This window comes from Paenibacillus sp. HJGM_3, assembly GCF_045062745.1.
GTDB lineage: Bacteria > Bacillota > Bacilli > Paenibacillales > NBRC-103111 > Paenibacillus_AA.
Genome location: NZ_JBJGED010000007.1, coordinates 1 through 115,343, shown reverse-complemented (window position 1 = coordinate 115,343; position 115,343 = coordinate 1). Strand labels below are relative to the sequence as shown.

The following is a 115,343-nucleotide window of genomic DNA, read 5'->3' as shown; positions in this document are numbered from 1 at the left end:
TTCATCAACCAAGCCCAGCGTCATGTCCGGTCCTGTTACGCCTTTCGATTCCACATTGTTCGGAATTTGCATGAACCATTCATACAGATGCTGATTGGCATCCTTCTGAATATCGTCCAAAACAAGTGCATAGGGATAGGCTCCCCGGAGCATCATGGCCGATCGGAATGCTTTCTCCACAGGGTTATAGGACGCCCGCCAAGTACTGTTGGCGCTGCTGCTCGGCCAAAGCGATTTAGGTTCAAACTCCCATGTATATCCTTTGTTCTCCGGGTTATTGAGCCGACTCTTGAAGGTGTATTTGTAATCATAAGCATTTTTTGCATTTCCAACAAAAACCGTGCCAAGCCCTCCGTCGAGCACGCCTTCGGTTTTGCCGTACGCGCCGAAGAAGCCCTGCCCTTTGCCGTCTATGGAAATATTATTATGGTTGTTCGACTCATAGATGTGGTAGCCTCGGTCAATGACCCACTTCTGTCCTAATGCGGTCAATGTAAAATCCGTGGCATTGCTATGCGTGTGGCTGGGTCCGAAGCTGTCGGTATTGGTCTCAAAGTGCATAACCATCGCATCTGTGGACCATTCATTGCGGGTTATGTAAAGCCCTCTGTTGCTGTCCAAGAAGCTAACGGGAAGCTGAAGCGCAGCCGGATTATACGGCTTCAATGTGACGATCGGAGGATTCGAGCTGGTATCCACTCCCCAGTCATCGGCGACAGGCGCCTTTTCGGTGTTTTCTCCTCCCGTCCAGTCCAGTCCGAACATCGCGGCCATCAAGAAATCGTTGCGGTACTTGATGCCTGTGTAATCGTCCCTCACGCGGTTGCGCCATATAAAATCGACTACCGGATCGTCAGGGTTCAGCCATTTCATCAGAACGTAGTTGGGCAGCAATCCGCCCAAATCGTTCGTCGTATCGCCAAGTGTGGTGAATTTATAGCCGTAGGGCTCGATCGAGTTTACATACCAGTTCTTCATATTCTGAAAACCCGGATTGTTATACAGGCTGTCACCGCGTTTGGCCATAGCGATTAAGGCTTGCGCGCCAAACGACATGCCATAATTCACGTAATGCATATCCTCGGTTGCGGCTCCTGTTTCAAAAACACCGTGGTTCAAATATTCGTTCATCGCTTGGACGGATTGAGTATACACGTTGGGATCATAGCCCGTCTCCCCTTCGATAGCGAGAGCAAGCAACCCCCATTGGGTCGTGACCGGAGCAATGTTATCCCGATTTATCCGAGGATCCGGATTCGTCGTAACGGGCAAGACCTTCCCCAAAGTGGTAGAGGAGATAAAGTCTCTTACTTCCGTACGCTGGGCCTCGGTCATATAGTTGTAGATAAAGTCATAGCAATAGCCCAGATTGTATAATTCCGCGCCCATCGCGGATTTCAGGCTTGGGTTGGAGATGGTGCCACCCAGAATCCTTACGGTCGATACTAAGGCCTTGGACAATTCGGCTCCTTTCGCCGCATCGTCGGTGACCAAGGTATAGAAGGCTTCATAATTCAAAACAAGCAGCAAATAGCTTGCATAACTGGCAGGAAACGTCGCAAGCGTGTTGGCATCCCCCGCAACCAATGCCTCATACAGCGGCTTCAGCTTTGTCGCATTCGTAACATGATGATCAATCCACGCGCGCATGCTCTGCATGGATCTTCTGCCGATCGCGGAATCCGTCAACCGCTCCTTTAGGGCAGGCAGTTCATTGGGGGTAATTAAAATTCGCGGATGCGTATATGCAGGGACCGGTGGAGCCGCCACTACGGTAACCGGATCCGCATAAGCCGTATTCGATAATGGCCCAGGCGAGAATTGGAGCATCAGTTGGATGGAAAGCAGTAAAGCCATTAATAAAGCTATTTTGCTATTGATTCTTCTTAAAATCATTTCATTCCCCTCCCTAACTTTTCTCATAGATCGCTGCCCATTTCCTTTACCCTCAGAACAAACGAAGAGATGGGTATGGTCGGTTATTCGTTCAAGCCTCTCACCTCCTAGCAAGATTTCCTGCCATGCGAGGATCTCGGACAACCTGAAGCGCTTTCATATTTTCTGCGGCTTCTCCTTTCTTTCGGTACTCTTATTATAAAAGCCGGTCTGTCCTCATTTGTAGGAGACAAAGCTTCAATTTCTGGTTCATTTCTTCAACCCCGTGAAAAAAATTAGAAAACGGAGCCCGCTAACCCGCGTGGCTCCGTTATTACAATTCCAAAATTTATATTTGTATGGCTCCGCAGTGAAACTAACAATCCTCGAATCCCCCAGCGCAAGAAGATTTTCGCATCCCTTTAACATCCTGCAGAGGAGGCAAGCCAAAAAGCCTGCGGTATTCCCGATTGAATTGCGACGGACTTTCATAGCCTACCGTCAATGCGGCAGTCGTCGCCCCCACGGGACCGCTCAACATCAGTCGCCTGGCTTCCTGAAGACGAAGCTGCTTTTGATACTGCAAAGGCCCCATGGTGGTGATCGCTTTGAATTTATGATGCAGTCCGGAGGTACTCATGTTGCAGGATTTTGCGAGTTCCTCGACGGTAAAAGAACGTGCGTAATTATCTTTGATCCATTGGATCGCCTTCCCGACTCCATCCGATCTTTGATCGAAAAGCGACTTTTGGAAAAATAAATGTCCATACTCGCCAGATAGTAAATTAAAAATCATTTCCTTCTTGATCAATTCGGACAGAAATCGAGCTTCTTTAGGCTTATCGATTAGCTTCAGCAACCGGAAAAAGAGGTCCAGCAGCTCGGCATCCGATTTTCCGATGAAGGCTCCGGCGCTCAGCTCTTTCTCTTTTGGCTCCGTGACGATTTCCGCCTCCATGACCACAGAAGCGATTTCTTGCGTCGTAAAATCGATCCGCAAACCAATATACGGCGATTCTTCCGAAGCTCCGATGACTTGGGCGGAAGCCGGCATATCGATCAACGATGCCAAATAATCACCCGCCGAGTAGTGATAGATAGCTTGACCAAGGTAAAGCTTCTTAGCCCCTTGTAGAATCAGACAAAAGGAAGGAGTCAACACTCCTGGACTTCGCACGGTATCCCGACTGTTCTTAATAATGGAAAAAAACGGAACTATGGTTGGCGTCCGCCCATCTGCCAGGTTCCTCCGATCCGTCATGGCAAGAAGTTGATCCAGCGCTTTCTTATGAATAGAAACACTCTTTCCAATGTTAACGCGGTTATCCAGTCCTTGTTCCGGCATCCATACTCCCCTCCCATCTTTATTTAGATTATACCGGCATTGATTAGGATTGCAATGCAAATGAATGGTGTAAAAAAACAATGACTTGCAGGTTTAGGCAAGTTTTAAGCAGGAACGGTCTACTTCCTTCCGCCGTCTCCATCCATAATATTCATCAGACCAGTATCTTCTATAAGGAAAGGAACATGCTTATGCAACAGTCAAAATGGATGATTTTAACCATTATTATCGCTTGTCAGCTCCTCGTTGTGCTGGACGCCTCGATTATGGTAACGGCAATGCCTCAAATCGGTCGTTCGCTTCATATGTCGACGACCAGCTTGACCTGGGTCCAAAACAGCTATATTTTGGCATTTGGCGGTTTCTTGCTGCTCGGTGCGCGGGCAGGAGATCTTCTGGGGCGCAGAAAAATTCTTGGTGTAGGCATTGGATTATTTTCGCTTACCTCTCTGCTGGCCGGTTTGGCGCCGACCGCCGAATTTTTGCTGGTTTCCCGCGCCTGCCAAGGCTTTGCGGCTGCCTTGGCAACACCTGCCGCGCTAGCCTTGCTGTCAGCGAGCTTTACAGAAGCCAAGGAACGCTCCAAAGCGATCGCGATGTACAGCGCGGTTTCGGCTGCTGGCGGCAGTATCGGTCTCATCCTTGGCGGATTTTTCACTGATTTTATTTCTTGGCGCGTCGGGATGTTTATCAATGTACCCATAGGGATTGCCTTGCTGTATTTGGTACAGAGGTTTATTCAGAAAACAAGTACGAGAACCGGACGTTTTGATCTATGGGGTGGGATCGTCTCCGTACTCGGCATGACTGCGTTGGTATACGGCTTTGTTCAAGCTGCGGATCACGGTTGGGGGAAACTCGAAACATGGATTTTGCTTGCAGCCGGGATGGTTTTGTTAGCGGCATTCGTACTTATTGAAGCTCGAGCGGATGAACCGATCATCCCGCTCCGATTGTTTGCGAGCCGCCAGCGGTCCGGAGCTTATCTCGGACGGTTTCTACTGGTATGCGGGAATTTTTCGCTCTTTTTCTTTATTCCTCAATATTTGCAAAACGTTCTCGGTTTCAGCTCTCTTGAAGCAGGGTTAGCCTTCCTGCCCTTTACAGGCGCCCAGTTCGGAATGATGTATTTGATGCCTGGGTTGCTGCACCGATTTGGAAATAGGAAGGTCCTGATGGCCGGCTTGCTGCTCGCAATCATGGGTACAGTCTGGCTGAGCCGAATCGTCTTCGTGCAAGTTCCGTTCTTCCCGCAAATGTTCATCCTATTGGCCATCATGGGCATTGGCGCAGGCTTGGCTTTCCAGCCACTGACCGCTTTGGGGTTATCAGATGTGGATTCTCGCGATACCGGTGCCGCCTCGGGTCTAATTAATGTCGCGCATCAAAGCGGCTCATCGTTAGGTCTGGCTGTTCTCATAACCGTATTTGAAGCGGCTATCCGTTCGGATCCCTCTTCAAAGCTGCTATTCGCTCATGCTATATCGAACTCCATTTTGGGATCTGTCGTATTTCTTACATTAGCTCTTGTTGCGGCTCGGTTCTGCACGCAAAGAGTCAGGTAACTTTATGGGCTACCTGACTCTAGTGATCATTCATACATAGAGTGTTGCAAGGTGTTTATTTGTATTGCCTGTCATACGCCTTTTGCATGGTGCTCAAATACTTGCTAAATCCCAAGTTTTCGATATCTTTCTTGTAAGCCTCCCAGTCCTTGTCGATATCCCTTTTACCGGTAACGAACTCCATGATGCTTTTTTCGACGTAATTGGAAAGCTGCGTTTTCGGCTCTGCAATGGCTTCCGCTTCGTCCGTTTTGTAGAAAATCGGAGGCGGAACGATGCTGGCGCCGTATGGCTTGTAATCGTTCACCGCGGCATCCCACAAAATCTGCTCCTGGTTGAACGATCCGTCGTTCGTCACGGCCAGTGTGCCCTTATCATCCGCGGAAGCATACAGAATTCCGGTTGTCGCCCAGAACTTATCCGTCGGCGTCCCCCATTGGTAGGTCTGTTTCCATAAAGCCTGCTGTCCGTTGAGTCCCTTCACGCCCTGCTCCGGCTTAACCCACGTATCCCCCTCCGGTCCGTAGAAGAAGTTTCTCCAATCCAGATCATGGGAATAATCGGTTGCGAGAGCATCGCCAAGCCGGAAGGCCACCTCCGGATCGGCCGCATATTTGGTAATGACGAACGATGGGGAACCGAAAGGTTCGTACCATGGCGTGATTCGCTTTCCGTTTGCACCTTTCAGCGGCGGCACCGCGGCAAAATCGTCCCGAGCTCCCTTAACGCCGATATCGATCAAGGAGCTGAGCGCTCCGTCAGCAAAAGCGCCAACGCGATTGCCGTCCGGTCCGCCGATTAACACCTTGGCCTGGCTCGCCTTCAGGGAAAAGGCTTCTTTATCAATCAGGTTGTTATCATAGAGCTTCTTCAAATACTTCAACCCGTCCCGCCATCCATCCTGCATATAAGAAGCTTTGATTTGTTTGTTGTCCATGTACAACCATCCGTTGCCTTTGCCCGTGCTCGGTACAAATGGATTCATCAAAAAGCCAGTCAATTCGCCGTTCCAGCCATCTATGGTCGCAATTAATGGGATTTCATCCTGCTTGCCGTTGCCGTTCAAATCTTTGGCTTGCTTAAATGCCATAAACACGTTATAGAGTTCGTCAGGCGTAGTTGGCATTTTTTGACCGGCAGCATCCAGCCATTTTTTGTTGATCCAGAATCGCTGCGAATACATACAGTGCATGCATTCCGCCACATAAGGCAAGGCATAGATTTTGCCGTCCGGAGCTGTAATTTGCTTGAGCAGGCTAGGATATTTTTCGATCAATTTTTTGTAATTGACTCCGTATTTTTGTATGTAATCGTTTAGAGGCAGAAACAATCCCTGTTGGCCGTAAGTGGCGATTTGGTCGGTTGTCAGTCCGGCTTTTAGAAACACATCCGGCAGCTTCGAGCCGCTGGCCAGCAGAAGATTAAGCTTTTGCTGCCCTTCGGCTGCAGTTTCCGGTGCGAGAGTGAAATTCACTTTAAGATTCGTTTTCTTTTCCAGCCATTTAGTGGCTGCATTGTTATCCCATTCCGTGATCCAAGAGATCTTAGGCGTGTATATACTGATTTGCTGGGTCTTGGTTACGATCGGAAACTCCCCGGATGCTGTCATGTCGGAAGACTTTGCCGTCGTACCGGCAGGATCCTTCCCGTCGCCGTTCCCGCTTGTGCACGCTGCAAGTATGAGCAATAACACAACCGAGACGATGACCGTCAAGCGGGCACTTCTCCCTTTCCTCATTTTAAACCCTCCCTGGAATAAAATGTATATGACGAACGGCTGCAGCCGACTCATCCTTTGATTGCGCCGATCATGACCCCTTTAACAAAGTAACGCTGGATGAACGGATAGATGATAAGCAGCGGAGCGGAGGATACGATGATTAACGAATATTTCAACAACTCGCTCAACCCGATTTTGGCGGAAAGCGTGTCGATATCGACGTTCTGCATCATCGACATATTAATGCTGTTGGCCACAAGAATATCTCGCAAAACCAGGGTCAAGGGCCATAAGGATTCTGAGTTAATATACATGAGAGCGTCGAAGTAGGAGTTCCAGATCGAGACCGAATAAAACAACGCCAGAACGGCTATGATCGGCTTGGACAGAGGGAGAAGGACAGACAGCAGATAACGCATGTCGCTGCATCCGTCGATCTGCGCCGCTTCAAGCAGCTCCGACGGTGTGCTCTGGAAGTAGGTTCTTGCAATGATGACATTGAATACCGACATCGCTTGCGGCAAGATGAGGGCCAAGCGGGTATCGAGAATCCCCAGATTTTTCACAAGAATGTACGTCGGGATAATGCCACCGCCGAAGAACATGGTGAAAGCAAATATCATCATAATGACGTTTCTTGGCTTAAAATCGCGCCTTGCCAGCGGATAAGCCGCCGCAATGGTCAGAACGACACTGAAAGCCGTCCCGACGACGGTGTAGAACAACGTGTTCGCATAACCGGTCATAATGCTGCCGTTGGAAAAAACCGCCTTGTAGCCTGCAACAGAAACATCTACCGGGAATAACCATACTTTGCCGCTCACGACCGCATTCGGTGAACTGAACGATGCGCTGATCACATAAACAAGAGGATAAATAATGACAAGGGCAATCACAAGCAGAAAGAAATCGTTAGCCAGATAAAACAGCCGATCTTGCCTGGACAATCGCACATTATCCACGTTCATCAGCTCCTCCACGGAAGAAAATGATTACCATAGACTGGTGTTTCCGAATCGTTTCGCGAGCCCGTTGACGAAGCACAAAATCAAGAAATTGATGATCGAGTTAAAAAAGCCGATGGCTGTCGAGTAGGAATAATTCGGTAAGCTGCTGAGGAAGCTCAGCTTATACAGGTAGGTGGAAATGACTTCGGAGGACGCAAGGTTGGTCGTATTCTGCATGAGATATACTTTTTCAAAACCGACGCTCATGATGTAACCCGTATTCAGGATCAGCAAAACGATGGCGACCGGAATCAGTACGGGCAGATCTACGTATAGGACACGCTTGAACCTGCTGGCGCCGTCCATAATCGCCGCTTCATGCTGCTCCCAATCTACGTTCGAAAGGACGGATATATATAAAATCGTGTTCCACCCCATATTCTGCCAGACCTCCGACCAAACGTAGAGGTGGCGGAACCATTCCTCCGAGCCCATGAACAAGATCGGGTTGCCTCCGAAGTGGCTGATTACTCGGTTCACAGCGCCGAACTTCGGCGATAGGAATTGATACATCATTCCGACGAGTACGACAACCGAAATGAAATGGGGGGCGTAAGTGATCATTTGTACGGTCTTCTTGAACTTGTGGCGCATGGTGATGTGGAAGGCGAGCGCCAAAATGATGGGGATAGGAAATCCGATCGCGAGCCCATAGATCGTCAAAAACAACGTATTCCGAATGACGGTCCCGAACGAAGGAGAAGTAAAGAAGTGTTCGAAATGCTTAAAGCCGACCCATGGACTGCCGGTAATGCCTTTCGTGGCGATGAAGTCCTTAAAGGCGATTTGCAATCCGTAAATCGGTATGTAGTGGAACACCACAATATAGGCAAACGGAAACAAAACGAGCAAATAGAGTTGATAACGGGAGGCTATTTCTTTCTTAATCCGTTTCATAACCGACAAACGTCCGTAAAGCCGCACATTCGTCTCCAGATTCTCCATTCAAACATCCCTTTCGAGGTATGTGTTGAGTCATGCCGCCCCATTCGGCAAGCGCTTACATGGCGTGAGTGGATACAGATCCTTGAGATTCCTTTAGTGACTTCGAAGTCGTCGCGAATTATATTTAATTTATTATTATGATATTTATTTTAAATATATTATATATAATATGTCAATAATCAATATTGTTCGCGTTCGAAGTTTTCCGGATGAGGACTTCTTGTCCAGACTCGAACGAGTGAATGATAGCTTCCGCCACGGCAATGCCGTGAACCGCGTCGTCGAATGACGAATACTCCGGCTTTCTCTCGTCGGACACACAGCCGCAAATATAGGTCAATTGCTCGCGCAGTGCACCGAACGAGCTGCCGTTCAACGTGTTATGAATGAAAAAATCGGGCGAGCAGCGTCCCGCAGCATCCCACAGCTGCAGATTGGAGCCGCTGTTCTCGAAATGCGCGATCCCTTTGCCGCCGATCACTTCTACGGCATCGTTCATGATGATCCCCGATTCCTGGGGTGTCATCCAGTTGCTGTGCAGGGTGGCGATCGTTCCGTTCGCAAATTCAAGCGACGACCACAAAATATCCGGAACAACCGTATCGTTCACCTTTTTCCCGTATGCCTTTACTTTCACCACGCGGCTTCCCGCATACCAGATGGCCAAATCGAGGTCGTGAACCGTCAATTCATAGACCGTGTGCGTGCGCTTGTACGTTTCGAACATCTTCTTGGTGCGGCCCCGCTTGAAAAACATGCTTTCCGGCGCGCCGATTCGATCGGACTGGATCGCGTTGTAGATTTCCGCGTACCGCGGCTCGAACCGAAGCAGGTGGCCCGCGAAAATAAAACGGTCGTTCCGTTCGGCCGTCTTTTGCATCTCAACCGCCTCGCTCAGCTTCGTGGATACCGGCTTTTCGACGAGTACATGCTTCCCTGACTCCAGCGCCCGGATCGTCGGTCCGAAATGGTCGTACTCGAACGTTACGATGCTTACGAGGTCGATGTCGTCCCTGTTCAAAAGCGAATCGCTATCTGTATGGGCATGCGGCACCCCGTAACGGACCGCAAGCTCCCTTGCCCGATCCCCGTTCATGTCACATACCGCGACGACCTCCGCTTGCGGCATCGAGCTAAACGCTTCCAGATGGCAGGATCCCCAGCTGCCGAGTCCAATGATGCCTACTCTCACTTTGCGCATACCATCTACCGCCTTTTCTGTATGAGTCCATTACTTCAATGCGGCAGCTGCCTCGGGCAGCAAGCCGACCAATTTCTCGATATCCGCCATGTCGTTGTAAGCGTGAATGGAAGCGCGTAATCGGCCGTCCCCTCCCCAGACGAGGACATCCTGCTTGCGCAGTAGATCGGCCAGCTCCCCACCCTGCGGGAAAGAGACAGCAATGTTGCCGGCACGCGATGCCGGCTTGGCCGGCGTCATCACCTCGAAGCCAAGAGAAGACAAATGGTTGATCAAGTGTCCTCCAAGCTCCAAGACGTACCTCTCGATGGCATCAATTCCGGTTTCCAGCAAAATGCCGGTTGAAGCATTCATCGCATAAATGCTAGGGTAACTGGGGTAGCCGAGCTCCCATTTACGGGCGTCGTCCAAAAACTCGAAAGCTTCAAAGCGACGGTCGTTAAAAATATCCTTCACGCTTCTCCAGCCAACCGACCTCGGGACCATCGACTGCGTCCTCGCGGGATTTACCCCGAGAATGCCGATCCCATGGACGGAGAGCAGCCACTTGTACGAGCTGCAAACGACGAAATCGGCATCGTTCATATCGACGGATACGACGCCCAGCGATTGGGTCACGTCGAGGAGAAGCAGCGCGTCCGTCTGTCTGACCTGATCGTAGAGTGCTTTGCTGTCGATTCTTGTGCCTGACAAATAGCTCGAATGGCTGGCCATCACCAGCTTCGTGCGGGCGTCGACCTTCCCCATCATTTGTTCGGCAGAGATTTGCCAGTCGTAATGGTCGACGAGCCGCACTTCGACGCCTCGTTGCCGCAGCATCAGCCAAGGAATGACACCGGAAGGATATTCCAGCGTATTGATGACGACATTGTCGCCAGCCTGCAAGTCGAGCGCATGCACGATCGACATGATGCACTCCGATGCGTTGGACATAAGCGCGATGTCCTGTTCCCGGCCGTTCATCAGCTTCGCAATATTGCGCCGGCAGGACTGTTCCGTCTCCGCATGCAGCTCTCTACCCTCCGGACCTTTGCCGCGATTGCGCATATAGGCGTTGATCGCCTCGACGCACGCCGTATGAGGAGGCGTTTCCGCGCCGCCGTACAGCCACGTGTATTCGTCCAGTCCGATAAAAGACGATTTATTCAGAAGTGCTTCCGCCATTCGGTCCTCCCCTCCCTATATAAAATAGCTCAAAGATTCGGTGGAATTTCGAGCCTTTGAAAGCAACCGTGCGCCATCCCGACATGCTTCCAAGCCTCCGTCAACAGAAACGGGCCATGCCCGGCAAACAGGCTGTCGATATGCAGAGCATTCAGCTTGGCGATACTCTCCGCGTATTCCTGGATGAAGCAATCCCAAATATTTTGAATCACGACTTTACCGCCGGCAAAGACGACATCTCCCGCAAATAGGGACCGGGTTCCGTTATGATCGAGCAAATAACTCACATGACCGCGGCAGTGGCCCGGCGTTTCCACCACCCCGAGCTCCAAGTCGCCGACCTTAATCCGGTCTCCCTCACGAATACCGACTGAGACGGGACAGGCCGGATAGTCAAAATCCTCAGCATAAACGCCTGCATGCTTCGCCGCATTCAAGCTCGTCTTGTCCATATCGCCTCGCTCCAGCCAAGGAGCCGCTTCCGCCGCAGCCATCACCTCAAGGCCGTAGCGGCTGTGAAAATAGTACGCGCCGGCACCATGGTCCCCATGGATGTGAGTCAGCAGCAGCTTGTTCACCTTCGATATGGCGAACCCGCTCCGTTCGATACTCGCGACGATTCGCTCCGGCTCGATCCCGCTTCCGGCATCGATCAGCGCCAGCTCGCTTCCTCCGTCCAGCAAATAGACGTTGCAATCCATCGGATGGGTCATGAGATTACCGTGTTTGCCGCTGCCTACCAAGTAGATGCGCTCCGATATCCGCATAATATCGTCTCCATTCCCCATTACTTGCCGAACAAAGTTGCCAGCTGCAAATAAAACTCCGCCGCCAGTTCCACTTCGTGAACCGGCACCCATTCCTCGCGCGAATGCGCTTGCGCGATGGAGCCCGGTCCGAACACGATCGTCGGGATTCCCTTGCGCTGCAGCTTGCTAGCATCGCTCGAATACGGCACGCCGACCGGTTCGTCCTCGATGCCCAGCGCTTGTGCCGCCTTGCGAGCATACGGAATGATCGGGGCATTCGCCGGCGTATCGAGCGCCCAGTCGAGGAGCAGCTCCGAGACCGTCATGCGGATGCCCCTCCCCTTCGCATACGTCTCCAGCCTGGCCGTAAAGTCGGCCAGCACCTCGTCCGGCCGCTCGCCGGGAATAATCCGCCGATCGATCTCTACCGTGCAGCTTTCCGGCACGATATTGATTTGGGTGCCGCCGAGTATCGTCCCGACTACGATCGTCGGCGATCCGCATAGCGGGTGGTGCTGCCGCGCAAGCTCCGGCTCGATCTCCTCGCGGATGAAGCGAAGCACCTCCATCATCTGATAGACGGCGCTGTCCCCTTCCTGGGGCATCGAGCTGTGGGCCGCCTTGCCGTGCGTCTGCACTGTAAATCGGACGCAGCCCTTATGGGCGATGACGATGCCCATCTCCGTCGGCTCACCGACGACGGCACCGTCCACAGGCATCTCCAAGCCCATAAACGCACGCAGCCCGTGATATTCATGCTCCTCGTCCACAGTCGCGCAGAATAGGATGTCGGCGTTCAGCCGCTCCGGATTCGAAGCGCACTGCTCGATCGTGTAAATCATGCCGGCCAGCGTCCCTTTCGTATCGCAGGCGCCCCGCCCATACAGCTTGCCGTCCTGGTACTTCGGTTTCAGCGGGTCGACCATCGAGCCTAGCGAGACGGTATCCATATGGGACTCGAACAGCAGCGTCGGCACGGATTTCCCCGTTCGCAGCTCGATGATGAGGTTATCCCGCCCCGAAAATACCGGCTGCCTTCTTACCGGTATACCCGCCGTCTGCATCCGCTTCTCGATATAGTCGGCAACCCTTTTTTCCCCTTGCGCCTCGCTGTCGAAGTGCGGGTTAACGCTTTCAATTCGGATCAAGTCCTCGAGGATGGAAACGGCAGGATGGGTGGACAGACGATTCGCTACGGACATTCACGCCCCTCCCTTCTTAGTGAACAGCCTATCGATTATTTGTATATAATGTATTATATATAATATAAAACTGTCAATCGGAATATGACTAAAAATAGCCGATTGCTTTATCGCACGAGCGCTTAAAACAATCGGCCTTTCAAGTTACGGTCAGTGACCCTTTCAATTTGTCCTACACCTGCTTGGTCACAGCCAAGTTTTCTCGTCCAGCTCCTCCGGCGACGCATCCAAGCCATTCAGCTCGACAAAATCGCAATACGAGCGATAAATATGTCTTCGCATCGTCTGTTCCGCCGAGTCCGTGTCTCTCCTTTTCAGCGCCTCGATCAGCTCCCAATGCTGCTCGACCTCGGTCTGCTTCGTTTTTTTGGTGCCGAGCAAACGGTTTGCCAGCAAGATCTGGAACGAGATCGATTGATACGTCGAGATGAGCCGGGAGTGCTGCGACAGCTTGATGATCGTTTCGTGGATATGAAAAGAATCGTCAAGCAAATATTCCACGGAAAAATCGTCCAGCTTTTCTTTCATTTGCTCGTAAAAGGTTTCCAACTCCGCTATATCGCGGTCTGAGGCACGCAGAACCGCCAGCCGGATGGCCTGCCCTTCCAGCATGGAGCGAATCGAGTAAATTTCAAAAACGTCTTTTTTATCGAGTGTACACACCATCGGCCCTTTATTCGGCACAACGGTGATGATGCCTTCCCCCTGCAGCCGGCGAATGGCTTCCCGTACAGGCGTCTGGCTGATGCCGAGCTCGCCTGCCAGCTTGGTCTCGACAATTCGGTCGCCCGGATTAAGCTGCCCGTTCAATATTTGCTGCTTAATATAGACGATCAAATCCTCGCTGATGCTTTGTCTTGGTGGAAATACTGCCTTGCTGTCCATACTGGTCATAAGGAGCTCCTCTCAATTCGACTTTCTATAATCTATATAATGTATTATAGCGGATCGACATGATCACACCAACAAAACTTTGTCTTGTTTAAATTCACCACACGTTATATATTATATATAATATTTTATATGTTGCAATGGGAGGGAGCATTTCTTATGGCCAGCAAGGAACAAAATTATGAGTTCCGCAGACGGCTGGAGGTCGTCCACAAACCCGATCGCCGCGATCCGAACGTCCGCAGCGCAGCCGATGAAACGGAGATTACGGACGATTGGCGCATCGTAATCGCGAAGGATGCCGATCCGCTGGTATTGAATGTCGCCAAAGATTTGCAGGATTATTTACTCGTCAGCATGCACGTTTCCGTTCCTGTCAGAAGAGTCGAAGACGTTGCGATGGCCGCTTCAGTTGAGGAGCAAATCATCGTGCTTGGCGCAAGAGATCAGCTCCCTTCAATCGGGCTAAACCTCACCAAACCCCGCAGCTACACAATCTTCGCCGAGCGAAACCGCATCGTTGTATGCGGCTTTGACGACCGAGGGGTCGGACAGGGCAGTTATTTTCTCGAAGATCTCATGAACCTGAAGGAAGCGCCGATCGTCAGGCTGCAGGATACTACGCGCGAGCCTCTCTTCTCTCCGCGTATGGCGCATTCCGGCTGGGGACTCGACCATTTCCCCGACGCTCATCTCAACTCGTTGACGCATGCGGGCATCGACGCCATTCTTGTATTCGTCAAGGATGTCAATGAAACGCCGGAAGGCTTTCTCGATTTCAATTACCTGATCGACCGCGCGGAGCTGCACGGACTCGACGTCTATGCCTACAGCTACATAACCAGCCGCAAGCACCCGGATGCTCCGGATGCCGAAGAATACTACGACGGTACTTACGGTAAATTGTTCAGCGCTTGTCCGCGCCTCAAGGGCGTTATTTTCGTCGGCGAATCCTGCGAGTTTCCGAGCAAAGATCCGAACACGACGGGGATGCTGCGGCTGGAATGGCCGCCCGACAAGCCGCAGACGAAGGTCAGCCCGGGCTGGTGGCCTTGCTTCGATTTCCCGCAGTGGCTGAATCTGATCAAGAAAGTCATCCGCAAGCATAATGAGCAAGCGGATATCGTATTCTGGACGTACAACTGGGGCTGGGCGCCGGAGGAGGCTCGCCTTGCCCTGATCCGTTCTCTACCGGACGATATTACGCTGCTCGTTACCTTCGAGATGTTCGAGCAGATCAAACACGACCATGTCACGAACGTTTGCGTCGATTATACCGTCTCGTTCGAGGGGCCGGGCCGGTATTTTTCCAGCGAAGCAAAAACCGCACACGAGCGGGGGATCAGGCTGTATACGATGAGCAACACCGGCGGCCTGACGTGGGATATCGGCGTCATTCCCTATGAGCCCGTCCCGTACCAGTGGGCCAGAAGGCATGCCGCGCTGCTAAAGGCACGCGAGGACTGGGGGTTGTCCGGCCTGATGGAAACCCATCATTTCGGGTGGTGGCCTTCTTTTCTGAACGATATAACGAAAGCGGCTTACTGGAGCACTCCTGCACCTGCAGATGACATTTTCGCCGCAGTTGCACAACGAGATTTCAGCGCCGAAGCGGCTCCCCTCGTTTTGCAAGCTTGGCAGCATTGGAGTGAAGGGATCCGCCACTATATCCCGACGAACGAAGATCAATACGGTCCGTTCCGGATCGGTCCGTCCTATCCGCTCATCTTCCGTAAAGGCGTAAAAATACCGGAAGCGAAGCACGCCTTGTTCGGCAGCGAGATCATTAATTTGCACTATCAGCCGTTGGAGAGCGCCCGGCAGTCTCTCGGCGCTTCACGCCTCGATGTCGAAATCCGCAGCCTCAGCCGTATGCTCGAGCTATGGCGGCAGGGCAACGACTGCATGCGGCAGGCGTTGAAGCTGACACCGGAAGCCAAGCTGGCCGAGGGCAGGCTGATGCTCGGCATGAACGAATTCATCGCGCTATGCATTCAAACCGTTATCCACGTCAAGCAATGGTGGAAGCTGAAGCAGCGCCTGTTCATCGAAGCCGACCCCAAGCAGGCGGCCCTGCTACTAGACGAGCTTGAGGCAATCGCCCAAGCGGAGCTGGAGAACGCCAAAGCGGCCATTCCCCTGACGGAAGCGGATTCTCGCCTCGGATGGGAGCCGAGTATGGACTACATGACCGACCCCGAGCATCTGAAATGGAAAATCCGGCAAATCCGCAGCCTGCTGGACAGCGAATTGCCGGATTATAGAAAAAGCTTGGAGCTCACCGCCCCGTTGTAAATCGGCCTTATTATACATGTAAAAGCAGCCGATTCCGTCGTCCTGAGCCGGAATCGGCTGCTGCAATCGCTCCCTCTGCTTGCATACTCCCGTGTGCTTCAGATCCAATGATTTTGCGCCAATTCATTTTGATCGAACATGCCAATGGTAACAAAATTCCTGTACGAACGATGAATGTGCTCCCTCATGACTTTCTCTGCCTCGTCGGGATCCCCATTCTTCAGCACCTCAATTAATTCCAAATGTTCGGCTACTTCCTGCTCTTTGCTATATTTTCTCTGCAGAATCCGATTCACCAGCTGTATTCTAAAGGAAATGAATTCGTACATCGACAATAAAATCGAATGCTTCGAAAGCTTATAAATATAGTGGTGGATGTAACTGGAATCCTGGGATAACAGCTCGACGGAATCATCGGATAATTTGGCTTTCATTTCACCATAAAACTGTTCCAAATGCTTGATGTCTTTGATCGTTACATTCTGTACGGCCAACCGAATGGCCATGCCTTCCAAAACGGCGCGATAGGAATAGATCTCAAATACATCCTTTGCGCTTAACGTTCGGACCAACGCCCCCCGGTTCGGGACCACGTCGACCACCTGCTCCCCGACCAATTGATGGATAGCTTCCCGAATCGGAGTCTGGCTGATTCCGAGTTCTCGGACCAGTTGGCTTTCCACGATACGATCGCCGGGATTTAATTCGCCGCTGATTATTTTGTTCTTAATTAGCGATACAATGTCGGAACGCAAGCTTTGATTATCCGTTGAATTACGCCCTGGATCCATTTCCGTTTGCCCCTTTATAGATTAAATAAAGAAGATTCACATTTAATTTAATATAACCATTTTATATACTATTTTAAGAACCGTCAATGCAACACATTTACAAAAACAACCATCAGGAAATTTCGCCTGATGGTTAATTAGTACCGAGCCGCATAGCGTGTGTCTATGCCTAGAATGTGCTTTTACTTGTCGTTTCCGGGCACCAACGAGCCTTTTTCAGGAAGGACAGCAAGACATCCAAAGCTTCTTCCGTTCTAATTCTTGCCAGTGCTTCGGTAGCTAGGGCAGGCACATAGCGATACGGATCGGACAACGCTTGCTCAAGCGATGGCACGGCTGCGGCCGCTTCCTTCCCGACTCTTGCCAGAGCGAGTGCAGCGGTATATCGAGTGAAGTTATCCGGATCGTTCAAGAGAACTTGACACAAAGCCGGAACAACCAGGGAAGCCGGACGCCGGATTATGCCTAATGCTTCTGCAGCATGCTGCCTTACGAAGGTCGTTTTGTCCTGCAAGTGCTCGATTAGTGCCGGAACCGCTTCGCTGGCGGCTTCACCTAGTTCTCCCAATGCGAAAGCAAGGTAGCCGCGGGTCTGCTCATTCTCGGTTTCGGCTTTCAACGCATCAATGATTGCGGGGACAGACTTTTCTCCTATCACGATCAAGCCGTGAGCGGCATTGCAAGCAACCGAATGCACCGGGGAATGTACGGCTTCCATCAGGGCAGGAATCGCACGGCTTCCGATCGCGGCCAATTCATAGGCGGCGTTCAGCGATACCTTCTCCTTTTCATCCTTCAGCGCCATGGCTAACTGGCTGATTCGCTCATTCTCCTGCTCCGCAGTTTCCGTCTGAACACTTTTCTCGGTCATGCCACCATTCGCGTTTCCTGATAACCAATTCCATTCATGCTCCCACATCAGACGATGCTCATTCACATGATAAAGAGGGCGGGCGGAAATAAACCGGCTGCTCTTGTTGTTCCAGGTTGGGGATTTGGGCGCTTCCATTCGAAAGAACTGAAATTTCAGCATATACCGATCGATGTCCGATTGGTTCTGGGTTGCCGTATGCCAGAGATCGTAAGCGATAAGAGCCATGCTCCCGGCTTTCCCGGTCACCTTCAGCGTAATTTCCGTATCATCCCCGGGTCTATTGTAATAATTGTGTGTTCCCGGCATGAGCGCCGAAGGGCCCATATCTTCGGTAACATCCTGCGTGTAATAAAAGATGATGACCGACCATGGATGATGATTCCGTATTTTTTCATTTAACCAATAGTTGTCTTTATGCCATCCGATCTGCCCGGCTCCCGCCTTGGTCAGATGGCCGTGCCGATGCGCACTCATGATGTAGTCAGGCCCCAGTATGCTGGTCAATGCTCCGGAAACGACAGGGTGCTCGAAGAATTGGCCGATTTCCGGAATCCGCGGCAGCAGGTTGTTACCAGGATTCCCTTCATACTTGTAGACCTCGTTCATTTTTTGCATAACAGATTGATGGAATTCATCAGGAAAATCGGTATTCAATTTCAAAAATCCATATGTAATAAATTCTGCCATCTGTTCATCCGTGAGTAAAAGCTTTTCCTTTGCCATGTGATGATTGCCTCCCCAATTCATGATTTGGTTCCTCATTCAGTCACTCTTATCCAAATGCAGCGGGCAAATTCCGGCGGTACGATCATGATGACATCAGTATTGATTAACATGGTGAGAGCGTTGTCATTACGTTGATTTATTCATTCTCTTCGCGTTCATAACTCCTTTCTCAGGGTGTAGAATTCGATGATTTTTCACATCATTATTAGAAATTATATATATTTTATTTACATTATATATAAAGTGGCGGGTACTGGTCAATATAGAAATACAAAAAAACTTGGCTCCATAAACGGAGCCAAGGGTTGACCTCATCGGCAGTTAGAGCATGGATGGATGCGGTGTGATGCCGTTAGTCTCATTAATCGATAAACTGCATGTGCTGCAGCAACCGCTTGAGCATGACGGTCGCCTGAGCCCGGGTGGCATGTTCCGACGGAGCGAAAGTATCGTCAGTCATGCCCGTTATGATCCCAGCAGCCACAGCTTGGTCTGCGGATGCCAACGCCCATTCGGATATCGATGCCCGATCCGCAAACTTGGCAAGCCGACCGCTTTCTAGGTCTGCCGCGCTTGCTTGTTTGCCCGTAACCTTCAACGCTCTGGCAAGCATGACCGCCATTTGTTCGCGTGTAATTCGCTCGTCCGGCGCAAAGCGGTCCGGCGCAATTCCGCCCACCAGTCCGGCTTTCACCGCCGCTTCCACCGCAGGCGCGTACCAAGCGCTCATCGCCACATCCGCAAAGCTCGAGCTCGTCTCTTGCGGGTTCATCGACAGCCCCAGAGCACGAACGAGCAGTGCGGCGAATTCGGCCCGAGTGACGTCGGCATTCGGGGTGAAGCGGCTGTCTGAGACACCCTGCACGATCAGCTTCGACGCCAGCAGCTCCACGTCCGCTTTCGCCCAGTGGCCGCTCAGATCGGCGAACGTTTTAACGTCGGCTTCCAGGATGGCGTAGATGCTGTTATGCGGCACGCTCATGGAGATTTCCCGTGTGCCGTCGGCTCGGGCAGCGCGAACCGACGGGACGAAAGAGATCGATCGGATGGCGGGATCGTACAGGACGGCCATAATAACCTTGCCCGCCTCATCCGCGTCCAGCACAATCGCTCGAGACATGTACGTCCCGCCGAAATCGCGTACTTCACCGGATCGCCCATTCGCCTCGACCGTTACCTTGTAATCGACGGCGCTCCCGATCACCTTGCCCCCTTGGGAAGTTGCGGTTTGTTCGAGTTCCTTCCTAACCTGTCCGCTCACCCGCTCTATAGTTATATTCACCTTCAAGTCTTTGAGCTCGACGCCGAGCTGCGCAGCCAACCCTTCCAGATCAAGAACATGGATGACGAGCTGGAAGCTTGAACCGTTCAGCTCTACTTCAAGGATTGCGTTTGGAACGGAATTCGCAATCGAGGAGATCCAAGAAGCGGGAATGGGTACCTTCACGGCCTGTTCCGTATCGTTCACTTCGATGGTCAAGATCGGCTTCCCGGCTTCTTTCAACCATTCCGACGCTTGACTCAGCATCCTATCATCGAGTTTGACGATTTCGATGATGGAACCGTCCGGTTGAGTGACCTTCCCGATCATCGATGGGTTTACGATCAGCTTCACTGCACCCGATGAGTCCGAAATAAACTTGGGATCCAAGGAAACGGGGGCAAGGTTGGCACCCGATTCCGGACTGTCAGACTGGGGATCTGCCCGGTTCACGGTAATGGTATACGATTTCTGTGCCCCGTTCAGAGCAGTGACCGCAACCGTAATCGAGTTCGCCCCTTCGTGCAGCGCGAGAGTCCCGCTCTCCGTACCGCTCGTCACCGTCTGCAGTAAGCCGCCGTTTACACTCACTGTTACCACATCCGATCGGTCTGCGGTAACAGGCGTAACCATGATTCCGGATATGCCGTCAGACACGTAAGCCGAGTAACTAATCGTACTGCCTGAAAATGCAGGACTCAGCGCACCCGCCGAGAGCGACAATCCGCTCAACTCCGCAGCTGATGCGTCCAGTCGAAAGCGGTTCGACACCGCGTTCACTTGGTTACCGGCTGCATCCGACGCCCGAATGTGCAAGTACCAGTCTCCGTCGGCTCCGCTTTTCGCCACTGTATCACCACTCGTGAACGACAACCACCCTGCTGCCGGAGTCGACGTATCGATCGACCACGCATATTGAAGTGTGGATGCGTTCACGCCTGATCCGCTGCCGTTGTCCGCAACCGTCACCGCCGTCGATGCCGACTGTCCCCACGTCTCGTTGCCGTTCGTCCCGAAGGTGACCGATGGCGACGTTTTATCGATGTTCACCGCCAACGATGCGGAGAGTGAATTGCCGGCCATATCGGTCACTTGATATGTTATTGCACGTGTTCCTGCCTGATCGAACGTAATCGGCGTTCCGGACGCATATGCCTGCGCCGCGCCTCCGTTCAGTACATAGGTAAGCGAAGCAATCCCGCTCGCGCCCGCCTCGGCGTAGACGCTCAACGTGACGTTCTGATTCGTCCATGAGCCGCTCGTGTAGGCGTTTCCGTCCGCTTTAACCAACGTAGGCGTCAGCCTTAACCCGCTTTTGCTGATCTTCACCGTACGTTGTTCGACCGTTTCATTGCCTGCCTGATCGACGGCTTTGAATGAGAGCGAATACACGCTGTCGCTTTGCAGTTCTATAGTCGAAACATAGTGGCTCCATGTCGCTCCGCCGTCGAGCGAATACGTGAGCGAGCTTACGCTGCTCGAATCCGATGCGCTTACGCTCACGGCGACATCCTGATTCGTCCATGTATTGTCCGAATATACGTTCCCGTCGCCTGTTGTCATCGCGATGTTGACCGTCGGCGCGATATTATCCAACCGAAAACGGTTCGACCGCGAGTTTACGGTATTACCGGCCGCATCCGACGCCCGAATGTGCAAATACCAGTCTCCCTCGGCTCCGCTTTTCGTCAACGTATCTCCGCTTGCGAAAGCCGCCCAGCCTGAAGCCGGCGTCATGGTGTCGGTCGTCCAGGCATACTGCAGTGCAGAGGCGTTCACGCCTGATCCGCTGCCGTTGTCCGCAACCGTCACCGCCGTCGATGCCGACTGCGCCAACATCTCGCTGCCGCTGGTTCCGAAGCTGATTGCCGGGTTCGTAATGTCCAGACGGAATCGGCCCGATACCACATTCGCCGTTTTGTTAACTGCATCCTTAGCCCGAATGTGCAGATACCAATCTCCCTCGACCCCGTTTTTCGTCAGCGTATCCCCGCTAGCGAACGCAGTCCAGCCCGCAATCGGGGTTGACAGTTCAGCCGACCACGCATATTGCAGCGTAGAGGCGTCCACGCCTCCTCCGCTGTCGCTCACCGTCACCGTCGTTGACGCCGACTGCGACCAATTCTCGTTGCCATTCGTCACGAAGCTGATCGATGGTGGAGGCGAAATCGAAGTATCTACCTTAAAAGCAAGCATCGCGCCGACTACCCTGTTATGGGCGTCCGAAGCCGTAACGATTAATGTATAGTTTCCGGTATTCAATCCGGCCAGCGGCAATCTGCGGTTAATCGCTTGAGCGCTGCCGCCGTCGGAAGTTTCTGTATATGTAGCGGTAATAACGGTGACATTCGAGCCGTCCCGGATTTCATAGTTAACGGCGAGTTGTTCCCCGTTTGTTTCATGATAAACATTTCCCGTCACCGACAACGCATCCTGACCGGGATGGAGGCTGTACGTCGTCTCGGCAAGCGGATTGACACCGATTCCGAGCTTGGACGCAAGCAGATACGGATACGTTTCCCCGTCGCGAAAGCCCCAAATCGAGGTAGTCCAGCCTGCGAAGGTGTTCGCATCTTTCATGCCCTCCGTGGTGACCCCGCCTACACTGGTCACCCCGGCTCCAACGGAACTGGATGATTGGCCAGAAGTTTCCGTGTTCCAATACGAGCCCGGGAATGTGTTGCCGGTGTCATTTCGGCCCACCAGGCCACCAACCGAAGCGCTCCCGGTTACGCGGCCCGCCGCATATGAATTTTCGATAGAACCTGAATTGTGGTAGCCTACCAAGCCACCTACTTCTTGGTCCCCGAATACATTGCCCGCTGCGTAGGAGTTCCGGATCGTCCCGGCGTTCATGCCAACCAAGCCGCCATGCCTCATTGCCGCCCCGCTGACATGAACGACCGCGTACGAATTCTCGATCGTACCGCCTGCGTTGACGCCCGCCAGACCGCCGGCGGCAGCATCAGACCCGCTCATGCTTATCCAGCCGGTTGCCATCGAGTCTTTTATCGTACTACCGGAAAAGAGGTTGCCCGCCAAAGCACCGCCAGGTGCACTGATACTAAAGGCACCACTTCCGGTTACATTGATGTCAAGCAAACGCATATTCATCAATTGAGCACTAGCGCCTATGACCCCGAAAAGCCCGACCCGTATAGATGGCCGGTTGATGGTCATGTTACGTATCGCATATCCGTTACCGTCCAACGTGCCTTTAAAAGGGGTGCTCGTGTCGCCGATCGGCATCCATCCTCCGGTTCCGCCGTAGCCTGCCAGATCAATATCCGCCCCCAACTTGTAGTGCACGGCCAAATTGTTTCGAATGTTCGATAAGTCCTGCGGCGTCATCACGATGAACGGATCATCCGTCGTGCCTATTCCGGTCATTGCATGCGCCTGCTCAATCCCGCCGGCAATCGGGGCCAGTTGCATGATCAGCAATACCACAATTAGAAGGAGTGTTGCTTTTTTTAACGTATTCCCCATTTTCACAAACCTCTCCAAATTAAATATATTCTTTTCAGAATATATTATAATCCTATGTCCTGCATGCTGAATAGTAAAAAAGTTGCATGTAAGGTGCCGGAATGGAAAAATATGTATTCCTTTTGACTAATTCAACAGAGTAAAATGAAATTAGCCATTTCTGGGCTGAACTGTAAATTTACTTTAACGGAAAGGAGACGTTAACTGCGAATTTGGGTTGTGCTCGACCGATCCCCAAGGGGAACCATGATGAAGGAGGAATTTATTTGTTACGCAGTTATTTGGCAAAAATCGGAACTCTCGCACTGGCCATGCTACTGGTATGCGCATTAGCCGCAGGAACGGCGCTCGCTTCTCCAATTGTCATTAGCGCGGTATATAAGGATTTTTCGGACTTGTCCCAATTCACTTTGAACGGCAATACGATCGCCAACAATCCAGGTGGATCGGGGGTCAATGTCGGCGGGCAAAAGGTGCTTCGAATCACGCAGGCCAGCCGGCAGCAAAGCGGCAGCGCGTTCCTGACCAAACGGGTTTCCCTGGTCGGCGGGCGGTCCTTTAGCACCTACTTCTCCTTCCAAATTGGGAATTCGGGCGGTGACTTCGGCATTCCCGGAGCCGACGGCCTTGTGTTTGTCGTTCAGACGAAAGCCAATAACGTCGGCGCGACCGGCGGCGGCATCGGCTACCTTGGCGTCTCGCCCAGCGTAGGGGTCGAGTTCGACACCTGGAAGAACGACGAGTCGTATGCGCAAGATCCGAACAATAATCACGTGGGCATCAATGTGAACGGCGACTCCCGTTCCGTCAAAACGGCGAACCCGCCGGGCGACCTGAAGTCCGGGATTTGGAATGTCTGGGTAGATTACAACGGCAACACAAAAAATATGGAAGTACGCGTCGTACAAAATTCTACCACCCGTCCTGCAACGCCTTTGTTGACGCAAACGTTGGACCTGCAGCAGATCTTGAATATGGATGAGGTCTATATTGGGTTTACTTCGGCCACCGGGCTAGGTTGGGGGAACCATGACATCCGTTCCTTCTATTTCAACAATGATTACACGCCGATCGACCCAACGGACGATTATATCCCAGCGCCGACCCAGGTCGACGTTTCGGCCAATCCAACCAGCGTGTCCGCGGGCCAATCGAGCACCATCACAGCAGTAGTCAAAGATTCGAAAAACAATATCGTTCCGAATCATCCCGTAACCTTCACCACCACACTCGGCACGATCACCCAAACGGCTCTGACGGATGCGAACGGCGTCGCCACTGCTACTCTTACCTCCGCCGCGATAGGCAGCGCCAAAGTGAAAGCATCTGCAATCGGTGGCGCCTACGGGGAAACCACCGTGCAGTTTGTCAACACGCCGCCGGTCGCCTCGGACTCATCAGTCCCAGCCCTAGAGGACCAAGTCTCAAGCGGTACCTTGTCCGCCAATGATGCGGATGGCGATCCTTTGACCTATAGTCTTGTGAGCGGGCCGATGAAAGGGAGCGTGTCGGTCAACCCGTCAGGCCAATTTACATATACCCCCAACGCTGACGAAAACGGTACTGACAGCTTCACCTTCAAGGCAAATGACGGTAAAATCGACTCCAATACGGCAACCGTTCATATCGCGGTCTCCCCTATAAACGATGCGCCTTCTTTCGTAAAAGGTGCGGACCAGGCGGCGAATAAAAAAGCTGCAGGCAGCAAAATTGCAGTGCCGGGCTGGGCATCCCAAATCTCCTCCGGTCCCGTGAACGAATCGGGCCAAACGGTGGCTTTTGACGTGGCTGCGGACCTCCCCGCTTTGTTTGTCGGGCAGCCGGCTATTGACGCGAATGGCACCCTCAGCTTTACTCCTGCGGATAACATAAGCGGCAAGGCCAACGTCAGTGTGGTGCTGAGAGATAACGGCGGCACGGCTAATGGCGGGATCGACACCTCGGCCCAGCAATCGTTCGACATCCGCGTGGATTCGATTAATCCGACGATTACAGCTGTTCTGAATCCTTCGGGTTGGACCAACGGCAACGTAACGGTGAACGCCGCGTTTGACGGCACCGGAAGCGACATTACCGTCACCAAATGGGACAAAGGCAGCAAAACGGCGGCAGACTTCCAAACCGGCGGCAGCGCCTTGAACAACGGAGCGTTTACCGTGTCGGAAAACGGAACGTATTCGGTGTATGCACAGGATGCGGCGGGCAACGAAACCGTTCAGCTCGTCCAGGTCGGCAATATTGATACGATCGCCCCAGTCACGGCTGCCGCCGCGAATCCGGTCTCGGCGAACGGCTCCAGCGACTGGTATACCTCAGAAGTCACGGTTAGCCTGTCGGCCACAGACGATATGTCCGGCGTCGCCAAGACCGAGTATCGCGTGAATGACGGCGCTTGGACTGTGTACAATGGTTCTGTCCCGCCCTTCAGCGACGGGGTGTACAAACTCGACTACCGCTCCGTCGACCGTGCAGGCAATACCGAAGCGACGAAGACTCTTAACCTGAAAGTAGACACATCGGCGCCTGTCGTACAGGTCACTGTGGACCAACCGGTCTTATGGTCGCCGAATCACAAATTGGTGGATATTGTGGCCACCGTCAGCGCCAATGACGGCACTGCAGGTATCGCTTCCATCGTCCTGACGTCCATCACGAGCAGCGATCCGGATAACGGCACGGGAGACGGTGACACAGCCAACGATGTTCAGGGCGCGGAATTCGGCACTAACGATATGTCGTTCAGTCTTCGGGCCGAGCGTTCCGGTAAAAATCCGGCTGGGCGTGTATATACAATTACTTACACGATCACGGACACCGCCGGCAATGTTACGACTGCGACCGCAACTGTGAGCGTGAACCATGATAATTCGCAAAAGGATAAAAAGCAGTAAGTCAAACTTCCTCCTGTGGAAGCCGTTGAATGTTAACGGCTTCTTTTTTCATATCAATCCATGTTTCAACAAAAGGTATTTTTCGAGAAACAGCGAATTAAGATTTTGTGAAGGGATAAGGAAAAATTTAACTATTGAGGAGACGGATGATTTATGGAGAATGGTGAGAAAGGTCAGGTTACGATCCGTAATATTTCACCGATTTTTTATGTCCCGGATCGTAAACTCGTGCTAGACTATTACAAACGACTGGGTTTCTGGTGCGACTACGACATGGGATTTGTCGAATGGAATCGGATTGGGTTCATCGTTCACGAGAGACAAACGGTACCTGCGACTCCAAACCATGATGGAATTGAAGGGCTTGATGCTTTTGCCATGGTTTCAAATGTTGAACATTTATTCACAGAGTTCAAGTCGAAAGATGCAGTGTTCCTTTATGAACTTCGAACGAACGAATATAACATGAGAGAATTCGCTATCAAGGATCCAGCAGGATTCACGATTGGATTCGGTCAGTAATCTTCCAGAAAGAATGAGAAAACGGAGCCCGCTAACTCGCGTGGCTCCGTTTTGATTGAATTGTCCGCTTTACTTATACCGGTTACAGAAGTCGGCGAATCGGCTATAAGGTGTGGAGTATACAACCGTTGTACCATACTCTGTCTCGTAGGCTCCGTGCTTATCCGCAAACTTCCGATACAGCCGATTCGTGTACTCGTTCGCAGCTTCCGTCGGAATCCTCACCTCCCGCACACCGGGATTCGCGTCAATAATTTGTTCCGCCAGCACCTGCAGGCCGCGTATGAACGTCCTGCTGCTCCGATATTCCTCCAGAAAACAACTGTTCCCAAGCACCGCAATTTCCTTGTCCTGAAAGTCATGATCCGCAAGTCCGAGTACGAAGCTGCCGATTCCGATGACCTCATCTCTATCACTCGTCAGAATCGCTCCTCTTCCTTCTCTCATGTAGTTTCGGACGTCTCTGGCGGCAAGGGTTATCGGATAATTCGGAATGATGTCCGTTCGATTCCGGATATAAAAATCGGTAAACCTGCTCCACTGAACTGTATTCGAGCAAATAACGATGGAGACCAAATCCGTCACATCCTTAGGCAAGCAATTTTTTAAATATTTTTACAAATATGGTTGATTTTTCTTATATTATCTCGTATATTTAGTACTACATTTAGCAAAGGAGGTGATCCCAATGGGAGATCCAGGAACACAATCGGGTACGGTTCATAGAACCTACGGGACTTCGACCAAGCGTTAGTCCTACCGAATCCCGCGTCATCGCAATCATGATTGAAGGCCGGCGTTCATGCCGGTCTTACTTGTTTGCCGCCTGTCCGTTCTAGAGAAAACCATCGCCGCAGCCCGCCTTAACAGGTCGGGAGTGGTTCGGAATACGTCCAATGGACCGCACATGTGCAATTGCGTCTCGCTTAGCGAGGCGATTTTACCAAATAATCGGCGATCGGCATCGGATTGGACTACAAAAAATTCAACGTCATAGGCGGGTACCGGCAGCTCGAGCTCTCTTTCGGCGAACGCCTCGACTGCCCGCGCAATCGCTTTGCCTCCACGCACTTCCTTTTCCAAGTAAAGCAGCTGTATTTCGATCCGGATTCGTTCCTTGCCATTCTTCTTCATGAGGAACGGTGTGTACATCAAGATTCCCCGAATTCTCCCCTGTTCGTCCAACGCCAACATAAATCCGTCATCGCTAGCGGACATATAAACAAAGTCCATCACCGTACACCACTGGTAAGGTACGCCAAGGTCTTCCGCATGCCTGCATAAAAATAGAACTCCGTCCTCCCTGCGCTGTTCCGAATCCGCGATCACCCACTTCAGCATCATGCCTCTCTCCTTTTCATTCGTAACTTTATCGTCCCTTCGAGCTCCTCGCGAATAGAAGGGAACTTTTCCATCAATGGGTGGAAATGATCGTACGACAGCGACAACAGCAAGCAAGGCGTTGCCGTTACAATCGTGGCCGTCCTCGGAACGTGGTGCATAAGCGCAATTTCTCCAAAATGGTCCCCGTCCGACAGCACCGCTACTTTATGCCGGTCTCCTGCTGTTGCCGCTTTGAATACGTCAACCTTCCCTCTCGCAATCAAATAAAACTTGTCTCCGGTGTCTCCCTGCTCGACGACAGGTATACCCGATTCGAATCTTTCTGCAACAAAAAGACCGGCCATTTGCTCCAGCGCCTCTTGTTCGATCCCACTGAAGAAAGGCAGCCCTCGCAGCCGCTGTACTTGAACATGAGCGCTGACTCCGTCTTTATCCAGTATGAACCCCTGCTGCTTCTCCCACATCTGACGATATAGGCCGTTCCGCTCCATAAGCTGCTCGTGTGTCCCTGATTCGGCTATCTCGCCTTGGGCCATAACGATGATATGATCGGACATGGCTGCATAAGAGAGACGATGCGTAACCGAAATGATCGATCTGCCACCTTTGAGCGAAACAATCGTTTCATTGACAGCCCGCTCGGTGTCCGGATCAAGAGCCGAGGTTGCTTCGTCCAAGAATAAGAGGTTCGGATCGCGCAGCAGCGCCCTTGCGAGCGCAATCCGCTGACGCTGACCTCCGGACAAGTTATCTCCATGATTGTAGACTGCGGTATCGTATCCATTCCGGAATCCGGCGATCGCTTCATGCACGCCGGCCGCCCGCGCGGCCTCCACGATTTCCGCTTCTGCAGCATCCGACTTCCCCATACGAATGTTATCCCTTATCGTGGCGTTAAGAAGGATAGAATCCTGGAAGACAACACCGGCTTGCCCGAGCAAGGATGCGAATTTGACTGCTCTGGCATCGTGTCCGTCGTATAACACCGCTCCTCCGTCCGGATCGGCGAATCGCATGAGCAGCTGCAACACTGTGCTTTTGCCGGAGCCGCTCGGACCCACGATAGAGGTATAACGGCCAATGGGTATATCCAGATTAAGGTGCCGCAGCACAGGCTCGCCCGGTACATAAGCGAATGTGATGTCTCGCAGCGCGATTTCCGAGCGGACTTTCGGAAGCACCAACACTCCCGATTCGTCTACTTCCGGCATCCATTCCATCGCTTGATGCAGCCGCTGAAGGCTCGTTCTCGCCGTCAGGAAGATGGGCAGCACAGCGGCAATGCCGAACATCGAGTGGCCGACCATAACAAATACGGAATTAAAGGCGATAAATTCGCCGATGGTGAGACGCCCCTCGAACGTCAAGGAGCTGCCGTATGCAAGGACGACGGCAGTGAGAATCGAAATGCCCAGCACTGGCAGCCGATTAAGATTGGCGCCGACGAATCCTCTATGCACCCCGATCGACAGCATGGATCGGAGAATACCTTCCACTTTAGCCAGCATACTCTTACGCAGATTGAATACTCGTACGACTTTGAACGCTTTTATATTCTCATCGATCGAGCTGTTGAATAGGTCCAGCTGCGTATAATAAGCTCCATTGAGCGATTGCAGCCGGGACTTGAGCAGCGTGAAAGGCAGGAAAAGCAGAGCAGAGCCGGCTAACACGACAAGTGCAAGCTTCCACTCCATGCTGAGCAGAATAACCACCCCTATGATCACGCTCGAAACGGCCAGCAGCGCACTGCTAAAGGTCTGGATGATGGCCGCTTCAATCGCCGGAATATCGTCGGCATACCGGGTCATAAGATCGCCGGTCTTGAACTGCTGATAGAAGCGCTGGGTCTGAAGCTGCATATGCCTGAACAATTGAAGCCGGTAATCGAACAATAGCTTGGCGCTTAGTCGCGAGGTGGCGTAATCGCCGGAAATACCTGCTGCCACATTAAGAATGCCGAGTCCCAGCAACACGCCTATAAGGATGGATAGAGCCTTCGGATCTTGAGGAAGTAGTGCTTTATCAATTAAAAAGGAATAGCTGAGCGATGACAGATAACGGAACAACAGGTCGGAAACGGTTCCAAATACGATCAGGAATACAAATCCTGGAGAAGAGCGAATTGACGCGGCGATATATTTCCACAGCATTCGGGTAAAGCTCCTTTAATAACTTCGTAAATTTACTCAGATCAGCTCCATTTTAACGATATTCAATAGTGTGCAAACTGAAAGAAAGCGGTTCCATGTAAGGTTTGAGGGGAAATTGAGAAAAAAATTACAAAAGGGTCAGACAATTTTTCCATTGCCTGACCTTTTTCATTCAATCAATAATCCTAACAAGCCAATCCATCCCCAATTAAGAACCGCTATGAACTTCCGACTTTTCGTAATAAACGATGCAGAACGCCAAGGAAGCGATAAAAGTAACGGCAAGAATCGTTATTCCGGGTGCGACGTAAGGATTCGGACCGCTCACCGCCAGTCCTTGTGCCAATTCCCGAACCGGCCAGTAAGGCATCAGCCACGGAAAAAGAATGCCCCTCATGCCATGTCCCATTTCCCCGAGCAGGGTGACAACTGTGGTAAATACGCCCAATACTGTCGAAGGGATTACGCTTTTTCCAACCATACTTATAGCGGCCGCTACAGGCACAGTGCCGAACGAGAGGAGGCAGGCCAGTCCATTCATGCGAATCCCAGACCAAACGACTGCAAAATCGACAGGCTGAGAAAAGGCTAAAACAAGTCCGGCAGCCGTTACCGTAAGACACGAAAGCGCCGAAGTGACGACGATCAGCAGCAATATGGATGCCAGTTTGGCCAGAAGAATACTCAGTCGCGAGATCGGGTAGGAAAAAAGCTGGTTGATCGTTCGTTCCTGATATTCTCGCGAGAAGATATAACCTGTCATCAAGGCGAACATAAACGGAGCCAGAATGGTAATCGTCATCCCTTGCCGGTAAAACATATCCTGCAGGTCGATCGCCGCCCGAACTCCCTCGGGTGTAACTCGAGGCAAGAAAGCCGAGAGGGTCACAAGATTTGCGGGAATGGCTCCAAGCAGAATAAGCCAATACATCTTCGTATGCTTCAGCTTCAGCATTTCCGCCGACAAAAGTTTAAGCAGAGCTTTCGCCCCCCGTCAGCTTCAGAAAATAATCCTCCAGGCTATCCCCCGCCAACCGCATTTCCCTCACGCCGACTCCGTTTTGGGCAAGCAGCATACTGACAAGATCCGGCCTGTCGAGATGGTCGTATAGGCGCAGCCCCCCGGAACCGGCAATGACATAGTCGGTCGTCCCCAGCTTTTGCTCCAAAATAAAAGCGGCTTTTTTCTCGTCCGTTACATTGAGGTCGAGATAGTTTCGAGTCTTTTTTTGCAGCGTTTCATAGTCGATTTCCTCCAACAGACAGCCTCTGTGCAGGATGCCGATCTTATTGGCAAGCTGCTCGATTTCGCTTAATAAATGGCTGGAAATGAGGAAGGTGATGCCCCGCTTGCGGGCAAGCTCCAGAAAAAGCTGGCGCATCTCTTTCATACCACCCGGATCTAGGCCATTGGTAGGCTCGTCCAAAATCAACAGTTCGGGATGATGGAGCAGTGCGCGGGCAATTCCGAGACGCTGCTTCATTCCGAGCGAATATTGCTTGACCTTCTGATGCTTGGCCTCCAGCAGTCCGACGGCCTCCAGCGCCTCTTCGATGCTTTCACGGTTACCCATGCCCATCATTCGCCGGTGAATGTCCAGATTATCCGCCGCGTTCAGGTTCAAATAGAACCCCGGATACTCGATGATGGCGCCGATTCGCTCCATCGCCTTGTTTTTGTTCCCGTGCAGCGGAGTGCCGAACAATTCGATTTCTCCGGCAGACGGACGGATAAGCCCCATAATCATCCGCAAAGTTGTCGTTTTTCCGGCTCCGTTCTGCCCCAGAAAACCGTATATGTCGCCCTGTTGAACGGTCATATTCAAGTCGCTTACGACCGTTTTTGCACCGTAACTTTTCGTCAGACGGCTAGTTTGCAAAATCGTTTTCAAGCCTGTCCCTCCCTTGCCTCAGGCTATTTTTTTATCCCAACGACGGCATACGTCAGCTTTACTCGATGCAGCTTCGGATACTCGCCAAGCACGGACTCCATCCCTTGTCCATTTTTGAGATGCTGGTCGAGAAAAGCCAAAGTCGCGGCTTTGGCGATTTCCAGACATTCCTCCGACGAAGTGGCTCCGTTAATTCCAATTAAGCTTCGGAACCCGGGACCTATATAAAGCCCGATATCCGCCATTTTCATATGAGCGCTGCCTTCGATCGCAAACAAGCTGTCTGACGCCTTCAACGTATCGGCAAGCCCGTTGATCGCCTGCTCCTGTTTCTTGTAAATGCCGATATAGGCTTGTTCGCTTCCGTATGCCGATGCAACGCCCTGCTGCTCTTCGGCAGACATATCCTCCCATTTTTTCATCAATGGTTCGCGTTTCGCAATCGCCTGGATACCAAATTCGTCATTCGCCAGCATGAGGAAAGCAGCCTTCGGCTTCGACGCATCGGGAACGGCATAAACGGCTCCATCCAGGTTGAGCGCGGCTTTTACTCGGCTGTCGCTGATGGCCAAATTGTACGCCGCTGCGCCCCCTAACGAATGGCCGACGACGCCGATTCGTTCCAAATCGAGTTTGCCGGCAAAGATGGATTCCGTCTCCCCTGCGTTCATATCAGTGAGCAGATCGATCATATAACGGTTGTCGTCCGCCATGATTTGCGTAATGGCATCCAGGGGATCGCCATCGTCGAAGCTCGCGGTGGCATCCCGGTCCGTGACGATTCCGTCGGGAAGCTCGGTCGCCGACGAGACGTAGGTGTGATTAACGGCAACGACAACGTAGCCTTGACTGGCCAAATCCTCGCATTGCGAAGTGTGCGTTTCCATCAATGTACCTCCGCCATGCGAAAATAAAACGACAGGGTACTTCGCCTGTTTCTCCGATACGGACAGCCTTTCCCGGGAGTGCGTTTCGACCAGCCTCAGTTGATCGAACATGAATCGCGGCAAACGGTAGCCGGAGGCGAATGCTTGAACGAGCTCGAGCGAACCGTGAAAATAAGCAGCTTTCGGCTTGGACTTGTCCTCTGTCGCCGGGTAGTAAATTTTGACCGCCAACTGCCGCTTTTCCGTCGAATCTTTCAGAAAGGGCTCTAGACGCCGTTCGTCCGTCGGGTAAAAATACTGAACGCCCACCGCATACTCGCCTGTCGGCGCCGGAAGCTTGAACACCGGGAGGACGTAAGCCAGCAGGGAGGTTATTGCGAGGAAAATGAGGGACAACCCGATTCCGGTGTTTTTAAGCAGCTTGATCCATTTGGTTTCCGGCATCTCGATCGCCGACCTCAACAGAGCGTAAATCGTGAACAAAAAAACGAAAGCATAGGAAAAAGACATCGAGTAACGAAATTCTTCTATTGCGCCGTGAAGACCAAGTATAAGCCCATTGGAGCCTGCCAGTCCCAGCAAAACGTTTTTGGTTAGTTTTTCCCTCGTGCCCAGAAACAAAGCAAACAAATTCACGACAATTAACGCGACTTCAAATGCTCTCACTTGACTTCCTCCTTTTGAAGCCAAGTATAAAGCCGCGTTCTAACGGGCCGTTTTCGTATTTCTAACAAAGTTCTTAAATCTCAACCTTTTAACAAGCTAACGGAAAAAACCGTTTTTTCTCCCGGCTTGCTGGATACCGCAATTCGGCCGCCTTGTTTTTCGACCAGACTCTTGGCAATGGTGAGTCCCAGGCCGGTACCGCGCAAAGCCGCATTCCTTGAAGCTTCCCCAGTATAGAAGCGATCGAAAACATGCGGCAGGTCTTGAGAGGAAATTCCTTGGCCGCGATCCCAAATCTCAACCCGAACCGAATCCGGGTCCTCCCGAACCTCAATGCCGATTTCTCCGCCTTCCCGGCCATAGCGCAACGCATTCGATAGCAGATTTTCGAACACACGCCGCAAAAAGATCCGGTCTCCCCTGACATAAGGCGGCGAAGCCGGAAGTTGAACCGTCGGCGCAACGGAAATTTTTTGAAAATCCGGGTAAAACCCGACCAAAACCTCCTGCACAACGTCGTTCAAGTTGATTTTATGAAGCTCGGGCGGTGTGTCTTCGGCTTCCAACCTGGCCAGCTCGAAAAACTCCTGCAGCCTTTCCAACAGCGTGTTCCCTTTTCCCGCGGCGATTTTTATAAAATTGTCCTTTTCTTCCGCCGTCAATGTCGCGTCTTGCTGCAACGCCTCGATATAGCCCAGCAAAGAGGTGAGGGGGGTGCGCAAATCGTGCGAAATATTGGCGATCATCCGTTTGCGCTCATCCTCCAGAAATCGGGTTCGCTCTCTGCCCGCTTGAACATGATCGATAAGACGATTCAATTCCCCTCCCAAGTCCTGGACTGACTTCTGCGACACACGCAAACGATAACGCAAATTCAAATTTCCTTGCCGAATGGCTTCGGTTGTCCGGGTCATTCTTTTGACTTCGTTTAGCACACGGCGATACTGAAACAGGAGAAACAACGTAACGAGCACGAGAGCCAGAATGAGAATTTGAGCCACCGGGTGTCAGCCTCCCTCGCCGAGCTTGTAGCCAAAACCCCACACCGTTTGAATGTAAACCGGATTCGAGGGATCCTTCTCAATTTTCGCCCGCAGCCTGTTGATGTGAACCATGACTGTATTATCGTCAGAAAGACTTTCCTCTCGCCAAACCCCTTCGAAGATTTGCGACTTCGTAAACACTCGGGTGGGGTAAGTCATAAACAGCTTTAGAATCGCAAATTCCTTTGCGGTTATCGATTTGTTTATCCCAGCGACAGTGACTTCATACGTATCCGCGTTCAACTCCAGGTCTCCGAGCTTCAATAACTCGGGGTTCGACCCGGAGGCGGCGTCCGAATTAAAGTCCATCGAACGGCGAAGCTGCGCTTTCACTCTGGCGACAAGCTCCCCGATTGTAAACGGCTTGGTCAAATAATCGTCGGCCCCAAGCTCGAGCCCTCGTATTTTGTCCATCTCCCGATCTTTGGCAGACAAAATGATTACGGGAGTCGTTCCTTTTTTTCGAATGGCGCGCAAAATATCCTGGCCGTCTATATGCGGCAGCATCAAGTCCAAAATGACAAGCTGGTAATCCTCCCTGGAAACAGCAGCGAGCGCTTCCTTCCCATCGTACGCGGATCGGATGCCGAAGCCTTCTTTTTCCAAATACTTGGTCACGAGCTGATTGATTTCAAGATCGTCTTCAATGATCAAAATTTTTTTCAACGAAGGCTGCTCCTTTCTTCCCCAAATGCCGCAGAAGCTTTTTTCGGATCTCGTCCCCGTAAGTATAGCGTATGCTAGGATTAAGAGGCCACTATCGTCTGTTGCTTTTGTCCATAAACTGGAACATGTGCCAGAAGCGCCATAATAAAAATACGGCCCGGATTACCAAGTCGAAAGCAATGGACAGCCAAATCCCGGCGATTCCCATCCCGAGTTGGATCGAAAGAACATATACCCCAACGACACGAATGAGCCACATGCCGATCGCAGTGCTGTACATAGGACTCTTCGTGTCTCCCGCACCTTGCAGAGCCCCCGTAATCACGAGCCCGAGGGCCAAAAAAGGCTGAGCGAACGCATCGATGCGCAGTGCAGTTGTCACCATCCGAATGACATCGGTTTGACTGGTAAACCATGACGCAGCAAGCGGTGAGAATATAAACAATAATACTCCCACAAAGGACATAAAGACGACAGCAACAGCTGCGCTAAACAAACCGTACCGATAGGCATCATGCTTTCTGCCGGCTCCCAGTTGCTGCCCGACCAGCGTCGTCGCAGCGACAGCCAATCCGAATCCGGGCATATAAGAAAAAATCTCAATGTTGCCGGCAATCGTATGCGCGGCGTACACATCGGTCCCCAACCTAATGATTAAGCCGAAGTACAATACTTGACCAAGCCTCATGATGAGCCGTTCGGCTGCAGCCGGCCCGGAGAGCCGGAGGAGCGGCAACGTATACTCGCCGGCCACTTTTGTCTTGAAGGAGAAGGATAACTTCGACTTATAGATATACAAGTAGAGCGCCGCTGCCCCGATCAACCGGACAATCACCGTGGCATACGCGGCGCCGGCAATCCCCCATCCACCTACACCGAATAAGCCGAAGATCAACACGTAATCCAACGCCACGTGAATCAAATTGATCCAAATGCCGACCTTCATCGGCGTTTTGGTATCCCCTGCAGCTCGGAGAATGCTTCCGAATATGGTCATCAGAGAGATCAGGATCGAAGGTACAGCTACAATGCGGAAGTAAACCACACCATCTGCCAGCACTTTCGGTTCTGCACCCATTAAGCGCAAAAGCGGTTCGGCTAACACGAGCGAGATCAATCCGAAAAGAAGTCCAACCGCGGCAGCCAGAATGGTCGATTGTTTCGCTATGGCTTTTGCCTTATGCAAATCTCCGGCACCGACGCTCTTCGCGATTAGTGACGATGTGCCCACACTAAGAGCCATGAAGATTGCAATATAGATCGCGATAATGGTGTTACTTACTCCAACAGCCGCTACCTCATTCAAACCTAGCTTCGCCACAAACAACGTATCCACGAATCCAACAATCGTTTGCAGAAAGTTTTCGATCATGGCCGGGATCCCTAGGGTTAGGATGATTTTGATTTTTTCCCTTGAAGTCGTATCGCTTAGTGGGATTGGTTCTGGCATCGTACACCTTCACTTCCTGGTCAACATATTGGTTGATCAATGATCCGACTCCATTATATCCTCCCCGGGGGGATATTTCAAAACTAAAAAACGTGACACCCCTTACGTTAGGGTCTCACGGTTTTATCATCGTATGTAATGATCTAATGCCTTATTTAAATCGTCTAGCGTTTTCCTGTCGCCATGTTCCAACGCATCCATTACACAGCTCTCCAAATGGTCTTTCAACAGTAATTTAGCTGCATTATCGAGAGCCTTTCTAATCGCAGCAATTTGCAAAAGAATATCTGAGCAATCACGGCCACCGGATGTCATGTCTTTAACGGAACGAACATGACCTTCAATACGGGATAACCGATTTACGATTTGTTTGCGATATTTATGTTCATGTTGGTGCCCGTGGATGTGATCGTGAGACTCAAGCTGTTCGTGTTGGTGCTCTATTGTAGGCCTGTTCAACGCAAGACCTCCTTCGTGTGTCGATAAACATACTATAACTGATCCAAGAAAAAGTGTAAAATTCATCTCGTTCAAAAACAAATAAAGATCAATGCCTATTTACAAGCAATAACTCCCTTCGTTTCGACGCGCAACAAGGTTCCATTCCGATAATCGCACCGACTGATGGTCAAAAGTGAATCATTATATCGTAATAAATAAAATCAGCTTTGCAGATGATGTCCGCGAAGCTGATTTTATTTTCATTTTACATGATTCGTTTTTTCCAATGCTGCTTTCAGTCCCCGAGCCAACTTTTCAGGATCGTCAAATCCCCAGAAATGCAGGAAGAACAGGCGCGGAGATTCAAACAACATGTGATTGTGGATTGCCGTAACCGTAATCCCGTGTTCTGTCAAAGCTCGAACGACCGGATTCACTTCATTAGCCAAAAGAACGAAGTCTCCCGTTGTTACCGCCTTCTTTCCAACCGCTTGAAAATTGATTGGAGAAGCTACTCCCATGAATGGAGGGATAACCGTCGTATTTTCCTTGATAGGTTCCGAACGTGAAATGCTCAATTGCAGAAGATCCCCGCTGCGGCGAGCCTTCTGGCCCATGATGGCTTCAACTTTTGACCAATCGAAGGCTGATGGTTGTGTGGGCACGGAGGGTTGCGTAAGCGGCGTACCTGTCTGAGCTAGAGCCGTTTTGACGCTCTCGGCAAGCTTCTTAGCTTCACCGTGTCCTTCAACATGCAAATACATGACACTTGGCATTTCGCTAATAAGGTGATTATGTAATCCTGTTATGTCAATACCACTACTGCATAATTTTGAGATTACCTGAGGCACTTCTGTATCGAGCAGAACGAGGTCGCCCATCATCATGGTTTCGTTCTCATGTAGTTTAAAAGCGAGCCAGCCAGTAAGAGCAAGACCCGGTTCGATCATGACTTCACCGACTTGCACTTTTAGGTCGGATCGCGGAAACGTAACCTTGAATACATTGTCTTGCACAGTACCCTTTCGGCCGAATATCTGTTCAAGCGTTTTCCATTCGTTCTGGTTTACGACGATTTTCTCCCCAGCGGAGATCTTCTCAGCTGGCAAGATTATGAGTTGCACTACAACGCTCGTTAACAGGATCAAAAATAGAATACGTTTTTTCATTTGTACCTCCTGTGTTCTAAAAAATTTTGTTAAATCCCAAAGACAAGTTTACCCTTGCAGTATCAGCATTATGTAAAAAATGGAACGACGTAGCCGCGGTTGGTTGGGTCGAACCTTCCACTGCTCCCTTCTATCATCGTCGAGAATGTCACAGCTTCTACTCGCAAATCAGGAATGTGATGCCTGTCCTGTTCTTTGGCAATAAAAAAGAACCATCCACTAATTGGATGGCTCTTAGTTCTTGATCGCAAATTATTCTTCGTAAATGACTACAGATTGTGTTTCCGACTCCCATTTGACAGCTGCCTTCAGCGCTTCGCTTACGAAACGAACCGGAACGACCGTGCTGCCGTTTTCAATCGTTGCAGGAACCTCAAGTGTCACTTCATTCCCGTTAACAGTTGCTGTCTTACTATCAATAAAGAGCTTCACCGTAATACCGTCCCTTGTAACAGAAACCGAACGCTCATCCTCGTTCCAGCTAACCGTTGCTTTCAAAGCCTCGGCAATCGCACGGAATGGAACCAACGTGTTGCCTTCGCGAATAAACGGTGCTACTTCAAAAGTAGGCTCTTCGCCGTTTACGTACAATTTCACGCCTATTTTCCCTAGCTTCTCGTACATTTTACCGAGCTGCTTGTAAGCATTAAGATTTGCAACGTTAGCTAAGATGGCTTCCTTTTGAACATATACCGCATCGGTTACGCTCCCGTTCTTATCCAACAGATCGGCAACTACCGACAAAGCAAGGTCCTTCTCTTTGATAGCTTCCAGCTCCGCTTTCTGTTCAGCTGTCAGATGGGTCTCATATTTGGTCAACAGTAGATCGGCAATAACAGCTCCAGCAGGCTTGTCCTGCACATTGTCAATCGCATTGAGCAGTCCCTTGTATCCATTATGTCCTTGGTTGCCATCATAAGTACTAGAAGTAACTGTCTCTTCCGAACCCGGTTTCGCTTTGAGATCCGCGTTCGCTTTTGCTTGCTCAGAATTTCCTTTATTCGACTCGCTCGCTTCCGATTTTGCAAATGCCGATCCTGCCATAAGGCTAGTTGCCAATACGCAAGACGCTATCACTAACCATCCTTTTTTCATTTCTTTTATCCTCCTCGATATTGTATCAACAATATATTCGGAATCTTTTTAAGATTTTGGTAGGGCATGTTGACAAATAAGGAAATAGCCCTATAATCACCTTGTTGTTGAACTGTCTAACGATGCACTTCACTAATGTCAATGCACTAAGTATTTGTACTTATCCGTAAAGTGAAGATTAGCGGAGCTGCTGCTCCTGTTGCCCCCTCATCCGTCGCTGTAGCAGATACAGTATGGAAGCCTTCGCTCAGCGCCTCCACCGGCATGTGACTCCAGTTGCCGCTGCCATCCGCCGTCGTGATTCCCGCTAGTGCGCCGTATACGCTTACCGTTACCGTACTGCCCGCCTCGGCGGTTCCCCTGAAAGTCGGTTTCGGATTGCCTATCACCGAATTGTCCGCCGGCTCCATGATGATCGGCGCGGCTGGCGGAGTTATATCGGCCAGATTGTCAGGCACCTTCGGATTGAGTCCTGCCTCATATTCGCCGAAATTATCCAGCCCGTCTCCATCCGGGTCGGCCTCCGGTCCGCTGATCTCCGGATTGCATAGCTCAGCTGCGGAGAAGTAGATGTGTCGCCAATCATCTAACGCACCCTTAAATGGAGGCAGCTGGGAAGCAGGCAGCACGGTCGGCGCTGTCCCGGTTTTCGTGATCGGGTATTCCGCTTTCACATATTCGGAATAAGCATAGGGTTTCACTTCCTGATTAAATTTGTAATTCTGCGATTCCTGATAGCCTACCCAAGGGCGCTGCGACCACCTGCTTTCGTAGGTCACTACATGGGAAGTAAAGACCCTGCCGCCTACTCGAAGGTTGGAGATGCCGTTATCCCAGACTTGAACGTTTGAAAAAGAGTTGGTTCCCATCTGTGTCGCCACTCCGTACCCGATATTGCTATAGACTTTGACATTGTTTGCCGTAAAAGAAACGGTGTCTCTCGACTGATTGTAGATCCCGTTTTCGTTTCCCCAGAACTCCCCACCTTCAATTGTGGAGTTCGTGAGGTCATGAGAGGAGAATCCTTCGTCGAAATTGTTAAAGGCTTTTATATTCTCGAACACAAGCCCCGTTCCGGTGCCATGTATGTTAAATCCGTCGTTTTGTACGCCTGTGACCCAAACATTGCGATACGTCTGATAAGAATCGGGGGTGACGATTTCAACTCCGTTCATCAATGTGGATATTTCCCAGCCTGAATTCGGCGAGGCCTCATCCGGATTCAAGATTAGCTTGCTGCCGTCCGAAGACAATACCGCATAATCGCTTGTGAATATCCCGGCATTTTGTCCCGATGGTTGATCCAGTAAAAGCCGCTGGCCATTATACGCTACCAGATGCCTGAACGTACTGGATTTGCCGTCCGGAAGCGAGTTGGGTATGGGGGCCGGCAGCGTATAAGTCCATTGCCCGTTCGTCTCTTGGGTGAACTGAAACGGCGTGAATCCGCTAATCAACTCGCCGTTCCCTTCAAATATAATAGGATTGCCGGGAACACCGGACGCGTGTATTTTGACCGTTTCATGGTAGGGACCACTCCCCGGTACCAATGAAATGATGTCTCCCGGTTTGAGTACCGGAGAACTGGCGACGGCAGCGGCGATAGATGGGTAAGCTCCACTCGTCATTCCTCGCCGGTCCACAAGCAAAACCCTGGGCTCGCCGCTTGCGGCTACCTGCACCGTAAAAGCGGCCGGGTTACTCTCCTTGCCGTATACGGTGAGAGTAACGGTGCCTGATCCTGCACTCAGCGGAATCAAGATTGTGCCGTTCACCGTAGAAAACCCGGTCCCTGTTCTTACCGTCCATGACTTAGAAAGGCCGGTCAAGTCATAGGAGCTGCCGAATTGATCCTTTCCGGTGACGGTGAGTCCGTTCAAATCGTATCCCGCCCCGCCTGCAGTCAGAACGGGAATTGCCCCGCTTACTTGAACGGAGTAAAGATAAGGAGGGTTAGACGGATCCGGTTCGGCCATGAGGATAAATTCAAGACGAGCGTCATGTCCTCGGCTTCGACAAAACTGGTACTATTCGGTGCGGTCAAGTCTACCGTGAATGTTACGATGCTCAAATCCGCGCTTACGTTGCCGGCGGCATCTATCGCTACTGCCTTAACCGTGTGAGGTCCTTCCGATAGCACTGCACCCGGAGTATAACTCCAGTTGCCGCTTGCATCCGCTGTTAGCGTTACTGGTGCTGCAAGATCGACATAGACCCTCAACGTACTATTGGGGATGGCTGTGCCGCTTATCTGCGGATTGGGATTATTCGTAACCGAATTGTTCGCCGGCCTATTAATTTGGACTCGCGACGTACCGCTGTATACTTCACCGGAAGGCTGGAAAACCACGTTATTGTAGAATGCATTTTTGAAGTCAAGCGGAATATCGTCTCGGCCTTCCGCTTGTACTCCCTGAATCACGACATTATCGAACGTTACGTTACTCATCAGGTGAGCGGAATCGTACCCTTCTATCGATGAAGTCTGAACCGCATTATTAAGAACGTAGAAATCCTTCACATGGACTTGATCGATCCATCCCGGCTTGGAATTCCCATTCAACAACCGGATGCGGAAATAAAAGTAGCGCTCGTGATAATTACCGCCGATGAACTCGGCCCGATTATTGATCACGTCGATATTTTGAATGTGGCTTGCATCCCCTGCCCAAATTGCAACAAAACGGTCGGCACGAACGATGTCATTGTTCTCGAACCGAATATCGCCGATATCCGTCAGCGTTTCATCGCCAACCTTAAGAGCCGCTTTCAAGGACCATAATACGTTATTTTTGATCTGTAAGCCGAGCGTCGGTCTTTTCAAATTCAAATAGTTGGTGACTTTCGGCGAAATCGAATCGTCTCCCGTGTAGATAAACGCACCGTCTACAGTTACGTTTTGGGATGAATCGATATCTATCCCGTCGGTATTGGTTACCGTCGGAAGCAAGATATTCGGATTCGCCGGGTCGGGACCGCCCCTCAAATCGTTGATCAGTTTGATATTTCTCAGGACAACGTCTTGGGCGTATAACAGATGAATCGTCCATCTTGCCGAATCGAGGAAATAGACGTCTTCGATTTGCAAATCCGTTACATCTGCGGACCGCAAGAGCTTGATGTTCGCTTTGTCGTTCAAGGTCTTGATCGCCATCCCGTTGCCGTCGATAATCCCTCTCCCGCTAATTTTCACATGGCTTGCGTTAGGTATGAAAATAAAGGAAGAGTCCGAGCCGTTTTGCGCGGGATAATTCGCCGTGCTGGAATCGGGAACTGCTTTAATCCAGGCTCCGCTTTGTAAAAAAAGATGCACGTTACTCTTGAGCCTGAGCTGGGCGGTCATGTACTTCCCGTCGGGAACCAGCAGAGTTCCCCCGGCTCCGTTGTTCAATGCGGAAGTATCGTCGATCGCTTTCTGCAAATAACCGGTGACTGCCGCTTCTTGATCCCGGCCCGCCGGTAAATAGTCGGCCAGATTGATCACGTTCGGATCATGAATATCGGGTGCGGCGGGTTCAGGCCCGTCAGCGAATAGGAGCAGCTTCTCCAGATTGTTTACGCTCACAATTAACGTTCTCGGTTGATCAATGGAGAAAGAAAGAAGGCTTCCGCTGCTGCTGCCTTGGATTTGATAGCTTTGCGGGCTAATGCCAAACGTTGAAACCGTTTCGTTCGCCGTCACTGTGAAATTGGCCGTTCCCGCAAAGGAAAATCTTGCGAAGCTGACATCGCCAAATTTCTCAACGAATATGTTCTCCCCGTTAACCGAGAGCGTGTAAGAGCTGCTCGGTACAGCACCGGACCTGACGGGATACGGCCGGATCGAACTGCCCTGAGTGGTAAAATTCAACTGCGATTTCTTCGATATTCCCACAAACGTCTGTCCTTCCGAATCAAAGAAAGCCCTGGCCTTAATTAAACTGAGCTAGGGTTTTTCTTTTCCCCGTCAGAATTGTTGACAACATCTTGCACAGGTATTACTGTATGTCATAAGACTAACATACTGATTGGGTGATGGAATAATGAGCAGATTCAATGACAGTCAGCCGATATTCCTGCAGATTGCCAACATGATTGAGGATGATATTCTGAATGGTACTTATAGTGAAGAAGATCAGATTATTTCAATGGCACAATTCTCCAGCATCTTCCAAGTCAATCCCGCTACTATAGTGAAGGGAATTGCTGTGCTAGTGAATGATGGCATTCTGTATAAGAAGAGGGGGCTGGGGATGTATGTGGCGACGGGTGCAAAGAAGATGATTAAGGATAAACGACGGCAACGCTTTTCTAATGAGCTTGTTCTAAAGTTACTCGAAGAGGCTGACAAACTGGAGTTAACTGCAGAGGATGTCATAGAAATGATTAAGCAACAAAAGAGGAGCTGATTGTCACATGAGTACAATTCTTGCAAGTAAGCATTTGAACAAGAGCTATGGAAGAACCAAAGCTGTTCGCAATCTATCAATGGACATAGAAGTGAATACGATCTGTGGATTGCTAGGTCGTAACGGAGCGGGTAAGACAACATTACTCAATATGCTAACAGGAGGGATATTCCCCGACACAGGGGAGATCGTTATCGCTGATGAACGTCTTATACCGGGAGCATCCCCGGCACAGACTTGTTATATCCGAGAAAAGAACTTTTTCTTTGGAGGAGCAACGGTCATCGAGAGTTTGGAGATTGCAGCAGCATTTTACCCGAATTGGGATTGGTCATTCGCACAGCAACTCATTACAGCATTCAAGCTAAACCCAACAAAGAAGATTCGGCAACTATCTAGAGGGATGGAATCGCTTGTAGCTAATATAGTGGGACTTGCGAGCCGAGCACCACTTACTATTTATGACGAGCCGGTGTTAGGGCTTGATGTACTGATGAGAGAGAAATTCTACAAGGTGCTGTTACAGGATTATGCTGAGCATCCAAGGACGATTCTGATCTCAACTCACTTGATCGATGAAATCGATACGGTAGTGGAGAAGGTTTATATTATCGAAGCAGGCACGATAGTATTGGAAGATGAGGTGGATAATATCCGCTCACAATCACATCTGTTAACGGGCAGTAATGCAGCTGTATCCCAATTTACAGAAGGTAAACGAGTGATTTATAAAGAAGCATACGGTAAAGGAACACTTGTCGCGGTATATGATGAAATTAGCGAACATGACAAGGTAGAAGCTAGTAAGCAGGGTGTTACCGTGGACGGATTGCCGTTGCAGAAGTTTTTTGCCTATTTGATTAAAGATGGAGGTGAGCATGTTGAATAAGAATAAAATGATATTAAAGGCAGCGTATATTCAAATGCGCATTTACATCTGGATCTTGTTAGCCTACATAGCAGCAGGATTGGTAGCGAATTTCATTGTTTTCTTAGCGATTGGCAATGCGAATAACTCTCCAGCTCCAGTATCAATAGGTAACATGCTGAGTATTATCCTTATTATGATGGCAGTGGCGCTTCCACTCGGGTTTTTTAGAAAGATTATTAATATCGGCGCTACCAGAAAAGAGTACTATACCGCGCTAGTGGTCATTTATACTTTATCGGCAGTAGTATTGTCGATTATCAATGTTATATTATTGAAGCTTGTGGATCAATTATACAAGGATGATTCTTTCTACTTTAACATCCTAGAAATCTTCCATTGGGATCAATTTGGCATATTGGGTATGTTCCTATATCAATTCGCTGCATATATGTTATTGATTTCAATAATAAGTATGTTATTCTCCGGTATTCGAAGCTATGTAGGTATATCACTCTGGGTTATCGTCATTGCGGCGATTCCGATTAGCACATCGATTGCCTCGTATCGCCATAATTTAGCGGATGGACTACAAACCTTATTGTTCAACGATTCACTGTTTGCAGGTGTAGCCATTTGCTTGATACCAAGCTGCATATTCCTATTTGCGGGCTGGTTATTCACGAAAAAGAGAACCTTATAATGGGGATTAAATAAGGATGTTGCCCAGGTCGAGCATCCGATAAATGACATCTTGGAATCACGATTTCACCAAAAATGATAACAACCACAAGATATTCGTTATTTTCTCTCTTCATATCCCCGAATTTTTCAGCACTTATCCTTAGACTGGATTTGTTGAACCTACGCGAAATTCTGAATTGCAAAACCGTTAGGCTCCGAAAAATAAGACTGACTCCAATAATAAACCAACCGCAGCCTTGGACCGGATAAATAAAGTCCGAGACTGCCGCAGGTTTATTGAACTCGTATCCTTAAGTCCTTAAGTTACCTATTTTTACACGTATGTTGGTTGTACCCCTACTAGGTAACTCTAGTCGGCTGAGAGTTGTTTTTCCCGCCGCGACGACGCCAATCCGGCCATTCGGCATTGGTAACAGCACGTAGGATCCATTCCACCGGGCCGTAGTGGTGACTTTTCAGCCAAAGCGCGCTTAGCACCAACTGTGCAGAGAAGATCGCTGCGGCGATGAACAATACGATGAGAGGGGACACCCTACCAATCAGACCAAGACCGTAACCGGTGAAGATTAACGCACAGAACAGCGACTGGCCAAGGTAGTTGGATAACGCCATCCGCCCGGCGGGGGCGAGGATCTCGGCAACCCGGCGACCCCGTTCGGAGCTGAATATCCTCAGCATGGTCGCGACATAAGCGGTGACCAGAAACGGAGCCGTAAGGATACTAACCGCCAGTCCTAATAGGTTGCTTGTACCGCCACAGACCGCGAATACCAGCGCGCCGGCCAGGCCGATCGGGTATCCCGCCAGCTGCAACCGGCGCAACATGCCCGTGTGCTCATTGAGGTTGGCCAGAACCCGGCCCTTACCTGCCGCGAGGCCGACCAGAAAAGAAGACAACGCGAGGGGCCCCTGTACCGCTAACGCTGACAGCATCTCAGGCATTGAGCGGAGGTGTTCGAAGATCACCGAGCCTAGCCCACCTTGTAACGCCGCAGTGGATTGTTGACCATCGGCGATGGCAGCTGCCGAATCCGCGATGAGGGTGCCGCCGGCCGCCGCGGCCAGGGCCATCATGAAAGTGATGATCCCGATCAGAATGCCCGCCGTGATGAGCGCGGTGCGTGGCTGGATTCGTTGTGCAGCAAGCAGAACTAAGCCGAGTATGGCATAGGTGGTCAGGATGTCACCGTGAAACAGCAGCACAGCGTGCAGGGTTCCCAGGACGAACAATCCGGCCAGCCGACGAAGGAACCGGGGAAAGAACGCGACGCCTTTCCGGACTGCAGAATCAACTTGAAGTGTAAAGCTGTATCCGAAGAGGAAAGAGAACAGAAGGTAGAACTTCATCTCGAAGAGGAACTTCACCAGCCAATGCGCACTCTGGTCAAGCCAGGAGTTATAGGCGGGATCCTCGACAAGATGGAACGCATAGCCAGACGCGAAGTAGGCGATGTTGACAATCAAGATGCCGAACAGCGCGAAGCCGCGCAGTGCATCAACATCCAGAATCCGCGATCCAATTGAACTCATCTTTGCAGACGCATTGTGACCTGATTGCGTAGTACTCGAATTCATTTCTTTCAACTCCCTAGGTATTATAGTATGTTAGTCATATGACATACTATAATACCTAGCGAATGAATCTGTCAAGGTCACTTTTTGATGATTTCCCGAGACGCCTTGTGGCACTTGGGAAAGGCGATGCAAAATGCCGAAACCCCTTGATTTATAAGGCTTTTCTCGGTTTTTAGTTCCCCTAAAGGGACATGCTTTCCGCTAGCTTCCCTTTATCGCGTAAGTTACCGGATGCGTCCCATTACGAGCATCCTCCTTGTTTTTGGCGCACTATGATGTGGTCCGGCTTTGGATGCAATAACCGTTGATCGTGGTTGCTGAGCAGCCGCCGACGGCCGCCATGTGGTGATTGAGCTATCGTTCTTCGTTAGCGTAGTACCCCTAGAGTAGGGATACGCTGAGTTAGAATCTACGTTAACAACAACGTTTTCCTTAAACGCCTTCACGGCCTTACATCAAAAGACCACACAACGCTGATTGAACGGATGGCATCAACTTCCTGCCGTTAACGTCTTAGTACGCTAAGGCTATATTCCCGCCCGAACTTGGGAGCAAGCACACTCCAAATCATCCCGACCGCCATCTCCACCTTCGCCATGGCCTCCGGACCGCCAATGTTTACCGGATCGAGCCCGATATCAGTTGCCAAATTGGCGACAGCTGCCACTGCTGCGGGATCATCCCCGCTTAAGAAAGCAGTTGCGGTACCTGCTTCATACCGTGGGTTCGAGAGTACTTCCCAGGGCAGTGTGTGAAAAGCGCGGACGACGCGCGCATTCCGAGCAAGACGCCGCACCTCCACGTCCTCGGACGCGCCGTCGTATCGATTGGTGCAGTTGATGAGTATCTTGCCGTCCAGATCCCCCGCCTCGGCCAGCGCACTCTCCACATCATCGGGCAGTACGGCCAGCAAGATCGCCTCGCCGAATGCGACCGTTTCCTTGATCGTGCCGGCCTGCGCGTTAGCACCTGCAACCTGCAGCAAGAGCTTCATCTTCTCGTTATGTGGATCCCGCGAGCCAAACATCACGCGATGTCCAAGAGCGGCCCATCTTTTGCCTAATGTCCCGCCCATATTCCCAGAACCAATTGAAGCGATTTTCATTTTATTGCCGCCTCCTTTTCTAATATTCCATTGTAGAAATCCAACTTCTCTCTCGTCTGCCCGATTACGCTCGCCAGCGCTAAATATTGAGCCTCCATTCTGGCCAGATGCTGCGAGAGAATTTGCGTTCGGCTCGCGATAACCTCCCTGTCTTCGACGCTTAGCGGGAAAGCAGAATTCGCGAAGCATCGTCCTTCCTGCAGAAACGCCTTCATTTCTTCTAGCGACAAACCTGTCTTTTTCAGGCAATGCAAGGAAGAAAGCACCCGCACGTCTTCATCACTATACGACCTAAGGCCCCCCGGCCCTCGCTCAGGGGGCTTCGTCAAGCCGATCTTCTCGTAATACCTGAGCGTGTCGATGCTGAAACCCGTCAACTCGGCCGTTTGCCCGATCGAATACATCTGATCGCCACCTCTCCCTGCTCCGGATATTATTATTCTAAAGTCTGGAGCCGCCTCCAGGTCAACACACGATTTGCGGTCCCATCATTCCTAGTACAGCAAATCCATGGCTTCTTGGTAGCATTGAGTTCAATTCTTTGCCAGTTAATTGAGAAAAAAGGCCGCCGATCCAGTCGGCAGCCGTAATTGAATTATCGTTCCTCGTCAGTTTAGAATTTCCTTTATTTGTAACTATCCTGCCAGTTAGTTGAACGAACAACGGCAGCCGTGTGCCGGCTGCCGTCATGTCGCGGCTGAACTATCGTTATCAGTTAGCGTAATGGCAGATCTCGCCTCTCTTCGCGAGACTTACTTTTAGGTACGAGACTCCAGTTGCAAACAAATGGTTCGTTCAGAGTTGCCTGTGCTGCGAACTGAGATGGCTCAGAGCTGGGAGACGCCTCCGTCGACAGGGAACTCAGCCCCAGTAGTGTAGGTGGCGTCGAATGCTAGGAATATTACGGCTTTAGCTACCTCGACTGGATCGCCAAAACGCAACATCGGGTTCTCCTGGGTCATCTGTGTCTTGGTCTGTTCGGCAGCTTCCTTCGGCATGGATCTCTCCAAGATACCTGTATCAATAGGGCCAGGACTGACTGCGTTGACGCGAATATTTCGAGGTAATAACTCGCGTGCCAGACTTCGAGCCATGGAACGTAGCGCTGCTTTACTGGCTGCGTACGCACTGATCATAGCGGTACCCAACACGTTGGAGACCGATGTGGTAAGTACTACACCGCTTCCTGCGCTCAGTAGCGGAGCGAGTTTTTGTACGGTGAAGTACGGTCCTTTGGCATTGATTGTAAATACCTCGTCGTACGTTTCTTCGGTCACTGACTCGAAGGGAGCAAAGCGCCCGACACCGGCATTAACGAACAGGGCATCTATTGTTCCAAACTCAGCCTTCACCTGTTCGGCCAACGTGGCGATATCCTTAGACGATGCAGCATCGCTTAAGACTGCGATTGCGTTGTTGCCGAGTTGTTCACGAGCAGAGTCGAGCGTCGCCTGAGTACGTCCGGTGATCAGAACGCGTGCTCCTTCATCCGCCAGCAGCTTTGCCGTCGCCAGGCCGAATCCGCTGCTACCTCCCGTAATCACGACTTTCTTGCCAGAGAATCTCCCATTACCGAATTGTTCCATATCAATATCCTCCCTCGGTATATCACTACTCACTACCAAGGCTGATCATATAATACATACTAACTTTTTGTAAGTAGGCACAATAATGTGGTATAGTATGAAAAAAGGTACTGTAAGGGAGAACAACGTATGCAAAAGAACCCTGACCAATGTCAATTCGCTGTAGCGCTGGATACAATCGTCGGCAAATGGAAGCCGTTAATCATTTATCTATTGCTTCAAGGCAAACCTTTGCGGTTCAATGAATTAAGAAGATTGTTACCCGATATCACCCAAAGGATGCTTACGCTCTATCTACGCGAATTGGAGAGGGAAGAGATCGTTAAACGAGTCATTTATCCGCAAATCCCCCCGAAGGTGGAATATTCCATCACGGAATACGGCAAGAGCTTGTCTCCGGTGATGGAAACCATACACCAATGGGGAGTAGCCCATATCGAACGAAAGAAGCACAACAAGCACCAAATCACAACAAGTAACTCAGCCGATTCGAAAGTTGAACCTTAATTTAATTTTTTAAGTTAAACTTCCCGTTAGCCATCCATGCATCCTGTGCTGCACCGTTCCTCGTTAGCGAAATGTAAATCCCCAAAGGAAAGGAGCAGCTGCCGTGGCAATCTGCTCCTTCTGTTTTTGCTATCGTTGTTTGAAGAAAATAAAGTATTTGACGCATAGTACTCGTGCAAATCGTGAGCCTTTAACTCTGTAACTGGATCGAGTGATGCAAGTAATTTGTTACTCCACTTTTACTAACATATCCCTTTTGTTTGCAAGCCCCTGGTTATACCTCTCGCCCCAGTCTCTCATGAGATTAATAATGGGTTCTAAGGTATGTCCGAACTCCGTTAACGAATATTCAACCCTTGGCGGAACCTCTTTATAAACCTCCCTGTGTATTACCCCATCATTTTCCAATTCGCGAAGTTGAAGGGTCAACATTCGCTGTGTGATATCTGGCATTAACCTGCGAAATTCATTAAACCGCCTTGTCTCCGACAGTAAATGATACAAAATAATCCCCTTCCATTTTCCCCCAATCACTTCTAATGTGGCTTCCACGGGACATCCGCGGGGGTCAGGACAAGATGGGTACTCATTATTAATACGTTTCATTGCCTATGCCTCCAATCAAGTCTTAGTATAAAAAAGGATACTATACAACAAAAATGTGCGTACTTACATAAAGCAACTAACTGCATTATTATAACAGAAGTCGGAACATAAACGGTAAGCAACACCCATTTTTATACCGTTACAACAACTCTAAAAAACTAGACGAGAGGATGAAATGTACTATGGAAACAATGAAGGCTGTTGGCTTGCATCGTTATTTGCCTATCGAAAACCCAGAAAGTTTGTTGGATCTAAAAATTGAAAAGCCCGTTGCTACCGGCCGAGATCTACTCGTTCGTGTAAAAGCTGTGGCCGTTAATCCAGTTGATTATAAGGTTCGATCGCCTAAAGAACAAGTTGAAGAAAACCCCAAAGTATTAGGCTGGGACGTGGCGGGTTTTGTTGAAGAAGTTGGCCCAGATTGCACGTTATTCCGTCCAGGTGATGAGGTTTATTACGCTGGTGACATTACTCGGCAAGGGGGTAATAGTGAATTCCATCTTGTTGACGAGAGGATTGTAGGGAAAAAGCCAAAATCTTTGGACTTTGCACAAGCTGCTGCCCTGCCATTAACAACGCTGACTGCTTATGAGGCCTTGTTTGAACGTATGAACATTAGTCGTGAACCTAACGAAAATAAGAATAAAACTATTCTTATTATTGGAGCTGCAGGCGGGGTCGGATCTATAGCCGTCCAATTAGCAAAATGGGCTGGATTGACCGTTATTGGAACTGCCTCCAGACCTGATTCCGCTGCTTGGGCAAAAGAACAAGGGGCTGACCACACCATCAACCACTACGAAGAGTTCGTCCCCCAATTAAAGCAGTTAGGGTATGAAACCGTTCCATACATTCTTTGTCTTAACACAACTGCTAAGCACTGGGTAAACATGGCGAATGCGATTGCACCCCAAGGAACCATTTGTTCGATCATTGCAGACGGGCCGCTTGATATGCCATCGATAGTAAACAAAAGTGCAACTTTTGTTTGGGAGTTCATGTTTACAAGATCTATGTTTCAAACGGAAGACATGATTCAACAACACATACTTTTGAACGAAGTAGCTGAGTTAATTGATGGTAAAAAAATAAGAACTACCCTGAGCGAACGTCTTTCCCCTATCCATGCAGAGAATTTACGAAAAGCTCATTCATTGCTGGAAACGGGCAGAGTTATCGGTAAAATTGCCATAGAAAATTTTTAATATAATCAAGCTACGGCTGGGCTGGATCTAACGAAAATCTGGTTTGAGGGGGGAATCAGAGTGATCAATGGGTGGCTATGACAAGGAAAATATTGCAGAAACATTTGGTTTGAAAAAAGAGCCTCCATTGCTGGGTTCAAGCATTAAATGGGTGACTTTGACTAGACACATTATATTATACAAGGAGGCAACTCTGATGAAACTTACAGGGAACACGATACTGATCACTGGTGGAGGTTCTGGAATTGGTCTAGCTTTTGCAGAGCGGTTTATCAAAGCTGGCAATACGGTCATTGTCTGCGGACGACGTGAAAGTGTTCTGCAGGAGGCTAAGGAGAAGCTCCCAAGTCTCATTACTCGAGTTAGTGATCTTGAGCTTGAATCTGAGCGTACAGCGTTGTTTGACTGGGTGACCACGAATTATCCAGACGTCAACGTATTGGTGAATAATGCGGGGATTGGGGACCAGTTTCATGTGTTGAAAGAAAAAGAGAATTGGAGCTATTACAACAGTGAAATTGCGATCAACTTTGAAGCCCCTGTTCATCTTTCTCTGCTGTTCGCACCATTTTTTTCAACAAAACAAGATACGGCTATTGTGAATGTTACGTCTGGGTTGGCTTTCACCCCCCTAGCAATTAGCCCGATTTATTCCGCAACAAAGGCGGCACTACATTCCTTTACGATGAGTCTAAGACACCAACTTTCCGAAGCATCTGTAGAAGTCATTGAAGTGGCTCCGCCGGCAGTTCAAACTGCCTTTACCCATAATAATGGAGAGCCTCTAGATGCATTCGCGGATGGAATTTTCCAGGGATTTGAAGAAGGTAAACAGGAGATTGGCTATGGCTCGTCCTTGAATCGCCTGCGCATGTCACGTGACGAAATCGACATATACGTAGATAAAATGTATCAAGCGATGAAAGGTGTCGTTGAATAATAGGGACCATATTGTTCAAACCCATGCGCCGAATGAGTTCTGCAAAAAGCTTGCCGTTTTTTGTGATACGGTTCTCCGTACTATCTGAAACGGCAAGAAAGGCCTTTTGTCCCTTGGCCTGATCCCCTCATTCCTACTCTTCCAGAACAATCTGCTTCAACTGGATTACCGGGCTTCTCAGCTCTTGCTCTTGTTCCAAGTAAGCACAAAGTGCCTGAATGAGCGGCTTTCTAGGCTGAGCTTGAGTGATCTCCGCGCCAAGCATTTGGGCAATCTCTTGCAGTTCATTCCGCCGAGCGGTCCCGCCAGGCCAAGACTTCAGCAACGCAACCACTCTGCTGAACATCTTCTCGGCAATCCGTTCTTTTTCGTTATTCCAGCCGCTCGAGCCTGAGTGAATGAATTTATCGAAAGAGCTTCGCCTAAGCAGCCCCGTGGAACCTGATCTAGTCATATGCTCAACTAGCGCATCCAACTTATCGACGATAAACCAAGCTGTATCCTCTATCGACAGCAGCTCCACCTCATTGACGATGCGCTGCAGATAGTCCTTCAGGATCGCGCGGTATATAAAGATTAAGTCCCAAAGAAACGGTTTGATTCGCTCACCATAGACTTCAAGCAGCAAAGACCTGTGCCACTCCATCATGCGGGCGCGAACATGACTCCTCAGCGAACGGAAAGCGGCGTACTGCGTAATCGGAAGATCCGTGAAGTCGACCATAATGTGATGGTATTCAATAAAATACTGAAAGCGAAATACGATCTGATGGACGAGCCTCTCTTTGGGAGTAGCTGTCTCGGTTTTTTTTAGACGCTCGGCCCGATCAAAATAAACGGTCTGACATTCGTCGAAAACCACGCACAGTAAGTCCTCTTTAGATTGGAAATATTTGTACACGGAACCCTTTGCAATGGAACAGTCCTTGGCGATTTCCTGAATCGAAGTCTCCAGAAACCCTTTTTCTTTAAACATCTTTGAAGCCGAATGAATGATATCCTGCTTGGTTGCGCTCATTCTCACGTATCCCCTCTTGACACCTTTGAACTCATGGTACAAAATAATGAACACAGAGTCAATTGACCCCTCGTAAATTTTTTATACTCAGAGTCAAGTGAGGGGCGTGCTCGATTTCTTAGTTGGAGGGTGATCCATCTTGGAGGATTTGTTGTTTCAATTTCCTAAGACGGCATTAATCGTAATTGACTTGCAAAACTGGCTTGGAACTAGCTATGCCCCTTATTCGAAGGAGCAAGTCATCAGCCGCGCAGCCGCCATGGTTCAAACATTCCGTGAGGCAGGCGCTTTTGTCGGGCTTGTTCGCGTATCCACGAAAGACTTCAAAGATATGCCTCGTCCGCTGCTAGATCAGGCCCCTCCAGCCTTAAATCTGGTGCCGGGATGGGATGAGATCGTACCCGAGATCGGAGTCACCGACACCGATCACCTGATTACGAAACGCCAATGGGGAGCGTTTTATGGAACAGACTTGGATCAGCAGTTGCGCCGGCGGGGCATCACGACAATCGTGCTTTGCGGGATTGCTTCCGGGATCGGTGTAGATACCACAGCGCGTGAAGCTTTTGCCCATGGATATCAGGTGGTTTTCGCGATCGATGCCATGACTGGCTTCAGCGAAACGGAACATGAGCACGTGAGCAAGATCATCTTTCCGCGCATTGGCAGGATCCGCACGACAGAAGACATTCTCGCTTGCGCTGCGCTTCAACGTAATATGACATCTATATAACAGGAACGGTAAAAACGAGTAAAAGAGGGCTGCAACAGGCTACTTGCTCCAAACCTGTCACAGCCCTATACTTTTTACCGGATGTTGAAATCTCCTTTGCGGATTTATTGAATTAAAATCTTCGTAGAAGTCTACGGCGACTTCTTGCGAACCGGGTATAGCATTGTAAAGTTAAAGGTTTCGATTTTAGTATTAGGAATTGTTAGAGCGTTGAACGGTTCAAACGGCACTGTCTCCATCCCGAGTACCCCTTCACGCCGATCGATTTCATAATCAGGTGACTGCTCGAGCCATGTAAATATCGCATCGTATACTCGCCACATATGGGCCTCATTCCCGTAGACTGATGCGCTCACACAAAGCCCTCCGTTTACCTCCAAAGTCTCGATGCCATCCGGTACATCTCTAAACTCACGAACCGCCAATCCGACCCAAAGCGTATCTACCTTCTTGCTCCATTGCTCCTGTGGAATAAACACATATGCTGACGGCCCATCGGTGAGTCGAGCATCGTCTAGCGGGACCTGATCTGTGAGCTTGCTCCACGCCACCCGCGTCCCGCTCTTGTCGGATGTCATTCCCGTTCTAACTGCCAATGCTTTGAAGGGCGCCACTTCTTCCAAATCAATCGCTATTGTTTCCTGCAAAAATACCATCTCCTCGTCACAAGTTGAAAAGGCCCAGTGAGAAAGATCTTATACTTTCCTCTCCATTCTTCAAAGAAACAGGGATCCTCTGACTGTAGCTGGAGAATCACCATTGAACTATCGTTCCCGTAATGGTTCAACTAACAAAAAAGCATTTCTTAATGATTAGAGTAATGCTTGTTTGTTCGAGTTTGACTTTACGCGTTTGATTTTTTTGTTCCACCGTCATTCCATCGATGTTCCTCTAACAGAATTGTTGAATCACCTAATTAGTTATGTAACGTTATGACTTGCAAAATCATTAAACTTCTGTGTGCTATCAAAAAAGATATTCAATAGTTATTTAAAAGGCTGTCGATTTCTCGACAGCCTGGACAGACGAATTACTTCTGCTGTTCATTGTATTTCAAATGTAAAATGGGGTAAGGGCGGCCTGCTCCATCCGTCAAATCTTCACCGATTATTCCGAAACCGCTTTTTAAGTAAAACCTTGTCGCATTCTCATTTTGTTTATTCACATCAACGGACGTGATCCCAAAACCATTGATGCATATTTGCATAATTTGTTTCCCATACCCTTTACCGATTTTATCGGGATCGAGAAATAGTGCTTCCAAGTGATTTTCATTGATGGCGGTAAAACCAATGATAGAGTCTTCGGTATACCAGAGACGTACATCAAGATGAGGAAAATACATAGGTAATTCTTTTTTGATTTCCTCTTTATCCTTGAAACTCAAAAAATGATGAGTGGCCATTACCGATCTTTCCCAAATATTTATAATCATATCATAGTCATTAACGGTTGCTTTTCTGTTTTGTATCATTTCGTTTTGCTCCTTTTTCTTTTTAATTTATCACGCTCCTTTCATCACTTTTTTGTAGATGGTGATCGTATATCTCCAATTGATATATGACTTCATGCTTACCACTCTTTTCGGAATTATATTAATCGATTTGCAGTCAAACATATTTCACTTTAATTATCTATTTTATCATTTTTAGTTGATGCGATTCCATAACTGTTCCTCTCTTTTATGCTTCCTTCCTGTTGAAAACCAATCTTAGTGTACAAACGAATAGCTCTATCATTAAATGAAAATACAGACTGCCGACCATACTCCAGATCGTATCCTTTCGTTAGTAGTGGGCCAGTTCATGCGCGATCACATGTTTAAGCAGTTGTTCATTAACTTTCTGAATGCATTTTCTAATATTTTCACAACGGATCGCAACACAAGTATGACGAAAATACTCCATCATTGTTACTCTTTTTTTCTGCTGATCTATCTCAACAATTTCATTTATCACTTTATCTTGATATACATTGTTACTTTGATTAATAGAATAAGCAGGCATTAGCGCCTGCTTATTAATGTGTGCCTATCCAGCCCTTTAGCTTTATGTTGGCGTGCCTCTGCGTCGAACGGCGACGGACGACGCGCAGCGCTCGAGCGAGACCCTGCCGCAGCTCATCAGCCCCACTGACTCTGCCGGCGGCGCGACGACGATCGACGCGAAGCGTTCCATTCAGGCCCTGCCGCGCTTCTCTATTCAGCCAACGTGCCTCCGTCGGAGCCCTGGCGCCGGTCGTTTGCGAAGGAATCTACCAAACCCCAAATCGGGTACGAGCTGATTCGCTACTGGAATCTCAAAAAGCAGGTCTTCGATGTCCCTCTCAATCTGTTCAAGAGGTGATTCGTTCATATTCGGCTATGAGCCGTTTTGCATTCGCTTCTTCTACCGATGTTTGATCTCCAACACTACGTCTTTCCAGTGCTATCAGCTGAGCCGCCTTTTCTATGCCTGTCGAACCTCCAGCGCGCTGCATATGCTCTCGCCAACCATCTATTACGTCAGCCACAGTGTATACCCTTCCAAATCGTGCGGACAAGGAAATGACTTTAGCGCAGTCAGCGACCGCTTGCAGGTCAGGAAGTAATACAGCCATCATTTCCAATAAAACGTCGAAATAAATTCCACTTTTAGCCTCATTTTTCGCACCAGTAAAATGTCTCATCTTAAAACCAATCAGTAAACTCAAAAAACATAAAAAAGCCCGTACCATCAAGGTACGAGCCAGCGACATTTATGTTCAAACTCAACGACATTTTATGTTCAAATCAGCGACATTTTTAGTTACAACTCACAAACACCGGCAAACCCAGACGGCTGCAGTCTTTTATTACGAGCAGCGGCTGTACCCGCAGTTCGTGCAGTTCTTGCACCCCTCGGAGTTAACGAGGGAGGCGGTGCCGCACGACGGACACAGGTCGAGCGACGAGCTCTCGGACACGGCCGCGTACGTGAACGTCGGCTTCTCAGCGGTAGCGGTCACTTCCTGCGTAGCCGTGACGTACGCATCGTCCTCGTCTTCGCCGATGTGGGCCTCGAGCGCCTTCGCGACGGCGTCTGCGATCGACTCGACGCGGTTCGGGCCGAAGCCGATCGCGCCGGAGCCGCCGATGCCCTTCAGGTGCTTGATGAGCAGCTGCGCTTTGTCGCCATGGTCGCCGTAGCGCAGGAACAAGGAGCAGACGCGGCCGAGCGCCTCGGACATTGCGAACACGTCGGAGCCGGCTTTGCCGACATTCAGGAAAATCTCGCTCGGACTGCCGTCCATGTCGTTGATCGTAATGTAGGCCATGCCGAACGGCGTATTGAACTTGTAGGTCGCACCCTTCAGAATTTGCGGACGGCGCTTGTACTGCTTGTCGAATACTTGCTGCGTCTTCGCATCCACGGTCACGGCCAGCGTGCTGGACAGCTCGGCGAGCTGCGTCTCGGCCGCTTCCTTCGAATCAGCATCCGGCGATGTCTCGGCCAATGGTGCTGCAGTCGGAGCCGGTGCGGCCTCTTCCTTCTTCTCCTCTTTGGAGGTGGAGAGCACTTGCACGTCGCGGCTGCCGTCGCGGTAGATCGTCACGCCTTTGCAGCCCAGATCGAACGCCAACTCATACAGCTCTTTCGTCTCTTCGACCGTGAAGTCGTGCGGCGCGTTCGCCGTTTTCGAGATCGAGCTGTCGACCCACTTCTGGATTGCCGCCTGTACGCGGATGTGATCCTGCGCCGTCAGGCTCATCGAAGTGACGAAGTAGTCCGGCAAGTCTTGATCCGGATGCTTATCCTTCCACTCCTGCGCGATAGGCACATATTGCTTGTCGAAGCCCAGACGGCTCTGGCGGAAGTATTCGAAGGCGAAATAAGGCTCAATCCCGGTCGACGTGCCGACCATCGTCCCCGTGCTGCCCGTAGGCGCCTGAGTGATGACCGTTACGTTGCGGATGCCCTTCTTCGTGATCGCCTCGCCTACCTCCGGATACGTGGACACCATCTGCTTCATGAAACCGCTCTGCAGGAACTTCTCGCGGTTGTAGTGCTTGAACGACCCTTTCTCCCCGGCGATATCAGCCGAAGACAGGTAAGCCTCGCGGGCCATGAAGCCGTACAATTTATCGAGGAACACAAGCGATTCCGCACTGCCGTAGCGAATTTCCAGCTTGATCATCAACTCGGCCAGACCCATTGTGCCCAGGCCGACACGGCGTTCGCCTTGCTGGTTAATCCGGTTTTCTTCGAAATGGTAAGGCGTCTTGTCGATGACATTGTCCAGGAACCGCACGGAGTAGCGGACCGTTTTGCCGAGATCCGCCCATGCCACATCGTGGTTCTTCTCGTCGTAGAACTTGGACAGATTCACGGCCGACAGGTTGCAGACGCCCCAAGCCGGCAGCCCTTGCTCGCCGCACGGATTCGTGCAGATGATCGGGTTGAAGTACCAGCTATTGGACATTTGGTTGTAGTATTCCATGAACACGACGCCTGGCTCGGCGGATTTCCAGGCCGATTCGATGATCGTGTGCCACACTTCGCGGGCTTTGACCGTGCGGTACGTGCGGACAGGCTTACCCGCGGCGCGCCACTTGGCCAAGTCGCCGTCCCAAGTATCGTTATAGGTAGGATCGGTCGTTTCCGGGAAGACGAGATCCCAATCGAGATCTTCCTTCACGGCCTTCATGAACGCGTTGCTGACGCAGACGGACAAGTTCGCGTTCGTGATCTGGCCCATCGTCGATTTGACGGTGATGAAGTCGACGAGATCCGGGTGCCAGTCGTTGATCATGAGCATGAGTGCGCCCCGGCGGCTGCCGCCCTGCTCGATCAAGCCGGTCGTATAGCTGAACAGACCGCCCCACGATACGGCGCCGCTGGAAGAGCCGTTCACGCCCTTCACCACGGACCGGCGAGGCCGCAGGGACGATAGGTTGATCCCGACGCCGCCGCCGCGCGACATGATCTCGGTCATCTCGGACAGCGTGCTCATGATGCCGCCGCGGCTGTCATGCGGGGACGGGATAACGTAGCAGTTGAACAGCGTCAGCTCGTCGCTCGCCCCGGCTCCCGCCGCGATCCGGCCGCCCGGCACGAGCTTCCAGTCTTCGAGAATGTAGTTGAATTTCTCTTTCCATTCTTTCTTCTTCTCCGGTGTCGTCTCGACGGAAGCCATGGCGGTAGCCAAGCGGTCCCAGAGCTGCTCCGGCGTATGCTCAACGTTCAGGGTCAATTTCTCGATTGTGGATTCGAACAGCTCTCCGTTCCGCAGCTTGATGGTGACGCTGCGCCCTTGCCGAGCCACAACCTCCCCTACGTCCTTGCTCGGAAATTTCGGATCGTCTTTGGTCAGCACGAGGACGGTATCGCCCACTTTGGTATTATTCGTATCGGCATCCTTCATGGCATACCGGTCCAAGAATATTTTCTCGCTTAAGCCTTCCAACCGCTTTTTCGCTTGCACTGTTTCCACAACGAAAACCTCCCAAAAATAGTACTTTTGACATGTTTGCCATTCTTCTAGCATTATGATATGTAGAGTGAATCTGAAGGTGTGCTGGGCTCACCACAATATATAGTGTGCGAAAATCATTATACAATACAATATATTGTGTATCGAATGAGACAGTCTCGAATTTCGGTAAATATTGAGAAGCAGATTCTCGTTCTCTCGCATTTTCTCTATCAAGCTCTGTTTCTTGAATTTGCTAAACCGGCAGCACCCTGCTAAAGGTCGGAAATTTAGTGTACAATTTACCTAGCGATTTGTCCAATTCTAGTGATTGGCAAAACTTACATCTTGGGAGGAAACACATCCATGAAGCTATTATTACGAAACGATGAACTTATCGACCGCAGCGAGGCGGCGATTTCTTATTTGGACCGCGGGTATATGTTCGGGGACGGCGTCTATGAAATGATCCGAGTGTACGGGGGCGTTCTGTTCGAACCGGAAGCGCACTACCGCCGGCTGGAACGAAGCTTGCGAGAAGTGCGGCTCGAGCCGCCGTACCCGACGGAGCAGCTGGATGCGCAGTTGAAGCGGCTCATTCGGGAGGAAGGGCTGAATAAGGACGGTACGATCTACATGCAGATTACACGTGGCGCGGCGCCGCGGAATCACGCTTTCCCCGCGAAGGCGCAGCCGGAGCTGATCGCCTATGTCTCCGAGCTCGAGAGACCGTATGAGTCGATGAAGCAAGGCATCGCAGTACATACCTGCCCCGATATTCGCTGGCTTCGCTGCGACATCAAGACGCTGAACCTGCTGCCGAACGTGCTGGCCAAGCAGGAGGCGCTCGACATGGGCGTGCAGGACGTCATCTTCCATCGGGAGGGGATGGTCACGGAGAGCAGCTCCTCCAATGTATTCGTCGTCCGGGACGGGACGCTGTACACCCATCAGGCAAACAACTTGATTCTGCACGGGATTACGCGGATGGTCGTCCTGCAGCTCGCGAGGGAACTGAACATTCCTTGCGTCGAGGAAGCGGTAAACCTCGAGCATCTGCGGGAGGCGGACGAGGTGTTTATCTCGAGCACGTCGGCCGAGATCACCCCTGTCGTCAGGGTGGACGGCGCTGCCTTCGGCCGCGGTGTGCCGGGACCGATTACGCGCCGGCTGCAAGAAGCGTTCCAGCGGCGAATCGATGCGCTGCAATAACGACTGGAACCTGAAGGGCGGCCTACCGCTTCAGGTTCCAGTCGTCGTGCCCGTACCGCTCGCGGGCGAGCCGCTCCGCGAGCTCCCGCTCGTAAGGCGTCAGCGCGCCGTCCGCCAGCGCGATGCCGAGCCCTTCGGCGATGCCGGCCCGGAAGGCGGCCTCCGCCTGCGCCAGCGTCACCGGCGGCAGTCCGATCGCCCGGCACACGTCGCCGATGGCGACCGCCTTGCTCGCGAACGAGTCCATCAAGCGCCGCCGCAGCTTGTCGCTCGAGAACTGCAAGAGCGAGAACAGCTGTTCCACGTCCAGCTCGAGCAGAATGGAGCCGTGTTGGAGCACGACGCCCTTCTGCCGCGTCTGGGCGCTGCCGGCTACTTTGCGCCCCTCGACGACGAGCTCATACCAGGACGGCGAATCGAAGCACGCCGCCGACCCGGCGGTCGAGTATTTGAGCTTCTCCTCCTCGGAGGCGAGGCTCACCATCTCGGCGCGAAGGCCAAGCTTGCGGAAGCCGAGCACGAGCCCTTCGCTCAGCACCCGGTACGCTTCGTTCACCGTCGTCGGCATGCCGGGGTAATTCTCCGACACGATGATGCTGTAGGTCAGCTCCTTGTCGTGCAGCACCGCGCGCCCGCCGGTCGCCCGGCGGACGAAGCCGACGCCGCTCCGCTCCACCGCCTCGAAGTCCACCTCCTGCTCCGCCTTCTGGAAATACCCGATCGACAGCGTCGGCGGGTCCCAGCCGTAGAATCGGACCGTCGGGGGAACGAGTCCTTCGCTGTGCGCGGTCAAGATCGCCTCGTCTACCGCCATGTTGTAAGCAGGCGAACCGAAGCCTGTATGAACGAACCGCCAGGCGGGCAGCCCGGCAGCGGCTGCAGCGGTTGAAGCCTCATTTTCATTTGCCATGACCCGGTCATCCCCTCTCCTGTTGTCCATGCTCTGAACTCGCAATGTTTCCTTATTGTACTCGATCGTCGAACGCCGGCACAACTTCCGTGGCTCGACCCCGCCGGATGTTGCGATATCGCGCACAAGCCGCCACCCACCGGTCAGCCAGCTCGGGTCGCGAGGCGAAGTGCAAGTGCGTATACCCGGCAACCAAATTCGGGGTGATGTACCCCTCCGGCTTCGTCCCCCATCGGCTTTCGGAGACATAGGCGGGCGACAAGGCCAAATCGCCGGCGGGGTGGAACGCCGAGTAATGGAATTCATGGCCCCTCGCCGACTCGCCTTCGTTCAGCAGGAAATTGCCCGGCTGTCCCTTCACTTCGCGGTACCCCATCGCCGCATATTTGGTCTGCATCCGGCATTGCCCGGCGATCAGCCCGACCATCGCGTACTCCTGCCCCCGCGTATCCCGGATCGATTCGGTCAAATACATGAACCCTCCGCATTCGGCCAGTGTCGGCATGCCGTCCTCAATCGCACGGCGAACCGATCGCTTCCCTGTACGCTGCCCGGCGAGCCGCTCGGCGAATTCTTCGGGGAACCCCCCGCCGATATACAGGCCGTCCGCATCCGGCGGCACAGGCTCCCCGGCCAGAGGAGAGAAGTAGGCGAGCTCCGCCCCGCACCGCTCCAAGAGCTCCAGATTGTCCGGATAATAAAAATGAAAAGCCGCATCCCGGGCAATCGCCAGACGAACGCGAGGCGTGACTGAGGCCGAGGCTAGGGAGAAGGATGGAACTAACGTATCATCCGCGAGAGGCAGCGCCGGTGCCAACTCAGGGCATTCCGCCAGCTGCAGCACCCGGTCCAGCTCGAGATTTTCCGTAACCCGCTCCCCCAACCGGGTTATGTAAGCGTCCATCTCCCCGCGCTCAATGGAAGGAACGAGTCCCAAGTGCCGCTCGGGGATCGACAACTGCGCATCCCGGTCCATCCAGCCGACGACGGGAATGCCGCACATTTGCTCGACCGCGTCTTTCACGAGCTGATAATGCCCTACGCTCCCGGCATTGTTCGCGATTACCCCCGCGATCCGCACGCCCTCGGCGAACTGCTGAAAGCCGCGCACGATCGCCGCCGCACTCCGCCCCATGCTCTGTATGTTCACCACTAGCAGGATCGGCGTCTCCAGGATCTCGCCAATGTGGGCTGTACTGCTCTCATTCGAGAGCGCGCTCTTGCCGTCGAACAAACCCATGACGCCTTCGATGATCGAGATGTCGGCGCCTTCGCTGCCCTTGATGAACGCTTCCCGAACGGCCCGCTCCCCCATCATCCAGCTGTCCAGATTCCGCGAAGGACGGCCTGTCACCGCCGTATGGTAAGTAGGATCTATGTAGTCCGGTCCGCATTTGAAGCCCTGCACGACATTGCCGCGCCCACGAAGCGCCGCCATAAGGCCGATCGTCCAAGTCGTCTTGCCCACGCCGCTGCCGGTACCCGCAATGATCAATCTGCGCTGCATGGCACTCTCCCCTTTTTTTCGCAGTCGTATGCGATCGTATTCTGAAAGTTCCATTGTAATTTATCATTCCTTTTTCATCTTTGTCCACCTGTGCTACACTGGCTTCATCGGCAAAAATGGAGGACCTCTATGGAAACGAATGTATCGAATCAAACCAATCAAGCTTACATCCTGAATCATCAAGGGAACGAGATCCGCAAGCAAATCCAGAAGCTGATCTACGCCTTCGAGCATGGGTCGGAGGCGCGTGTCGTCGAAGCGCTGCGATACAGCGCGGAAACGGCGATCGTGGCGGCGATGCCCCTGCTCTCCGAGACGGAAAAGCATGAGCTGATGGCGTTCTGGAAGCTGAATACGAAGGACGACCTGCTGGCCTATCTGGAACGGCTGTCCGAGCGGGTGAAGCCGTTCCCACAGCTGTCAGAGGCGCAAGTACGCAAACTGTTCCCGAAAAGCAAAAAGCTGAAGGTGCCGGACCCAGACACCGTTCCCTGGTCCAATATGAGCTACCGGGGCTGGACGGACGTCGCGGCTCAGAAGCATTACCTCGTGTACGCCAAGGACGGCCGGCTGAACGGAATCGAAGGGACGTTCTCGTCCTCGCCCAAGGCGAACTTATGCTGCATGTGCAACACTCCGGGAACGCCGGAGACGATCGGCTACTACTCCGTCGTGTGCAAGCCGCCGGCAGGCGCCTCCCAGGACTACTACAAGGCGATCGGCAACTACATGTGCTTGGATAGCGAGGCGTGCAACAAGGCGATCACGGACCTGGAATATTTGGAATTTTTCTTCCAAGAAGCGAATACGAAGTGGGTATAAAAAAACAGCCCGTATCCGGACGAACTTCGTCCAGGTACGGGCTGTTTGTTCTTTGTTTGCATTAACCGCAGGTGCAATTCAGGACCGGCTTCCGCGCAGCTTGCGTCTCATCGAGACGGCGAACGGTGGTCGTGTACGGCGCATTCACGACGAGATCCGGATTCGTCTCGGCTTCCTGAGCGATCTGAATCATCGTATCGATGAAGCCGTCGAGCGTCTCCTTGCTCTCCGTTTCGGTCGGCTCGATCATGATGCACTCTTCCACGTTGAGCGGGAAGTAGATCGTCGGCGGGTGGTAGCCGAAGTCGAGCAGCCGCTTCGCGATGTCAAGCGTCCGCACGCCAAGCTTTTTCTGACGACGGCCGGACATGACGAACTCGTGCTTGCATGCGCGCTCGAACGGTACGTCATAGTACGGCGCCAGGCGGCGCATCATGTAGTTCGCGTTCAGTACCGCGTACTCGGACACATTGCGCAAGCCGTCCGGACCGAGCGTCCGGATGTACGTGTAGGCGCGGACGAGAATGCCGAAGTTGCCGTAGAAGCCCTTCACGCGGCCGATCGATTGCGGGTAGTTGTAGTCGAAGGCGTAGCTGCCGTCGTCGTTCCGGACGACCATCGGGGCCGGCAGGAACGGGATGAGCTTCTCCTTCACGCCGACCGGACCGGCGCCAGGGCCGCCTCCGCCGTGCGGGGTGCTCATCGTCTTGTGCAGGTTCAGGTGCACGACGTCGAAGCCCATATCACCAGGACGGGCGATGCCCAGGATCGCGTTGGAGTTGGCGCCGTCATAGTACAGCAGGCCTCCCGCTTCATGCACGATTTCGGCGATCTGCACGATCTGCTCCTCGAACAGGCCGAGCGTGTTCGGGTTCGTCAGCATGAGCGCGGCGGTGTCCGGACCTACGGCAGCGCGCAGTTGGTCGAGATCGACGAGCCCCTTGTCGTTCGACGGGATCGTGATCGTCTCGAAGCCGGCGACGGTCGCGCTCGCCGGGTTCGTCCCGTGGGAGGAGTCCGGCACGATAACCTTCGTGCGGACTTCGCCGCGGCTCTCGTGGTAGGCGCGAATCATCATAAGCCCCGTCCACTCCCCATGAGCGCCGGCCGCCGGCTGCAGCGTAACGCGGTCCATGCCCGTGATCTGGGCCAGGTCCTCCTGCAGCTCATGCAGCAGCTGGAGCGCACCCTGGATCGACGCTTCCGGCTGATACGGGTGAATCTTGGCGAAGCCCGGGAAGCGGGCTACGTCTTCGTTAATCTTCGGGTTGTATTTCATCGTACAGGAGCCAAGCGGATAAAAACCGTTGTCGATGCCGAAGTTGCGGCGGGACAGTGCGGTGTAGTGGCGAATGACGTCCACTTCATAGACTTCCGGCAGCTCGGCCGGCTTGGCGCGCAGGAGCTCGCTCGGGATGAGGCTGGACACTTCCTCCTCCGGCACATCGCATGCCGGCATGGAATAAGCGACCCGGCCGGGTTGGCTCAATTCGAAAATAAGGGCTTTGTCATGTTTCACTGCGGTTGCTGTTGTCATGCGCTTACGACCTCCCCCAGGCTGGCTGCGAACTGCTCGATGTCTTCCTTGCTCCGCTGCTCCGTGACGGCTACGAGCATATGCCCGGCCAGCTCCGGATAGTCGCGGCCCAAGTCATAGCCGCCGATGAAGCCCTGCTCCAGCAGTTTGGCGTTCACGGTCTGCAGGTCGGCTCCAGAGCCTACCTTCACGACGAATTCATTGAAGAAGGGTGCGCTGAACGCCAAGCTCAGCCCTTGTAGCGCCCCGATCGTACGGGCGGCATAGTGCGCCTTCTGCACGTTCAGATTCGCGACGTCCTGCAGCCCTTGCTTGCCCATCGTGGACAAGTAGACGGAAGCGCATAGCGCGAGAAGTGCCTGGTTCGAGCAAATGTTCGACGTCGCCTTCTCGCGGCGGATGTGCTGCTCCCGCGCCTGCAGCGTCAGCACGAAGCCGCGCTTGCCGTCGCGGTCGACGGTTTGCCCGACGATGCGGCCCGGCATGCGGCGCATCCACTTGTCGGCGACGGCGAAGTAGCCGCACGTCGGCCCGCCGAGCGAAGCGGCGATGCCGAACGGCTGGGCGTCGCCGACGACGATGTCCGCGCCGAGCTTGCCCGGCGCCTCGAGCAGGCCGAGCGCGAGCGGGTTGCTGCTCACGACGAGCAGGCCGCCTGCGCTGTGGATGACCGGCTCGATCGCCGCCAAATTCTCGACGCAGCCGAAGAAGTTCGGCGACTGCACGATGACGGCCGCCGTCTCGGCGTCGACGGCGGCTTGCAGCGCCGTCAAGTCGGTCACGCCGTTCGCGTAGCCTACCTCGACGACGTCGAGGTTCAGGCCCTTCGCCGTCGTGGCGAGAATGCTGCGCGCTTCCGGATGCACCGCGCGCGACACGACGAGCTTGCGGCGCTTCGTCGCGCCGTGCGCCAGGGCGCCGGCTTCCGCAAGCGCCGTCGAGCCGTCGTACATCGAAGCGTTCGCCACGGCCATGCCGGTGAGCTCGCAGATGTACGACTGGAATTCGAAGATCGCCTGCAGCTCGCCTTGGCTGATCTCCGGCTGATAAGGCGTATACGCGGTGTAGAACTCCGACCGCGAGATGACGTGATTGATGACCACCGGCACATGGTGGTCGTAGATGCCCGCGCCGAGGAAGCTCGCGTAGCGGTCGAAGTCGGCATTCTGCCCGGACAGCTTGCGCATGTGGCGTAGCAAGGCGGGTTCGGTCATAGCGGCCGGAATTTGCAATTCGCCCTTGAAGCGAACCTCGGCCGGGATATCGGTGAACAGCTCCTCGATCGATTGGATGCCGATCGTCTCAAGCATTTGCGCCTTGTCCTGTTCGGTCATCGGCAAGTAACGGTGCGTCATGTCAGGGTATGGCTCCTCTCATCTATCTGTTGTGGGGAGATTTCGCGTTGTTCTTAACGATGCATAAACGGCCGTTCCGAGTGAAAAAGGACCCTTTCAGCTCAAACATCTTGTTTGAACCTCTCTTGATTGAATAAGGGAATAAGCGGTAAGAGGTTCAAGCCAAAACTCGCCAGGGTCCTCTTTTTCACTCTCTACTCCTTCGACCTGGAACAAAGCGAAATCTCCAATTACTTTTATTACTAAGCCCGGCGATAAAACGGCGTCTTCACGACGACGGCCTTCAGCCGCTTGCCGCGGATCTCGACGAACACTTCCGTCTCGAGCGCGGTGTAAGCCTGCTGCAGCAGCGCCAGCCCGACGTTGCGCTTGAACGTCGGCGACTGCGTGCCGGTCGTTACCTCGCCGATCCGCTCGCCGGCGGCGTTGTACACCGGATAGTGCGAACGCGGGATGCCGCGGTCGATCATCTCGATGCCGACCAGCTTGCGCGGTAACCCCTGCGCCTTCTGCGCCGCCAACGCCTGCTGGCCGACGAACTCGCCCTTGTCCAGCTTCACGAAAATGCCGAGCCCCGCTTCGAGCGGGCTGATCTCGGCCGACAGCTCCTGGCCGTACAGCGGCAACCGCGACTCGAACCGCAGCGTATCGCGCGCGCCGAGACCGGCCGCGACGAGCCCTTCGCCCGCTCCGGCTTCGAGCAGCTCCTCCCACACGGCCGCGGCGTCGCCCGAGCTCACGTAGAGCTCGAAGCCGTCTTCGCCGGTGTAGCCCGTACGGGAGACGAGCGCCTTCACGCCCGCTACGTCCGCGTCCTGCACGAAGCGGAACGGCCGCAGCGCCTGGATCGGCGCCGCCGTCAGCTTCGCGAGAATCGTCTCCGCCTTCGGCCCTTGCAGCGCGATCAGCGCGGTCTCGTCCGACGCGTTGACAAGCGAGACGTCTTCCCCCGTCGTCAAGTGCTGCGCCAGCCAGTCGTAGTCCTTGTCGATGTTCGACGCGTTCACGACGAGCATATAACGCTCCTCCGCCAGCTTGTAGACCAGCAGATCGTCCACAACGCCTCCGTCCGGGTAGCACAGGAGGCTGTACTGCGCCTGATTCGTCTCCAGCTTCGAGACGTCGTTCGTCGTCATGCACTGCAGGAAGGCGAGCGCCCCGGCACCGCTGACGTAAAATTCGCCCATGTGCGACACGTCGAACAGGCCGGCTTGTCCCCGCACCGCATCGTGCTCCTGCTGGATGCCCGAGAATTGCACCGGCAAATCCCAGCCGCCAAAGTCTATCGTCTTCGCGCCATATTTGGCATACAGCGGGTAAAGCGGGGTTTGCTTCAAAGTTGCCATCGTTTCACCTCAATGGAAGATGTGGTCCTAGCCTCTAGCATGCCGCGCACAGCAAAAAAGGACACAGCAAAAAAATGCAACCTGCATTTCTTTGCTCTGTCCTTGTACCTGAGAGTTCCCTATCCGACCCGCCAGAGCGGCACGAAAGTTACCCCTTGGGTGGCCTCCTTCGCCCTCGGGCGATTCGGCGCTCTCCAGAGATGCGTCCGGCACAAGTCCCTGTTGCCTGAGAGATTCACCCGCAGGCTTACTCCTTCGGCGTTACCGGCCGCGCCCGTATGACGCTCCGATAATCTCTCCTTGTACGTTCATCCGCTCGGTATTCGATTGTCCGCTTAACACCCTTCCCATTTTACATCAACGGGCGACTTGAGGAAAGAGTAAAGTTATGTTTCTTTTTCTTTTGGTGAATACTAACCTAACATGCACCTCGGACCGCCAAGTCGGGGACTATCTTGCATCCGAATAGAGGAGATCCCATGCTCAATACCGACAAATCGGAACACATTCGACCACTGCACGATCGGCTGAACATCCATTTCGACCGGTCCTGGTTCGAGGAACTGGAAGCGCGGACGCTGAAGAACGGACCTTGGGACGATTGGACGCTGTATCAGCTCGCCTATGAAGCGGAGCAGTCCGGCCTCGTAGCGAGCTTCGAAGAGTTGCTATGTCTGAGCCATATTCCCCAGCTCACGCCGCTCCCGCACCAGATCGAGACGGCGAAGCGCGTGCTGCATGAGATGCGAGGCCGAGCGATTCTGGCGGACGAGGTGGGCCTGGGCAAGACGATTGAAGCCGGTCTTATTCTGAAGGAATATCTCGTGCGAGGGCTCGCCCGCAAAATTTTGATCCTCGTACCCGCCTCCCTGGTGCTGCAGTGGGTGCGCGAGTTGAATCAGAAATTCGCCATCCCCGCCGTGGCGCAAAAAAAAGAATACATGTGGACGCAGTACGACGTCGTCGTCGCATCCATCGACACCGCGAAGCGCGAACCGCACCGGGACATCGTGACCGGCATGGAATATGATATGCTCGTCATCGACGAAGCGCACAAGCTGAAGAATAAACAAACGACCAATTATAAATTCGTCACCGCGCTGCGCAAAAAATATTGCCTGCTCCTCACCGCTACGCCGGTGCAAAACGACATGAGCGAGCTGTACAACATGATCACCCTGCTCAAGCCGGGCCAGCTCGGAGGTGCCGGGGATTTCGCCTACAATTACGTAGTCGACAAGCGGCAGCCGAAGAACGAGGACAAGCTGCAGGAGCAGCTGTCGAAGGTCATGATCCGTAACCGGCGCGGCGCTGGAGATACCCGGTTCACGAAACGGATCGTGAAGAACGTGCCGCTTACGCTCTCCGAGGAGGAGATGGCGCTCTACCAGGGCGTCTGCGACTTCGTCAAGGGCCGTTATAAGGATGCTGCCGGTCTCGGCGATGTGAGCAGCATGCTGTCGCTCGTCACACTGCAGCGGGAAGTGTGCAGCAGCCGCGATGCGGTGTTCCTGACGCTCTTCAACCTGTTCAAGAAAGCCGAGGAAGATTCGCCTATTCGCGCCCGCATCTGGGAGCTCGTCGAGCTGATCAAGAGCATCAAGTCGAATACGAAGGCCGAGAAGACGATGGAGATCATCCGCAGCTTGGGCGATAAGAAGGTGATCGTGTTCACGGAATATCGGGCTTCGCAAGAATATTTGCTTAAATTTTTCAAAGAACACAACATTACGGCCGTTCCCTATCGCGGGGGGATGAACCGAGGCAAAAAAGATTGGATGATGGACTTGTTCCGCAACCGGATGCAAGTGATGGTCGCGACGGAAGCCGGCGGCGAAGGCATCAACCTGCAGTTCTGCCACAACATCATCAACTTCGACCTGCCTTGGAATCCGATGCGGGTCGAACAGCGAATCGGTCGTGTGCACCGGCTCGGCCAGACGGAGAACGTCCATATCTACAATCTCTCTACCGTCGGGACGATCGAAGAGCATATTCTGAACCTGCTGCACGAGAAAATCAACATGTTCGAACTCGTCATCGGCGGCCTGGACGTCATTCTCGAGCGGCTCGAGAAGAAGCAAACGCTGGAATCCAGCTTGTTCCGCATCCTGACGGAATCCCGCTCCGATGACGACGTCAAGCTCCAGCTCGACAGGCTCGGCCGAAGCTTCCGCGATGCCGCGCAAGAGGTCGCCCAGGAAGAACAGGAGCACCCCGGCATAGGCCGCCTGCTGAATGACGTCGGGCGCATCATCCCCGAGGAGGCGAGCACCAGACCGTGAATACGAAGCAAATTCAAAAATTCGTCATGCGCTACTTGGAAGCGACGGATTGCCACATCATGGAGAAGCATCCGGCGTATGTGACGGTGAAGCTGTCTCCGGCCGCGGACAAGAGCCTCACGAACCGCCCTTACTACTGGAGCTTCATCGAGAAAACCGGGACACCGCCGGAGACAATGAACTTTAAATTTGTGTTCGATCCGGAGCGGCTGCGGATCGAGGAGGAGAACGCCGCCGCTCAAGGCGGCGCTCCCGCCGGGGGTGGGCCCGGCGGACAGCCGGCCGCATCCCAGGACACGATCCTGGGCCGCTACTTCGGCATCGTCGTGCCCCCACCGGTGATGGGCCCCGGCCGCATTCAGCGGGATGACGTCACCTATGGCAGCCGCCGTTTGGAGCAGCTGTTCCAAGTCGTGAAGGAGGGCGGCCGCTTCGTCCAGATGTTCGAAGAACCCGGGGCCGCCGCGCGCGGTCCCGCCTCGGTAGCGTACACCTCCTGGCTCGGTGTGAACCTGAAGGTCGAATTTCTGTGCGACATGAAGCGCGATGAGCTGCACTCGATCGGCGTCGATCTCCTGACGGGACAGCTCGTGACCGGGTTTCACGAGAAGCTGCTAGAAAAGAAGCTGTCGCCCCGCTTCCCGGTCAACAGCCATATTCCGCGCCATCAGATTACGATTACCCGGGCCCGCGGCATTGTGGAGCAATACTTGGAGAAGCTGCTGAAGCATACCGATCATACATGGGCGGCGGAGGCTCATGAGCGGATGGCCGATGAAGTGGCCCAAGTAGACGGCTACTATTTGGATTTCCTGGAGACATGCGAGGAGGACAAGAAGGAGGCGGCAACCGCCCAATGGGAGAGCCGCCGTCAGGAGATGGAGTGGCAGTATAGGCCTCGGGTCCAAGTGACCGCCATAAACTGCGGAATCTTTCACCTGCGCCAAGCGTGACTGGCACGATCTGACGAAAGCCGCTAAAACTTCTTATAAAAACAAGCAAAAAACAGGGATTGCGGTGACACGTTCTAACAAACTTTTTTAGGCATATCCGTTACAATGTGGACATAAGCTAGTAGTACACCGCTGTCACTCTTAAACGTAGGTGATTCGATGAACAAACTGCGGCTTGCGGTGGCCTCGCTTGCGCTCGGCGCCGTCTTGTACATGGCACTAGCCCCGGTCTCCTCGGCCGGACCGACCGATACGCCCAGCAATGCCGTACCGGCTTCTCCGGTACCGGCTACCGGTACGAATGCGCAGGCTCGCCTGGCACCCCAGGATGACCTAAGCAAGCAGATTCAAACATGGATCGATTCCATGGCCGTCCAGCCGGGTTTTGAGGCGTGGAAATACGCCCAATGGACCCATTATGCGCTAGGCCCCGGCACCCATGGTTGGGTCGTCATCTTGAAGCAAGCCGGCGACGAAGTCGGCTATCTGGTCGTCAGCGCTACACCGGAAGGCTCCTGGACACTCACGGAGTACGGCACCGGCAGCAGTCCTCTCTTCAGCTTAACCACGCTGTATCGCTCGTTGGTACAGCTCGCCCTAATAGCGGATCCTATCGATCCCTCATCCTCCGAGACCGTCACGCTTCCAAGCGATCTCGTGATCGAGCGTCTGTACCACAGCCCGTTGCACGCTCTATGGAAGGTCATTCCTCCGGCGGCGGGCGAAGCAAGCACAATCTATATCGATGCCAAGACCGGAGAACAGCTGCCGCTGTCGCCGGATCCGTGGCGCCGACTACCTTCTCCTACTGCTACCGGTCTACCGGCCGATACGGCAGCGCCGCGCATCGAGAACGCGCTGGAGCTGGAAGGCTTCGACCCCTTCCACCACACGTCCTGGCTGCGCGGCACACCTTTGAAGCTCGCGAATTTCGCGCAGCTGCAGCAAGCGCTTCGCGCCGATTCGAGCGTCACCTATGTCGCCGATCTGTATGACCGTCGCGTGCTGGCCCCGTTCGCGGTCACCGGTTACGCCGTCTGGGCAGGCGCCTCCGTCCCGTTCATCCGTCTGGAGCAGGAAGGCTCGCGCTATATCCCGCTTCAAGAGCTTTTTGAGAACGGTTTCTTTTTCCCTTAGTTATTTCTCCTCCTCTTCTCTATACCTTGGCACCCCGCTCTCATCTTGAGCCCGGGGTGTCCTTTTTTTGCGGCGGCTGCCGAACCAAAACTGGAGCGCCAGCGGGATCATGCCGAACCAGCGGATGCTCCACGGCTCTCTTCGTATTTTTTGGTTCTGCCGCTGCTCCTTGCGCACATCTGCCGGCGTTTCGATATAAGTCACCACTTGCTCGGTGATATATTTGATCCATTCCTCGCTTTTAATCGCCATGGTGGAACCTCCCTCCCTACCCTCAGTCTAACCATGAGGCGGAGGGATTAACCCGGCAATACACGATCCCGGAATTCCGTCGGGGTCACACCTGTGTACTTCTTGAAGGTCCGCAGGAAGCTGCGCGTATTCGCATACCCGACAGCGCCCGAAACGTCATTCACCTTAATCGATCTATCCTTGAGCAGCTCCATCGCGGCCTGAATGCGGACCTCGATCATGTAATCGATAAAATTGCTTTCCGTGTGATCCTTGAACAGTCTGCTGATATACGGCGGCGTCAGCTGGAACTCCACTGCGAGCCGGTCCAGAGAGAGGTCGTGCTCCGGGTAATGCTCCCGGATATAGTCCAGCATACGCTCGATGGTCTCATTCTTGCCCCGCTGGCTGCGTTTCGCTTCAATCTGGGAGAGCAGCCCCTCGAGAATATCGCCGACCAGCCGCTCCGCTTCCATCCAGTTCTCGCAATGGGCAATCTGCTCGTAGAACCTGCTCAGGGGGCCCATGGATACCTCGGGCTTGATGCCGATCGTGCTTACAGCCTCCAGCGACTTCTTCATCAGATCATAGCAGAGCTGTCGGATCAGCTCCGGCGGAAGGTTGCCTTCGACAGCCTCATGGAACGCCTCGGACAGGTGCGTGAACATTTTGGCCCGGTCCGCACTTTTCAGCCCTTCCATCACCGCATCCGTCATCCGGTTCAACCTGTAATAGTCCTTCCTGTCAGGAGGCTGCAGGTCATCCACCGAGATAACGGAGTGGCTGCCGAAGATCATCTTATACCGCAGCGCCTTCTGCGACTCGTCGAAGGAACCGGGGATTTCCCCCATCTCTATGCGGCATTTGCCCACACCAACCACAACCGACAAGCCAAACTGCTTCTTCATTACGGCGAGGATCAGTTCCAGGATGACCAGCGCCCTCAGATGATTCTGTTCCGCATCGCCCTCGGCGAAGCTCATGAGCACGGCTGCTCTGCCGTCCCCCAGATCGATCGCGGCGCCCGCATGCTCGGATCGGATCATCTCTTCGGCCACATTGCAGAACATGTAGGTGTACAACGTTTCATCCCGCGGCGTGAGCGCCTCGTTTTCCTTGCTAATCTCCGCCGTGCAGACTAGGAACCGTTCCGGGAACAGCTCCATTCCCAAGAACTCGAGATGATGATGGATCGCCTGGAAATCGGACCGGCTGCCGTTCAAGATGTCGGTCAGGAGCCGCCACTTCAGCATCGGCTTGGAGTCGCGGACATGCTGCTCCAGGTGCTCTCGGTCGGCCATCATCTGATCGATGATATGCTCCAGCTTAACGAGGCCCACCCCTCCTGCTGCCCGATCTGCGTGCTTATTGACACTGGACAGCTTGCCCACCATCCGGTCCAAGGGCTGGAACGTGCGGCGGTTGACATAGAATAAGGCGGCCAGTCCCAAAACAAACATGATTCCGGCAAACAGCAACAACAAATTGCGTGTCACCCGAATCGGCTCGAACACCTTGGATTCCGGGATGACACTAATGAACTTCCAGCCTGTATATCCGCTTGTGCGGTAAAAGACAGACTGCTGGACCCCATCCTGCTCCACACTCAATGAGCCGCTGTTGGCATCGGCCAAAATGGTCCCGATATAAGGCAAAGCAGTCATATTGCGGTAGAGCTGAGTCTTATCGTCATGCGTAACGACACTTCCCTGAGCATCAAGAATGAAGAATTGGCCGGAGTACCCCTCTTCATAGATGGATTTGACCATTTGGGACAGCTGATCTTCCTTGATCGTAATGGCCATAAGGCCCTTTCTGAATCCGGGGCCGCTCAGGGCGGGGAAGCTTCTTACCAGTGTAATGACATCCTCCGTTTTCTGCCCGTCCCACACCTTCCGGGTCGCCAGCCATTTGAAGTATTCCGGCATATCGAGGTATTGCGACAGCCAGTTGAACTCCGAGGCGGCCTGCCTGACATACGTCTCTTCAGTCATGAGGTCGCCGCTGATATGGGAATAAGCGAAGACGGAGGAATAGTTCGGATTTTTGTAAATAAAGTCCTTCAGCCGCGTCGTAAGCGTGTAATGTATACTGTACCTCTGGGCATCGTCACTGTAGCTGTTATTCATATAATAGATAATATCCAAGCCTTCCGCCAAGGCCAGCAGGTCTTTTTCGGTTTGACGGAAGGCGGCCTCGATCTTGTCATCCACCTGCTTCAGCAAAGCCAGATTCGTATTCTGCAGATCCTTCTGGAGCCGGCCCACCGTGCCTGCGTAGGAAAGCCAGAATGTCAGGGCGATGATGCCGATGAAGACAATGCCATAGGCTATCATCGCCTTGGAAGAGATACTGCTTCTCATGATGGCCCCCCATAATCGGTCGCGTTATTATATTTACAATTGTACCACTAACATCGCGAACCAGGAGGAAAAGTTATCCGTTATTGGATCGATTGTACAGTTGGTTCTCCCGTCGAATAAATAAATACAGGGGCTCCCGTCAGCGGTACCTGGACCACGCCTGCAGATGCCGCGACATAACGTTGGCCGCCGTCAATCCCTACTACCGCTACCCCAGGGTCAGTCGTAGCGAGGCTCGCCGTCCGGGAGGAGGTGCTTGTCGTCTGCCAGCTGGCATCCCACAAGGCGGTAATGTACCGGTTCTTATTCTCGTCCCAAAAACGGTAGCCATAGTAAGGATTGGCCACTTCAGACAGGGCACTGACATACTTCGCTTCGCTAAGCACTCGAATCATCGTGTAGAAGCCGTAATAACTTTCCTTGGGGCGGCCATTCCAGTCGATCAGCCCCAGATTGTGCTCCAGATTGCCGGCATCCAGTCCGTCATCGGCAAAATTGTACCAATGCATTGTGCGTACTCCGCTCGCGATGGCGTGCATATAAGCCCGGGCCAGATAGTTGCGCTGGGTGGCCCGGTCTACCTTCTTCAGGAAGCTTCCGCCTGTGTAGGTGCTCCAGCCGATCTCGGTAATGATGACCGGTTTGTCCCCATCGCCGTGGCTGACCATCGTTTCCTTCAATTGCGCCAGCAGCTCCAGCAGCTTCTCCGGCGCTCCCTGGTCCAGCCCCGGTACAGCCGGATACTCGTATTTGATGTACGGGTGAACATCCATGACATCGAAATACGTTTTCACCAAAGCGCCGTTCTGTCCGTCCGAATTGTAGAAGGCATCCAGCCAATTCAAACCTTTATTGGGCGCGAGCCGGTCCACCCCGGCCAGAGCGGGTTCTACCAGCAAGCTATTGGCACTGACCGATTTCAGGCTTTCATGATTAGCCTTGATGACTGCTGCTGCTGCAGCGGGGTCTCTATTGGCCAGATCGGGTTCATTATACGTAGAGAAGGTATAAGCCCCGCCTTCATTATCCGCCTTGACATATCCGGGGCCATGGTAAAAGTAGTGGAAGTTCACGCCGCTTTTGCCGTACAGCTCCTTCATCGCCTTGCTGTGATCCCACCACCGGTTCTTATTGACACCGCCTAGATCGCGAAGCAGGCGCAGCTTGTTCATCAGAAACAAGTCCTCGGTCTCGCCGTGATGCACATAGTTGCCTCCCCCGTAAGGAGCATCGTTGACGGCGAATATATCCCCTGCCTTTTCTCCGCCAAGAACGGTTGCCGTCGTCAGCTTCAGCGGCTCTACATCCTTCCTCTCTCCAGCGGTCGTATGGAAGGGCGTGACTGCGATGTAATACGTCGTCTCCGGCTGCAGGCCGACATAAGGCATGTATTTGCCGACCTGCTCGACAGACTTGGCCTCCGCTGTGAATTTCGGCTTCAGTCCCGCCGTGCTGGTGAAGGGCGTCGTCTCGATGTAGATGCCGTATTTGTTCACCTGATTGACTACACTGTTGTAGCCGGACCAGTCTAGATATACCGTACTGTAATTTTTGAGTTCTGCTGTAAGCGGAACCTGATCCGGGCTCGCTTGCTTGGGAAGCGCGGCATCGTACAGCCTCCATCCCCAGACCGCCACCTCGCCGGCCGTCAGGATCTGCGAGTCATTGGCGTTGTGCATGATGATCTTGACATACTTCGCATTTCTGCCTGGAACGCCGTAGCTGGGCGTATTGACGATCTTGTTCGCCGTCCGGCTGCTGGCATTCTGCGTGTAGCCGAGCGAGTTGTAGTTCACGCCGTCGGTGCTGACGAGCACCTCGTACCCGTCCATGAACTTATTGTTGTCAGCGGCATTCGTCCATACGTCGATTTTGCCGATCTGGTACACATCGTTCAAGTTGAACACGACGGCGCCATACTTGCCTTTGGACCCCCATGTCGAGTTGGCCGTCGATGCCGCATCCGCTTCAGTGCTGGAGCCGTCGATCAGATCGGGCACGCCCCCTACGGTATCATTCTTGGAATCATTGTCCGTCTTGATCAGATCCGCATCCGTAATGAAGGGGGCCTCCGTCAGCCACTCATAGGAAGCGCCCGTCGCCAGCTTCGGCAGAGACTTATTGTAATAACCGGATGACCGGAGCGCGTTGTTGCTCAGGATGGACATCGGCTCCGCAGCCTTGCCGTACACGGCGATTTCGCCCAGCCTCATCGTCTGTTGTCCCTCGGCCTTGTGCATGATGATTTTGAGATATTGGGCGTATACGGCCGGCTTGAGCGTAAGGTGGACGGGCACATAGCCGCTGCCTTGCGTATTGACGTTCTCCTGAAGACCAACCTGGTTATACGTCAGTCCGTCGAAGCTCGCGTATACCTCGTAATAGCTCATCGCGCTATCCGGGGCCGTATCGGTCCAGACCGCAACCGAAGACACCTGATAGACCGATTTGAGATCATACAGCAGGGCGGCATACGCTGCTTCCCCTGCGGGGGTCGTCACCACATTGCCCGTATCGTCCTCATCGATCGCTCCATCCGACAGCTTGGGTGCGTCAGCCGGGTCCGAAGCCACAACGGACGGATCTGTCGCATAAACCCCTTCCGTCAGCCACCGATAAGAGGCTCCGGTTGTGACAGCCGCTGTACCGGCGGGGAAAAGGGGGCCGCCGATTACATTCCCGCTTAACAAGGATTCTTCGACAGCAGCATGAACGGATTGCTCAGACCTGTCAGACAACAGCGGGCTGAAAAGCAGTATGAATGCACCTGCAAGGGCAATACCGATTTTAGTAAAACGCATGGCGCTGCTCCTTTCTAGTCATTGTCATTATCCTCGTCCTCATCTTCATCTTCATCATCGTCGTCAGCATGCCCAGACTTCGTTTTGACCTTAATCGTGCTGCTGGCCGTGTATCCTCCATCCTCTGTTGTCACGGTAATCGTAGCCTTCCCCTTCGATAGGCCTATGACCGTTGCTCGGCCATTAACATCTTGCGTAACGCTTGCGATCTTCGGATTACTGGAGGTGAAGCGCACCTGCTTGTTCGTAGCATCGACCGGAGCAATCGTCGCATTCAGAACGATCGATTGACCCTGATCCAGTGTTACGCTCAAGCGGTCAAGCGAGATACCGGTCACACGCACAACAGGCGGCGCCTTGACCGTAATCGTGCTGCTGGCCGTGAATCCTCCATCATCCGTTGTCGCCGTAATCGTTGCCGTACCCGCCGATAGGCCTGTGACAACAGCTTGCCGGCCATAGACGTCTTGCACTACGCTTGCGATCTTCGGGTCGCTGGAGGTGAAGCGTACATGCTTGTTCGTAGCATCGTCCGGGGTGATCGTCGCATTCAGTACGATCGTTTGACCCTGATCCAGCGTTGCGCTCAAACGGTCCAGCGAGATATCGGTCACACGCACCTCGGGCGCCTCACCTTCAGCCAGGATTAAGTCTCCGAACAGCTGTGTATTCTTGCTGCCGCCGATGCCGCTCATATACTCGAGCCAGCCTCTTCTGGCGCCTCCATCACTCTCATTGATCAACATAGAGAAGCCGAAAGTATCCCCAGCCTTAGGCATGCGGCCCTCGGGCAGTAGCTCGGACCATGGGATAGCTAGCTCATAGCTCGTGACGGTGCCGCTGCGGTACACAGCCGTCTGGACGGTTGTCAACTCTCCCGTCGGCCGGCCTGCGGTGCTTAACCATCTCCAGACTATCGGCCCCTGTTCACCTAACGCGACGCCGAATTCATTGTTCTCGGCGCTTCCGACGCCATCCGCACGCCCGGTATCGATAGCGAACTGTACACTGTCGCCCTGCCACATATCGCCGCCCGTACCTTTTTGATAATGGACGTCATCCTGGACTTCGATTCCGAGATAGAGGTAGGCCGGATTCCACTTCAAATATCCTTTGCCGCTCAGGTCCGTCTCTCCGCCCCAATTGACGATGTTCTTAACCTGGTCCGGCCGGTTGATGTCGATCGGCATGCCGTTCTTCCAGCTGGGTTCGGATAAACGTCCGTCGATGACGGGCGCCGTCTGATCGTTCACCGCGGCAATGAAGTTAAAAGGTCGCTCAATCACCTTCTCGAATCCGCTGTCCAACAGTACCGCAAGCTTTAAGCGGGCTCTCGTTTTTTCGGGCAGCTCGGTAATCGGTATTGTGAATTTCCTAATTTCACCCGGTAAGAGCTTCTCGAACACGATCGGATCGGTAGGCTGCAGAGCCATGTACACAGACTCGGTAACGCGAACGGAACCGATCAGTTCCTTGTCACCGGTGGCATTCTCCACATAGATAGCCGCATGCCACTGATCCCACGGCGCGTCGGCGTTCCTCTCCGGCTGCACGCGCACTCTGACCGTTTCCAAAACATTAGCCTTCAACTTGGCGGAAGCGATGAGCGAATTGCCGGCAATCACTTGAATCGTAAGCTCATGCACCTTCTCTTCAGCATCGAGGGGAACGGATATGGCAATCGGAATCGCTGCCGTGCCCGGTGTAAAATTCACTTCGCCCTCCAGCTTCCAGGCACCGGAAGGACCGATGAGCTCCATTCGGCCCGCGAGCTCGGTACCCATGCCGGAGCGGGTAATCGCCGTATGGATCACATCTCCGCGCCGGACATCCACAGCAGCATCCTTCAGCACGAAGGAATCGTCAATTGAGGCTATCTCCAGTCTGGAGCTGGAGTAGATGAACATCGGCGCGCCTCCGATCGTTAAACTGGCGCTGCCTTCGCTTACTGGCAAGTAGGCATAGCTGCCATCGATTCCCACAACCGAGAGACCGGCATCCTTCGTCTTCAAGGTCGCTGTTTTCGTGGATTCATCCGCCGCCCATAGCGCGGTGATGTACTGATTCTTGCCTTCATGCCAGTATTCGTAGCCATAGTAGGGGTGTTCCACATTCGTCTTCACCCCAACATACTTGGCGTCCTTCAATACCTTGGCCAGCGTATAATAAGCATAGTAGCTCGGCTTGGGAATTCCATACCAATCGATCAGTCCCAGGTTGTGCTCCAGATTGTTCTTATCCGTGCCGTCATCCTGGAAATCATACCAGTGCATTCGCTTGATCCCGCCTGCAACCCCAAGCATATAAGCTCTCGCCAAGTAGTTGCGCTGTGTATTCAGATCAACAGTACGCAGATATCCGCTTCCCGTATACGTGCTCCATCCCAGCTCCGTGAAGACGACCGGCTTAGCCTGATCGCCGTATTTGGCCTTAAGCGCTTCGATCTCCTGCATCTTCCCGAGCAGCATCTCAGGTGCGCCTGGAATCAGTCCGGGTAGCGCCCCTTCATGATTCTTGACATAGGGGTGGACATCCAGCACGTCGAAGAAGGTTCTCGTCAAAGCTCCATTCTGCCCGTCGGACTTATACAAATTCTCAAGCCACGTCATGCTGGCCGGCTCGGTTCCACCCAAAGCAGGCTCCACGAGCAGATTGCGTCTGTCAACCGCCTTCAGACTCTCGTGATTCTGTTTGAATTGTAGAGCCAGTGCCGCCGGGTTCGTTCCCTTCAGGTCAGGCTCGTTCACCGTAGAAAACGTCCAAGTGCCTTGCCTGTTCTCATTCGGGACATCCTGGGGTCCATGATAGAAGGTGTGGAACCCGATGCCGTATTTATTGGAAAAGTCCTTGACCCAGGAATCATGAATCCACCAGCGGTTGAAGTTCACGCCTTCGATATTTCGCAAGAGGATCAGCTTGCGGATAATATTTTCATCTTCCTTAGCGCCGTGATTCACGTAATTGCCGCCCCCGTACGGCGTGTCATTGATCGCGAAGATGTCGCCAACCTTATCTCCCCCAAGCACGTTTGGTGTCGTCACGCGCACCGTGCGGACATCCTTGCGTTCTCCGGACGCGGTGCTTGTCGGAGTCACGGCGATGTAATAGACGGTTTCCGGTTCCAGTGAAGAAAGGAGCAGGAATTTCCCTTTTTGTTCGACGGACCCGTTCTCCGCGGTTACCCGTGGCATTAACCCGCTTGTTGTCGTGAAGTCGTTTTTCTCGACATAGATACTGTATTTGTTCACCTTATTCACTGCAGAATTGTAAGCAGACCAATCCAGATAGAGGGTATTGTAGTTTTTGATCTGCGTGGCGACCTCGACCAGATCCGGTGTATCTTGCTTGGGCAGCGCCGCATCATACAACTTCCAGCCCCAGATCGCGACCTCTCCGGCAATCAGACGGTCCGAGTCGGCCGCATTGTGTATTACGATCCGTACATACTTGGCATGCTTGCCCGGGGTACCGTAAGCCGAGGTATTGACCATTGCTCCTGCGAAGCGGCTATTCGGATTGGCCGTGTACCCGGCTGAGAAGTAGTTCACATTATCCAGGCTCAGCAATACTTCATAACCGTCCATGAAGCTGCCGCCGCCCGCTTTGGTCCATACGTCGACGTTCGCGATCTGGTACACGTCGTTCAACGTGAAGGTGACCGTTGCGTATTTGCCTTGAGAGCCCGAGTCCATACTGGCTATTGTATCTATCGTCTCCTCCGTGCTGGAGCCGTCGATCAGGTCCGGCAAACCACTGGGACTCCCGTCATTCTTCGCACCGGCTTCATTGTCACTGGCGATGAGTCCGGCTTGCGTGACGAAGGGCTGATCGGTGCCCCATTTGTAAGTGGCCTTCGTATCGATCTTCGGTGTACCGATGGCATAATAGCCGCCGGCCTTCAACTGATTGCCGCTGAGAATCGCCGGTGCCGGCGCCGTATCACCCCAGATGGCCACCTCGCCGATGCTCATTCGCAGCTTGGCCGGGTTTTTATGCAGAATGATCTTCACGTATCTGGCATAGGGAGCGGGCTTCAAATCACCAATGACAGGTACGAGCCCGCCCTCGCCAGCGGATGCGCGCTCAATGGAACCAACGCGATTGTAATTGACACCGTCGATGCTGGCGTAGATTTCAGCCTGCTGCAAGCCGCTGTTCTCCGAGAATTCCACCCACATCTGCACCGAGGAGACTTGATAAACATCCTTCAGATCGAACACAAGCGTTCCATACGCAGCGCCGACCCGATCTTGAGTTGAACTGACAGCGTTTGCAGAACCATCCGACATAAGCCCGGCATGGACGGCTTCGCCGCCCAGGAAGCCTGCGTCTGTGGCATATGAGCCTTCCTGTTGCCAGACATATACGGCTCCCGTATCGATCACTGCCCCATTGTCCTGAAACAAGGGGCCTGGAGCGTTGCCGCTGAGCAGCTTGGGCGAACCGGATTGTATGGCATGTACGGGAGGCGCAACGCTAAGGAAGGATTGCAGCAATAACAACGCAGCCAGGATCATACAGCTCACTTTTTTAAGTCCGTTCATGATCTAACTCCCTTCTCCTCGAAGTAGGAAGATCAGCTCACCCAGCAAGCGGGCTGTCTTCCCCTTATAGCGTGGTTGCGGTTATTTCAAAAACTGCTTATTTTTCTCATACCAATCCTGAGCCAGCTTCTCGACATTATCTCCGCCCAGGCGCTTCCACTCCTTGCGAACCTCTTCCATCGCGGATTCCGGTGTAACGGCGCTGCCGCCGGTGACGGCTTTCACCTCGATTTGCGTAGCAATCGGATGGAAGGTGGCGATCAGTTGGCTAACCTCGGGCAGGTCGGGACTGAAAGCAATATCTCTTCGGTATTTATTTTTCAATGCCACCTTCAGCGCCTCTGTTTTCAATTTGGCATATTCCTGGGAGAGCTCATCCTGCGCAGACATAGCCGGGAACCAGTCGGCCTGGATGTTGAAGTCGCTTACAACCGCATACTCAGTGGCATATGCGACTTCCTTACGGAACTTGTCGGCATCCAGGCGTTGCGGAATTTTGCCGTCGACCAGCTTGTAATGCACGTTCTCCTCGCCGAACTTCATGAACATGTCGCCCTTCTCCATCATCCAGTCGAGGAACTTGATGGCGGCCTCAATCTTGTCTTCTTTCATCTGGCTGTTGAAAGCGACCAGCACATTCGCCGCGAGCTCCTGGTACAAGCCGTTTTTGCCATACTTAGTGGCGACCGGCTCCATTGGGACCATCTTGGCGTCCGGCACATTCTTCTTCAGATCCTTGAATTCGTTCTCCATGTTCCAGCTGCCGAAGTAGATACCGGCCTTTCCGGTTGTCCACAGCTGACGGGCACGCTGGAAGTTGCTGTCGGTAATATATTCCTTATCGAGCAGGTTCTGATCGAACAAGGATTTCTGGAAAGCAATGGAACCCTTATACCGATCCAGCGTTCTGCCGAACTTCAGCTTGCCTTCTTCGAGGTACCACTGGTTCTCATTCACAAAGAAAAAAGCCCGCATCACCTGCATGGCGTTGCCGTTAAAAACAATGGGCACCGTATCCGCTTTGCCGTTCCCATCCGGGTCGGCATCCTTGAACTTCTTGGCTACTTCGATCAGTTCCTCGGTTGTGGTAGGCGCCTTGAGTCCCAGCTTATCCAGCCAATCCTGACGAATCCACATGCCGTGATTGGCGATGCCGTCGATACTGCGGGCACTGGTGATGGCATAAGTCTTGCCGTTGATCATCATCGCCGATTTAAGCTCGGGATGCTCAGCCAAATATTTTTTCAAGGTGGTGCTGTATTTCTCTATGTATCCGTCAATCGGTTGAATCGCTCCCTGATTGGCCAGCTGGGCAATATAGTTGCGGTCGTACTCCCAGATCAGGTCCGGTGCACTGCCGGAAGCGACGAGCGTGCTCAGCTTCTGCTGCGCCTGTCCCCGGGGGACGGGAACCCACTTCATGATGACAGGCGCATTCTCATTGATCCACTTGGTCCAACGGTTGCTCTCGTAGCTTCCTTCCTCCGCGGCAATGCTGCCCCGGTCGAAGGCGGAGATGCTGATCTCCTTCTTCGGCCCCGCCGTAGCCGCCGTCTGGGACGCCGAGCTTCCTTGCGGCGTGGAGGCATTGCCTTCCGTTGGCTTGTTTGAGCCACAACCGGCCAATAAGGCCAAGGACAGGCTGGCTGCGGCAATGGACTTCCAGGCATTAGGTGACTTATTCAACGTGCATTCATCCCCTCTATTCATAATTGGCATTTATATCAAGGACAAGTAGCCCCATGATATCAACCTTTCACAGATCCGATCAAGACGCCTTTTACGAAATGCTTCTGCAGGAACGGGTACACAATGAGGATCGGAGTCACCGCGATCACAATCGCCGCCGCCTTAATTCCCTCCGGGGTCAATGTCACTTCGGCAACGCCCTCGCTGCCCGACACATTCTCCAATAAGTTCTGGTCGACCTGCAGGATCATCTGATACAGCTTGAGCGTTAACGTTTGCAGCGAAGACTTCGTAATGTACAGCATGACGTGGAAGTAGGAGTTCCACCAGCCTACGGCATAGAACAAGGAGAGTGCGGCCAAAATCGGCTTGCACAAGGGCAGGATGATCTTCAGCAGAATCCGCCAGTCTCCTGCGCCGTCGATCGCTGCAGACTCGATCACTTCCTCCGGCAGTCCTTCCATGAACGTTTTCATGACAAACATGTTATACGTGCTGATGAGCGAGGGCAGCCACAACGCCCAGTAAGTATTCATCAGCCCCAGCGATTTGACGAGAATGAAGTTGGGGATCACCCCGGATACGAACAGCATGGTGAAGGTGATGAACATCAGCAGCGCATGGCGTCCCATCAGCCTGCGTCTGGACAGCGGGTATGCAGCCAGTACGGTAAACACCATATTCATAAGCGTTCCAATCACCGTAACCAGCACGGTATTACGCATCGAGACGAATAATTGCCCATCCTCCAAAAGCCGCTTGTAAGCTTCCGTATTGAAATCAACGGGCCACAGCGAGACCTCGCCGGCTGTGATCGCTCTGCTGCTGCTGAAGGACGATACGATTTCGTACCAGAAAGGATAGAGGGCGATTAGAGAAAGCAGGGCGAGAATCAGTTGATTGGCGGACATTCCGACACGGGACAAAAGAGGTTCCTTGGATTTCGTCATCGCTTACCAGAGCCCCCGTTCCCCGAATGCGCGGGTTAATTTGTTCACGCCTAAGACCAGAATCAGTCCCACTGCGGATTGGAACAGACCTAGAGCGGTCGTATAGCTGTAACTCATATTTTGCAAGCCTACCCGGTACACGTAAGTGCTGATGACATCGGCAACATCGAGGACGGACATATTTTGCAAGACCAGGGTTTGCTCCAGTCCGACATCCATCATGTGCCCCATACGGAGCACCAACAGAATGGCAATCGTGCTCCGAATGCCCGGCAGGGTGATATGCCAGATCTGCCGTAGCTTGGACGCGCCATCCATCTTGGCCGCTTCATACAACTGCGGATCGACGGCGACCATGGCGGCCAGATAAAGGATGGTACCCCATCCGGCCTCTCGCCAGATCCCCGACAACGTGTAGGCAAACGGCCACCAGGCTGAACTCGCCATGAAATAGATCGGCTCAATGCCGAACACCTTGGTCAGCACCATATTGACCACCCCCGTGCTAGGAGAGAGCATGGCGATGAAGATACCCCCGAGCACCGCCCACGAAATAAAATGAGGCAAGTAAAGCAAGTTTTGCACGGTCCGTTTGTACCATTCCTTGCGCACTTCATTCAGCAACAATGCCAGTATGATCGGCACCGGGAAGCCGAATACGAGACTGTATACATTGAGCAGCAGCGTATTCCTTAATACTCTCCAGAAATCGATGCTCTCGAATAAGCTCGCGAAATGCTTGAATCCGACCCACTTACTGCCGAAGATCCCGTCGGCAAAACGGTAATCCTTGAAGGCTATCACTTCTCCAGCCATCGGAGCGTATTTGAAGACCAGATAGAAAGCGATAACAGGCAGCAGCATCAAATAGAGATGCCGGTCCCGGGTCAATCGGCCCCGGATTGTGGACTGCGACGACCTCGACTTAACCTGCTTCTGCTGATCTGGTCCTGTATGGAGGCTTGTGAATCGTTGCTCCATGTTTGATTCCCCTTCCATTATGTGAGACAGCCAGTGACAGTGAATTGATCGTACCCTTTGATGGCCGGATTGCCTATAGACACGTCTTGATCCCGATGTCTATTCTTATCGAATCGTCGGTCACTTTTTTTGCAGAAGGTGTATTCCTTTAAGGTGACAGCTGACTAAGGAGGTGTTTTGGCACACAACCAAACAGCAGCCGCCCCTGAACCAACGGGACTGCTGCTGTACGAGTGGATCTAACTGATGGACAATACCGTAACGCCATGATCCGAGTAGATGAACGCAGGCGCACCGGTTAACGTCACCTGTACGGTTCCCGCCGTGGCGGCCACATATTTATGACTGCCATCTATACTGACAACGGAAACGCCGAGGTCACTGGTGCTGAGTGTGGCGACTTTGCTGGTGCTGCCGGTTTGCCAGCCGGCATCCCACAAGGAAGTGATGTACCTGTTCTTATTCTCGTCCCAGAACTTATACCCGTAGTAAGGGTTGCTGATTCCAGTGACAGCCCCGAGATACGACGCATCCCGAAGCACTCTAACCATCGTATAGTACCCATAATAGCTTGGCTTGGGCACGGCGTTCCAGTCAATCAGCCCGAAGTTATGCTCTATATTGGCTGCGTTCGTCCCCTCGTCCTGGAAGTTGTACCAATACAACGTCCGGATCCCTCCGGCAATGGCATGCATATAAGCTCGGGCCACATAATTTCTTTGGGTCGCTCTGTCGACCGTCTTCAGGAAACTACCGCCGCTGTACGTGCTCCAGCCTAATTCCGTGAACACAATCGGTTTATCGGCATCCCCGTGGCTGGCCATCAGAGCCTTGAGATCGGTGATTTTGGATATCAGCTTCTCCGGAGCACCGAAGTCCAATCCGGTGACGGGCGCATCCGCATATTTCACATAAGGATGCACATCCATCACGTCGAAATACGTCTTGACCAGGTCCCCGTTCTGTCCGTCCGAATTGTAGAAATCGTCCAACCAAGCCAGGCTGGTCGCATCAACCCCTGCGACAGAAGGCTCAACCAGTAAATTTCGGCTGTCCACCGCCTTCATGCTGCTGTGATTGCCCATGATGGTGGTCGCTACAACCGAGGGCAGCCTGCCTGCCAAATCGGGCTCATTGAAGGTCGAAAAGGTCCAAGCCCCCAGGTTGTTATCCCCCGGCACATAGCTGTCGCCATGGTAGAACAGATGGAAGTTCAAGCCATAGCTGCCGTATTTGGTTTTCATCGAGCTGCTGTGGTCCCACCATCTGCTCTTGTTGATGCCCCCGATTTCCCTCAGCAGATTTAATTTGCTCGTCAGGTTCTGCTCTTCCGTCGCTCCATGGTTGACATAGTTGCCTCCGCCATAGGGCGGATCGTTGACGGCGAATATATCGCCAACCCGTTCGCCTCCAAGAACGTTAGGTGTGTTCACCTGGATGGTCGTCACGTCGGTCCGCTCTGCGCCCGTTGACTTAAACGGGGTTACTGCGATGTAGTAGGTAGTCTCCGGTTTCAGCGCGAAGTAAGGGACATATTTGCCTATTTGTCCATTCCAGCCTGTGTTCAAGTTGATCTTGGGGGTTAAGCCTGCCGTTGTGGCAAAGTCCGTAGTTTCAATATAGACGGCATACTTGTTGACATCATTGACGACGTGGTTATAGGCAGACCAGTCCGGGTAGACCGTACTGTAGTTTTTGAGCTCCGCCTTGAGCGATACGGGGTCGGGCACACTGTTCTGCGTCAGCGTCGTGTCGTACAGCTTCCAGCCCCAGATCGCGATCTCGCCAACCGTCAGCTGCTGGGAATCGTTAGCGTTATGCATAATGATTTTGACGAACTTGGCATGACGGCCGGGGACACCGGAAGCGACCGTATTCACCATGGCGCTAGCCGAACGGCTGATTTTATTGGCCGTGTAGCCGAGTGAGGTGAAGTTGAGCCCGTCCGTACTGACCAGTACCTCGTAGCCATCCATGAACTTCGAACTGTCAGACTTGGTCCATACATCGATGGAGCCAATTTGGTACATCTCATTTAGATTAAACAGGACCGTGCCGAATTTGCCCTGCGAAGACCAGGCGGAATTTACAGTCATATCTGCGGTCGTCTCCGTGCTGGAGCCGTCGGTCAGGTCGGGCAGACCGCCTGCACCATCATTTTTGGCATCGTTGTCCGTCGTGATCAAGTCCGCTTGCGTGACAAAAGGCTGCTCCGTCACCCATTGGTACGTAGCTCCCGTCGGCAGCTTGGGCGTTCCGGCATTATAGGGCCCATATGTTCTCAGATAATTGTTGCTGAGCAGCGCCTGGGGCTCAAGTTCATCTCCGAATACCGCCACCTCTCCTAGTCTCATGTTAAATTTGGGCGTATCCTTGTGCATGATGACCTTGATATAACGGGCATACACGACAGGGTTTATGGACAGCTCCACAGGGGCGAAGCCGCTATTCACCGCATTCGTATTTTCCACTGCACCTGCCAAGTTGTAGGTCAGACCATCCATGCTGGCGAGAACCTGGAACTTCTTCATCCCGCTGTTCGTTGCGGTATCGGCCCACACTTTTACCGAGGATACTTTATAAACGGCCTTCAAGTCGTAGATAAGCGTTCCATAGGCGGCTGTGTTGGCGGCCCACGTCGAGTTGTTGCTGTAATTGCCGTCAGGTCCGTTGGTCCCATCGGACATATCCGGAGCGCCATCGTTATCCGTCGAGACAAGAAGAGCGTCCGTGGCGTGAATACCTTCGGTCAGCCAGGAATAAGCAGCGCCTGTAGCAAGGGTCGGCGTCGTGACCGGGAACGTGGCTCCCAATATGTTGCCGCTCAGCAGCTTTTCCGTTCCCGACGCATGGGCAACACCGGTGTCTTTGGCCGGGATTAGGCTTACACTGATCAAGACGGCGCATACCGTTACGTACAAGCCCATATTTTTGAAAATGTTCATTAGAATCCTCCCTCGTCAGCTTGAGTTGGTGCGGATGTCGTTCATTGGACAAGTTAAGCGCTTTCAAATTGGTCCTTTCATAAAGGCCCCCCTTCCCCAGGAGATCGGCTGCCAGGTAACCGTTTTACAAGGCACAGGCACTTGATGCGAGCTGGCGAACTGATCGTATCTCCTGCGAGAACCGGAGAAAACAGACCATTTATGCTATAAGTGTCAAAAATTGCACTACACGATGTGCCGTAATTTAATCTTGGTGCCAAAAAAAAGCAACCCGTGGCGGCGGACCGCTATCCGGGTTGCTTGTTGGTTTAAATGGTCGCTTATAACGTACCGATCGGCAACGGCTTGCGAATAAGCGTCGACTCGTTCGCCGTCAGTGTCACTTGGAGCGTGCGCATCGCGTCGGCGTAGGGGCTCAAGATGCCGTCTTGCCTGCGGTTCGCCACCGCTTCCACGAACGTGCGATTCTGCTCCAGGTAGAAATCGACCTTGGACGTCTCCACAATGTGCTGCGTGTCGTCGATCAGCGTCAGCACCGTGCCGTTCTTGCTCAGCTGCAAGTAGAAATCCGAGCCGTACACTTCCACCTCGGCCCGCGTCTGCTGGCGGGACAAGCACGAATCCGACACGTAACCGGTCACGCCGTTCTGCAGCTTGAACGCCGCTATGCCGGCGTCATAGATCGTCGCATCCGGGTCGACCGTTTGCAGCGACCGCAGCTCGAACTTCGCGTCGATCTCGGCGAAATCTCCGCACAGGAAGCGAATCATGTCCACCTGATGCGTGGCCGTGTCCACGAAATGCCCGCCGGACAGCTCCAGCGTTCTCCACCACTTGGACGGGTGCAGGCCGCCGAACCGGTACCCGTTTACCATGTGATACGCCTTTCCTTGCAAATAAGCCTTCGCTTTCTGCACGGTGTCCAGATACCGGAGGCAGTAGCCGGACGAATTGATAATGCCGGCTTCGCGAATGGCCTGCTCCTTGCGCCGCACGACGTCCATCTTCAGGCCGAGCGGCTTCTCGGCGAAGACATGAATGCCGCGCGAGGCTGCGGTTTCTTCCAGCGCTTCGCGGGCGAATTGCGGCGTACAGATGAACACAGCGTCGATCGCGTTCGGGTCCAGCACGTTATCCGCGTTGTCCATCACTTCCGCCCCTGTCTCGGCACCGACCTTCTTCGCGGTCTCCGGGTTGGCGTCATAAACGCGCACTACGGATGCTTGAGGCACTTTTTTGAGCGTGTTGATGTGATATTGGGCCATCCCTCCGACCCCTACAAAGCCAAGTCTTACCGTCATGATCGAAACTGCCTCCTGCTTTTTGGTTTATGAGTCTCGCTTCTCTTCCGCTTCCGGCAACTTTTCTTCGGGCAACCGGCACAAATGCCATTGCGCCGCGCCGTCGCGGGTCAGCAGCCAGATGCTCTGGAAAATATGATGGGAACGGGCCATCCGGTCGGCATTCGCGATGAATTCCGTTAACCCGTACGTGGGAGAGGCGTTCCGAATCAGCAGCGCAATCGGATATTCGAGCGATACGGAAGCGTATTTCGCTTCCTTGCGCTCGATGCGGTGATTCAGCTCGATCAGCAGCTGATCGAAGCTCTCCGGCCCGAAGCTGCCCGGCGCTGCCCGCCCCAGCAGCTGCTTGGCCTCGTACTCATTATAGTAGAGGTGCGTGATCTCGACGCCCAGCTTCCTCCGGCTGCGGGTGTACTCGACGACCGCATCGGGACGCTCGCGTTGGTACAACAGCCGGATCGGACTGTCGGCCGCGATGTTCGCGTTGTACAGCGCGATGAACTGGCGGATCGCGTCGCGTTCGAGCAGCCATTTCTCGCTGTTGCGCTCGCTCACGACGCTCCCCCCTGCTCCTCGGTGCGCATGAACCCGGCGATGCCCAGGTCAACCGCCCAGGTCAGCGCGATGGACCAGAAGACGATGCCGATCGTCATCCAGAGCAACAGCTTGCCGGCCGCCGCCCCGAAGGAGACGCCGATTACCGCGCCGAGCGGCGCTCCCGTGAGGAGCGGCGAAACCAACCCCAGTCCGATGACGCCGTACCGATTCCAGATCGCCGCGATCCGGCCCGGCTTTTGGGCTTTGCGTTCCCAGCGCCGCATCATCCATCGCCGGAGAGGCCCTCCGACGACGATGACGAGATAAGCGCTCACGATCGACCCGATGGCACTGAAGAGAGCGGTCAGGCTCGGGTGCAGCTTGAGCGCGAAGCCGAGCGGGATCGCGGCCCACAGCTCCAGTACGCTTGTCCCCGCCACCGCCAGCCATTTGATCCCTTCGGTCAGCAGTCCTTCCGTCAATGGCACCCCTCCGTCAACTCCCCTGAATTATTCTTCCATTATAGTCCGGGGGATAGGGAGTGTAAAGCACAGGGAGGTCCGGCCAATAACCCGGTGTCGTCGTTACCAATTGGCTCGGATTCTCGGGATGACTTCGTCGAACATTTCGTAAGTGGTGCCTATCAGCATAATCATCGCCGGGATCAGCAGGACGGCAAAGCTGACGTGCAAAACCTTTTCCCTGCGCCCCTCGCGTGCCCAGTTCAGGATTCGGTCGTAGCCTACGGTCAGCATCAAGCCCCCGCATAGAAAAAGAGCCGTGAACAGAGCTATCCCTAGAGGCGCTTGCGGACCGAACAAGTCGTTGTCGGGATTGGACAGGAAAAATGGGATGCCGTACACGATCGCATTTATGGCTCCGTACCCTAACCCTCTCGCCAGCCGATGTTTCGGCAAATGGCGATTCATGCAGCCAAACCAGACGCTATTGGCAAGGCTGAACCCGGTGCCGACCAGCAGGAGCGCGAGCACCCCTTCCAGCGTCAATCCTCGAGACATCTCAGGGAAGACTATCGCCACAATCCCCATGATTACACGGAGTAGGAGGCCGGAGACGATTCCTGTGCCGAGGCCGGACAGAAAGGCCGCTCCGAAGTTCAAGCTTAGCCCCTTGATTCTGGACTGCAACACTATGCTCGGGTTCGGTTCTACACGCATTCGAGGTGTTCCTCCATTCCATTTGGCATGCTTAGTCGACAATACGTTAGCCCTACTCCCATCTCATCGCCTCATACGTTTTCAGCAGCTTTTGGGTGGCCTGAGCTTTCCACGCCTTATGCAAATGCCCCTTCAGCTCCTCCAGGTCAACATGGCTTAAATCAACCAAGACGTAGGGATAGCTCCTGTAGTGTTCCGTTATAGAATACGTGTGAGGATACGCTTGCATGAGGAAATCGCGGGTATCCATGTCCATCTTCAACACCAAGGATACCCCGTCCTCATGAAACCGGGCGATCAACTTATCCTTTACTTTGAAGGACTTCGTACCGTAAGATACGCTTTCCACCATGCCTGGCAGCGCTAACGCCATCTGTCGGATTGAATCCATGACGTCCTGCTCCATCATCCCCCTCCTCCCCGATGCCGCTTATTGTTCCATCCAAGTGGCTCGCACATATCCGATTCGCATCCCGACCCGTTCCATATTCCGATGACTTTGGGACAGGAACGCGCATTGGCTTACGACCAAGCGGCAATCATTGTGCCGGGCCTCGTCCATTCTTTTCCTCAATATAGATCGATGCAGCCCTTGGCTCCGGAATTGAGGCAAAGTGGCGGCGAAAGTCATGGACGCAATGCCATCCTTCATGTGCATGACCCCCACGGCAGCCGGCTCGTCGTGCACGTAAGCGAGGTAAAATTTCCAGCCGGGGCGGTTGTACAGCACTTGGTTGTTCGCGGCTACGGGCGGAATTCCGTTATCGGGCAATCCCGTGCCTCTGCAATGAATGGCAGCGTACGTAGGGAATTGATCCTCACGCAGCTCTTGGATCTTTATGGCTAGTTGGTCGGATTCCAACTTCTCCGGTTCCCAATATAAGGAAGTATGAAAACCCGACTGGTACAGTCCACACGCTGCTAAATGCTGAAGTACTTTCTGATCGACTGCTGAGGGCACAATCTCGAACTGGGCTTTCCGGCCCCTCGTGCGATAGAAGTCGAGGATCGGATCAATGTGCTCCAAATCCGCGCCGGTCAGACCCTTCACGGTATTGAAGGAACCCCAAGGCATCGTCCGGCTGTACAGGCAGACCGCGTTTCCGAATTGCTTGATTTCAATCCCTTCCGGGTTGTTCGATCTTTCTTGAATGGCGATCATTCGGTCCACCATATAGTCGACTTCCGAACGTTCTATTTGCTCGATTAATGACTTGGATGGGATATGCATTTACGGTTCGCCTCCGGTATTAGACCCACATCATAAAGGATTTGTATTGGATGCTTACGTTGTTCTTCTCGGCCCATCGCCTCAGTTGCGCCAATCCGTCCATTCGATCCGACTTCCGAAACGCAAAATACAGCTGCATCGGCACCATTTTCTTGCCGCGTACCTTGATTCCGATTTTGTTGAAATCCAATAAAATGAGGTCCACTTCCTCGGCGTTCACCCGAATGCGTTGGTTGATATGAAGCGATTCCACGTCGAACCTGACGGTCTTCTTCTTGATTCCGAATATCCAATAGCCTATCATAGCGACGATTAAGGCCATCCATAGGATCTTCGCGACTAAGAGACCCATAGGACCGTCCAATTCGAAAGTCAAGAGGAGAATACCCAGCAGTAAACTGAAAAGAATTATATTTGTGAACCTCTTAGGATGTTTGACCACATACTCCAAGTGCTCCCCTGCTTCCATCGGCACAGCCCCTCCCAGTCCCACCTTTTCCAACTACAGTTAACTCGAACCCGCCGCGTCTCAATCATTCCGAACTAGCAATTCCAAGCTCCCGGAAATGCCGAAGGGGATGGCTTGATCCCCTTTCATCGCATAACCTTTAATCTCCAGGGAAGGATGGTCAAAATCCAAAGCGGCGGTAGCGCCAAAAACCTCTTCTACGGGTGCAACAACATGGAATGTGATTTTCTCGTTAGTGCCAAGCTTTATAGGTTTAGCATCGCGGGTTGCACCTTCCACTTTGAAAGGATTGCTTTTGGAGCCATTAGACACTTTAATCGGGTATCCGAGAAATAAGCTAATAAATCCAATCTCAATTTTCCCTGTGTTTTGGAGCTCAAGGTCATAATACCAAGCCCCAAAGTCCTTTTCGGCACGGACTAGATTGATTTTTAGATCCTTGTGGTTAAACAAGGGTGTATCTTTATCGATCGAACATGAAGTCAGTGTAGTAAACAGCGCAGCGATCAAAGTTATAAAGCCCCGTAAGCTGAAAATATACATATAACCTCCTTAGTTCCTACCATCCTAAATCACAGGCTTCAACCAGATCCACCCCTCCTTCTTCACCGAGGTTAATTGCGGGAAAGGCTTGATTGCCCGCAGGTCCACGAAATCCATGCCGCACAGACAACAGACGCACGCGTCGAAGAAATGCTCATCCTCGATCATCCTCTTCTCTAAAACGCTCATGTCCATTCCGTTTCTCTGAATCCGTTCCAACATTTCCATTCTACGGGCCTGATGTATATCCTTCGTTCCTTTGTAGCTGGTCACATGAGGCGTAATTAACTCGGATACGAGCCAAGCAGCCGGATACACTTCGATGAAACCCAATTCATACTTCTCCTGCGGGTCCCACAGCATCTTGAGATAAGGATAGCGGACTCGGATGGCATTAAGCATCTCCAAGGTTTTATAGGTGGTTCGGGCGATTTTGTCGGAGGCTACATCCAGAGGGATTTTCTTCAGCAAATAGTAGCAGAAAAGGTCCGTGTCTCGTTTGAAAAAGGAATCAAGCGTATTCCCTAGGTATTCACCGGCGGAATGGCCAATTAGACCGGGCGCGAAAGTACTCGGCCAACCCAAGGGAGCGTCCAGGCAAAGAAGGGTTTTCCGGCTCGGATTGGCTTCAAGGATATGGAGGAGGGTCTTGCTGGGATCGGGATTGCTGGGGACAGGGAGGAATTTCTTGCCGGAATAGTCCAGTACGCTTATGCCTACATTTTTAGGACTGACTGCACAATCGACCCCGATGATCAGCACATGATCGTCTCCTTCTGCGGTTTTTTCTGTTCCCATTCTACCATGAGTTGGAAATGTTGGAATACAAAAAAGATGACACGCACCAAAGGGCGCATCATCCCTACTTCATGTTTATAGTTCGACGCACCACTACTGCCTTATCAGGTCGCTCCTGTCAAATCGGTGATGATGCAATGAATAAACAGCCGAGTCCCTATTCATGACGGGACATCGGCTGTTCTCTCGCAAACAAAGATGATTATGATTATGGTTCTAACCACATCCGAATTAACAAGTCGGCATTGACTTGGAGAATCTTCTTTTCCCTCTCGCCCATATTTTTGCCAAACGCTTCATTGTCGAGATGTTTTACAAAATCTTGAAGATGTTTGGCCGCCTGTTGCTTCCTACCATTATCCAGCTGGTGCTGAGCTTGATCAAGGTTATTGTACAACGGTCCCGCCGTATAGCCGGAGTCCATGTAACGAATCAACAAGTTCCTGATGGTGTCTATGCTTGTCGTCACGGTGAATGTGAGACTCGTCTCGAGCGTATTGCCGGCCTGATCCTCTAGGAAGATCGTCGCCATATGGCTTCCCGGCATGCCCGCAAAATCGATATCAATTGCAGATGACACTTGAGGATCGATCCGATATGTTGCGCCGGTGACCGTAAGGCTGGCGGCAGCCAATCCCGACCGGGCATCCGAGGCTTGGAATTTCAACGGAACCGTTACGTCAAACGAACCGCCATTGCCTAACGGACTGCCGTTTGCGCTCAGCATGAAGGAGGGGGGAGTCCTGTCGATTCGGACAGACTGCTGCTTCAGCTCCTCCGTATTCCCCGCACGGTCTATCGAGCGGTACTGCAAGTTGAACGTTCCTTCACCTGTCAGCGCGAACGGGGCCGAATATACGATCCAGTCACCTTGGCCATCAACACGGTATTCCGTCCTTCCGATTCCCGAGAGATTATCGGTTGCGCTTAAAGTAACCAGAACATCGGAATTGAACCAACCGTTACGGCTCCCTCGATCCGCCCCGAACGATGTTGTCGGCGGCGTGTTGTCGACTATGACGGTTGAACTGCCTGTCTTGCTGATACCCCGCAGTTCTACCGTCGCTTTGATCGTCGCCGTACCTTCGCCGATAGCCTTCACGACACCGCTGTCGTCCCAAACGGCTACCTGCGCGTTATTGCTGGAATACGCAATTTGCAACTGGCTCAAGTCGGCTGGCGATCCGTCGCTCATCAAGCCGCCTATGGCAAGTGCAGCGGTGTCCCCCGATTTCAGGACCAACGAGGCGGGCGATACAAGGACTTGCTGCAGCACCGGCAGCACCCGAACGGTACACACGGCTGTTTTGGCCCCGTCTGCCGTCGTCACGGTAATCTTGGCTGTCCCTACACCGGCAGCAGTTACCTTTCCGTTGCTGTCCACCTTCGCCACGGCAGCATTGTCCGAGCTCCAGGTCACCTTCTTATTCGTGGCATTGGTAGGAGCTATAGCTGCTGACAAGGCGGCAGTTCCCCCGATGTTCAGACTCAAGTCGGTTTTATCCAACGAAACCCCGGTTGCCGGGACAGGCGTCGGGAGCTTCTGAACAAGCTCAAAGTCGTCAAAGTAAACTTCTCCGGCCGCGACACGTTTGTACATGAAGATGACGGCGCTTGTGTTGGTGCTTCCAGTGGTAAAAGTATATTCTTTTCTCGTATATTCCGTCGAATCGACATTCACCTGTCGCTGGTAGCTGCCGAAATTCCTCACCCCGAACTCCGCTCCGCCTCCGTTAGCCGCTTTCGCCCAGGCAGATACGGTATAGGTCGTGTTTGGAGTCAATCCGGTAACCGTCTGCTCGATGCCGCCGAATTGGGTCGACAATCTGGCCGCATACGTTCCCGTATGGGCATTCGAATTGACAATGGCCGACTGGGTAAAATGAGTGGGCCAGCCGGTGAAATCACCTGTCTCAAAACCGGGGTTTTTAAGCAAATTGATGCCGGACACGATCTGTACGGTACAAACGGCCGTTTTGGCGCCGTCCACCGTTGTTACAGTTATTGTGGCCGTCCCTTCCCCCACCGCGGTTACGGTTCCGTTCGCATCCACGGCCGCTATCGCCGGATAGTCCGAGCTCCAGGTCACCGCTTTATTAGCCGCATTGGAAGGGGCAACGGTCGCCGTCAGTACGGCAGTCTCGCCCAGCTTCATGTTTAAAGCGGATGGATTCAGCGTTACGCCCGATACCGGAACAGGTGCCGGCGGAGGAGGAGGCGGAGGAGGCGTGATCCCATCCGTCGTGACATGATAATAGTCAAAATTCGCCGTAAGTCCCGTTCCCGCACAGACGATGAAGCCGAGCTTCGGATCCGTCAGGTCGGCGGCTATCGTGTTCCCTACTTGAGTGTATTGGATACCGTCGGCGGAATAATAGCCGGCATACAGATTTCCATACTTCACAAGGCGGAGATAAGCTACCGTCGACTCGATCGTATCGGGTACTTCCATATGAGTGCGCACGCCATTGATCTTCACGTCGAATTGGAACTGATTGCCGCTTCCGTACAACCGGGTCATTCGGATATACGTGTCGTCATTGACATATGCGACCAAGCCGCCTTGCGACCACCGGGAGCTCGGTTTGCCGTCGAGCTTCGTATCGATGGCCCAGGATCCTTCGGGAGCGCCTGTGAGCAGGATGTTCTTCGCGTCGGCAGACGTGCCCGAAATGTCCCCGTTCTCGCTGACGATCCGCATATTCCCCGGATTGGCGCTTAACGACCAGTTGGCCGGATTTTCACGAATCCAATGCCATTGCGCATTCAGCGTGGCGGAGTCGAACTCGTCGTCAGAGCCTTCCGTATAAACCGGCGGCGGTTCCGACCCTCCCGGAGATGCGCTGAACTGGAACAATTCCAGGTCGTCGAAATAAACGTCCCCGCTTCCGCCGGCTTTATACAAGTATATGGTAGCGCTCGTATTGGAGCTGCCGGTCGTGAAAGTGATCTCCTTCCGGGTATAGGAGGTTGCGGTCATATGGACATCTTTGGCGCTGCCGCCGTAATTTTTCACGCCGATTACCGCGTCGCCGCCGTTCGCGCTTTTTCCCACTCCGTATATTTTGTAAATTGTATTGGGATACAAGCCGGTGACGACCTGCTCCATCCCCGCGGTAGATCCCGTTAGCTTGGCGGCGAAAATTCCGGTCTTGGCGTTGCCGCTTTCGATGGTCGCTCCGTTGTAATGGACCGGCCAGTTGGTGAAGTCCCCCGTTTCGAATCCGGGGTTTTTCAGCAGGTTCTCCTCGGTCGGAGGCTGCGGAAGCGGCGGAAGGTTGTTCGGATCAAGTCCCTGGCCTTGATATGCGCCGATATTCGGTGCGATGTCCGCCGGAACCGGATTGCCGAAGTAATCTTTGCCGCCGTTGTTAGCGATCAGCTTGCCCGCTCCGATCGCCGGGGAGGTGTTCAACAGCTGGTATCCGATAACGGTATCCTTGCCGATCCCGCCGGAACCCGGGGAAGCGAGCTGCGGGTCCGCCGTAATCTTGTAGGGGTCAGCCGGTTCGCTTGCCGGATGGTTTCCATAGAACAGATTATTTTCGAACACATTGTTCGTACTGCCCGCAAAGCTATAGCCGCCCGATCCCAAATTGTAAAAAATATTGTTGTAGAAGTACGTATTCTTCGCATAACCGCCCCAGTTAATAAAATCCACGACCTTGGCGTTCGACGATTTGGGCAAATAGACGGTATTGTTATAGATATACGTGGTATCCGGCGTGCCCCCGATCGTGAATACGGCGCCGCTGTCGTTCTGGCTGATGTTGTAGCGGACCGTCGCGTTGCGGTTGAAGTTCGGCTTGTTCGGGTTCATCGCATTCGTACCGTCATTGGTCACGAGGAAGCCGCCGCCGGCATTGTTATGGCTGTAGTTGTACTGGATAATGGTCCCTTCGCTGTTGTAGTCCGCGTCATAGGCCATGGCGTCGCCGCCCGGAGCGGTATTGTAAACCACGTTGAACTGGATCACATTGTCTTTGGCGGCAAACACCCACAGCGGGACGTGATAGCCGCTCGCTCTGACGTGGGTGTCATGCACGAGGTTGTTTTCGATCAAACCGTTCGTCGTATTCAAGATGAAGGCTCCATCGGCGGCCACATCGTAGATCAGGTTATTCGTTACCTTGAGGCCGGTGGAATATTTGGTTTGGGCTCCGTTCAAATAAATGCCGACACTGTCAAGCGAATAAATCTTGCAGTTATTGATTACCACGTCCGATACGTGATAATCCCAGCTGGTCCCCCATACGATAATACCGCCATTGTGGGCATAATCCGTGCCGGTAGTTCCCTTTACATTGTGGATATCCAGATTTTCAAACACAAAATGCTGATACACCTTCGGATTCGTCCAGGTACCGCTGCTGCCGTCCAAATGAATGCCTCTGCGGACCCCTTTTGTCGCCGCATCGTTAGTGATTTCCAGATTCCGGATTTCCCACTGCTCCTGATTGTAGAAATAGACCGCAGCCGTTGCGCCTGCCCCGGCAATCAGCGGCTTGTTGCCGGTGCCGTACATATCGATCTTGATCGGATTGCCCGCGGTGCCCGAGCCTTTCGGAGACAGCGTACCTGTCCATACGCCGCCTGCCATGAACAGCAGCGTGTCGCCCGGCTGAAACACGGTGCCGTTCACTTTGTCCAGCGTCTTCCACGGGGCGCCTGCCGAGGTGCCGTCATTGGCATCATCGCCGCCCAACGAATCCACGTAATACACAGAGCCGGCCGCATGAGCAACCGACGGCGCAACTACCTGCAGAAAACTAGCAAACATGAGAAATATTACTAGAAGCACATGGACAATCTTGAATCTGAACCTCATCGTTCTCATCGTCACATTTCCTCCTTCGTATAATAAACCGCTTTCAAGATCGAATTGTATAAAATTTACTGCAATGTGATTTTATCGTATTTAGTTGTGTAAACGTGAACCCGGGCGTCATCAACGAGTTTGTTCAGGAAGGCCGTGTAGGCCGTATCCATGTAACGGTTCCAAACATTGCGGGTGTTCTCATCGAAGCTTTTATACCCGTTTGTTTCCCTTTCCAGAACCTTAATAAGGACATACTCGCCCTGCGCGGCTTCATCGAAGACTGAACTGACCTGCCCGGTTCCAAGATTGCCCGCGAGGATGGAATAAAGCACCGGTTGGGACTTGAAAAAGGTACGGGCCGTATGGTCGTTGAATTCCTCTTCGGTATGCCGGATCGCCGGCGCCTCGCTGCCGGCCTTAAGTTCTTTTGCCGCCTCCTCCATCTCTTTGCCTTGATCCAAGAGCGGTTTTATGGCATCCATCAGCTTCTTAGCCGTTTGCTTCTGTTGATCGATTGTGCCACTGCTCCGTTCGTTATTCTTGTAAGAAACGGATAATGCTTCGAACTTGATCCGGTCTTCATTCTTTAGCAGCGTATCTTTGACAAGCTCATATTGCCGCTTTAACTCCTCGTCGCTCACGCTAAGCTCGTCTTCGGACAGCTTTTCCTTCAGTTCATTCCGCAGCTTGCTTATGTAGTAGTCCATAAATGCACGCTCATCCAGTTGGACGGGACCGTAAATAGGCTCGTGCGCTTTGGCGGCCGCCAGCCTTCGCTTATTTTCTTTGTCCATCTCGCGGATCAAATCGTCATAAGAAGTCCCTTGTATTAGGCCGTGCTGTTTGGCCAGCTCCAGTTCGAGCTTGATGCGGACGATTTCTTTCAATGCCCGCTCCTTCGCCGTATCCTCCGGGATCTCCCCATTGTAATCGCGCCTCCAAAAATCCCCCCCATATTCCGCTCCGTATGTCCGATAGTAATAGTCGATGACCGCAGCTCTCTGCCGTGCAAGCTCGCGCTTGAATTCCGTCACCGAGATCGGGCTGCCGTTCACCTCCGCAACAGGAGCCCGATTCGAGTTCGACCCGGTTAAAGCATAATAGAAGAGGATGCCGGCAACCGGGATAAGCATCACAACTACAGCAACTATTATTTTAAGCTTCAACTTGATCACCCCATCCTCTTATTGGGGAGTGCTTTCATTAAGCAATTTCATCGCCTTCAAGCGTATCCGTCCTGCGGTCGCCCGAGGAGAAGGAGATGACGGCGACTAGAGGCTCTGGGCTCGTGCACTTCGCCCAATGCGGAACTCCTCGCGGGATGCGGATGACGGAGCCCGGCTCCAACCGGACGATATCGTCTCCAAGCCGATGGTCGCATTCCCCGGAGATGACGTAGAGCAGCTCCTCGCAATTCGGGTGGGAATGAAGAGGGTTGCGTTCGCCAGGGTGAATGACCACCACGCCGAACGTTTGCTCCGCTTTGGGCATATTTTGTTTGCCGATCAGCCAGTTCAACCTGCCCCAGCTCAATTCGACCTTGTCGGTTGTGTTCAAGCTGCTTACATACTCCGCAGCATTCTGTATGGTCATCTTCGTTCTCTCCTTATCGGGTAAGCCCCATGTTTTTCAACAGCTCCTCCGCGCACCGCTCGGCGAACGAGGACGCATTAACGGTACACTCCATCTCGACGACAGGGATATCGGGCCGCAGATGCTCCCGCAAGGAATCGAACAACGCCCGATCCGCCTCCGGCCAGCCGAACGGACCGCCATGCTCGCCGATGAGGCTGATCCCCTGCAGCGGCAGCAGCACCGTTACGGGCGCCTGGCTCGCGTTCAGCTTTTCCGCCAAAATTTGTCCCAACATCCGGTTTTCCTCGATATTCGTACGCATCAGGGTGACGTTCGGATTGTGCCGGTAAAACAATCGCTCGCGGAACTTGTCCGGAATCGTGTCCGGCGCCCAAAAGTTCACCATGTCCAGGCATCCGGGTACAACGATCGCCGGAACACCGCAACGGGCCGCCGCTTCGAGACGGGCGGCTCCGGCGCTGAATACGCCGCCCACCAATTCGTCCGCCCACTCGGTCGTCGTAATGTCGAGCACCCCCGCAATCATTCCGGCCTCGACCAAGCTTTCCATCGTGCGCCCGCCGGCGCCTGTGCAATGGAACACGAGCACTTCATAGTCCGCTTGTTCCAGAACGGCTTTCGCCGCTTCGACGGCACGGGTCGTATTGCCGAACATCGAGGCTGCAATCAGCGGATGATCCTGCGCTTCCGGGATGACCGCCTCCGCCATGCCGCAGATCGCTCCTGCCGCACGGGCCAGGATCGTTCGGCTGATTCGGTTAATTCCGGCGATGTCCACTATGCTCGGGATCATGACGATATCCTTCCCATCGACATAACCGGAAACGTCCGACCCGGCGACGGTCGAAACCATCACCTTCGGAAAGCCGACCGGGAGGGAACGCATCGCCTGGCAGGCCACTGACGTCCCACCCGTTCCCCCGAGCGCGATCACGCCGTCGATGGCGCCTTCCCGGTATAGGCGCATAAGCGTTAGCTCCGCACCGCGCCCCATGATGGCCACGGCTTCGCCGCGGTCCCTGCGGGTCCTCAGGTCGGCGATTTCGCCTCCGGCTGCCAGGGCGACGCTTTCCCTCGGTATATCTGGCAACAGTGCCGGTTCGTCCAATACGCCCGTATCTATCAGCAAGGTTCTATGGCCTCGCTCTTGAATGCGTTTCTTGATAAACCCGTATTCGACTCCTTTCGTATCCAGCGAACCGAGCAAAGCAATCGTTTTGGACATCGCGTTCATCCTTTCCCCGGTTCCGGAATATACGATGATCGAATTGCCGCGAAACGTTGTGTCTGCTCCTTGATCGCCCGTTCCGTCGGAAGCCGCTCCATGGAACTCGCGCCGTAGAAGCCGTCGAGTTCCGGAATTTCGTTCATCATGTATGCCGCATCCTCTGGCTCGGCGATCGGACCGCCGTGGCACAGAATGAGGATATCCCCGCGAATCCGTTTGGCCGCCGCGATGATGTCCTGAACGATGGGGACGCATTGCTCCAGCGTAAGTGCAGTCTGCGCCCCGATCGAACCCGATGTTGTCAAGCCGAGATGGGCGACCAGTATATCCGCCCCCGCTCTCGTCATCTGGACGGCATCCTCCGGATTGAACACATACGGCGTCGTCAATAAATCCATCTCGCGAGCAGACCGGATCAATTCCACTTCCTTGTCGTACCCCATTCCCGTTTCTTCCAAATTGGCCCGGAAGTTCCCGTCGATCAACCCGACGGTCGGGAAGTTTTGAACACCGGCAAACCCTGCCTCCTTCACCTGCTTCAGAAACTGAGGAATGATCCGGAACGGATCGGTACCGCAAACGCCGGCGAGCACTGGGGTATTCTTCACGACGGGCAGCACCTCGCGCGCCATATCCATGACGATCGCGTTGGCGTCGCCATACGGCATCAAACCGGCGAGCGAGCCATGGCCGGCCATTCGGTAACGGCCCGAATTGTATATGACGATCAGGTCGATGCCGCCCGCTTCTTCGAATTTCGCGCTGATTCCCGTTCCGGCCCCGCCGCCGATGATCGGCAAGCCTTCCTTCCGTTTCTTATGGAAGCTTTCGAGCAATCCTATTCTGCTGAGCATGCGTGCGTAATCCCTCCATCATTTCACTTTCTTCCAAACCAAACGATAGGTGACCGTCTGCTCTTGCACGACGATTGGAGGAGAAATGAGCGTCAACCGGTCTTCATCCTCTTCATAGAAACGTTTCTGCGTGACTCCAATCCAGTTCGGAAACAACGATACTTCGATGTGATGCAGCACACAATCCTCGTGAACTTCGTACATGCCGGCATAGCTGATATACGTGCCCATCGCCATCGATTTCTCTTCCGTGGTTCCTCCGTCCAATACACCCGACTCGAACGGGCGGCGATGGACACCCATGAGCGCAACGGACATGTGTCCATCCGCAGCATACATAAGATAACCGATGGCATCTTCCCCTAAAGGATAGATCTTCTCTCCGCTCTTCATCTTGTTCTCGTAGGAAACCAACCGCCATGTTCCTATTAACCCCGTGCCACGGCTCAATGGATTCCCCGCTGAGATACATAGGAAGAATGGGTAAGGTATTGATAGGCGTCAGCCAAGTAGTGTAACGTGTTCTCCTGATCCTTCACGATCAACTCAAGCACATAATGGCCGCTGTAACCGACCCTATGCATGTGCTGGAAAAGACCTTGCAAATCTATTTCTCCCGTTCCTAGAGGGACGCCTTGGCTTCCGATGCGGTCTTGAATATGCACAAGGGCAATGGAATCTCCCAGCAGCTCATAGCCTTCCCGCCACGAAACGCCAACCGAGTGAAAATGTCCGACCTCTAATAACGTCTTCATCCGGGTGTCCCGAATGCCTTCCAACACCTCGCGATAGTCCTCTATCGTTGTAATTGGGGTGCCAATATGATTTTGAACCACAGGGGTTATACCTAGATGCTCGGTTTGATCCAGGAATGTTTTGGCGGTTTGAATATAGAGATCGCGGCTTTTGGCTTTAAATAAGACGACCTTCACTCCCAGTTTGGCAGCAAAATGGGCGGCTTGGATGGAATACTCCAACGAGTCCCCGTCATCGGTTATTTGAGGAAGATGAAACGAATAGTAGCTCATTCCGTACTTCTTGCCAGCCTCTAAATAGATAGAGGGGTCAAGGTTTATATCAAACGCAGATTTTACGCGGCCCGTAAATACTTCGAATTGATGATATCCCAGCGTGGTATAGCGCAATAACGCTTCTTCCAATTCCATATCTGGATTGCAGATCGGACTGATCACTATGTTTTCCATGGATGCCTCCTCCAGCTCCTTGTGAGTTCAGGATGTTCGTTATAGCGTCTCATACTTGAGCTGAACCACTTCCCCGGATGCGGCGGAATCTCGAATGCCCTCGTAAAGAACCATGCTTTTGTAGCTTTCGTAAATGTTCGATCTCGTGGTTCTTCCTTCGCGGATCGCTTGGACGAAGTCGATCAGCTCCGGTAAGTGGCCGGTGTCGTAACCGCTGTCGCCCGCGCTGATGAAGGTCGGCGGCTCTCTCCATTCCACGCCCTTCTCGTTCTCGCTTATTTTCCAGCAGGACGAATTGTGAACGGTCATGAAATTTCCGCCTTTAATCGAGATTTCCACCTCTTCCGTAGGCAGATTGTAGCTCCTCCCGCAGTTCAGGTTCAGCGAACCGACGGCCCCGTTCGTGAATTTCAAGCTGACCGCATAAGCGTCCTTTCCCTTGGCGAAGCTGAACACCTTCTCCACATCGCCGAACAAATAATGCATCAAATCGATCATATGGATGGTGAAATCGAATAAAAAATCCCTATGGTTCTCGTATTGTCTGGAAGCGTAGTCGGCGGAAATGGAATACAAGTCCGCGGGAGAAAATTGGGCCAGCCATTCTTTCGCCCGCGAATAGGCCGTATTGTACCTTTTCTTGAATGCGGTCGAGCACAACACGCCGGTCTCGGCGGAAACGCGCGCCACTTCGTAAGCGTCCCGGGACGATACAGCCGGCGGCTTCTCCGTATAGACCGGAAAGCCCAGCTTCATGACCTCGATGGCAAGCTCGTAATGCTGCTGCGGTCCGATGCAGACGATGACGCCGTCGGGTTGCTCGCGCTCCAGCATTTCCCTGTAATCCTTATAGGCGTTTCCGCCGAAGCGGGATGCATTTCTGACAGCAAACGCCTCATTCAAATCGCAGCAGCCGACGATCCGCGCCCCTGCAGAGCCGATATACGGATAGATGCGTTTGGTCGATAGCGAGCCCGCACCGATTATGGCAATTCGCAATTCTCTCTCCATCATGACAAGCTCCTTCATCATTTTCGTTTCATGTAGGGGCGACAGGCGACTCCCCTATGGAACCGCCGCCGATCGCCATAGCCTTTACTTGTCGATTCTAATTTTGAACAGATCTTCCGCCAAAAACGCTTTGGTTTTGTTTTCCTTGTACCAATTGATATAGAAGTCGTCCAGTTGCTGACCTCCGGTGCTTTGATAAGCTTTTTTGTAATCCTCGATCGCCTGAGCTGCGGTATAGCTGGCGCCGGACACGATCGCTTTGCTGATCAGATCGCCGTACGTTTTGTCCAAATTCGATTTGGTCACCTGCAAATTTTGCGGCAAGCTCGGCATATGCTCCGAGTGCGTAATGTCCGGATAATTTTTGACGGTATCCAGATTGATCTTATTGTTGGCGCGGATAATGTCGATAAACTCTTTCTCCCTCGGGTTCGAGGGGTTTAACAGATTTTCCGGCAAGAAGCACGGACCGAATTGATTGGTGGAGGTGACCATCAGATAATCAGCCGCCCAAGAGAGCTCCTTCTTGAATTTCTCCGGATCCTTCTGTACCGGACAGCCGTTCGGGCCGGTCGTCCAATGTTCGCCTTCTTTGCCGAATGCGAATGTCATGCCGGTCGATTTGGCAGCCATAAAGTCGATGAACTTCATCACGGCGACAGGATCTTTGGCATTCGCGTTAACGGCCACTGTCATTTGAACCGGGTTGTTAAGCCCCAAGGTGAACTGGCCGAACTCGCTGCGGGGCGCCGCGATCGGAATGACTTCCGCTTGCGGATCATTTTTCTTGAGCGCTTCATAGAACTTTTTGTACGAATCGAGATCGATGGTTCGCCCCGCGAATATGCCCAGCTTGCCCGTGATCCAATCTTGCGTCGCCTTTTCCCCGTTTTTATCCGTCAAGAAATCTTTGTCCACAATCCCCGCGTCATACAGACGTTTTTGAAAATCCAATGCGGCTTTTTCCCGGGCTAACGTCTGATCCTTAATCAAGGCTCCGTCCTTGACGTACAAGCTTCTGCTTCCGAAGAATACTGGAATCAGATTGGCGCCGCTCAGGTGGATGCCGTACGTATCCTTCTTCCCGTTGCCGTCGGGATCTTGCTCGGCGAACGCTTTGGCCACCGCGAACAGTTCGTCGACCGTCTCCGGCACCTTCAGGTTCAGCTTCTTCAACCAGTCGTTGCGGATAAACAATCCGTTAAACGAATGCGAGAACTTCAATTTCCCGAATTCATACAGTTTCCCGTCGGACTTGGTGCCCGCTTTTTTTAATTCCGGGAATTCCGTAATCAACTTCTTATATACGACGCTATGTTTTTCGATCAAATCGTCGAGCGGCATAATTTGCTTCTGGTTGTAAAGCTGATTCCGGAAGTTCGCATCAAACTCGAAGATGACGTCCGGCGCCTCGCCCGAAGCGAACAAGACGTTTAATTTTTGCACGGACTCGTTCCTTGGAATCGGCACGAATTTCACTTGGACCGGACTATTCTCGTTAATCCATTCGGACCAAATGTTCTTCTCCGGTGTGCCGAATTCGGCGGGTACGTTGCCGCGGTCATACATCGATACGGTGATGACCGGTTTTTTTGCATTTTTGTCAGGAGACGACTTGCCGGGTGTCGCCTCGGTTCCCGATCCCGCATTGTTCCCGCTGCATCCGGATACCAGGACAGCTAAGCTTAGTCCTGCCGCCGCCAAGGTAATCATGCTCCGTTTTTTTACTTGAATCATCGATTTGGAAGCCTCCCCTTTTCATTCCTCGATCTTCGTTTCCATCATCGGATCTTGCTCATCCCTTTACGGCCCCGATCAATACGCCTTTGACAAAATATTTCTGGATGAAAGGATACACGATGAGCATCGGCAAGATCATCACCATCAACCCCGCCGCCCGAACGGATTCCGGTGTCAGCATGGCGCTGTCCTCGGGACGTTCGTAGCTCATTTCCGCCAAAAACGTTTGGCTTCGCAGCATTTGCTGAACCAAGACGGGCAGATTGACTTTGGTGCTGTCGGTAATGTAAATCAGCACGTTCATGAACGAATTCCAGAAGCCTACGCCATAGAACAACGCAATTGCGGCCAGCATCGGCATGGATAACGGCAGCACGATCTGGACTAACATCCGCCATTCCCCGCAGCCGTCGATCCTGCCCGCCTCCTCCAGCTCATCCGGCAAACCTTCGAAATAACTTTTCATGACAAGCAAATTGAATACACTGATTAGACCGAGCATCCATAGCGACCAGTAGGAGTTGATGAGACCTAACGTTTTGACCGTAAGATAGGTCGGAATCAAGCCTCCCCCGAACAACATGGTGAAAATGACGGCGAGCGAATAGAAACGGCGGCCAATAAAATACGACTTGGATAACGGATATGCGGCCAAAACGGTAAATAACATGCTCAAGCAGACGCCTACAACGGTGATGACCAAGCTGTTGACAAACGCTCTCACGATCGAAGTGCCTTTCACGAGCACCTTGTACGGTTCGAATGTGAAATTCACAGGCCATAAAGAAACGTTGCCGGATAAAACCTCGTGCGCATCGCTGAAGGAAACGGCGATCAAGTGAACAATCGGCAACAGACACGTTAGCGAAATGCAGGCCAGCACCAAGTAATTCAAAACATCAAACGCTCGATCACTACGGGAAAGTCTCATCTTCCGCCTCCTAAAACAGAGCTTGATCGTATCGGCGGGCAACCCAATTGGCCAGCAATACCAATATCAATCCGACTAACGACTCGAATAGTCCCATAGCGGAAGAAAGGCTAAATTGCGCTCCTTGCAAGCCGATCCTGTAAATGTACGTGCTGATTACTTCGGAAATATCGGTTACCGTTGCATTTTGCAGGACAAACACTTTGTCGAAACCGACCTCCATGACGTGTCCCAGGCTGATAATGAGCATCAGAACAACCATGGCGCGTATCCCTGGCAACGAAACGTGCCACATCTTCCGCCATTTGCCGCACCCGTCGATATCGGCGGCTTCGTACAAGCTCGGATCGATGGTGGAGAGAGCGGCCAAGTAGACGATAGCGGCAAAACCCGCCTCTTTCCAGATGCCCGAACCGAAAAATATGGCGAGCCAAGTCGGTTCCTTATACAAAAACGGGTATGGGCTGCCGGTGATCCATTTCATGATATGGTTGACGATTCCCGCCTCCTGGGAAAAAACGGTGATCACCATCCCGCCGACAATAATCCAGGACAGAAAATGCGGCAAATAGATCAGCGTTTGCACGATCCGCTTGTACCACATTCGGCGTATTTCATTTAGAAGCAACGCAATGATGATCGGAAAAGGAAAGCCGAACACAATTCCGAAAAAGCTTAGAAACAGCGTATTGCGGATAATCTTCACCGTCCCGGGATTGCTGAACAGCATGTGGAAATGATCGAGACCCACCCACGGACTGTTCCATATCCCGTCCCTGAAATTATAGTCTTTGAAAGCGATCACAGACCCCACCATCGGAAAATACTTGAATAGAAGGAAGTAAACGATGATCGGGATGAACATGATGTACAGGGGAACATTCTGTTTCCACTTTTTGGCCAGCATACAGGTTTCGATTCACCACCTCTGGGTTTTATGGCTTGTTGCGCATCGATGCAAGCTCAATATAACGAAAAGGCTGCGAAAGCATCAATATACATGAATCCCAGGGCGACTTTATCGACATAGACCTTTTTCCCCAATGAACAAAACCGTTGAACATAAACCTTCGGGAAGCCTAGGAAGACCGAACCTACCCAGCGTCATTCCTTTTTCTTCGATAATCCCCCGGTGTAAGGCCGACTACCTTCTTAAAGGCGCGGATAAAAGACAACACATGCACATACCCGACCTTTTCTCCGATTTCGTAAACCGACTTGTTCGTCTTTTCCAGCAGGTTCCTGGCATGATCAATGCGAACGGCAACCATGTAATCCACAAACTTGCCTCCGAAATGTTCCTTGAACAATTTGCTCAAATAACGCGGGCTTAACCCGAACGCATCACTCAAATGGTTCAGCGAAAGATCGGGGTTCCCATAGTTGGTTTCGATATAGGCCTTCACCTCGGACAGCAGATGATGGTTGCTTCGTTTTTCTTTCATTTCCTGAAAATGTGCGTGAAAATGCGCAAGCAAGCTAGTCGCTTGCTCCTGGATTTCATCAATCGTTTCAACCTCGGCGATCATTCGCCGAAGCTGCGGAAGTGTCGTTTGCAGAAACACATGGGAGAACTCATACGAAAGCTCCGTCATTTCTTTCTCCAAATAATAGAGGACATAATGCATCAGATTGCCGATATCCCGGCGCAGAAACAATCCATTCCGCAGCTCTTCGAAAAGGTGTGCGATATGAGTTCTCCATTCCTCATTGCCCAGACGGAAAGAGTGCGCAAAGCTGTGAATGATGTTGAGATACCCGAACACAAAGGAGTTGTGTCCGACGAGAAGCTCCCATTGCGCAATCACCCGATTGTTTCCAAGCACCGTCTTATATTCGATCGTCTCTTTGGCTTCCTCATACGAGTCCGCGATTTCGTCAACCTCGCTTATTCTCGTGCCGATGCCGACCGTAATCGTGAAAGACAAATGCTCATTCACCCACACTTGAGCCTTCTTGCACCAATCATACACGTGATGGAGATCCATTCCGTTTTTTAGCAGGCAGATGACCCCCAGTTGATGGGGTTCCACCCATTCGCTCCATACGGTTGTCCGATGATGGGTTGCAAGATCTCTCAGAACGCTTGCAATCACATACTTGAGAAGCGCTTGATCGCGCGGGGAATACTGGTGGCCGAAACGGTTGTATTGGTCGATTTCAACGACAACCGTGCAGAGCTGATCGAAATCGGCAGGAAGACCGATTCGTTCCAGCTCCTGCCGCCACTCCTCCAATTCGACAGGACGATTGCCTTGAAGCAGTTCCAGGAAGAAATGCTTGCTGCGGAATTTCAAATCCTCCCGATGAAGCAATTCCAAGGAATTCGATTTTTTCTCCAGCTCATCAAACACCGAATGAATAAAGGTGAACTCATCCTCTTTCCTTTGTTGAGGGTCGAATTCATTTCGAAGCTTGACGGAATACGGTTGCATTCTCCGGATGATGGCTTCGATGGGCTTATAATGACGATGGGTAATATAGGTCAGCAAGACGAGGCCGGCCAACACGACGACTCCGCCCAGGACGACCCAAACGAAAGACACGGCAGAGAAGAAAGAAAAATTCCCGTTGTATAATCCTGTTTGAACCGTCCAACCCGTATAGGAGGAGCGGACTTGGGCGAGAACTTTGCTGTTCGGGTCCTGCATCCGGTTCGTTTCCTTCAGGAATGGATTCCGCTTGAAGTCCACCCCTTGTTTGTCCAGCAACGCAACGAAATTAAGACTCGAGCGCGCGTTGTTAGTAATCATGCTTTGAATCGCACTCGCTTGCAGGTTCACGACGATTAACCCTTGTTCCACGGAATTAAAGGGCGCTTTCCTGGCCAGGGAGACCACCTCGGCCGGTAGTTCATCCCTCGCAAACTCGCTGTATGCACGGGGATCGGTCCATCTGGGAACGGATTGGTCCCGCAGACGATCCTCAATGAACGCCTTATCCATAAACCCATCGAGCGTCTTCAAGTTGGTTTGCGTTAGCAATTGGCCTGTATACGGATTGTAAATATAGATGGAATGGATGGAAGGAATGCTTGAATAGAGCTTATTGATCTCTTGCGAAATCAGAAACAGCTCGTAGGGGGACAACGGTTTTTTTTCCATAAAAAACCGGATCAGATTTTCGTTGTATCCGACTTCCCTTGTCACGATTTGTTCCGTCGTTTTAAGCGCGGAGTCGACCGCAAGGATCACTTGTTCGGCAAATAATTCGTTCGTTTTGGAGATTTGGCGGGAGGCATACGTATAGACCGTCCAATAGAAAATCATGATCAAAACGAGGACGACGAAGAAAAAGATGGGGAGATACGATAAAAGCAAGCGGTAAAACCAATGTTTTTTCATGATAGCCCCCTTGCAAGCTTTCCGACATAGAGCACTCCAGCTATATCCGCTATGGCCGGCTATAATAAAGTTGCACCGTTATCTTATTACAGCGCTTACAGACGGGTAAGTGATAAACTATTAAGATTGATAGGAATTTGTTAAGATTTCTGCTATATAAGGGCTAAGTATTTTTACAGGGGTGATCCTGTAATAGAGGGAATGCGCACGGGCGCACCGGTTCAAAAATCAAGTGCAAGCACGTCATCGATATCGTCATCAAGGTCGGAGTCGATTAATTATTTGACTGTCATTGTTCAACTCCCATCGATTCAGCCAAGAATACGACTATTATATCCAGACACCTATATGGACTCAATCTACACTTTGTACTCGATAAACAAAATGTGCAACAATCGGCGCACCGGAAGCAGCGGGCGATCGTAGAGAATCTTGAGCTTTGTTTATGACGGTCTCTTCATAATACAGGCTTCATTTCAGCATTAATTTGTTGACTCCCTGGGAAAAGGATACGATCATTCAGCAAAACAAAAAAGACGCCCAACTTCGGGCGCCGTTCCGAGCAAGATGATATTGTTCAGCAAATGTTAGTCCCTCGATGATTCATTTGCATAGTGGGAAATCCGCTCAGGTTGATTGAATCATCTTCTCACAGATTAAATTAAGATATCATGATCCTTAGAATTAGTCAGATCAATGCACCCCGAATGTGGTGAATGGTAGCTGTACTGCAAGAATTTCACCTAACATTCTTGTTTCCACGAAACCTTGCTGGCTTAAGGCGACCATGGGAGCCGATGGACTTAATCAGTGCAGGGTTGTCTGCTGTGGCGATGTCCAGTCTGCCTCGAGGTTACATTCATAATGGGTATAAAATCACCCGAATCAATTGCTTCGGGTAAGGAATTTATTTAAATCTTCTAAAAAAGTTAGGATATTCTTCAGGTGGTACTTCTGCAACGTTAGCACCATGTCTTTGATAATACTTACTATTGTAAATCATTGGATCTTTTGCAGCATGAATTCTAAATATCAACACATCTTTATCAAAGTAGTTGATAATTCTAATATTTCTACAAATAATATCTTTACTTTCGGCTGATATTGGTTGCTTCTTAATTTCTTGTACAAGCCACCTGTAAAAGGTATCTAAGTCTTTATGGTTAAATTTTATTTCATGACTAATACCTGATATATAAAACCCTCTATAATTGATACACTGTATGTCATAAATTCTTTCAATTCGCTCCATATCTTTTGAGCTATCCGAAACTCCAATACAAACATAACCAATTGCTTCTGCACTATTATTCGCCATTGCTGTAAGGGTTAATATAATCTTAGAAAAGCTTCCTTGGTCAAATGAATTTGTTCCATCAAGCAATGTAAGACCTTGCTTGAAATCATAAAGAGATTGCTCTGTCTTTGATTGCATTAGTAGTGACTCAAATTCAGTTAACCACTTAAATTTGGCAGGGTCCGACACGTCTTTATCCTTAAAACAAGATTGAATAATGCCTGCGACAGCATCCACGTTATCATTCTTGTTTGCAGCACTCCAATTTCCGCCTTCAGCAATAATTATATGATCTGAGATACCATCAAGTTTCTTCTCGAGTTCTGTGTAGCTATGCACTTGTTTATTATCTTTATACAGCAATTTATGCATTGCTAGAAAAACAACCTGGAAATACCTTGGCAGACGTTGAGCAGGATCTTTAAATATCAATTCTCTGAAGTTTTTACCAGAAATGTTTAATACTGTTCTAATTTCGTTATAAATACTTAAAAATTGTTTACTTAAAGTTTCAGTACCGATTCTTTGTAGTGCCTGCCCAAGTTCATTTGAGCGATCGCTTTCTCTTAAACCATAATATTCATCTAAAATTGGGGAGCTAGTAGGAGGAATTTCAGGAAATGCCATTGCAGCTAAAATATCGGCAATAATCTCCTCATCTCGCGCTTCTCTTACCATCTCTTTAGTAATTACATTATTCTTAACCCAGAATATCTCATCAACCGGAATACCGTAATCAAGCCCTGTATTTGTTATGCTGATCTCACGCATTTTATTTAAATTAAGAATATCACCAGATGTTACATCGGTCCTAATTTCAGAAGCAATCTGTCTTACTAAATCTGTAAATATTCCCAATGTTCCTGCAGAACGTAGTTCTTGTCTAGATAGATGCTTACCGTAACTATTAATTCGAATAAAAATCTCATCGACCTTTTTCTCTTCACTAAAAGAATAAACTGATAGGGGTAGTACATAACTAGCAAAAATTTCACATACTTTTCTACTTAATTTAGGTTCTAATTGATTTATATCCCCTGAGTCCAAAGCAGACTTAGATTCAACCATTGTTTCAAAGACATGTCTCTCATCATTTTTTGTCTCGGCTAATAGTATAAGCGGAACAGGATAACCTTTAATCAGAGAGTCAATAAACTTCTTCTTTTCTTCAATTGTCCATATTAGCTTTCGTTGATATCGGCGATTAACATAAAGTAAATAATTTTTATAGAAGTTATAAACACGTTGAATTGTTTCGCTTCTAATCGATAATTCACGTTGTATTGTTGAATTAATATCCTTCTCCATATGTACACATCCTTTTGAGTGTATAGTAAAAATTTTTGCAATAAATAACAGTTGATTGCTAGTCTGCTCGGAAAATAATTGAACTAATATATTTATAGTCTTTCTAATTTCGGGGTTTCGTCTTATCTTAGCCGGTGCGGTGTTGTCCGTCGAATCGCTTCCATGAGATGCACCTTACGGACCGAAATGCCGGAGCGGACAAATCCCCTTAGGTTCTATTTAAATCATTCTCAATCCCCCGAGGATTCGTAATGGAACCATCTCGGTCATACATAAAGCAAACTAGTGTGTTACTACTTAGGTAGCGCAAGATTAAAAGTGGAAATGCCCTCGATAGGCTAGCTGAAGGGAAGCAATAATCGGTCGGTTTTGCTTGAGGAGGGTGGAGATGAAGCTC

At 52.2% G+C, this 115,343-nt stretch carries 88 protein-coding genes and 1 riboswitch (1 of these 89 running past the window's edge); of the genes, 16 read left to right on the top strand and 72 right to left on the bottom strand.

Going from position 1 to position 115,343, the window contains the following annotated elements; genetic code table 11:
* Window positions 1–1,896, bottom strand: partial view of an OmpL47-type beta-barrel domain-containing protein gene (locus tag ACI5FR_RS10215; protein ID WP_405453949.1) — the start only. Its footprint begins 2,436 nt before the window's first position; only the first 1,896 of its 4,332 coding nucleotides appear in the window; it begins with the start codon at window positions 1,894–1,896; its stop codon lies off the left edge, out of view.
* Between the two features lie 355 nt (window positions 1,897–2,251).
* Window positions 2,252–3,220, bottom strand: coding sequence for an AraC family transcriptional regulator N-terminal domain-containing protein (locus tag ACI5FR_RS10210; protein WP_405453946.1), 969 nt, complete (start codon window positions 3,218–3,220; stop codon window positions 2,252–2,254).
* A gap of 191 nt (window positions 3,221–3,411) precedes the next feature.
* Here ACI5FR_RS10210 and ACI5FR_RS10205 point away from each other — a divergent pair, with 191 nt between their 5' ends.
* On the top strand, window positions 3,412–4,785 hold the full coding sequence (locus ACI5FR_RS10205; RefSeq protein ID WP_405453943.1) for an MFS transporter: 1,374 nt from the start codon (window positions 3,412–3,414) through the stop codon (window positions 4,783–4,785).
* A 55-nt stretch (window positions 4,786–4,840) separates the two neighbouring features.
* Here ACI5FR_RS10205 and ACI5FR_RS10200 read toward each other — a convergent pair whose 3' ends face one another.
* The 8 genes from ACI5FR_RS10200 to ACI5FR_RS10165 all read right to left on the bottom strand — a co-directional run bounded on the left by ACI5FR_RS10200 (window position 4,841) and on the right by ACI5FR_RS10165 (window position 13,667).
* On the bottom strand, window positions 4,841–6,523 hold the full coding sequence (locus ACI5FR_RS10200) for a type 2 periplasmic-binding domain-containing protein (RefSeq protein WP_405453940.1): 1,683 nt from the start codon (window positions 6,521–6,523) through the stop codon (window positions 4,841–4,843).
* A 50-nt stretch (window positions 6,524–6,573) separates the two neighbouring features.
* Window positions 6,574–7,473 (bottom strand): carbohydrate ABC transporter permease, encoded by a 900-nt coding sequence (locus ACI5FR_RS10195; protein ID WP_405453937.1) that lies wholly within the window; start codon window positions 7,471–7,473, stop codon window positions 6,574–6,576.
* Window positions 7,474–7,497: 24 nt separating this feature from the next.
* The gene (locus ACI5FR_RS10190) at window positions 7,498–8,457 is read right to left on the bottom strand and encodes an ABC transporter permease (protein ID WP_405453934.1); all 960 of its coding nucleotides are present in this window, start codon (window positions 8,455–8,457) and stop codon (window positions 7,498–7,500) included.
* A 172-nt stretch (window positions 8,458–8,629) separates the two neighbouring features.
* Window positions 8,630–9,658, bottom strand: coding sequence for a Gfo/Idh/MocA family protein (locus ACI5FR_RS10185; protein ID WP_405453931.1), 1,029 nt, complete (start codon window positions 9,656–9,658; stop codon window positions 8,630–8,632).
* A gap of 30 nt (window positions 9,659–9,688) precedes the next feature.
* Window positions 9,689–10,822: an aminotransferase class V-fold PLP-dependent enzyme gene (locus ACI5FR_RS10180; protein WP_405453928.1), complete on the bottom strand. Its 1,134-nt coding sequence runs from the start codon at window positions 10,820–10,822 to the stop codon at window positions 9,689–9,691.
* 29 nt (window positions 10,823–10,851) lie between these two features.
* The gene (locus tag ACI5FR_RS10175) at window positions 10,852–11,589 is read right to left on the bottom strand and encodes an MBL fold metallo-hydrolase (RefSeq protein ID WP_405453925.1); all 738 of its coding nucleotides are present in this window, start codon (window positions 11,587–11,589) and stop codon (window positions 10,852–10,854) included.
* Between the two features lie 20 nt (window positions 11,590–11,609).
* The gene (locus ACI5FR_RS10170) at window positions 11,610–12,773 is read right to left on the bottom strand and encodes a M20 family metallopeptidase (protein ID WP_405453923.1); all 1,164 of its coding nucleotides are present in this window, start codon (window positions 12,771–12,773) and stop codon (window positions 11,610–11,612) included.
* Window positions 12,774–12,959: 186 nt separating this feature from the next.
* Window positions 12,960–13,667, bottom strand: a complete 708-nt coding sequence (locus tag ACI5FR_RS10165; RefSeq protein WP_405453920.1) for a GntR family transcriptional regulator — start codon at window positions 13,665–13,667, stop codon at window positions 12,960–12,962.
* Between the two features lie 156 nt (window positions 13,668–13,823).
* Here ACI5FR_RS10165 and ACI5FR_RS10160 point away from each other — a divergent pair, with 156 nt between their 5' ends.
* On the top strand, window positions 13,824–15,959 hold the full coding sequence (locus tag ACI5FR_RS10160) for a hypothetical protein (protein WP_405453917.1): 2,136 nt from the start codon (window positions 13,824–13,826) through the stop codon (window positions 15,957–15,959).
* A 98-nt stretch (window positions 15,960–16,057) separates the two neighbouring features.
* Here the strand turns inward: ACI5FR_RS10160 and ACI5FR_RS10155 are convergent, their stop codons facing one another.
* The 3 genes from ACI5FR_RS10155 to ACI5FR_RS10145 all read right to left on the bottom strand — a co-directional run bounded on the left by ACI5FR_RS10155 (window position 16,058) and on the right by ACI5FR_RS10145 (window position 23,100).
* Window positions 16,058–16,750 (bottom strand): GntR family transcriptional regulator, encoded by a 693-nt coding sequence (locus ACI5FR_RS10155; RefSeq protein ID WP_405453914.1) that lies wholly within the window; start codon window positions 16,748–16,750, stop codon window positions 16,058–16,060.
* A gap of 169 nt (window positions 16,751–16,919) precedes the next feature.
* On the bottom strand, window positions 16,920–18,347 hold the full coding sequence (locus ACI5FR_RS10150; protein WP_405453911.1) for a HEAT repeat domain-containing protein: 1,428 nt from the start codon (window positions 18,345–18,347) through the stop codon (window positions 16,920–16,922).
* 364 nt (window positions 18,348–18,711) lie between these two features.
* Window positions 18,712–23,100, bottom strand: a complete 4,389-nt coding sequence (locus ACI5FR_RS10145; RefSeq protein WP_405453908.1) for an S-layer homology domain-containing protein — start codon at window positions 23,098–23,100, stop codon at window positions 18,712–18,714.
* Between the two features lie 266 nt (window positions 23,101–23,366).
* Here ACI5FR_RS10145 and ACI5FR_RS10140 point away from each other — a divergent pair, with 266 nt between their 5' ends.
* Together ACI5FR_RS10140 and ACI5FR_RS10135 are read left to right on the top strand one after the other, a co-directional pair.
* A complete protein-coding gene (locus ACI5FR_RS10140; RefSeq protein WP_405453905.1) occupies window positions 23,367–25,991 on the top strand; it encodes a lectin-like domain-containing protein in 2,625 nt (874 codons plus the stop codon).
* 153 nt (window positions 25,992–26,144) lie between these two features.
* Complete coding sequence (locus ACI5FR_RS10135; RefSeq protein WP_405453902.1) at window positions 26,145–26,513, top strand: VOC family protein; 369 nt, start codon at window positions 26,145–26,147, stop codon at window positions 26,511–26,513.
* Window positions 26,514–26,582: 69 nt separating this feature from the next.
* Here the strand turns inward: ACI5FR_RS10135 and ACI5FR_RS10130 are convergent, their stop codons facing one another.
* The 14 genes from ACI5FR_RS10130 to ACI5FR_RS10065 form a co-directional block, all read right to left on the bottom strand.
* Window positions 26,583–26,960 (bottom strand): hypothetical protein, encoded by a 378-nt coding sequence (locus tag ACI5FR_RS10130; RefSeq protein ID WP_405453900.1) that lies wholly within the window; start codon window positions 26,958–26,960, stop codon window positions 26,583–26,585.
* Between the two features lie 333 nt (window positions 26,961–27,293).
* Window positions 27,294–27,857, bottom strand: coding sequence for a hypothetical protein (locus ACI5FR_RS10125; RefSeq protein ID WP_405453898.1), 564 nt, complete (start codon window positions 27,855–27,857; stop codon window positions 27,294–27,296).
* Complete coding sequence (locus ACI5FR_RS10120; protein WP_405453895.1) at window positions 27,854–30,010, bottom strand: ABC transporter transmembrane domain-containing protein; 2,157 nt, start codon at window positions 30,008–30,010, stop codon at window positions 27,854–27,856. The genes ACI5FR_RS10125 and ACI5FR_RS10120 overlap by 4 nt, the downstream gene beginning before the upstream one ends.
* 208 nt (window positions 30,011–30,218) lie before the next feature.
* Complete coding sequence (locus ACI5FR_RS10115; RefSeq protein ID WP_405453892.1) at window positions 30,219–30,977, bottom strand: ABC transporter permease; 759 nt, start codon at window positions 30,975–30,977, stop codon at window positions 30,219–30,221.
* A gap of 4 nt (window positions 30,978–30,981) precedes the next feature.
* The gene (locus tag ACI5FR_RS10110) at window positions 30,982–31,902 is read right to left on the bottom strand and encodes an ABC transporter ATP-binding protein (protein WP_405453889.1); all 921 of its coding nucleotides are present in this window, start codon (window positions 31,900–31,902) and stop codon (window positions 30,982–30,984) included.
* 23 nt (window positions 31,903–31,925) lie between these two features.
* Window positions 31,926–33,455, bottom strand: a complete 1,530-nt coding sequence (locus tag ACI5FR_RS10105) for an alpha/beta hydrolase family protein (RefSeq protein ID WP_405453886.1) — start codon at window positions 33,453–33,455, stop codon at window positions 31,926–31,928.
* Between the two features lie 80 nt (window positions 33,456–33,535).
* Window positions 33,536–34,456, bottom strand: a complete 921-nt coding sequence (locus ACI5FR_RS10100) for a sensor histidine kinase (RefSeq protein WP_405453883.1) — start codon at window positions 34,454–34,456, stop codon at window positions 33,536–33,538.
* Between the two features lie 6 nt (window positions 34,457–34,462).
* On the bottom strand, window positions 34,463–35,164 hold the full coding sequence (locus tag ACI5FR_RS10095; RefSeq protein WP_405453880.1) for a response regulator transcription factor: 702 nt from the start codon (window positions 35,162–35,164) through the stop codon (window positions 34,463–34,465).
* A 91-nt stretch (window positions 35,165–35,255) separates the two neighbouring features.
* A complete protein-coding gene (locus ACI5FR_RS10090; protein ID WP_405453877.1) occupies window positions 35,256–36,614 on the bottom strand; it encodes an MATE family efflux transporter in 1,359 nt (452 codons plus the stop codon).
* A 126-nt stretch (window positions 36,615–36,740) separates the two neighbouring features.
* Window positions 36,741–37,073, bottom strand: a complete 333-nt coding sequence (locus tag ACI5FR_RS10085; RefSeq protein WP_405453874.1) for a metal-sensing transcriptional repressor — start codon at window positions 37,071–37,073, stop codon at window positions 36,741–36,743.
* Window positions 37,074–37,315: 242 nt separating this feature from the next.
* Window positions 37,316–38,224 carry a DUF1259 domain-containing protein gene (locus ACI5FR_RS10080; protein WP_405453871.1) on the bottom strand — a complete coding sequence of 303 codons (909 nt, stop codon included), beginning with the start codon at window positions 38,222–38,224 and terminating at the stop codon, window positions 37,316–37,318.
* A 252-nt stretch (window positions 38,225–38,476) separates the two neighbouring features.
* Complete coding sequence (locus ACI5FR_RS10075; protein ID WP_405453868.1) at window positions 38,477–39,319, bottom strand: copper amine oxidase N-terminal domain-containing protein; 843 nt, start codon at window positions 39,317–39,319, stop codon at window positions 38,477–38,479.
* Window positions 39,320–39,465: 146 nt separating this feature from the next.
* Window positions 39,466–41,199: an Ig-like domain-containing protein gene (locus ACI5FR_RS10070; protein ID WP_405453866.1), complete on the bottom strand. Its 1,734-nt coding sequence runs from the start codon at window positions 41,197–41,199 to the stop codon at window positions 39,466–39,468.
* Window positions 41,200–41,243: 44 nt separating this feature from the next.
* Window positions 41,244–42,884, bottom strand: coding sequence for a glycosyl hydrolase family 28 protein (locus ACI5FR_RS10065; RefSeq protein ID WP_405453863.1), 1,641 nt, complete (start codon window positions 42,882–42,884; stop codon window positions 41,244–41,246).
* A gap of 457 nt (window positions 42,885–43,341) precedes the next feature.
* Between ACI5FR_RS10065 and ACI5FR_RS10060 the strand changes: the two genes are divergently transcribed.
* From ACI5FR_RS10060 to ACI5FR_RS10050, 3 genes are read left to right on the top strand one after another with little or no spacing between them, the layout of a single operon-like run.
* Window positions 43,342–43,707: a GntR family transcriptional regulator gene (locus ACI5FR_RS10060; protein WP_405453860.1), complete on the top strand. Its 366-nt coding sequence runs from the start codon at window positions 43,342–43,344 to the stop codon at window positions 43,705–43,707.
* Window positions 43,708–43,714: 7 nt separating this feature from the next.
* Entirely contained in the window at window positions 43,715–44,596 is an 882-nt protein-coding gene (locus ACI5FR_RS10055) for an ATP-binding cassette domain-containing protein (protein ID WP_405453858.1), read from the top strand.
* On the top strand, window positions 44,589–45,278 hold the full coding sequence (locus ACI5FR_RS10050) for a hypothetical protein (protein ID WP_405453855.1): 690 nt from the start codon (window positions 44,589–44,591) through the stop codon (window positions 45,276–45,278). Before ACI5FR_RS10055 ends, ACI5FR_RS10050 begins: the two co-directional genes overlap by 8 nt.
* Before the next feature lie 341 nt (window positions 45,279–45,619).
* Here the strand turns inward: ACI5FR_RS10050 and ACI5FR_RS10045 are convergent, their stop codons facing one another.
* The 4 genes from ACI5FR_RS10045 to ACI5FR_RS10030 form a co-directional block, all read right to left on the bottom strand.
* Window positions 45,620–46,855: a DUF418 domain-containing protein gene (locus ACI5FR_RS10045; RefSeq protein ID WP_405453852.1), complete on the bottom strand. Its 1,236-nt coding sequence runs from the start codon at window positions 46,853–46,855 to the stop codon at window positions 45,620–45,622.
* A gap of 505 nt (window positions 46,856–47,360) precedes the next feature.
* A complete protein-coding gene (locus tag ACI5FR_RS10040) occupies window positions 47,361–47,960 on the bottom strand; it encodes an NADPH-dependent F420 reductase (RefSeq protein ID WP_405453849.1) in 600 nt (199 codons plus the stop codon).
* The gene (locus ACI5FR_RS10035; RefSeq protein WP_405453846.1) at window positions 47,957–48,364 is read right to left on the bottom strand and encodes a MerR family transcriptional regulator; all 408 of its coding nucleotides are present in this window, start codon (window positions 48,362–48,364) and stop codon (window positions 47,957–47,959) included. Before ACI5FR_RS10035 ends, ACI5FR_RS10040 begins: the two co-directional genes overlap by 4 nt.
* Window positions 48,365–48,787: 423 nt before the next feature.
* Window positions 48,788–49,546 carry an SDR family oxidoreductase gene (locus ACI5FR_RS10030; RefSeq protein WP_405453844.1) on the bottom strand — a complete coding sequence of 253 codons (759 nt, stop codon included), beginning with the start codon at window positions 49,544–49,546 and terminating at the stop codon, window positions 48,788–48,790.
* Window positions 49,547–49,675: 129 nt separating this feature from the next.
* Here ACI5FR_RS10030 and ACI5FR_RS10025 point away from each other — a divergent pair, with 129 nt between their 5' ends.
* Window positions 49,676–50,053: a winged helix-turn-helix transcriptional regulator gene (locus tag ACI5FR_RS10025; protein ID WP_405453841.1), complete on the top strand. Its 378-nt coding sequence runs from the start codon at window positions 49,676–49,678 to the stop codon at window positions 50,051–50,053.
* Window positions 50,054–50,281: 228 nt separating this feature from the next.
* Here ACI5FR_RS10025 and ACI5FR_RS10020 read toward each other — a convergent pair whose 3' ends face one another.
* Window positions 50,282–50,659 (bottom strand): winged helix-turn-helix transcriptional regulator, encoded by a 378-nt coding sequence (locus ACI5FR_RS10020; RefSeq protein WP_405453838.1) that lies wholly within the window; start codon window positions 50,657–50,659, stop codon window positions 50,282–50,284.
* Between the two features lie 182 nt (window positions 50,660–50,841).
* Between ACI5FR_RS10020 and ACI5FR_RS10015 the strand changes: the two genes are divergently transcribed.
* Together ACI5FR_RS10015 and ACI5FR_RS10010 are read left to right on the top strand one after the other, a co-directional pair.
* Window positions 50,842–51,864, top strand: coding sequence for a zinc-binding alcohol dehydrogenase family protein (locus ACI5FR_RS10015; protein ID WP_405453835.1), 1,023 nt, complete (start codon window positions 50,842–50,844; stop codon window positions 51,862–51,864).
* A 196-nt stretch (window positions 51,865–52,060) separates the two neighbouring features.
* The gene (locus ACI5FR_RS10010) at window positions 52,061–52,804 is read left to right on the top strand and encodes an SDR family oxidoreductase (RefSeq protein ID WP_405454309.1); all 744 of its coding nucleotides are present in this window, start codon (window positions 52,061–52,063) and stop codon (window positions 52,802–52,804) included.
* A 133-nt stretch (window positions 52,805–52,937) separates the two neighbouring features.
* Here the strand turns inward: ACI5FR_RS10010 and ACI5FR_RS10005 are convergent, their stop codons facing one another.
* Window positions 52,938–53,822, bottom strand: coding sequence for a TetR/AcrR family transcriptional regulator (locus tag ACI5FR_RS10005; protein WP_405453833.1), 885 nt, complete (start codon window positions 53,820–53,822; stop codon window positions 52,938–52,940).
* A 136-nt stretch (window positions 53,823–53,958) separates the two neighbouring features.
* Here ACI5FR_RS10005 and ACI5FR_RS10000 point away from each other — a divergent pair, with 136 nt between their 5' ends.
* Window positions 53,959–54,555 (top strand): isochorismatase family protein, encoded by a 597-nt coding sequence (locus ACI5FR_RS10000; protein ID WP_405454307.1) that lies wholly within the window; start codon window positions 53,959–53,961, stop codon window positions 54,553–54,555.
* 131 nt (window positions 54,556–54,686) lie between these two features.
* Here the strand turns inward: ACI5FR_RS10000 and ACI5FR_RS09995 are convergent, their stop codons facing one another.
* The 4 genes from ACI5FR_RS09995 to ACI5FR_RS09980 all read right to left on the bottom strand — a co-directional run bounded on the left by ACI5FR_RS09995 (window position 54,687) and on the right by ACI5FR_RS09980 (window position 60,060).
* Complete coding sequence (locus ACI5FR_RS09995) at window positions 54,687–55,202, bottom strand: GyrI-like domain-containing protein (RefSeq protein WP_405453830.1); 516 nt, start codon at window positions 55,200–55,202, stop codon at window positions 54,687–54,689.
* Between the two features lie 383 nt (window positions 55,203–55,585).
* Window positions 55,586–56,029 (bottom strand): GNAT family N-acetyltransferase, encoded by a 444-nt coding sequence (locus ACI5FR_RS09990; protein ID WP_405453827.1) that lies wholly within the window; start codon window positions 56,027–56,029, stop codon window positions 55,586–55,588.
* Window positions 56,030–56,889: 860 nt separating this feature from the next.
* Entirely contained in the window at window positions 56,890–57,291 is a 402-nt protein-coding gene (locus tag ACI5FR_RS09985; RefSeq protein ID WP_405453824.1) for a hypothetical protein, read from the bottom strand.
* Between the two features lie 96 nt (window positions 57,292–57,387).
* Window positions 57,388–60,060, bottom strand: a complete 2,673-nt coding sequence (locus ACI5FR_RS09980) for an adenosylcobalamin-dependent ribonucleoside-diphosphate reductase (RefSeq protein WP_405453821.1) — start codon at window positions 60,058–60,060, stop codon at window positions 57,388–57,390.
* Window positions 60,061–60,351: 291 nt separating this feature from the next.
* Here ACI5FR_RS09980 and dat point away from each other — a divergent pair, with 291 nt between their 5' ends.
* Complete coding sequence (gene dat / locus ACI5FR_RS09975; RefSeq protein ID WP_405453819.1) at window positions 60,352–61,197, top strand: D-amino-acid transaminase; 846 nt, start codon at window positions 60,352–60,354, stop codon at window positions 61,195–61,197.
* Window positions 61,198–61,219: 22 nt separating this feature from the next.
* Here the strand turns inward: dat and ACI5FR_RS09970 are convergent, their stop codons facing one another.
* The gene (locus tag ACI5FR_RS09970; protein WP_405454305.1) at window positions 61,220–62,062 is read right to left on the bottom strand and encodes a lipoate--protein ligase family protein; all 843 of its coding nucleotides are present in this window, start codon (window positions 62,060–62,062) and stop codon (window positions 61,220–61,222) included.
* A 97-nt stretch (window positions 62,063–62,159) separates the two neighbouring features.
* On the bottom strand, window positions 62,160–63,614 hold the full coding sequence (locus ACI5FR_RS09965) for a cobyrinic acid a,c-diamide synthase CobB (protein WP_405453816.1): 1,455 nt from the start codon (window positions 63,612–63,614) through the stop codon (window positions 62,160–62,162).
* 129 nt (window positions 63,615–63,743) lie between these two features.
* Here ACI5FR_RS09965 and ACI5FR_RS09960 point away from each other — a divergent pair, with 129 nt between their 5' ends.
* Window positions 63,744–64,436 carry a FusB/FusC family EF-G-binding protein gene (locus ACI5FR_RS09960; protein ID WP_405453814.1) on the top strand — a complete coding sequence of 231 codons (693 nt, stop codon included), beginning with the start codon at window positions 63,744–63,746 and terminating at the stop codon, window positions 64,434–64,436.
* A gap of 61 nt (window positions 64,437–64,497) precedes the next feature.
* On the opposite strand, the gene gcvPB is transcribed toward ACI5FR_RS09960, so the two are convergent.
* The 3 genes from gcvPB to gcvT all read right to left on the bottom strand — a co-directional run bounded on the left by gcvPB (window position 64,498) and on the right by gcvT (window position 68,674).
* Window positions 64,498–65,973 (bottom strand): aminomethyl-transferring glycine dehydrogenase subunit GcvPB, encoded by a 1,476-nt coding sequence (gene gcvPB, locus ACI5FR_RS09955; protein WP_405453811.1) that lies wholly within the window; start codon window positions 65,971–65,973, stop codon window positions 64,498–64,500.
* Entirely contained in the window at window positions 65,970–67,328 is a 1,359-nt protein-coding gene (gene gcvPA, locus ACI5FR_RS09950) for an aminomethyl-transferring glycine dehydrogenase subunit GcvPA (protein ID WP_405453809.1), read from the bottom strand. Before gcvPA ends, gcvPB begins: the two co-directional genes overlap by 4 nt.
* A 242-nt stretch (window positions 67,329–67,570) precedes the next feature.
* Complete coding sequence (gcvT, locus tag ACI5FR_RS09945; RefSeq protein WP_405453806.1) at window positions 67,571–68,674, bottom strand: glycine cleavage system aminomethyltransferase GcvT; 1,104 nt, start codon at window positions 68,672–68,674, stop codon at window positions 67,571–67,573.
* A 203-nt stretch (window positions 68,675–68,877) separates the two neighbouring features.
* A riboswitch (glycine riboswitch) is annotated at window positions 68,878–68,986 on the bottom strand.
* Between the two features lie 167 nt (window positions 68,987–69,153).
* Between gcvT and ACI5FR_RS09940 the strand changes: the two genes are divergently transcribed.
* From ACI5FR_RS09940 to ACI5FR_RS09930, 3 genes are all read left to right on the top strand, one after another.
* Window positions 69,154–70,959, top strand: a complete 1,806-nt coding sequence (locus ACI5FR_RS09940; RefSeq protein ID WP_405453803.1) for a DEAD/DEAH box helicase — start codon at window positions 69,154–69,156, stop codon at window positions 70,957–70,959.
* Complete coding sequence (locus tag ACI5FR_RS09935; RefSeq protein ID WP_405453800.1) at window positions 70,956–71,912, top strand: YqhG family protein; 957 nt, start codon at window positions 70,956–70,958, stop codon at window positions 71,910–71,912. The genes ACI5FR_RS09940 and ACI5FR_RS09935 overlap by 4 nt, the downstream gene beginning before the upstream one ends.
* Before the next feature lie 159 nt (window positions 71,913–72,071).
* Window positions 72,072–73,049 (top strand): hypothetical protein, encoded by a 978-nt coding sequence (locus ACI5FR_RS09930; RefSeq protein WP_405453798.1) that lies wholly within the window; start codon window positions 72,072–72,074, stop codon window positions 73,047–73,049.
* Here ACI5FR_RS09930 and ACI5FR_RS09925 read toward each other — a convergent pair whose 3' ends face one another.
* From ACI5FR_RS09925 to ACI5FR_RS09780, 30 genes are all read right to left on the bottom strand, one after another.
* Window positions 73,050–73,301, bottom strand: coding sequence for a YqzE family protein (locus ACI5FR_RS09925; protein ID WP_405453796.1), 252 nt, complete (start codon window positions 73,299–73,301; stop codon window positions 73,050–73,052).
* 47 nt (window positions 73,302–73,348) lie between these two features.
* Window positions 73,349–75,643: a helix-turn-helix domain-containing protein gene (locus tag ACI5FR_RS09920; RefSeq protein WP_405453793.1), complete on the bottom strand. Its 2,295-nt coding sequence runs from the start codon at window positions 75,641–75,643 to the stop codon at window positions 73,349–73,351.
* An 80-nt stretch (window positions 75,644–75,723) separates the two neighbouring features.
* Window positions 75,724–78,444: a discoidin domain-containing protein gene (locus tag ACI5FR_RS09915; RefSeq protein ID WP_405453790.1), complete on the bottom strand. Its 2,721-nt coding sequence runs from the start codon at window positions 78,442–78,444 to the stop codon at window positions 75,724–75,726.
* Window positions 78,445–78,458: 14 nt separating this feature from the next.
* Entirely contained in the window at window positions 78,459–82,988 is a 4,530-nt protein-coding gene (locus tag ACI5FR_RS09910) for an Ig-like domain-containing protein (RefSeq protein WP_405453787.1), read from the bottom strand.
* A gap of 81 nt (window positions 82,989–83,069) precedes the next feature.
* Window positions 83,070–84,674, bottom strand: coding sequence for an extracellular solute-binding protein (locus ACI5FR_RS09905; protein WP_405453785.1), 1,605 nt, complete (start codon window positions 84,672–84,674; stop codon window positions 83,070–83,072).
* A gap of 62 nt (window positions 84,675–84,736) precedes the next feature.
* Window positions 84,737–85,627, bottom strand: coding sequence for a carbohydrate ABC transporter permease (locus tag ACI5FR_RS09900; RefSeq protein WP_405453782.1), 891 nt, complete (start codon window positions 85,625–85,627; stop codon window positions 84,737–84,739).
* Between the two features lie 3 nt (window positions 85,628–85,630).
* Window positions 85,631–86,608 carry an ABC transporter permease gene (locus ACI5FR_RS09895; RefSeq protein ID WP_405453779.1) on the bottom strand — a complete coding sequence of 326 codons (978 nt, stop codon included), beginning with the start codon at window positions 86,606–86,608 and terminating at the stop codon, window positions 85,631–85,633.
* Window positions 86,609–86,847: 239 nt separating this feature from the next.
* A complete protein-coding gene (locus tag ACI5FR_RS09890) occupies window positions 86,848–89,553 on the bottom strand; it encodes a discoidin domain-containing protein (RefSeq protein ID WP_405453776.1) in 2,706 nt (901 codons plus the stop codon).
* 320 nt (window positions 89,554–89,873) lie between these two features.
* The gene (locus ACI5FR_RS09885) at window positions 89,874–90,854 is read right to left on the bottom strand and encodes a Gfo/Idh/MocA family protein (RefSeq protein ID WP_405453775.1); all 981 of its coding nucleotides are present in this window, start codon (window positions 90,852–90,854) and stop codon (window positions 89,874–89,876) included.
* 27 nt (window positions 90,855–90,881) lie between these two features.
* Complete coding sequence (locus ACI5FR_RS09880; RefSeq protein ID WP_405453772.1) at window positions 90,882–91,412, bottom strand: hypothetical protein; 531 nt, start codon at window positions 91,410–91,412, stop codon at window positions 90,882–90,884.
* Window positions 91,409–91,876 carry a small multi-drug export protein gene (locus ACI5FR_RS09875; protein WP_405453769.1) on the bottom strand — a complete coding sequence of 156 codons (468 nt, stop codon included), beginning with the start codon at window positions 91,874–91,876 and terminating at the stop codon, window positions 91,409–91,411. The genes ACI5FR_RS09880 and ACI5FR_RS09875 overlap by 4 nt, the downstream gene beginning before the upstream one ends.
* 102 nt (window positions 91,877–91,978) lie before the next feature.
* Window positions 91,979–92,572, bottom strand: a complete 594-nt coding sequence (locus tag ACI5FR_RS09870) for a hypothetical protein (RefSeq protein WP_405453766.1) — start codon at window positions 92,570–92,572, stop codon at window positions 91,979–91,981.
* Window positions 92,573–92,624: 52 nt separating this feature from the next.
* Window positions 92,625–92,981, bottom strand: a complete 357-nt coding sequence (locus tag ACI5FR_RS09865) for an MmcQ/YjbR family DNA-binding protein (protein ID WP_405453764.1) — start codon at window positions 92,979–92,981, stop codon at window positions 92,625–92,627.
* Window positions 92,982–93,002: 21 nt separating this feature from the next.
* A complete protein-coding gene (locus ACI5FR_RS09860; protein ID WP_405453761.1) occupies window positions 93,003–93,803 on the bottom strand; it encodes a GNAT family N-acetyltransferase in 801 nt (266 codons plus the stop codon).
* Between the two features lie 19 nt (window positions 93,804–93,822).
* Window positions 93,823–94,125 (bottom strand): hypothetical protein, encoded by a 303-nt coding sequence (locus ACI5FR_RS09855; RefSeq protein WP_405453758.1) that lies wholly within the window; start codon window positions 94,123–94,125, stop codon window positions 93,823–93,825.
* A 207-nt stretch (window positions 94,126–94,332) separates the two neighbouring features.
* A complete protein-coding gene (locus ACI5FR_RS09850; protein WP_405453755.1) occupies window positions 94,333–94,815 on the bottom strand; it encodes a hypothetical protein in 483 nt (160 codons plus the stop codon).
* 24 nt (window positions 94,816–94,839) lie between these two features.
* Window positions 94,840–95,577: a DUF429 domain-containing protein gene (locus ACI5FR_RS09845; RefSeq protein WP_405453753.1), complete on the bottom strand. Its 738-nt coding sequence runs from the start codon at window positions 95,575–95,577 to the stop codon at window positions 94,840–94,842.
* A gap of 244 nt (window positions 95,578–95,821) precedes the next feature.
* Window positions 95,822–100,450: an Ig-like domain-containing protein gene (locus ACI5FR_RS09840; protein ID WP_405453751.1), complete on the bottom strand. Its 4,629-nt coding sequence runs from the start codon at window positions 100,448–100,450 to the stop codon at window positions 95,822–95,824.
* 56 nt (window positions 100,451–100,506) lie between these two features.
* Window positions 100,507–101,598, bottom strand: a complete 1,092-nt coding sequence (locus ACI5FR_RS09835; RefSeq protein ID WP_405453748.1) for a SurA N-terminal domain-containing protein — start codon at window positions 101,596–101,598, stop codon at window positions 100,507–100,509.
* A 37-nt stretch (window positions 101,599–101,635) separates the two neighbouring features.
* Complete coding sequence (locus tag ACI5FR_RS09830) at window positions 101,636–102,025, bottom strand: cupin domain-containing protein (protein ID WP_405453745.1); 390 nt, start codon at window positions 102,023–102,025, stop codon at window positions 101,636–101,638.
* Window positions 102,026–102,038: 13 nt separating this feature from the next.
* Window positions 102,039–103,253 carry a Tm-1-like ATP-binding domain-containing protein gene (locus ACI5FR_RS09825; RefSeq protein WP_405453743.1) on the bottom strand — a complete coding sequence of 405 codons (1,215 nt, stop codon included), beginning with the start codon at window positions 103,251–103,253 and terminating at the stop codon, window positions 102,039–102,041.
* Between the two features lie 5 nt (window positions 103,254–103,258).
* Window positions 103,259–104,110: a phosphoenolpyruvate hydrolase family protein gene (locus ACI5FR_RS09820; RefSeq protein ID WP_405453740.1), complete on the bottom strand. Its 852-nt coding sequence runs from the start codon at window positions 104,108–104,110 to the stop codon at window positions 103,259–103,261.
* An 18-nt stretch (window positions 104,111–104,128) separates the two neighbouring features.
* Complete coding sequence (locus ACI5FR_RS09815; RefSeq protein WP_405453738.1) at window positions 104,129–104,560, bottom strand: lipocalin-like domain-containing protein; 432 nt, start codon at window positions 104,558–104,560, stop codon at window positions 104,129–104,131.
* A complete protein-coding gene (locus tag ACI5FR_RS09810) occupies window positions 104,557–105,315 on the bottom strand; it encodes a sugar phosphate isomerase/epimerase family protein (protein WP_405453735.1) in 759 nt (252 codons plus the stop codon). Before ACI5FR_RS09810 ends, ACI5FR_RS09815 begins: the two co-directional genes overlap by 4 nt.
* 39 nt (window positions 105,316–105,354) lie before the next feature.
* Window positions 105,355–106,326: a Gfo/Idh/MocA family protein gene (locus ACI5FR_RS09805; RefSeq protein ID WP_405453732.1), complete on the bottom strand. Its 972-nt coding sequence runs from the start codon at window positions 106,324–106,326 to the stop codon at window positions 105,355–105,357.
* 84 nt (window positions 106,327–106,410) lie between these two features.
* Window positions 106,411–108,063, bottom strand: a complete 1,653-nt coding sequence (locus ACI5FR_RS09800; protein WP_405453729.1) for an extracellular solute-binding protein — start codon at window positions 108,061–108,063, stop codon at window positions 106,411–106,413.
* 58 nt (window positions 108,064–108,121) lie between these two features.
* On the bottom strand, window positions 108,122–108,997 hold the full coding sequence (locus tag ACI5FR_RS09795; protein ID WP_405453726.1) for a carbohydrate ABC transporter permease: 876 nt from the start codon (window positions 108,995–108,997) through the stop codon (window positions 108,122–108,124).
* Between the two features lie 10 nt (window positions 108,998–109,007).
* The gene (locus ACI5FR_RS09790; RefSeq protein ID WP_405453723.1) at window positions 109,008–109,904 is read right to left on the bottom strand and encodes an ABC transporter permease; all 897 of its coding nucleotides are present in this window, start codon (window positions 109,902–109,904) and stop codon (window positions 109,008–109,010) included.
* Between the two features lie 187 nt (window positions 109,905–110,091).
* Window positions 110,092–112,341 carry a helix-turn-helix domain-containing protein gene (locus ACI5FR_RS09785; protein ID WP_405453720.1) on the bottom strand — a complete coding sequence of 750 codons (2,250 nt, stop codon included), beginning with the start codon at window positions 112,339–112,341 and terminating at the stop codon, window positions 110,092–110,094.
* A 907-nt stretch (window positions 112,342–113,248) separates the two neighbouring features.
* Window positions 113,249–114,946: an RNA-binding domain-containing protein gene (locus ACI5FR_RS09780; RefSeq protein WP_405453717.1), complete on the bottom strand. Its 1,698-nt coding sequence runs from the start codon at window positions 114,944–114,946 to the stop codon at window positions 113,249–113,251.
* Between the last annotated feature and the right edge of the window lie 397 nt (window positions 114,947–115,343).

Excerpts from the sequence above, each read along its gene's own strand:
- ACI5FR_RS10015 (WP_405453835.1), top strand. The coding sequence starts at position 50,842 with ATGGAAACAATGAAGGCTGTTGGCTTGCATCGTTATTTGCCTATCGAA.
- ACI5FR_RS10075 (WP_405453868.1), bottom strand. The coding sequence starts at position 39,319 with ATGAAAAAAGGATGGTTAGTGATAGCGTCTTGCGTATTGGCAACTAGC.
- ACI5FR_RS10175 (WP_405453925.1), bottom strand. The coding sequence starts at position 11,589 with ATGCGGATATCGGAGCGCATCTACTTGGTAGGCAGCGGCAAACACGGT.
- ACI5FR_RS09795 (WP_405453726.1), bottom strand. The coding sequence starts at position 108,997 with ATGAGACTTTCCCGTAGTGATCGAGCGTTTGATGTTTTGAATTACTTG.
- ACI5FR_RS10170 (WP_405453923.1), bottom strand. The coding sequence starts at position 12,773 with ATGTCCGTAGCGAATCGTCTGTCCACCCATCCTGCCGTTTCCATCCTC.
- ACI5FR_RS09870 (WP_405453766.1), bottom strand. The coding sequence starts at position 92,572 with ATGCGTGTAGAACCGAACCCGAGCATAGTGTTGCAGTCCAGAATCAAG.
- ACI5FR_RS10025 (WP_405453841.1), top strand. The coding sequence starts at position 49,676 with ATGCAAAAGAACCCTGACCAATGTCAATTCGCTGTAGCGCTGGATACA.
- ACI5FR_RS09960 (WP_405453814.1), top strand. The coding sequence starts at position 63,744 with ATGGAAACGAATGTATCGAATCAAACCAATCAAGCTTACATCCTGAAT.
- ACI5FR_RS10045 (WP_405453852.1), bottom strand. The coding sequence starts at position 46,855 with ATGAATTCGAGTACTACGCAATCAGGTCACAATGCGTCTGCAAAGATG.
- ACI5FR_RS10120 (WP_405453895.1), bottom strand. The coding sequence starts at position 30,010 with ATGCTGTGGAAATATATCGCCGCGTCAATTCGCTCTTCTCCAGGATTT.
- ACI5FR_RS09885 (WP_405453775.1), bottom strand. The coding sequence starts at position 90,854 with ATGACGGTAAGACTTGGCTTTGTAGGGGTCGGAGGGATGGCCCAATAT.
- ACI5FR_RS09925 (WP_405453796.1), bottom strand. The coding sequence starts at position 73,301 with ATGGCGATTAAAAGCGAGGAATGGATCAAATATATCACCGAGCAAGTG.
- ACI5FR_RS10195 (WP_405453937.1), bottom strand. The coding sequence starts at position 7,473 with ATGAACGTGGATAATGTGCGATTGTCCAGGCAAGATCGGCTGTTTTAT.
- ACI5FR_RS10060 (WP_405453860.1), top strand. The coding sequence starts at position 43,342 with ATGAGCAGATTCAATGACAGTCAGCCGATATTCCTGCAGATTGCCAAC.
- ACI5FR_RS09780 (WP_405453717.1), bottom strand. The coding sequence starts at position 114,946 with ATGGAGAAGGATATTAATTCAACAATACAACGTGAATTATCGATTAGA.
- ACI5FR_RS10035 (WP_405453846.1), bottom strand. The coding sequence starts at position 48,364 with ATGTATTCGATCGGGCAAACGGCCGAGTTGACGGGTTTCAGCATCGAC.
- ACI5FR_RS10155 (WP_405453914.1), bottom strand. The coding sequence starts at position 16,750 with ATGGATCCAGGGCGTAATTCAACGGATAATCAAAGCTTGCGTTCCGAC.
- ACI5FR_RS09825 (WP_405453743.1), bottom strand. The coding sequence starts at position 103,253 with ATGTCCAAAACGATTGCTTTGCTCGGTTCGCTGGATACGAAAGGAGTC.
- ACI5FR_RS10020 (WP_405453838.1), bottom strand. The coding sequence starts at position 50,659 with ATGAAACGTATTAATAATGAGTACCCATCTTGTCCTGACCCCCGCGGA.
- ACI5FR_RS10205 (WP_405453943.1), top strand. The coding sequence starts at position 3,412 with ATGCAACAGTCAAAATGGATGATTTTAACCATTATTATCGCTTGTCAG.
- ACI5FR_RS10090 (WP_405453877.1), bottom strand. The coding sequence starts at position 36,614 with ATGCCAGAACCAATCCCACTAAGCGATACGACTTCAAGGGAAAAAATC.
- ACI5FR_RS10150 (WP_405453911.1), bottom strand. The coding sequence starts at position 18,347 with ATGGCAAAGGAAAAGCTTTTACTCACGGATGAACAGATGGCAGAATTT.
- ACI5FR_RS10165 (WP_405453920.1), bottom strand. The coding sequence starts at position 13,667 with ATGACCAGTATGGACAGCAAGGCAGTATTTCCACCAAGACAAAGCATC.
- ACI5FR_RS09810 (WP_405453735.1), bottom strand. The coding sequence starts at position 105,315 with ATGGAAAACATAGTGATCAGTCCGATCTGCAATCCAGATATGGAATTG.
- ACI5FR_RS10030 (WP_405453844.1), bottom strand. The coding sequence starts at position 49,546 with ATGGAACAATTCGGTAATGGGAGATTCTCTGGCAAGAAAGTCGTGATT.
- ACI5FR_RS09790 (WP_405453723.1), bottom strand. The coding sequence starts at position 109,904 with ATGCTGGCCAAAAAGTGGAAACAGAATGTTCCCCTGTACATCATGTTC.
- ACI5FR_RS10145 (WP_405453908.1), bottom strand. The coding sequence starts at position 23,100 with ATGGGGAATACGTTAAAAAAAGCAACACTCCTTCTAATTGTGGTATTG.
- ACI5FR_RS10160 (WP_405453917.1), top strand. The coding sequence starts at position 13,824 with ATGGCCAGCAAGGAACAAAATTATGAGTTCCGCAGACGGCTGGAGGTC.
- ACI5FR_RS09850 (WP_405453755.1), bottom strand. The coding sequence starts at position 94,815 with ATGTATATTTTCAGCTTACGGGGCTTTATAACTTTGATCGCTGCGCTG.
- ACI5FR_RS10080 (WP_405453871.1), bottom strand. The coding sequence starts at position 38,224 with ATGAAAAAACGTATTCTATTTTTGATCCTGTTAACGAGCGTTGTAGTG.
- ACI5FR_RS09855 (WP_405453758.1), bottom strand. The coding sequence starts at position 94,125 with ATGGCCTTAATCGTCGCTATGATAGGCTATTGGATATTCGGAATCAAG.
- ACI5FR_RS09785 (WP_405453720.1), bottom strand. The coding sequence starts at position 112,341 with ATGAAAAAACATTGGTTTTACCGCTTGCTTTTATCGTATCTCCCCATC.
- ACI5FR_RS10185 (WP_405453931.1), bottom strand. The coding sequence starts at position 9,658 with ATGCGCAAAGTGAGAGTAGGCATCATTGGACTCGGCAGCTGGGGATCC.
- ACI5FR_RS09910 (WP_405453787.1), bottom strand. The coding sequence starts at position 82,988 with ATGAACGGACTTAAAAAAGTGAGCTGTATGATCCTGGCTGCGTTGTTA.
- ACI5FR_RS09990 (WP_405453827.1), bottom strand. The coding sequence starts at position 56,029 with ATGATACAAAACAGAAAAGCAACCGTTAATGACTATGATATGATTATA.
- ACI5FR_RS09860 (WP_405453761.1), bottom strand. The coding sequence starts at position 93,803 with ATGCATATCCCATCCAAGTCATTAATCGAGCAAATAGAACGTTCGGAA.
- ACI5FR_RS09915 (WP_405453790.1), bottom strand. The coding sequence starts at position 78,444 with ATGCGTTTTACTAAAATCGGTATTGCCCTTGCAGGTGCATTCATACTG.
- ACI5FR_RS09805 (WP_405453732.1), bottom strand. The coding sequence starts at position 106,326 with ATGGAGAGAGAATTGCGAATTGCCATAATCGGTGCGGGCTCGCTATCG.
- ACI5FR_RS10200 (WP_405453940.1), bottom strand. The coding sequence starts at position 6,523 with ATGAGGAAAGGGAGAAGTGCCCGCTTGACGGTCATCGTCTCGGTTGTG.
- gcvT (WP_405453806.1), bottom strand. The coding sequence starts at position 68,674 with ATGGCAACTTTGAAGCAAACCCCGCTTTACCCGCTGTATGCCAAATAT.
- ACI5FR_RS09930 (WP_405453798.1), top strand. The coding sequence starts at position 72,072 with ATGAACAAACTGCGGCTTGCGGTGGCCTCGCTTGCGCTCGGCGCCGTC.
- ACI5FR_RS10210 (WP_405453946.1), bottom strand. The coding sequence starts at position 3,220 with ATGCCGGAACAAGGACTGGATAACCGCGTTAACATTGGAAAGAGTGTT.
- ACI5FR_RS09800 (WP_405453729.1), bottom strand. The coding sequence starts at position 108,063 with ATGATTCAAGTAAAAAAACGGAGCATGATTACCTTGGCGGCGGCAGGA.
- ACI5FR_RS09920 (WP_405453793.1), bottom strand. The coding sequence starts at position 75,643 with ATGAGAAGCAGTATCTCTTCCAAGGCGATGATAGCCTATGGCATTGTC.
- ACI5FR_RS10130 (WP_405453900.1), bottom strand. The coding sequence starts at position 26,960 with ATGAGAGAAGGAAGAGGAGCGATTCTGACGAGTGATAGAGATGAGGTC.
- ACI5FR_RS09965 (WP_405453816.1), bottom strand. The coding sequence starts at position 63,614 with ATGCAGCGCAGATTGATCATTGCGGGTACCGGCAGCGGCGTGGGCAAG.
- ACI5FR_RS09820 (WP_405453740.1), bottom strand. The coding sequence starts at position 104,110 with ATGCTCAGCAGAATAGGATTGCTCGAAAGCTTCCATAAGAAACGGAAG.
- ACI5FR_RS09890 (WP_405453776.1), bottom strand. The coding sequence starts at position 89,553 with ATGAACATTTTCAAAAATATGGGCTTGTACGTAACGGTATGCGCCGTC.
- ACI5FR_RS10180 (WP_405453928.1), bottom strand. The coding sequence starts at position 10,822 with ATGGCGGAAGCACTTCTGAATAAATCGTCTTTTATCGGACTGGACGAA.
- ACI5FR_RS09985 (WP_405453824.1), bottom strand. The coding sequence starts at position 57,291 with ATGTCGCTGGCTCGTACCTTGATGGTACGGGCTTTTTTATGTTTTTTG.
- ACI5FR_RS10010 (WP_405454309.1), top strand. The coding sequence starts at position 52,061 with ATGAAACTTACAGGGAACACGATACTGATCACTGGTGGAGGTTCTGGA.
- ACI5FR_RS09940 (WP_405453803.1), top strand. The coding sequence starts at position 69,154 with ATGCTCAATACCGACAAATCGGAACACATTCGACCACTGCACGATCGG.
- ACI5FR_RS09900 (WP_405453782.1), bottom strand. The coding sequence starts at position 85,627 with ATGACGAAATCCAAGGAACCTCTTTTGTCCCGTGTCGGAATGTCCGCC.
- ACI5FR_RS09895 (WP_405453779.1), bottom strand. The coding sequence starts at position 86,608 with ATGGAGCAACGATTCACAAGCCTCCATACAGGACCAGATCAGCAGAAG.
- dat (WP_405453819.1), top strand. The coding sequence starts at position 60,352 with ATGAAGCTATTATTACGAAACGATGAACTTATCGACCGCAGCGAGGCG.
- ACI5FR_RS10055 (WP_405453858.1), top strand. The coding sequence starts at position 43,715 with ATGAGTACAATTCTTGCAAGTAAGCATTTGAACAAGAGCTATGGAAGA.
- gcvPA (WP_405453809.1), bottom strand. The coding sequence starts at position 67,328 with ATGACGCACCGTTACTTGCCGATGACCGAACAGGACAAGGCGCAAATG.
- gcvPB (WP_405453811.1), bottom strand. The coding sequence starts at position 65,973 with ATGACAACAGCAACCGCAGTGAAACATGACAAAGCCCTTATTTTCGAA.
- ACI5FR_RS09980 (WP_405453821.1), bottom strand. The coding sequence starts at position 60,060 with ATGCTAGAAGAATGGCAAACATGTCAAAAGTACTATTTTTGGGAGGTT.
- ACI5FR_RS10190 (WP_405453934.1), bottom strand. The coding sequence starts at position 8,457 with ATGGAGAATCTGGAGACGAATGTGCGGCTTTACGGACGTTTGTCGGTT.
- ACI5FR_RS10135 (WP_405453902.1), top strand. The coding sequence starts at position 26,145 with ATGGAGAATGGTGAGAAAGGTCAGGTTACGATCCGTAATATTTCACCG.
- ACI5FR_RS09840 (WP_405453751.1), bottom strand. The coding sequence starts at position 100,450 with ATGAGAACGATGAGGTTCAGATTCAAGATTGTCCATGTGCTTCTAGTA.
- ACI5FR_RS09830 (WP_405453745.1), bottom strand. The coding sequence starts at position 102,025 with ATGACCATACAGAATGCTGCGGAGTATGTAAGCAGCTTGAACACAACC.
- ACI5FR_RS10005 (WP_405453833.1), bottom strand. The coding sequence starts at position 53,822 with ATGAGCGCAACCAAGCAGGATATCATTCATTCGGCTTCAAAGATGTTT.
- ACI5FR_RS10125 (WP_405453898.1), bottom strand. The coding sequence starts at position 27,857 with ATGATGCTGAAGTGGGTGATCGCGGATTCGGAACAGCGCAGGGAGGAC.
- ACI5FR_RS09865 (WP_405453764.1), bottom strand. The coding sequence starts at position 92,981 with ATGATGGAGCAGGACGTCATGGATTCAATCCGACAGATGGCGTTAGCG.
- ACI5FR_RS10040 (WP_405453849.1), bottom strand. The coding sequence starts at position 47,960 with ATGAAAATCGCTTCAATTGGTTCTGGGAATATGGGCGGGACATTAGGC.